The 90,636-nt window shown below is 53.3% G+C and carries 83 protein-coding genes; 66 read left to right on the forward strand and 17 right to left on the reverse strand.

Annotation, left to right across the window (positions count from 1 at the left end; genetic code table 11):
* Nucleotides 1–151: 151 nt before the first annotated feature.
* Entirely contained in the window at nucleotides 152–553 is a 402-nt protein-coding gene (locus tag HK11_RS07460) for a hypothetical protein (protein WP_086554731.1), read from the forward strand.
* A gap of 7 nt (nucleotides 554–560) precedes the next feature.
* Here the strand turns inward: HK11_RS07460 and rocF are convergent, their stop codons facing one another.
* On the reverse strand, nucleotides 561–1,463 hold the full coding sequence (rocF, locus tag HK11_RS07465; RefSeq protein WP_086554732.1) for an arginase: 903 nt from the start codon (nucleotides 1,461–1,463) through the stop codon (nucleotides 561–563).
* A gap of 273 nt (nucleotides 1,464–1,736) precedes the next feature.
* Between rocF and HK11_RS07470 the strand changes: the two genes are divergently transcribed.
* Nucleotides 1,737–2,615: a MurR/RpiR family transcriptional regulator gene (locus HK11_RS07470; protein ID WP_086554733.1), complete on the forward strand. Its 879-nt coding sequence runs from the start codon at nucleotides 1,737–1,739 to the stop codon at nucleotides 2,613–2,615.
* Between the two features lie 41 nt (nucleotides 2,616–2,656).
* Here the strand turns inward: HK11_RS07470 and HK11_RS07475 are convergent, their stop codons facing one another.
* On the reverse strand, nucleotides 2,657–4,807 hold the full coding sequence (locus HK11_RS07475; protein ID WP_086554734.1) for a M3 family metallopeptidase: 2,151 nt from the start codon (nucleotides 4,805–4,807) through the stop codon (nucleotides 2,657–2,659).
* 327 nt (nucleotides 4,808–5,134) lie between these two features.
* On the opposite strand from HK11_RS07475, the gene HK11_RS07480 reads away from it, so the two are divergent.
* From HK11_RS07480 to HK11_RS07490, 3 genes are all read left to right on the forward strand, one after another.
* A complete protein-coding gene (locus HK11_RS07480; protein WP_086554735.1) occupies nucleotides 5,135–7,024 on the forward strand; it encodes a TonB-dependent receptor plug domain-containing protein in 1,890 nt (629 codons plus the stop codon).
* On the forward strand, nucleotides 7,021–8,382 hold the full coding sequence (locus HK11_RS07485) for a TonB-dependent receptor (RefSeq protein WP_158092796.1): 1,362 nt from the start codon (nucleotides 7,021–7,023) through the stop codon (nucleotides 8,380–8,382). The genes HK11_RS07480 and HK11_RS07485 overlap by 4 nt, the downstream gene beginning before the upstream one ends.
* A gap of 217 nt (nucleotides 8,383–8,599) precedes the next feature.
* The gene (locus tag HK11_RS07490) at nucleotides 8,600–11,605 is read left to right on the forward strand and encodes a TonB-dependent receptor domain-containing protein (RefSeq protein ID WP_086554737.1); all 3,006 of its coding nucleotides are present in this window, start codon (nucleotides 8,600–8,602) and stop codon (nucleotides 11,603–11,605) included.
* Nucleotides 11,606–11,696: 91 nt separating this feature from the next.
* Here the strand turns inward: HK11_RS07490 and HK11_RS07495 are convergent, their stop codons facing one another.
* Nucleotides 11,697–12,518: an META domain-containing protein gene (locus tag HK11_RS07495; protein WP_086554738.1), complete on the reverse strand. Its 822-nt coding sequence runs from the start codon at nucleotides 12,516–12,518 to the stop codon at nucleotides 11,697–11,699.
* Between the two features lie 214 nt (nucleotides 12,519–12,732).
* A complete protein-coding gene (locus HK11_RS07500; RefSeq protein ID WP_086554739.1) occupies nucleotides 12,733–13,767 on the reverse strand; it encodes a low specificity L-threonine aldolase in 1,035 nt (344 codons plus the stop codon).
* A 144-nt stretch (nucleotides 13,768–13,911) separates the two neighbouring features.
* Here HK11_RS07500 and HK11_RS07505 point away from each other — a divergent pair, with 144 nt between their 5' ends.
* Nucleotides 13,912–14,499, forward strand: coding sequence for an isochorismatase family protein (locus HK11_RS07505; RefSeq protein ID WP_086554740.1), 588 nt, complete (start codon nucleotides 13,912–13,914; stop codon nucleotides 14,497–14,499).
* A 125-nt stretch (nucleotides 14,500–14,624) separates the two neighbouring features.
* Entirely contained in the window at nucleotides 14,625–15,608 is a 984-nt protein-coding gene (locus HK11_RS07510) for an aldo/keto reductase (RefSeq protein ID WP_086554741.1), read from the forward strand.
* A gap of 94 nt (nucleotides 15,609–15,702) precedes the next feature.
* Here the strand turns inward: HK11_RS07510 and HK11_RS07515 are convergent, their stop codons facing one another.
* Nucleotides 15,703–16,227: a hypothetical protein gene (locus tag HK11_RS07515; protein WP_086554742.1), complete on the reverse strand. Its 525-nt coding sequence runs from the start codon at nucleotides 16,225–16,227 to the stop codon at nucleotides 15,703–15,705.
* Nucleotides 16,228–16,467: 240 nt separating this feature from the next.
* On the opposite strand from HK11_RS07515, the gene HK11_RS07520 reads away from it, so the two are divergent.
* The gene (locus tag HK11_RS07520; RefSeq protein WP_086554743.1) at nucleotides 16,468–16,920 is read left to right on the forward strand and encodes a nitrate reductase associated protein; all 453 of its coding nucleotides are present in this window, start codon (nucleotides 16,468–16,470) and stop codon (nucleotides 16,918–16,920) included.
* Between the two features lie 91 nt (nucleotides 16,921–17,011).
* Nucleotides 17,012–19,321 carry an FdhF/YdeP family oxidoreductase gene (locus tag HK11_RS07525; protein ID WP_086554744.1) on the forward strand — a complete coding sequence of 770 codons (2,310 nt, stop codon included), beginning with the start codon at nucleotides 17,012–17,014 and terminating at the stop codon, nucleotides 19,319–19,321.
* Nucleotides 19,322–19,409: 88 nt separating this feature from the next.
* Here HK11_RS07525 and HK11_RS07530 read toward each other — a convergent pair whose 3' ends face one another.
* Both HK11_RS07530 and HK11_RS07535 read right to left on the reverse strand, forming a co-directional pair.
* The gene (locus HK11_RS07530; protein WP_143216359.1) at nucleotides 19,410–19,706 is read right to left on the reverse strand and encodes a hypothetical protein; all 297 of its coding nucleotides are present in this window, start codon (nucleotides 19,704–19,706) and stop codon (nucleotides 19,410–19,412) included.
* 142 nt (nucleotides 19,707–19,848) lie between these two features.
* Nucleotides 19,849–20,958, reverse strand: coding sequence for an NADH:flavin oxidoreductase/NADH oxidase (locus HK11_RS07535; RefSeq protein ID WP_086554746.1), 1,110 nt, complete (start codon nucleotides 20,956–20,958; stop codon nucleotides 19,849–19,851).
* Between the two features lie 109 nt (nucleotides 20,959–21,067).
* Between HK11_RS07535 and HK11_RS07540 the strand changes: the two genes are divergently transcribed.
* Nucleotides 21,068–21,967 carry a LysR family transcriptional regulator gene (locus HK11_RS07540; protein ID WP_086554747.1) on the forward strand — a complete coding sequence of 300 codons (900 nt, stop codon included), beginning with the start codon at nucleotides 21,068–21,070 and terminating at the stop codon, nucleotides 21,965–21,967.
* A 23-nt stretch (nucleotides 21,968–21,990) separates the two neighbouring features.
* Here the strand turns inward: HK11_RS07540 and HK11_RS07545 are convergent, their stop codons facing one another.
* Entirely contained in the window at nucleotides 21,991–22,707 is a 717-nt protein-coding gene (locus HK11_RS07545; protein WP_086554748.1) for a LexA family transcriptional regulator, read from the reverse strand.
* Between the two features lie 346 nt (nucleotides 22,708–23,053).
* On the opposite strand from HK11_RS07545, the gene HK11_RS07550 reads away from it, so the two are divergent.
* The 5 genes from HK11_RS07550 (at nucleotide 23,054) to HK11_RS12190 (ending at nucleotide 25,185) form a co-directional block, all read left to right on the forward strand.
* Entirely contained in the window at nucleotides 23,054–23,428 is a 375-nt protein-coding gene (locus tag HK11_RS07550) for a hypothetical protein (protein ID WP_086554749.1), read from the forward strand.
* Nucleotides 23,425–23,739, forward strand: a complete 315-nt coding sequence (locus tag HK11_RS07555; RefSeq protein ID WP_233133370.1) for a hypothetical protein — start codon at nucleotides 23,425–23,427, stop codon at nucleotides 23,737–23,739. Before HK11_RS07550 ends, HK11_RS07555 begins: the two co-directional genes overlap by 4 nt.
* A gap of 132 nt (nucleotides 23,740–23,871) precedes the next feature.
* Complete coding sequence (locus HK11_RS07560; RefSeq protein WP_086554750.1) at nucleotides 23,872–24,345, forward strand: hypothetical protein; 474 nt, start codon at nucleotides 23,872–23,874, stop codon at nucleotides 24,343–24,345.
* 39 nt (nucleotides 24,346–24,384) lie between these two features.
* Nucleotides 24,385–24,912, forward strand: a complete 528-nt coding sequence (locus HK11_RS07565; protein WP_233133372.1) for a hypothetical protein — start codon at nucleotides 24,385–24,387, stop codon at nucleotides 24,910–24,912.
* A gap of 66 nt (nucleotides 24,913–24,978) precedes the next feature.
* Nucleotides 24,979–25,185 carry a hypothetical protein gene (locus tag HK11_RS12190; RefSeq protein ID WP_143216360.1) on the forward strand — a complete coding sequence of 69 codons (207 nt, stop codon included), beginning with the start codon at nucleotides 24,979–24,981 and terminating at the stop codon, nucleotides 25,183–25,185.
* Here the strand turns inward: HK11_RS12190 and HK11_RS07570 are convergent.
* The gene (locus tag HK11_RS07570; RefSeq protein WP_086554751.1) at nucleotides 25,154–25,771 is read right to left on the reverse strand and encodes a hypothetical protein; all 618 of its coding nucleotides are present in this window, start codon (nucleotides 25,769–25,771) and stop codon (nucleotides 25,154–25,156) included. The two genes, HK11_RS12190 and HK11_RS07570, sit on opposite strands and share 32 nt — an antisense overlap.
* A 227-nt stretch (nucleotides 25,772–25,998) precedes the next feature.
* On the opposite strand from HK11_RS07570, the gene HK11_RS07575 reads away from it, so the two are divergent.
* From HK11_RS07575 to terL, 3 genes are read left to right on the forward strand one after another with little or no spacing between them, the layout of a single operon-like run.
* Nucleotides 25,999–26,412, forward strand: coding sequence for a hypothetical protein (locus HK11_RS07575; protein ID WP_143216361.1), 414 nt, complete (start codon nucleotides 25,999–26,001; stop codon nucleotides 26,410–26,412).
* 6 nt (nucleotides 26,413–26,418) lie between these two features.
* Nucleotides 26,419–26,715: a hypothetical protein gene (locus HK11_RS12580; RefSeq protein WP_233133374.1), complete on the forward strand. Its 297-nt coding sequence runs from the start codon at nucleotides 26,419–26,421 to the stop codon at nucleotides 26,713–26,715.
* The gene (gene terL, locus HK11_RS07585) at nucleotides 26,663–28,105 is read left to right on the forward strand and encodes a phage terminase large subunit (RefSeq protein ID WP_086554753.1); all 1,443 of its coding nucleotides are present in this window, start codon (nucleotides 26,663–26,665) and stop codon (nucleotides 28,103–28,105) included. Before HK11_RS12580 ends, terL begins: the two co-directional genes overlap by 53 nt.
* A 28-nt stretch (nucleotides 28,106–28,133) precedes the next feature.
* On the opposite strand, the gene HK11_RS07590 is transcribed toward terL, so the two are convergent.
* Nucleotides 28,134–29,201 (reverse strand): rhodanese-related sulfurtransferase, encoded by a 1,068-nt coding sequence (locus tag HK11_RS07590; RefSeq protein WP_198943241.1) that lies wholly within the window; start codon nucleotides 29,199–29,201, stop codon nucleotides 28,134–28,136.
* 280 nt (nucleotides 29,202–29,481) lie between these two features.
* Between HK11_RS07590 and HK11_RS07595 the strand changes: the two genes are divergently transcribed.
* The 37 genes from HK11_RS07595 to HK11_RS07770 all read left to right on the forward strand — a co-directional run bounded on the left by HK11_RS07595 (nucleotide 29,482) and on the right by HK11_RS07770 (nucleotide 62,588).
* Nucleotides 29,482–29,727: a hypothetical protein gene (locus tag HK11_RS07595; RefSeq protein ID WP_086554754.1), complete on the forward strand. Its 246-nt coding sequence runs from the start codon at nucleotides 29,482–29,484 to the stop codon at nucleotides 29,725–29,727.
* Between the two features lie 66 nt (nucleotides 29,728–29,793).
* Nucleotides 29,794–31,410 carry a DUF1073 domain-containing protein gene (locus HK11_RS07600; RefSeq protein WP_233133375.1) on the forward strand — a complete coding sequence of 539 codons (1,617 nt, stop codon included), beginning with the start codon at nucleotides 29,794–29,796 and terminating at the stop codon, nucleotides 31,408–31,410.
* A 30-nt stretch (nucleotides 31,411–31,440) separates the two neighbouring features.
* The gene (locus tag HK11_RS07605; RefSeq protein ID WP_086554755.1) at nucleotides 31,441–32,472 is read left to right on the forward strand and encodes a DUF2213 domain-containing protein; all 1,032 of its coding nucleotides are present in this window, start codon (nucleotides 31,441–31,443) and stop codon (nucleotides 32,470–32,472) included.
* A gap of 3 nt (nucleotides 32,473–32,475) precedes the next feature.
* Nucleotides 32,476–32,979, forward strand: a complete 504-nt coding sequence (locus tag HK11_RS07610; RefSeq protein ID WP_086554756.1) for a hypothetical protein — start codon at nucleotides 32,476–32,478, stop codon at nucleotides 32,977–32,979.
* Entirely contained in the window at nucleotides 32,976–34,013 is a 1,038-nt protein-coding gene (locus tag HK11_RS07615; RefSeq protein ID WP_086554801.1) for a major capsid family protein, read from the forward strand. Before HK11_RS07610 ends, HK11_RS07615 begins: the two co-directional genes overlap by 4 nt.
* Nucleotides 34,014–34,063: 50 nt before the next feature.
* Complete coding sequence (locus HK11_RS07620; protein ID WP_086554757.1) at nucleotides 34,064–34,384, forward strand: hypothetical protein; 321 nt, start codon at nucleotides 34,064–34,066, stop codon at nucleotides 34,382–34,384.
* A gap of 33 nt (nucleotides 34,385–34,417) precedes the next feature.
* Nucleotides 34,418–34,828 carry a DUF4054 domain-containing protein gene (locus HK11_RS07625; protein WP_233133377.1) on the forward strand — a complete coding sequence of 137 codons (411 nt, stop codon included), beginning with the start codon at nucleotides 34,418–34,420 and terminating at the stop codon, nucleotides 34,826–34,828.
* A 43-nt stretch (nucleotides 34,829–34,871) separates the two neighbouring features.
* On the forward strand, nucleotides 34,872–35,390 hold the full coding sequence (locus tag HK11_RS07630) for a hypothetical protein (protein WP_086554758.1): 519 nt from the start codon (nucleotides 34,872–34,874) through the stop codon (nucleotides 35,388–35,390).
* Nucleotides 35,390–35,794, forward strand: a complete 405-nt coding sequence (locus HK11_RS07635) for a hypothetical protein (RefSeq protein WP_233127565.1) — start codon at nucleotides 35,390–35,392, stop codon at nucleotides 35,792–35,794. Before HK11_RS07630 ends, HK11_RS07635 begins: the two co-directional genes overlap by 1 nt.
* A complete protein-coding gene (locus HK11_RS07640) occupies nucleotides 35,743–36,450 on the forward strand; it encodes a hypothetical protein (RefSeq protein ID WP_086554760.1) in 708 nt (235 codons plus the stop codon). Before HK11_RS07635 ends, HK11_RS07640 begins: the two co-directional genes overlap by 52 nt.
* Nucleotides 36,447–37,604, forward strand: coding sequence for a DUF3383 family protein (locus HK11_RS07645; RefSeq protein ID WP_086554761.1), 1,158 nt, complete (start codon nucleotides 36,447–36,449; stop codon nucleotides 37,602–37,604). The genes HK11_RS07640 and HK11_RS07645 overlap by 4 nt, the downstream gene beginning before the upstream one ends.
* A 2-nt stretch (nucleotides 37,605–37,606) precedes the next feature.
* The gene (locus tag HK11_RS07650; RefSeq protein WP_086554762.1) at nucleotides 37,607–38,044 is read left to right on the forward strand and encodes a phage tail fiber protein; all 438 of its coding nucleotides are present in this window, start codon (nucleotides 37,607–37,609) and stop codon (nucleotides 38,042–38,044) included.
* Nucleotides 38,045–38,098: 54 nt separating this feature from the next.
* Nucleotides 38,099–38,557, forward strand: a complete 459-nt coding sequence (locus HK11_RS07655; RefSeq protein ID WP_086554803.1) for a hypothetical protein — start codon at nucleotides 38,099–38,101, stop codon at nucleotides 38,555–38,557.
* Between the two features lie 47 nt (nucleotides 38,558–38,604).
* Nucleotides 38,605–38,742 (forward strand): hypothetical protein, encoded by a 138-nt coding sequence (locus tag HK11_RS12335; RefSeq protein ID WP_158092797.1) that lies wholly within the window; start codon nucleotides 38,605–38,607, stop codon nucleotides 38,740–38,742.
* A gap of 15 nt (nucleotides 38,743–38,757) precedes the next feature.
* A complete protein-coding gene (locus tag HK11_RS07660) occupies nucleotides 38,758–39,777 on the forward strand; it encodes a hypothetical protein (RefSeq protein ID WP_086554763.1) in 1,020 nt (339 codons plus the stop codon).
* 31 nt (nucleotides 39,778–39,808) lie between these two features.
* A complete protein-coding gene (locus HK11_RS07665) occupies nucleotides 39,809–40,579 on the forward strand; it encodes a phage baseplate protein (protein WP_233133378.1) in 771 nt (256 codons plus the stop codon).
* Complete coding sequence (locus tag HK11_RS07670; protein ID WP_086554764.1) at nucleotides 40,576–40,926, forward strand: hypothetical protein; 351 nt, start codon at nucleotides 40,576–40,578, stop codon at nucleotides 40,924–40,926. The genes HK11_RS07665 and HK11_RS07670 overlap by 4 nt, the downstream gene beginning before the upstream one ends.
* Nucleotides 40,923–41,882, forward strand: coding sequence for a hypothetical protein (locus tag HK11_RS07675; RefSeq protein WP_233133380.1), 960 nt, complete (start codon nucleotides 40,923–40,925; stop codon nucleotides 41,880–41,882). Before HK11_RS07670 ends, HK11_RS07675 begins: the two co-directional genes overlap by 4 nt.
* 48 nt (nucleotides 41,883–41,930) lie before the next feature.
* Nucleotides 41,931–42,590: a phage baseplate assembly protein gene (locus HK11_RS07680; protein WP_233133381.1), complete on the forward strand. Its 660-nt coding sequence runs from the start codon at nucleotides 41,931–41,933 to the stop codon at nucleotides 42,588–42,590.
* Between the two features lie 60 nt (nucleotides 42,591–42,650).
* Complete coding sequence (locus HK11_RS07685; RefSeq protein WP_086554766.1) at nucleotides 42,651–43,022, forward strand: hypothetical protein; 372 nt, start codon at nucleotides 42,651–42,653, stop codon at nucleotides 43,020–43,022.
* A gap of 34 nt (nucleotides 43,023–43,056) precedes the next feature.
* A complete protein-coding gene (locus tag HK11_RS07690; RefSeq protein WP_369822935.1) occupies nucleotides 43,057–44,250 on the forward strand; it encodes a baseplate J/gp47 family protein in 1,194 nt (397 codons plus the stop codon).
* Entirely contained in the window at nucleotides 44,250–44,834 is a 585-nt protein-coding gene (locus HK11_RS07695; protein WP_086554768.1) for a DUF2612 domain-containing protein, read from the forward strand. The genes HK11_RS07690 and HK11_RS07695 overlap by 1 nt, the downstream gene beginning before the upstream one ends.
* On the forward strand, nucleotides 44,831–45,775 hold the full coding sequence (locus tag HK11_RS07700; protein ID WP_086554769.1) for a hypothetical protein: 945 nt from the start codon (nucleotides 44,831–44,833) through the stop codon (nucleotides 45,773–45,775). The genes HK11_RS07695 and HK11_RS07700 overlap by 4 nt, the downstream gene beginning before the upstream one ends.
* The gene (locus tag HK11_RS07705; protein ID WP_086554770.1) at nucleotides 45,772–46,299 is read left to right on the forward strand and encodes a hypothetical protein; all 528 of its coding nucleotides are present in this window, start codon (nucleotides 45,772–45,774) and stop codon (nucleotides 46,297–46,299) included. The genes HK11_RS07700 and HK11_RS07705 overlap by 4 nt, the downstream gene beginning before the upstream one ends.
* Before the next feature lie 16 nt (nucleotides 46,300–46,315).
* Entirely contained in the window at nucleotides 46,316–46,870 is a 555-nt protein-coding gene (locus HK11_RS07710) for a hypothetical protein (protein ID WP_086554771.1), read from the forward strand.
* Nucleotides 46,857–49,133, forward strand: a complete 2,277-nt coding sequence (locus tag HK11_RS07715; protein ID WP_086554772.1) for a hypothetical protein — start codon at nucleotides 46,857–46,859, stop codon at nucleotides 49,131–49,133. Before HK11_RS07710 ends, HK11_RS07715 begins: the two co-directional genes overlap by 14 nt.
* A 510-nt stretch (nucleotides 49,134–49,643) precedes the next feature.
* Nucleotides 49,644–50,882, forward strand: a complete 1,239-nt coding sequence (locus HK11_RS07720) for a sodium:proton antiporter (protein ID WP_086554773.1) — start codon at nucleotides 49,644–49,646, stop codon at nucleotides 50,880–50,882.
* Between the two features lie 26 nt (nucleotides 50,883–50,908).
* Nucleotides 50,909–53,266, forward strand: coding sequence for a TonB-dependent receptor domain-containing protein (locus HK11_RS07725; RefSeq protein ID WP_086554805.1), 2,358 nt, complete (start codon nucleotides 50,909–50,911; stop codon nucleotides 53,264–53,266).
* 5 nt (nucleotides 53,267–53,271) lie between these two features.
* On the forward strand, nucleotides 53,272–54,408 hold the full coding sequence (locus tag HK11_RS07730) for a phosphotransferase enzyme family protein (RefSeq protein WP_233133386.1): 1,137 nt from the start codon (nucleotides 53,272–53,274) through the stop codon (nucleotides 54,406–54,408).
* Complete coding sequence (pnuC, locus tag HK11_RS07735) at nucleotides 54,405–54,959, forward strand: nicotinamide riboside transporter PnuC (protein ID WP_086554775.1); 555 nt, start codon at nucleotides 54,405–54,407, stop codon at nucleotides 54,957–54,959. Before HK11_RS07730 ends, pnuC begins: the two co-directional genes overlap by 4 nt.
* Nucleotides 54,960–55,571: 612 nt before the next feature.
* Nucleotides 55,572–57,872 carry a TonB-dependent siderophore receptor gene (locus HK11_RS07740; RefSeq protein WP_143216362.1) on the forward strand — a complete coding sequence of 767 codons (2,301 nt, stop codon included), beginning with the start codon at nucleotides 55,572–55,574 and terminating at the stop codon, nucleotides 57,870–57,872.
* A 4-nt stretch (nucleotides 57,873–57,876) separates the two neighbouring features.
* Complete coding sequence (locus tag HK11_RS07745; RefSeq protein WP_143216363.1) at nucleotides 57,877–58,146, forward strand: hypothetical protein; 270 nt, start codon at nucleotides 57,877–57,879, stop codon at nucleotides 58,144–58,146.
* Nucleotides 58,146–58,439 carry a hypothetical protein gene (locus tag HK11_RS07750; RefSeq protein ID WP_086554777.1) on the forward strand — a complete coding sequence of 98 codons (294 nt, stop codon included), beginning with the start codon at nucleotides 58,146–58,148 and terminating at the stop codon, nucleotides 58,437–58,439. The genes HK11_RS07745 and HK11_RS07750 overlap by 1 nt, the downstream gene beginning before the upstream one ends.
* Entirely contained in the window at nucleotides 58,436–59,983 is a 1,548-nt protein-coding gene (locus HK11_RS07755; RefSeq protein ID WP_086554778.1) for a PepSY domain-containing protein, read from the forward strand. The genes HK11_RS07750 and HK11_RS07755 overlap by 4 nt, the downstream gene beginning before the upstream one ends.
* 95 nt (nucleotides 59,984–60,078) lie before the next feature.
* Nucleotides 60,079–60,720 carry a LysE family transporter gene (locus HK11_RS07760; RefSeq protein ID WP_198943240.1) on the forward strand — a complete coding sequence of 214 codons (642 nt, stop codon included), beginning with the start codon at nucleotides 60,079–60,081 and terminating at the stop codon, nucleotides 60,718–60,720.
* Nucleotides 60,721–60,861: 141 nt separating this feature from the next.
* Nucleotides 60,862–61,470, forward strand: coding sequence for a TetR/AcrR family transcriptional regulator (locus tag HK11_RS07765; protein ID WP_086554779.1), 609 nt, complete (start codon nucleotides 60,862–60,864; stop codon nucleotides 61,468–61,470).
* A 62-nt stretch (nucleotides 61,471–61,532) separates the two neighbouring features.
* A complete protein-coding gene (locus HK11_RS07770; protein WP_086554808.1) occupies nucleotides 61,533–62,588 on the forward strand; it encodes an alkene reductase in 1,056 nt (351 codons plus the stop codon).
* 50 nt (nucleotides 62,589–62,638) lie between these two features.
* Here the strand turns inward: HK11_RS07770 and hmpA are convergent, their stop codons facing one another.
* Nucleotides 62,639–63,859: an NO-inducible flavohemoprotein gene (gene hmpA / locus HK11_RS07775; RefSeq protein ID WP_086554780.1), complete on the reverse strand. Its 1,221-nt coding sequence runs from the start codon at nucleotides 63,857–63,859 to the stop codon at nucleotides 62,639–62,641.
* Nucleotides 63,860–63,944: 85 nt separating this feature from the next.
* On the opposite strand from hmpA, the gene HK11_RS07780 reads away from it, so the two are divergent.
* The 7 genes from HK11_RS07780 to HK11_RS07810 all read left to right on the forward strand — a co-directional run bounded on the left by HK11_RS07780 (nucleotide 63,945) and on the right by HK11_RS07810 (nucleotide 77,629).
* Nucleotides 63,945–64,421, forward strand: coding sequence for an Rrf2 family transcriptional regulator (locus tag HK11_RS07780; protein WP_086554781.1), 477 nt, complete (start codon nucleotides 63,945–63,947; stop codon nucleotides 64,419–64,421).
* 249 nt (nucleotides 64,422–64,670) lie between these two features.
* Nucleotides 64,671–66,053, forward strand: a complete 1,383-nt coding sequence (locus HK11_RS07785) for an inorganic phosphate transporter (protein WP_086554782.1) — start codon at nucleotides 64,671–64,673, stop codon at nucleotides 66,051–66,053.
* 118 nt (nucleotides 66,054–66,171) lie between these two features.
* Nucleotides 66,172–66,951 (forward strand): SDR family NAD(P)-dependent oxidoreductase, encoded by a 780-nt coding sequence (locus tag HK11_RS07790; protein WP_086554783.1) that lies wholly within the window; start codon nucleotides 66,172–66,174, stop codon nucleotides 66,949–66,951.
* 282 nt (nucleotides 66,952–67,233) lie between these two features.
* The gene (locus HK11_RS07795) at nucleotides 67,234–67,641 is read left to right on the forward strand and encodes a CrcB family protein (RefSeq protein ID WP_086554809.1); all 408 of its coding nucleotides are present in this window, start codon (nucleotides 67,234–67,236) and stop codon (nucleotides 67,639–67,641) included.
* Between the two features lie 174 nt (nucleotides 67,642–67,815).
* Nucleotides 67,816–74,181 (forward strand): type I polyketide synthase, encoded by a 6,366-nt coding sequence (locus tag HK11_RS07800; protein WP_086554784.1) that lies wholly within the window; start codon nucleotides 67,816–67,818, stop codon nucleotides 74,179–74,181.
* Between the two features lie 71 nt (nucleotides 74,182–74,252).
* Nucleotides 74,253–75,707, forward strand: coding sequence for an AMP-binding protein (locus HK11_RS07805; protein WP_158092798.1), 1,455 nt, complete (start codon nucleotides 74,253–74,255; stop codon nucleotides 75,705–75,707).
* 116 nt (nucleotides 75,708–75,823) lie between these two features.
* The gene (locus HK11_RS07810) at nucleotides 75,824–77,629 is read left to right on the forward strand and encodes an AMP-binding protein (RefSeq protein WP_086554786.1); all 1,806 of its coding nucleotides are present in this window, start codon (nucleotides 75,824–75,826) and stop codon (nucleotides 77,627–77,629) included.
* Nucleotides 77,630–77,734: 105 nt separating this feature from the next.
* On the opposite strand, the gene HK11_RS07815 is transcribed toward HK11_RS07810, so the two are convergent.
* The 4 genes from HK11_RS07815 to HK11_RS07830 form a co-directional block, all read right to left on the reverse strand.
* A complete protein-coding gene (locus HK11_RS07815; RefSeq protein WP_086554787.1) occupies nucleotides 77,735–78,118 on the reverse strand; it encodes a VOC family protein in 384 nt (127 codons plus the stop codon).
* Between the two features lie 34 nt (nucleotides 78,119–78,152).
* Complete coding sequence (locus HK11_RS07820; protein WP_086554788.1) at nucleotides 78,153–78,533, reverse strand: VOC family protein; 381 nt, start codon at nucleotides 78,531–78,533, stop codon at nucleotides 78,153–78,155.
* 51 nt (nucleotides 78,534–78,584) lie between these two features.
* On the reverse strand, nucleotides 78,585–79,415 hold the full coding sequence (locus HK11_RS07825; RefSeq protein ID WP_086554789.1) for a ferritin-like domain-containing protein: 831 nt from the start codon (nucleotides 79,413–79,415) through the stop codon (nucleotides 78,585–78,587).
* 230 nt (nucleotides 79,416–79,645) lie between these two features.
* A complete protein-coding gene (locus HK11_RS07830; protein WP_086554790.1) occupies nucleotides 79,646–80,086 on the reverse strand; it encodes an acyl-CoA thioesterase in 441 nt (146 codons plus the stop codon).
* A gap of 245 nt (nucleotides 80,087–80,331) precedes the next feature.
* Between HK11_RS07830 and HK11_RS07835 the strand changes: the two genes are divergently transcribed.
* Nucleotides 80,332–81,855, forward strand: coding sequence for a UvrD-helicase domain-containing protein (locus HK11_RS07835; protein ID WP_158092799.1), 1,524 nt, complete (start codon nucleotides 80,332–80,334; stop codon nucleotides 81,853–81,855).
* A gap of 129 nt (nucleotides 81,856–81,984) precedes the next feature.
* Here HK11_RS07835 and HK11_RS07840 read toward each other — a convergent pair whose 3' ends face one another.
* Both HK11_RS07840 and HK11_RS07845 read right to left on the reverse strand, forming a co-directional pair.
* Nucleotides 81,985–83,124 carry an energy transducer TonB gene (locus HK11_RS07840; protein WP_086554792.1) on the reverse strand — a complete coding sequence of 380 codons (1,140 nt, stop codon included), beginning with the start codon at nucleotides 83,122–83,124 and terminating at the stop codon, nucleotides 81,985–81,987.
* Complete coding sequence (locus tag HK11_RS07845; protein ID WP_143216364.1) at nucleotides 83,121–83,447, reverse strand: hypothetical protein; 327 nt, start codon at nucleotides 83,445–83,447, stop codon at nucleotides 83,121–83,123. The genes HK11_RS07840 and HK11_RS07845 overlap by 4 nt, the downstream gene beginning before the upstream one ends.
* A gap of 611 nt (nucleotides 83,448–84,058) precedes the next feature.
* Between HK11_RS07845 and HK11_RS07850 the strand changes: the two genes are divergently transcribed.
* From HK11_RS07850 to HK11_RS07860, 3 genes are read left to right on the forward strand one after another with little or no spacing between them, the layout of a single operon-like run.
* Nucleotides 84,059–87,262 (forward strand): efflux RND transporter permease subunit, encoded by a 3,204-nt coding sequence (locus HK11_RS07850; RefSeq protein WP_086554794.1) that lies wholly within the window; start codon nucleotides 84,059–84,061, stop codon nucleotides 87,260–87,262.
* Nucleotides 87,262–88,470, forward strand: a complete 1,209-nt coding sequence (locus tag HK11_RS07855; RefSeq protein ID WP_086554795.1) for an efflux RND transporter periplasmic adaptor subunit — start codon at nucleotides 87,262–87,264, stop codon at nucleotides 88,468–88,470. The genes HK11_RS07850 and HK11_RS07855 overlap by 1 nt, the downstream gene beginning before the upstream one ends.
* Nucleotides 88,467–90,035 (forward strand): efflux transporter outer membrane subunit, encoded by a 1,569-nt coding sequence (locus HK11_RS07860; RefSeq protein WP_086554796.1) that lies wholly within the window; start codon nucleotides 88,467–88,469, stop codon nucleotides 90,033–90,035. Before HK11_RS07855 ends, HK11_RS07860 begins: the two co-directional genes overlap by 4 nt.
* The last annotated feature ends 601 nt before the right edge of the window (nucleotides 90,036–90,636 follow it).

The following is a 90,636-nucleotide window of genomic DNA, read 5'->3' on the forward strand; positions in this document are numbered from 1 at the left end:
CGTGAAAGGGCGGTGTCCTAGGCCTCTAGACGAACGGGACTGGAGGCGTGAGTGCTCATCTATAGGTGTTTTTTTTTGTGGTCAAGGTCTTATTTAAAAAAAGTGTTTTTTTGTCAGACCTGCAATGTTTTTGAATAAGAGAGAGAGACAGATGACAAAATTCATTAGCCCTTCATCTGCGGGAATTTTGTGTAAAGGCTTTGCTTTTTTATTGTTTGGTGGTGTTTTTGCTGCCGGTGATGTGCTGGCTCAGCCTGCCAGTGCGGCCTCTGCCCCTGTGGCGGCCAGGCCTTATCGCCAGTGTAACCTGACCGCCGGGCAACAGTCATTTTGTGGCGGGCTTTATTCCGGCACAGCCATCATCCGCTCTCAGGGAGCATACAGGAAATGTGACCTGAGCGTGGGGCAGGTGTCATTTTGTGGCGGGCCTTATACAGGCAGGGCCGTTATTCGTGAGCAGGGTATTTATCGTGAGTGTGACCTGAGCGTGGGGCAAAGGCTGTTTTGTCGTGCACCTTATACAGGTTACACGGTTACAGCCTCTGCGCCCTGAAGGTGCTTTAAAGAATATGCCGCCCAAACAGGCTGGCGGTCAGGTCGGTCAGCAGGTGCGCTGTTTTGCCTCTGACATCCAGAAAAGGGTTAAGCTCTGCCAGGTCGAGCGAGGTAACCAGCCCGCTGTCATGCAGAATTTCCATAATCAGATGGGCTTCGCGAAAAGTGATGCCACCGGGCACTACGGTGCCACCGCCTGGTGCGATTTCGGGGTCAAGAAAGTCAACATCCAGGCTGACATGTAACCGTCCGCCGGCATGTTCCACCCGTTCAAGAAAATGGGTCAGTGGCCTGATCACACCGCTCTCATCCAGGGTGCGCATGTCAAAAACAGTGACACCAATATCACGTGCGTGGCGTTTCTCTTCCGGGTCAACGGAGCGGATGCCCATCATGTACATATTATGGGGGTCAACCGGTGCAGCAAGGGGAGGGAGCCCCTCAAACCCTGTCTGTCCGGTAAAATAGGCAACAGGTGTACCGTGCAGATTACCGCTGGTGGTGGTGTGCAGTGTGTGCAGGTCTGTATGCGCATCAAGCCAGAGCACAAACTGAGGCTGATTAAGCTCAGCAGCATGTTGCGCTATGCCTGCCACAGTGCCGGCAGACATGGAGTGGTCACCGCCCATAAAAACAGGCACATCGCATGTGCGGGCCATCTGCAGGGCATGGCGGGTCAGGCTGCTGGTCCAGGCAACCATGTCGGGCAGATGATGCACAGCCGGGTTGGTGTGGTTAACGTTCTGGTACTGGTCGGGCTGGGCATCTCCCAGGTCAGTGACATCCCAGCCAAGCTGGCGCAGTGTGTCAGGCAGTCCGGCTGTGCGCAGGGCGGCAGGGCCCATAATACAGCCCTTACGGGAGGCACCGGTTTGCACGGGCACACCCAGAATATGGCATGTTTTCATAACTATTTTATCCCTTCGCACTATAGGGGTGAGGGGGGAGGCCGGGCTCCTTTGCGTGTCAGTGCACGCGCGTGGCTCTCTTGTTACTCTGGATTGTTTTACACGGGCAAGAGTTCGCGCTTCTGTATGTCTGAACTTTCAGGGGGGATGGGTATTTTTGTGTATAACCTTATGATTCTTAATTAAAAAACAAATAATTCTTTAAAAAAATTATGATTTGACTAAATATAAATAAACTTATTCATATTTTTTATTGTGAGAGCGGTAAGGCATATGACCTCAGAAACTGTGTCATCTTCTGACGATTATGAAAAAACCATTGAGAATTATGATAATTTTTATCATAAACTACGTCAGCGTTATGATGGGCTAAGCCCGCGCCTGCGTCAGTTTGCTGATTTTGTTGTCAGCCACCCGGAAGAATTTGCCATGGGTACGGCTAAAGTCCTGTCTGAAACAGCGGGCGTGCAGCCTTCGACAATTGTAAGATTTGCACATGCTCTGGGCTTTGAAAGTTTTTCTGAGTTACATTCTGTTTTTAAAAAGTATTTTTTCCAGCGCAGCCTGCAGCATGAAGCCTGGGCAGCAGCGCTCAGGCGCTCAGATGGTCAGCCCGCGCGTGCTGGTAACCTGCTTGACGGGTTTTGCCGGGCGGCAGGTTTGTCACTCGATGCCGTGTGCAGGGAAACCCGGCCTGAACGGCTCGAGGCGGCAGCTGATATCCTGGCATCGGCCAGAGTGATTTATATTCTGGGGCTTAAAGAAAGCATGCCTGTGGCACGCCTGGTTGCATATTATTTTTCCGTCAGAGGGATAGCACATTGTCTGATCGGCCTTGAAAGCGGAATGGAGTATGATGCTATACGCCGTGCAGGCCCGGAAGATGCGGCTGTCGTGCTCTCTTTCTCGCCATACTTTGAGCAGACGACGGAGCTGAGCCAGCGGCTTGAAAGCTATGGGGTGAGCATGGTTGCGTTTACTGACAGGGCTGCCAGCCCCGTTATCCCTAAAACCGGTTTATGGTTCGAGTGCCGTGAAGCAGACCACCGGGGGTTTCGTTTTCATGCTTCCGCATTTTTACTGGGTGCAGTGTTAGCCTGTGCCGTGTCAGAGCGGCGGCGCCCCACGCCCGTCAGGCAGGAGGCACCATGACGGCCTGCCCCCGGTACAGGGGGCAGGAGCGTGCTTGCAGCTTAATTTTTTACAGTCAGCCCGCGTGAAACCAGCATTGGCCCGATGTCAGGGTCTTTGCCGTAGAAGGCTTTAAACATGGGCTCATAATCCTGTGTATGACCGCGTGAGAGGATCATATCACGGAAGCGCTGCCCGTTTTCACGTGTCAGGCCACCATGTTTTACAAACCAGTCATAGCTGTCATCACACAGCATCTGCGTCCACAGATAGGCATAATACCCGGCTGAGTACCCGTTGCTCCAGATATGCAGGAAGTAGCTTGAACGATAACGCGGCGGGATATCCGTCGTGTTAAGGCCCATTTTGCTCAGAGCATTTTTCTCAAACACATCAACGTCCTGCCTGGGGGCGGAGGCATTCAGGCTGTGCCAGTCCAGGTCAAGTTCAGCAGCAGAGACGATTTCGCCCATTCTGTAACCGGCATCGAAAGAAGAGGATTCTTTCAGGCGTTTTACCAGGTCAGCAGGCATAGGCGCGCCGGTTTTATAATTAACGGCATAATGTGCCAGCACGGTTGGCTCCAGCGACCAGTGCTCATTGAACTGCGACGGGAACTCAACAAAGTCACGGGCTACCGCTGTGCCTGAAAGAATAGGGTAGGTCTGTGCCGCAAACAGCCCATGCAGTGCATGGCCAAATTCGTGGAACATGGTGACAACATCATCATAAGAGATGAGGGCTGGCTGACCTTTTTCAGGTTTTGCAAAATTGCCGACGTTATAAATAACTGGTTTTGTGCCCAGCAGTTTTGACTGGCCAACAAAATTCGACATCCATGCGCCACCGTTTTTGTTGTCACGCTGGAAGTAGTCGAAATACATCAGCCCCAGTGGTGAGTTGTCTTTGTCAAACACTTCAAAGACCATCACATCAGGGTTATAAACCGGAATGTCGGTGCGGCGTTTAAAGGTGATGCCATAGAGCTTGTTAGCGGCAAAGAACACACCATCAGTCAGCACGCGGTTCAGCTCAAAATAAGGCTTCAGCTGGCTCTCATCGAGGTGGAATTTCTCTTTACGCAGCCTGTCTGCATAATAAGACCAGTCCCATGGCTGGAGAGCAAAGCTGTCTTTGCCCTCTTTTTTGTTCTGCTGGTCAATAAAAGCCTGAAGGTCGGTGACTTCCTGTTTCTGTTTGGCAGCCAGTGCAGGCAGCATTTTGCCAATGAACTGATGGATCTGAGCTGGTGTGCTGGCCATCTGATCAGAAAGGATGTAGCTGGCATAGTCAGAATAACCAAACAGAGCCGCTTTCCGGGCGCGCAGCTGCGCAATGGTGGCAATAGTGTCGCGGGTGTCGTTTGCACCACCCTGCTCAGCGCGGGTCCATGAATGTTCAAACAATGCCTGACGTGTGGCGCGGTCATCCATAGAAGAGAAAATCGGCTGCTGTGTAGTGTTTTGCAGCGCGATAAGCCATTTACCATTCAGGTTGCGGCCGGCTGCTGCTGTTGCGGCCTGGTTCAGCGCGGCGTCATCAAGGCCAGCCAGAGCGGCTTTATCGGGCACAATAAGAGCTGCGGCTTTTGTGGCAGCCAGCAGTTTTTGCTGAAACTGTGTTTCGAGTTTTGAAAGCTGTGTGTTGAGTGCGCGCAGCTTTGCTTTTTCTTCATCAGTCAGTTTTGCACCTGAATGAATAAAAGCCTGGTAGTAAATGTTAATGACCTGTTTTTGTTCGGTATTCAGCCCCAGAGCATCCTGGCGGGCATGCAGAAACTGTACACGGGCAAACAAAGCGGGGTTCATATAAATGGCATCAGCGTGCGCTGAGAGCAGCGGTGCAATCGCTTCCTGCACTTTGTCCAGAGCCGGGTTGGTGTTCGCACTGTAAACACCATTGAAGGTTTCCTGCACACGGTCGAGCAGGCGGCCTGAGCGCTCGAGTGCAACAATGGTGTTGTCAAACGTTGCTGACTCAGGGTTCGTGGCAATTTTGTTAATTTCTGCGGCCTGCTCACTCATGCCCTGCATAAAAGCGGGCTGGTAGTCACTGTCTTTGATCTGGTCAAAGCGTGGAGCGTGATAAGGCAGAGTGCTTTCTGTCGCAAACGGATTGGTTGCGGGCAGTGCGTCAGCCAGCGCATGGGTGCTGCTGCCGGCAAGGCAGGTGGCTGTTGTCAGAGCATAAAGCCATGAGCGATTCTTAAGCATTATAACGTCCCGGCAGTATCTGTGCTTCAGCCAGAAGGCGAAAGCACATCAGGGTTGCAATGCATTCTGAGTTATGGGGCAGCGTGCGGGGTGTCAAGTAAAGTGCGGAGCCCCGAAAGGGGGAAGATTGGTAAAAAAAGCACAGTTGCTTGATTTTCTAAGGTTTTTTATGTGGCGGGGTGTGGCATATTTTTGTTGCCAATAAGCAACAATGAGCCCTTATATTTACAATAATGTCATTAAATTAATTTACCGTAATAAATAAAGTCAGCATGCTGATACCCGACCGGAATCGCTCTGTGCCGTGGATGCAGGATTCGTGCTGAAATGAATAAAACTAATGTAAAACGAATAAATTTATCCCGTTATTCTTTAATACTGTTGTCTGCTTTGCCTGCTCTGATGCCGTGGTGCTGGTCTGATATGGCCGAAGCTCAGAGCGAAGAGCGCCCGGCGTCAGAGGTCCGGAGTCCGAAGAAGGCGGTGCAGCATAAAAAAGTCTATGCCAGTAAGGGGCATACGCAGCCACAGGGAGCTGCTCAGTCTGCCGCGGCTGCGGTTTCGTCCGGGGCGGAGGTTCCGTTTTCTGTCGTCAGGAAAGTGCAGCAGGATACTGTTCTTTCCGGCAGGAAGGAGACCGTCACGGTCACAGGTTCGCGCCTGCAAAAGGGGCGCCTGACCGACAATATGGCGTCAATGACACTTGGCGAAGATCAGATCAGGCATCGGGGCTACACCAATATTGGTATGGCCCTGATGACTGAAAACCCGAATTACAGCACACCGGCTAACAGCCCTGTGGGGGCAGCAGGAGGTGCTTTCGGTGCCGGGCAGACTTATGGTGATTTGCTGGGGCTGGGAGCTCAGCGCACACTGACGCTGGTGAATGGCCGGCGTTTTGTATCATCCTCTACGGCTTCGCAGTTTAGTGCGGTACAGGGCTCCCCGGTTGACCTGGCAAACATCCCCACTTTGCTGATTAAAAAAGTTGATGTGGTCGTGGGTTCCGGCGGGCCGGTTTATGGGTCTGACGCTATTGCGGGTGTGCAGAACTTTATTCTGGATGATGATTATAAAGGCGTGAATCTGACCGGGCAGACCGGCTTTAGCCAGAAGGGTGATGGTATAGATTATCGTCTGGCGGGTAAGGCCGGTACTCATTTTGACCATGAGCGCGGCACAGTTGTGTTTGATGTTGAGTATAATCAGACCTTTGGCATGACAAATGCTGACAGGGCACGATGGGCCGGTACAAGCGATAAAAAACTGCAATATACGCGTAATCAGGCGGGTAACGGTTATGATCTGAGCCGCGGCAGCCGCGAGTATCTGCCGTTTACGCAAACCGGTGTGCCTGGCATGCTGGGTAATTATGGCGATTATCCTAACTATCAGGGAGTTGCGACGGGAAGCTCGATTACCAGCCCGGCCGGGCAGCCTCTTATTTTTAGTCAGGATGGCAGGTCGCTTGTGCCGCTCAGGCCCGGTACCCCGACGGGGGATGGATTTACGGCTGTCGGTAAAAAGGGGGAGATGAATGGTTTCCCGATAGGTAACTATGGAAATCTCTTAAATGACCAGCAGCGTCTGAACCTGACAACGCTCGGGCATTATGATTTTACCAGGCATCTGCGTTTTACTTATGAGGCCTGGTACGTCCACTCTTCAGTCGCGAATACGGCTTCGCAGCCTTATTACAACACTCAGATGTTCGATGATGTGTTTGACGGCCCCGGCCAGCCTAATGGCGCGATGGAGCTCAGCACGGATAATCCGTTTCTGACCTCTGAGGTGAGAGAGATCCTCAGACAAAACCTGGCAAATGCTGGCTTGCCGACGGATAAATTCTACCTCTCCCGTGCCAGCACAGATTATTATAAAGGCAAATATACAACGACGACTGACCTGTTCCGGTTTGTGGGTGGCCTGCAGGGTGACTTTAATGCAGGTCACAGGCACTTTGACTGGAAGGGGAGTTTTGAATATGGCCAGTATCGTTCGCGCACAAAGCAGACAGAACTTCTTTTACAGAACTATCTTAATGCCCTGAACGCGCAGGTTGATGGCGCGGGTAATATTGTCTGTGCACCAGATTATACTAATGCAGCTTATCCGGCCTTTAGTCAGACCTGTGGCCCCTTAATCCGTTTGGTTATGACCAGGCCTCCGGCGCAGCACGTGATTATATTCAGACCAGTGCGACGGCACGGTCTGTGAACCAGCAATGGGACCTGAATGCTGATGTGCGCAGCACAGTAATGAAGCTGCCAGCCGGTGACTGGACTTATGACTTTGGTTACGAACATCGCTTTGAGGAGACCAGCTTTAATCCTGGCGGATATTACCGCGGGCAGGAGATGGCAGACGGTACATACCAGTCATATGGGGCTAGAGTGGCAATGCAGAATGTGCAGGGCTCTTACCATACCAACGAGGTCTTTGCTGAAACACTCATCCCGCTTGTGTCGCCTCTTATGCATGTAAGGGGGGTTTATTCTCTTACGGCAACCGGTTCGGCCCGTTATGTCAATAACAGCATGACTGGTGGTTTCTGTGCCTATTCAGGCGGCGGCAGCTATGCGCCTGTGCGTGACATTGTGTTCCATGGAAACTATACGACTTCGTTTCGTGCCCCTTCAGTCTCTGAGTTGTTTCAGCCAATGGGAACAATTTATAGCAAAGGGACAGACCCGTGCGATGTCACCGCCATTAATTCGGGGCCTAACCCTGTGCAACGGCGTCTGAACTGCACGAAAGCCGGTGTGCCTAAGGATTTTCAGTCAAATTTTAATAAATTTTCTGTCAGAGGGCAGTCTGGCGGAAACAAAAATCTTAAAAGTGAAGAAGCTTCACAGTTTACTGTTGGTACATCTGTTCAGCCGCGCTGGGTCAGAGGGTTAAGTATTGGAGTTGATGTGTATGATGTGCGTGTAAAAAAGCAGATTGAATCACTCAGCCTGGAACAGATACTGGCAGCATGCTATGATTCTGCTTCTTATCCTGATAATAAATATTGCAATAGTTTTAGCAGAAACTCTGATTTTCAGATTAAAAATGGTTTTACTGCGGGTAACTACAATATTGGCACGCAGCATACACGTGCTATGCAGGTGCATGCCACGTATTACCTGCCTTTATCAAAACTTGGTCTGTCAGAAAATGCCGGTGCAGTGCAGACGACTGTGAATTATGCGCACAATATACGTCATACAGGTCAGATTTTAACCACACGCTATCAGTATCTGGGTGATTCATCTGATTTGCGGGATAATTTTACAGCCAGCTTTAACTATATGCGCGGGCCACTCTTCGCTCAGTGGCAGATGCAGTATTATGGTAAAGCCAAATATAAGCTCCAGGTGCCTGGAGGGCTCTACCCGCATAATACTATGAAACAGTATTTCACGTTTAATTTCACAACGGGATATACCTTCGCCAGGCATTACAATGTTAATTTTGTCATGAATAACGTGTTTAACGCCCGCCCTCAATATCCTTACCAGGGGGACACCAGTCGCTACTGGAATGCGATTCTGGGGCGCAACTTTCAGGTGCAGGCCGGGGTTGAGTTCTGATCTGATATCGAAATGACTTATCGTAAGAATGTGCATTTCAGCCAGTTTCTGGCTGTGATCGGGGTGTAACTGTGGCGTAAATGCAGCAGTGTTGCGAAGAAAAAAAGACATGTGCTGATTCTGCATCGACAACTGAGGCGATAATTTCATAATCGAAACCGTCTAACGAAGTTCATGAAGTTGTCATAATTTCCTGTTGCAGAGGTCTTTCTTCCATATGATTCAGATACCCCACCGAAAGTCACAGGTGCGGCGGTCGTTCAGACTGTTGTATGTCTTGCCGGTTTTCTCAGCCGGCTTTTCCCTCTCAGCCTCGTTCGCTTATGCACAAACAACTGGTGGAGCCGATACAACTGCGGCCGTTCATCATGTGAAGAAAAAAGCAACGCGTGCACGTAACGCCAGCACTGCTAAGGCATCATCTGCTCATCAGACCGCAGCGACCTCTGCCGGTCAGTCTAAGCAGGTTGCTACCAGCAAATCAGCAGTACGCGTCAGCAATGCGAAAACGCTTGATCAGGCAACTGTTGCCGGTAGTACCGAAGCTGTAACTGTGACAGGTTCGTTCCTTAAGCAGGCGCGTCAGTTCAGCGCAAACCCTGTGCAGACCATTACTGCTAAAGAAATTCAGCAGACCGGTGTGACAAACGTTGGTGACTTCCTTCAGCGTATGCCATCAGTTGGTTCAGGCGGCACTGGCAACGCAGATACCAATGGTGGTGCAGGTATGTCCTGTACTGACATCCGTAACCTTGGTGGTAACCGTGTGCTGGTTCTGGTTGATGGCAAGCGTGTCACACAGAGCTCAACAGGCGTTGGTCAGTGCGTTGACATGAACTCCATCCCGGTGATGGCGATCAGCTCAATCGAAATTCTTAAAGATGGTGGTTCAGAGCTTTATGGTGCTGACGCAGTCTCCGGCGTTATCAACATTAAAATGAAGCATGACGTCAATACCGGTGGTGTGACCATGCGTGGCAGCCTCACGCAATATGGTGATAACCGTCAGTTTATGGCATCAGCTTATAAAGGCTGGAACTTCGACCATAACCGCGGCAACGTGACTATTTTTGGTCAGTTCAGCCATCAGGACGGTGTGAAGCAGTGGAACCGCAAATGGGCACGTAACCCACAGGTTTCTAACACTTCCAGCGGTTCGCAGAGTTATGGTTCGGTTATCTCTACCAGCGGTACGTTTTTTAATGATGCAGGAAGCCCGGTTTTTAACGGTAATTCTGCCGGTGGTCTGACACCTTACAGCAGCTCCAGCCGTTATAACTATGCGCAGGACCAGTCACTCCTCAACGAGCTTGATAACTCAAGCCTGATGGGTGATGCACATTATGACTTTAACAAGCACTTCACGCTTTATTCTAACGTGATGTACAGTCATAAAACATCCTCAACGACAATGGCGCCTATGCCTGCTACAGGCAGCAACCCGCCTTCTACTCTGCCAAGCTCTATTATTATTCCGAGCAATTACCCTGGTAACACCAGCGGTGAAGAGCTGCAGATGTACCGTCGTATGGATGAATTTGGCAAACGTAAAGCCGATACGTCAGTTGACGCACTGACCGCTATGGTTGGCGCAAAAGGCGATATTATCGCTGGCTGGAAATACGATGCCTCCTTCACCTATGGTTCAACCATGGGCACAATGACGACATCAGGTGTGGGTAACTACGCAAAACTGCTTCAGGTCTGGGGTCTGTCTCCTGCAACACCAGGTGATTCCGGCAGTTCGCTGGTTTATAACCCGAATGCCTGTGCCGGTGCCGCCGGCTGCTCGTTCTCGAGCGCGCTGGGCCCTCTCTCTCAGGAGGCTACAGCTTACGCCAACTATAAAGAGCACGATCACTATCACTATCAGCTGCGTGACACCAACGTACGTATTCACAACGACAACGTTGTGAAAATGCCGTATGCTCACGGTGGCAGCCTGGGTATTGCTCTTGGTATGGAACACCGTAGTGAGCAGCTGAGCTATAACCCTGACCCGCTTATTCAGCAGGGTGGTACGCTGAGCAACACAATGGCTGCAACAGGTGGTGGCTTTAATGCCTCTGAAGCTTACCTTGAAGGTAACCTGACCCTGCTGCACAATGCGATGTTTGCTAAAAACCTGTCTATTGATGGTCAGGGTCGTTATTCAGGCTATAATACTTTTGGTAATACCTATAACTGGAAAGTTGGTATTAACTGGGCGCCAACCCGTGATATCGCCTTCCGTGGTACACTGGGTACGTCTTTCCGTCAGCCAAACGTGTTTGAGCTCTATGGCGGTCAGTATATGAGCTATAACGGCGCGAATGATCCATGTGATTCATCGCAGATCACAACTTATGGTGCATTACAGCCAACCGTTATGGCAAACTGCATGAAGCATGGCATTAACCCTAAAAACTTTACAGAAGCAGGGGCAGGTCAGGTTGCAACCCTTATGGGCGGTAACACCAAGCTGCAGCCTGAAGTTGGCCGTACCTATACTTTTGGTGCAACCATGACACCACGCTGGGTTCCTGGCCTGATGACCAGCGTATCCTTCTGGCATTATCGTGTATCAAACATGATTACCTCACTGCCAACACAGTATATTCTTGATAGCTGCTACACGGGTACAGGCACATCAAACTGTGCAGCGATTAACCGTCTGAGCAACGGACAGATCAACTCTGTTTCAGCTTACAATATCAATGGCGGTGCTATGACCACCAGTGGTATTGACTGGGATCTGACATACCGCATCCGTCTGACCTGGGAAGACTCGCTGATTATTTCGAATAACTTCCAGAAACTGGTGAGCTACAAGCAGCAGCTGGTTCCGGGTGGCCCGAAATATGACTATAAAGGCACGATCACCTATCAGGCCGGGGGCACATCTAACCCGACCGTACGTGACTATGCTTCTTTTACATGGCGTCATAACGACTTCAGCGTAACCTATATGCTGCAGTATATGAGCGGCATGCACTGGAACGACGGTTCAAACCGTATTTACAAATCACAGGGTTATGGTCGTGTTAAAACACCAAACATGGTTCTTCAGGACCTGACCTTTAACTATAACTACAAGAAATGGGCATTCCAGTTCGAAGTTCAGAACCTTGCGAACAAACAGCCTCCGTTCCTTGTTAACTCTTCTGATAACAGTAACGACTCAACATATGGTGGTTACTATGCAGGTCGTACCTTCCTGCTGCAGGCTGGCACAACCTTCTGATAAGATCTTCCTGATCTGAAACAGGCAGGGCCGCTGTTGAGACATCAACAGCGGCCCTTTTTGTATGAAAATAACCGGTTTTAATTCAGGTTTATAAAATCTGGCGCAGCTGAATAGTGCGGTCATCATCTGTTTTAAGGGTGAGGGTGCTGCCACTGGCCTGCCAGCTTGTCGCAGCCCGCAGCAGCCCGTTAAATATGTCAGCCCGCTGCATAATTGCGCCAGAGCAGGCCATGAGTGTATTCATGCCGCTTTGCTGGTGAATGATCCTGCCTTCTGGTCTGACAGTCATCCCCCCTGAGTAACGGTTGCACCCGTCAGAGCCAGAGACATCACCTGTGGCGTTGATGTTGAGGGTCGGGGTTTGCTGCACATCCGGGGCCATATCAGTTGTTGCATCTGTAAGGCTTGGCCGGTCGTTGCCTGCCGTAACAGGAGTGCCGTTTAATGCCGTAACAACCCAGCTTGTGCCGTTAATAATCGCTGCTCTGGCAGGGTCGCCACCGCAGCCATGATAAGTGCCCTGCGGTGTTTTTACGGTCACTGTCTCGCTGTAGGTCTGACCTGTTGTACTGTTTGTGCAGGTCTGAGGGGTCACATCAACTTTCATTTTTTTAGTGAGATAGGTTCTGTGCGCTGCATCGCTCTCATCCTCCGTCAGTGTTTTAATCTGTGTCGGTGCACCCTGCCGGTTAAAGGTGAGTGTGTTGCCAGAGAGCGTCAGGTGCCAGTCGGGCGAGGAGCCTGCTGCCTGATAAACGTCATCTGAATTTTGTACGGACTGCGGCACTGCGGGAGAAGATTTATGAAATAAAGAGCATCCCCCTGTCAGGAGAGGCAGGCTCAGACTTAGTCCTCCCATAAGCATATGCCTGTAAGAGGTCGTGAAAACAGTTTTTGTTTTTCTGATCATGGTATTCGCTGTTTTGTTTCAGAATATGTTTTTTCAGAATAGTAGAGCGGAGAAGATAATGCCAGTTTGCATTACTTTTCCGGTTATTTAACCTCTCTGATGAGGCTGAAATTTATAAAGGGCAGGCGATAATACAGGCCTGCCCATAGTGATACTGTTTCAAATAGTTCCGCGCTAACACCAGCCCGGGCATGATAATGGCGTAACCTGTCAGTTACAGGTCGTCTTTGCTGCATAAAGCAATGTCAGAAGCCAGTTCATCAACACGGGCAGGGTCGGCATCCCACGCGAACATAAAGCGCGCGCCGCCACCAATGAAGGTATAAAAACGCCAGCCTCTGGCGCGGAGTTTTTCAAATAATATGTCTGACCCACGTATGAAGACACCATTGGCCTGCACCGGAAAAAGCAGATCAATACCGGGAAGAGCCTTTATCGCATCAGCCAGCTTTTGTGCGCAGGCATTGCCATGTGCCCCGTTGCGCAGCCAGGCGCCACTTTCGAGCATATGCACCCAGGGTGCTGACAGAAAACGCATTTTAGAGGCAAGCTGTCCGGCCTGTTTACAGCGATAGTCAAAGCCGTCTGCCAGGGCGGGGTCAAAGAAGACAACAGCCTCACCCACCATCATACCGTTTTTTGTGCCGCCAAAGCACAGCACATCCACACCGGCTTTCCAGGTTATGTCGGCCGGGCTGCACCCGAGAGAGGCACAGGCATTGGCAAAGCGTGAGCCGTCCATATGCAGGCGCAGGCCAAGCGCACGGCAGGTTTGTGAAATGGCGCGTATTTCGTCGGGTGTATAAATCTCGCCGGTTTCTGTGGGTTGCGTGATAGTGACAGCCCGTGGGCGGGGGTAGTGAATGTCAGAACGGCAGGTGGCCAGAGAGCGGATATCCTCAGGGGTGAGCTTTGCGCTGTCAGTGCGTGCGACCAGCAGCTTTGCCCCGCCGGAGAAGAATTCAGGTGCGCCACATTCGTCAGTTTCGACATGCGCGCATGAGGCACAGATCACGCTGTTGTAGGACTGGCATAAAGAAGCCAGAGCCAGCGAGTTTGCTGCCGTGCCGTTAAAAACGAAAAAGACCTCGCATTGTGTATCAAACAGCGTGCGAAAGGCCTGTGCGGCGCGTGCTGTCCATTCATCCTCACCATAAGCGACGAGAGAACCACTATTGGCCTGTTGCATAGCCTCCCATGCTTCAGGGCAGGCCCCGGCATAGTTATCACTGGCAAATTGCTGGGCCATAACGTGTGCTCCTTAATGTGATGGCGGTCATGGCCCTGTTTAGCACAGCAAACAGGTAGCAGGCAGAGGCAAAACAGTGCTTTACTCGTTTTGCCCGGGCAGAGCAGCCTGTCTGCCCCATATAGAAGACGGAGCACAGTGTACATGCCGGTTACTCCCGCAGATGCCCTGATTATTGTTGATGTTCAGAACGATTTTCTGCGTGGCGGGGCGCTGGTCGTGCCAGGGGCTGAGCGTATTCTGCCCGTTATTAACCAGCTTACTGACATGCCTTTTCAGACTATTGTCACCACACAGGACTGGCACCCCGCAGACCACTGCTCTTTTCACAGCAGCGGGGGGCCATGGCCGCGCCACTGTGTGCAGGGCACATACGGGGCTGAGCTGTCTTCAGTGCTGCATACGCGCAGGGTGTCAGCCTTTTTCAGAAAAGGAACAATGCGGGACACGGACAGTTATTCAGCCTTCTCTGATGCCGGAGGCTATCACCCCACAGGGCTGAACGGCTTTTTGCATGAGCGTGGGGTAAAGCGGGTTTTTGTGTGCGGGCTGGCTTATGATGTCTGCGTGGCTGATACCGCCTGTGACGCCGCATTACTTGAGTTTGAGACCAGGGTTATTACCGATGCCTGCGCCAGCATTCAGCCTGAAACCGCCCGCCAGGCGACCAGCCGCCTGCACCAGCGTATGATAGGTCTGGTAACTGCGCGTGATCTGAATATGAGAGCGTAAAAGCTGGCAGGTCAGTGCAACCGAGCCATACACTGTGTTCAGGGCGGGGCATACCCCGCATAGACGGGCGGGCTTATCCTGGTTAGAGTCTGCGTCAACCTGAACTTCACAAGGAGGCTCTCCAGATGATCTCACAGGACAAAATCTCCATTCCGGGGCTTGGTAAATCTGTCTCACGCGTTGCGCTTGGCACGTGGGCGATCGGCGGCTGGATGTGGGGCGGACCCGATGATGATAACGCGATACGCACCATTCACAGCGCGCTTGATGAGGGCATTGACCTGATCGACACCGCGCCGGTTTATGGCTTTGGGCACTCTGAAGAAGTGATTGGCCGTGCGCTTGAGGGCCGGCGTGACAAGGTGGTTATTGCCACCAAAGTGGGCCTGAACTGGAAAGATGAAAAACCTTTTCGTGACAGCAGCCCGGCGCGCATCCGCCAGGAGGTGGAAGACTCCCTGCGCCGCCTGAAAACTGATTATCTCGACATTTATCAGGTGCACTGGCCTGATGATAAAACCCCCGTTGCTGAGACGGCCAGCGTGCTGGCTGAACTGGTGAAGGAGGGGAAGGTGCGCACACTGGGCGTATCGAACTATTCGGTCGCACAAATTGAAACTTTCAGGCAGCATGCGCCACTTTCTGTTTTGCAGCCGCCCTATAACCTGTTTGAGCGTGATATTGAAAAAGATATTCTGCCTTACATGGTCGGGCACAAGCTGGTGGGCCTGGGTTACGGCCCGCTGTGTCGTGGGCTGCTGGCCGGTAAAATGACGGCTGAGACGACTTTCCCTGCGACTGACCTGCGTAGTGGTGACCCTAAATTCCAGGCACCGCGCTTTAAGCAGTATCTTGCAGCGGTTGAGCAGCTGCGCGCCCTGGCAGATAAACATGGTAAGTCTGTTATGGTGCTGGCTATTCGCTGGGTGCTTGACCAGGGGCCGCTCATTGCCCTGTGGGGGGCAAGAAAGCCTGCTCAGATCGAAGGGGTGGCCGATGTGTTTGGCTGGCACCTGAGTGAGGCAGACCGTGCGGAGATTGATCGTATTCTTAAAACAACAATCACTGACCCGGTCGGGCCTGAATTTATGGCGCCACCTAACCGCTGATTACAGCATATGTCACAGTCTCTGCCCGCAGGGGCTGTGACATAGTGTGCTGGCAATGTCATCAGTATAAAATGTGATGACCTGAAATTTTACTTTATAAATGGATTTCGACTTTACTTAGAGAGGATCCAAAAAAATCATTTTTCTCGATAATAATACTTTTCTTTTCTTCTGGTATATAAAATAGATTCGTATTTAAATGAATAACAATTTTTTTTATGCGGCCTGAGAGGGAGAGTAATTTACTGAAGTAGGGGCTGGAAGGAAGAGTCAGATCTATAGAAATTTCAGAGTGTTCTATCCCGCCTGATACTTTGAACAGACTGCCGGTACTATTACATGTTAATTTTGATTTTATTTTATTGGTTAAATTAATTGCGCCATCTTTAAACGCATATACCGGATCTAAAAAACATGACTTCCCGCTTAATTCTATTGATTCATTAAGTGATTCATCAAGATTTCTATCAAATATATTTATTAATTCTATTTCTTTTATTTCAATTAAAATACAATTTTCATATCTAAAATAATTAAATTCCATATTAGATTCTTTTGAATATGATTTTGTTATAAAATTACTTCCATTATAAATGTATTTAAATAATTCACTTGTCATTTTTCTATCCTTTCTTGATTAATTTATCCATATTTATTTATGTTATTTTTAATATAATCAAGTAAAATATAATATGTAATTATAATGAATGTTTTTTTGAAGCGTAATGCAGCAGAGATACTGTGCCATGCGGGTTATATCTGTCATGCCTCTGTTACACTAAAAAAACTCTTATCCACAATCAGTTGAGGTGCTAGGGTGACCTCCCGGCCCTGCAGGGCAGTGGTGGATTAAGGTACCATGATTTTTGACTTTGAAAGTGACTTTGCAGGTTCTTTACGCTGCATTCCGATGATTGCCCGCCAGAAACTCGATATTGTAGCGATTAAAATGAGCCTTCGTCAGTGGAGCAGGCTTTCGCGTGAGGAGCGCGGTCAGCTGACCGAACAGCCCTGCACAACCCCGCAGCAGGTTGAGGCTTATCGTACGCTGGTGCTGCACCTTATTGCCACCAGAACTGATGAACCCGCTAAACTGCTTGCGGCACAAAACCTTGCAGACTGGCAGCAGACCGTTCACGTGCCTGATGCCGTGCTGGCACAGGCCCACGCTGATAACGTGCCGCCGCCTGCGCTGAGTGTGTGGCAGAGCCTTACGCCGCTGCAGCGCTTTGCCCTGATTAAACTTGCACGATCACAGCATGAAAATGAGAATTTCGTACCCGCCATGAAAGAGTTCGGCATTCTCGCATAATTATCTGACTGCATCACTGACCGGTGGCATGTGTTACCGGCCTTTTTTGTCGTTTTCCAGCCACGCTGGTTCCTTCTGAGGAATTGTTATCATGAGCCAAGAGAAAGAAGCCCTCTTTAAACCCTATCACCATCCGGCGGGTGGCTGGGGGGCGGCCGGGGCGACGGCCAAAGTGCTTATGGAGCAGAGTGTGCTGGTTAAAGGCTCTCGCGGCTTGCTGGCTATGAACCAGCCTGGCGGGTTTAAATGCCCCAGCTGTGCTTTCCCTGACCCTGACGAGCGCAAAACACTCGAATTTTGTGAAAACGGTGCCAAGGCACTGGCGCACGAGGCGACAAAGGCCCGCATCACGGCCGATTTTTTTGAAGAATTTACCGTCACGCAGCTGATGGAAAAAAGCGATTACTGGCTCGAAATGCAGGGGCGGCTTACTGAGCCCATGCGCTATGACGCTGCAACTGACAAATATGTGCCCGTCTCGTGGGATGATGCCTTTGCCATGATCGGCCGGCACCTCCGCTCGCTCGACAGCCCCGACCAGGCCGAGTTTTATACATCAGGCCGCACAGCTAACGAGACTGCGTTTCTCTACTCTATTTTTGTGCGCGAGTTCGGCACCAACAATTTCCCCGACTGCTCTAATATGTGCCATGAGCCAACAAGCCGTGGCCTGGCTCCGGCTCTGGGTGTGGGCAAGGGCACCATTGTCATGGCAGACTTTGAGCACGCCGAGGCTATTTTTGTCGTAGGGCAGAACACCGGTACTAACTCACCGCGTATGATGACCAATCTGGTTGAAGCTCGTAAGCGTGGCATCCCCATTGTGCTCATTAACCCGATGCCAGAGCGTGCGCTGATCCGCTTTACTGAGCCGCAGGATATGGTGAAGATGGCAACCATGGGCTCAACCGCGATCTCGAACGAGTTTGTGCATGTGCGCATTGGCGGTGACCTTGCCATTTTCAAAGGCATTATGAAGGTTCTGTTTGAAGCTGATGCCCGCGGTGAAGACGCACTTGATAAAGAGTTTCTGGCAGAGCACACGCTGGGTCTTGAAGAGCTGCGTGCCGATGCGCTGAGTTATGACTGGGCTGATATTACCCGCATTTCTGGCGTGTCAGAGGAGCAGATCCGCAAACTTGCTGCTATTTACCAGAAATCTAACGCTACGATCATCTGTTATGGCATGGGCATTACCCAGCATCAGAAAGGTTCAAACCTTGTGCAGCAGGTCGCAAACCTGCTGATGCTGCGTGGCAATTTTGGCAAACCTGGTGCAGGCATTGCCCCTATACGTGGCCATTCCAACGTGCAGGGTGACCGCACTGTGGGTATTGATGAAAAACCCACTCAGGCCTATCTCGACAAAGTGCGCGATGTGTTTGGCTTTGAACCCCCGCGTGAGCACGGCCACCATGCCGTTGAATCGCTTGAGGCGATGGAGGCCGGCACCGCTAAGGTCTTTATTGGCATGGGTGGTAATTTCATTCGTGCGATGCCTGACACTGAGCGGTCATATGCGGCTATGTCGCGCCTTAACCTGACCGTTGGCATTACCACCAAGCTGAACCGCGGCCACCTGGTACATGGTAAAGATGCGCTTATTCTGCCCGTTGTTTCTCGCTCTGAGCGGATTATCACCAGTGCGGGTGAGCAGTTCGTCACGATTGAAGATGCGATGTCAAATGTCACAGCTTCACGCGGGGTGTTTGACCCGGTCAGCCCGCAGGCTCTGCCAGAGACTGAAATTGTGTGCCGCATGGCTATGGCAACACTGCCTGAGTCCCGCCTGGACTGGGCGGCCTATCAGGAGGATTACTCCCTCATCCGCGATAAAATTGCGGCGGTTTACCCCGAGATTTATGCTGACTTTTCTGAGCGGATCAAACACCCTAAAGGTCTGCACCTTGACGTGGCACCCCGCCGCCGTGTGTGGAAAACAGAGACCGGTAAAGCCAATATCTTTGTGCTGCCCGGCCTTGAGGTGAATGATGTGGTGGCCGAACCTGGCATGCTGCGCCTGGCGACGATCCGCTCTCACGATCAGTATAATACCACGATCTATAGCAACAGCGACCGTTATCGTGGCGTGTATAACACCCGCATGGTGGTGTTTATGAACCGTGATGACATGAAAGAGCGTGGCCTGGCCAACGGGTCGGTCATTGTGCTTGAAACCTGCACGGAGGACGGATATCGCCGCCATGTTGATGGTCTGAGCGTGGTTGACTACCCCATGCCACGCGGGGCCATTGCCGGGTATTACCCTGAGCTGAACCCGCTTTTGCCACTTGAGTATTTTGATAAGGTGAGCGGTACCCCTGCCGCCAAGTCTATTCCCGTTCGGGTGGTGGCCAGTGCGGCTGAGGCCGAAGCCACTCCGATCAGGATCGCAGGTTAAATAAACAGCCTGCTATGGTGTGCTGCCTCCCGTTGCGTAAGGGGGCGGTTGCCAGGCGGTCTCATGGCGTTGTCTGACAGTGCGGGGCTTAACAGCTCTGCACCGTGCAGGCATATGCTTCATGCAGCGTCATGATGTCATCACGCTCAATTTCTTCCGCCAGGGCGGTCAGTGTGTCACAGCACTCAAGGGCGGCCAGCGGGGCAGAGGCAAGATAAAGACTGTCAATCTGCGGGCGCAGGCGCGCTGCAAGTGTTTTAATATGGCGGGCAATATCGGTCAGGGTGGCGCAGTCTGTGCGTTCCTGCTGGCAATACCAGGCGTGTGTGCCCGGCAGCGGCGCCATGCGGGGCGCATCGTCGCAGACATGGCGAGAGAGAGACATAAGGCAACCTCCGGCACTGTAGAGAGGGGAGGGCTTTGTTCTGCCACTGACCAGCACAGACATGCGCAAAAAAAAGACCTGCACAGAGCCGGATTATAGTACATCCGGATATGCAGGTTTTTTTATTTCAGATCAGACAATATTAAAACTGACCCAGGCTGTAACGCTCAAGCCAGCGCGCATAGGACGGAGGTAAAACCCATGCGGCGCGGTCGGCCCGCAGGGCTTTTGCTGCGGCATATGTCCAGTGCGGGTTGGCAAGATGCGCCCGCCCGACAGAGACAAGGTCAAGCCTCTCTTCAGCGACAGCCTGCTCAGCTACGGCAGGCACCTCAAAGCCCCATGCGGTGGTGACAGGTATGCCGGCTTCTTTACGCACACGCTCGGCATAAGGCGCCATAAAGCCAGGCCCCCAGGGGATGTGCACATCAGGGATAGTAAAGCCCATGCTGACACTGAGCAGATCAAGGCCTTCTTTTTTCAGGCGTTTGATCAGATACAGCGAGTTGGCAAATGTTTCCTCATCGCGGCCGTCAAATTCAATTACGCCAAAGCGGGCCGTCAGCGGCAGGTGCTCAGGCCAGACTTTTTTGACCTCAGCCAGAGTTTCAATCAGAAAACGGCAGCGGTTTTCAAGGCTGCCACCATAAGCATCGGTGCGCTGGTTGGTGTATTCTGAAAAAAAGCTCTGTGCCAGGTAGCCATGGGCAAAATGCAGCTCGATCCATTCAAACCCGGCTTCAAGGGCGCGGCGTGCGGCATCAGCAAACTGCTGCTTAACCGTTGCAATATCGTCAGTGGTCATTGCTTTGGGTGTGCGTGGCAGGTGCGCACCAAACGCAATGGCTGAAGGGGCAATGGTCTGCCAGCTGCGCGGGTCGCTTTCGGGAATATGGTCATCGCCTTCCCAGGGGATGTTCGCGCTGGCTTTGCGGCCTGCATGTGCGATCTGAATTCCAGGCACCGCCCCGCCGTCTTTAATGGCTTTTACAACGGGAACAAAGGCTTCTTTCTGTTCATCATTCCACAGGCCGAGGCAGCCCGGGGTGATACGCCCTTCAGGGGCAACAGCCGTGGCTTCAACGACCACAACGCCGGCTCCCCCCCGTGACAGTGCGCCATAATGAACATGGTGGCCGTCATTAGGCATGCCATCGGTGGCGATATACTGGCACATTGGCGGCACAGCCACGCGGTTGCGCAGGGTAATGTCTTTAAGCGTAAAAGGCTTTAGCAGGGCGGGAGAGGCCATAAGAAAAACTCCTCAATGTCATGTAACGTGGTAACGCCCTTAAGTTAGGTATTGCGCAGGCAACAATAAATGGCCTAATCGTTCGAACATAACGAACTGAAACGCAATCATGTCATCACCGCATTTTGCTGCACTCGAGGCTTTTGTGCAGGCTGCTGAAACCGGCAGTTTTAAAGAAGCAGGGCGCAGACTGGGTATTTCCTCCTCAGCTATCGGGCGCACTATCGCCCGCCTTGAAGCCGGGCTTGAGGTCAGGCTGTTTTATCGCTCAACACGGGCCATTGCCCTGACGGCTGAGGGCGAGAAGTTTCTGGTGCGCTGCCATCGTATTTTTGCTGAGTATGAAGCCGCACGTGAGGAGATGGGGGAGGTTACAACCGCACCGGTGGGGCGGCTGCGTGTGGGTTTTCCCAGTATGGGCACAGAGATGATGCATCATATTATCGCGTTTCAGAGCGAGTATCCTGAGATTGAGCTTGATCTCGACTTCAGTGACCGCCTGGTCAATGTGGTGGAGGAGGGGTTTGATGTCGTGATGCGTATTGGCACAGTGGAAGATTCACGCCTCAGAATGCGCCGTCTCAAGGGGTTCAGGCATCAGCTGGTGGCTACTCCGGCTTATATTGCCCGTTATGGCCACCCGCAGCAGGTCAGCGACCTGACAGCGCATCGCTGCCTGCGTTATCGCTACCCCACAACAGGCCGCCTTTCGCCCTGGACCTTTTTGCATAACGGGCAGAGCCTGCGCCCTGAGCTGCCACAGTCGGCAGTGGCCAATAATGTCAGCACGCTGCTGAGTATGGTGATGGGCGACCAGGGTATTGCCCTGCTGCCCGACCTGATTGTGAGTGAAAACCTCAAAGCAGGTAAGCTCACCGCTGTTTTTGATGCCTGCGTTTATGACGAACGTGCGGTTAGTCTGCTATGGCCATCCAGCCGGCAGTATCTGCCCAAAGTGCGTGTTTTTGTGCAGTTTATGGCCAGCCGTCTGGAGCGTGAGCTGGCATAAAAAGGCCAGCCGCATTTTTCAGTTCACAGTTTGCGGGCAAACCACACAACCCGCCCCAGAATCTGCACCTGGTCGGCGGGCACATCATACGGGCTGAAACGCGGGTTTTCTGATTTAATACGCACCATCGGCTCTGATGTGCCATGGGCACGCTCAACCCATTTGCACACCACACCATCTCCGTCAAAAAGCACGAAAATACCTGGCTCGATAATAGATGTTTTGCGTGTATCGATCAGCACCATATCGCCATTATGCAGCACAGGGTCCATCGACTGGCCCTCAACCTCAATAACTCTGAGGTCAGCAGGGGCAGCATTCAGTGCACCACGAACAAATTCTTCTTCAAAAAATTTAGGGCGGCCAAGCAGCGTGTCTTCCACATAGCGGCCCCCGCCGGCTCCTGCCCGGACAGAAAGAAAAGGCACGGCTACATATCCTGGCGGGTTGAGGTCACTGGTAACAGCCGGCAGGTCAGGCTGGAGCACATACTCCGTCTCGCACCTGCTGCTTTCAGCTCGTTTCCCCCCGCTGCCGGGAAAGAGCAGGTCGCGCGCTGTGCAGCCAAGAATGGCGGCAACGCGTTCAAGCTTTTCTCCCCCGGGGTTGCGGGACTTACCTTTGAGAATATCACGAACATAAGTGTCTCCCACACCTGCATTTCTGGCCAGAGCTTTCTGTGTCAGGCCAAGCAGGCGCATGCGGCGTTCAAGTTCACTGGCAACGGACGAGCGTATCATGATGCTGACTATTTCATGTGGGTAAATGAAAAAGGGGAGAAAGGGAGATATCACATATTTCGGGCTTGACCAAATGTGATAGGTCACACTACTTATAAAACAAGCCTTCTGCCTGATTCGAGGAGAACGGCTTTTACGTTCATGACAGGGAAAACTGACAATGCACGCCATTCCTTCCTCTTCTGATTTATCAGGTATGCTTTCTGCAAAGCATAGGGAAAATTCATTAAAAAAAGATTTTCCTTTCAGAGGAGTATGTCGAAAAAGAAGGAAGCTTCCCTCTCATCATCCCCGGCAGTATGTGACAAAGCAGGATGTTAGTTTTTCTGCGTCCGGAGGTTGTGATGTGTCACCCAATAATGTGACAATTCCCCCCATGGTTGTATCCTCCGACTCTGTACCGCCTGATGCCGCCAGCCGCATAGCTGCACGCTCATGCACGAGTGCTGCCCATGTGTGGCACATGGTGTCGCTGCGCCGTGCCGGTTTCTCTCTGCGTCAGATTGGCAGGCGCTCAGGGCGCTGTATGGAGGGCGTGCGCCAGGCCCTGATGCGCTACGAGCAGGCCCTGAGCGAACTGCGTGACCCTGCCTCTGAGGAGGAGGGCGAGGAGCTTATGATGTGCGGCATGTTCCGTGACCCTGAGCCGCTGCCTCCCGGCCACCCTGTGGCAATGCGCGGCCTGTGGCGCGGCCTTGAACACTGGAGGGATTTTGTATGAGCCGGCGCCGGTGGTCAAAATTCTGGTGGCAGGATTATGAGCAGGATGCCGCTTTGCGCCTGTGTTCGCTTGCTGCCCAGGGGTTATGGATGCGCCTGCTTTGCCTGATGCACGAGGCGGAGCCTTATGGCCATCTGTGCCTTAACGGGCAGCCTTTGCAGCCGCGGCAGCTTGCGGTGATGACGGGTGTAGCAGCCCGCCAGGTGGTGCGTTTAATGGCAGAACTTGGCCAGGCTGGTGTGTACAGCACCAGTGCTGAGGGCTGTGCGAGTGCAGCCGCTTTCGCCCGGCCGAACCCGTCGCCTGGATAGAGGGTGCCCTGCGCCGCCGGCTTGAAAGCACGGTGTATCAGGGTGCGGCACGCAGCGTTACAGGCCGTCAGCCTCATGCCGTGCGTATGGATGCCTGGCGCAATGTGCCTGATATGGAAGGAATATAGCACGATGGAAATGGTGTCTGGCGCCTTTGCGCGGTCAGCTCATAGCGTGCTGTCAGAGCAGGCTGTGGTTGCTGGTTATCAGCCCCCCTGTGCCGCATTGCGTGCGGCTTTTGCTGTGTGCCTGGCTGGTACACCCGTGCTGCGGCGTGATCTCTCCCCTGCGCTGATGGCTGAGCTTGAGCATTATGCAGCCTGGCTTAAAAAACTGGGGGGGCTGGTGACAAACCCGCCAGGGGGTGACAGTGCTGCGGCCCGGTGTGCCGCAATTTTTGAGGTGTGTGGCGAGCTTGCCGCCGGTGTGTGGAACCGCTCAGCCCGCATGGCATGGGTGCGTCAGCCCCCGCGTAATGACTATTATGCCGGGGCACGCTGGCCCAGCCCCAGCGAGCTTTATACGCTGCTTGTACCGTTTGACACCGCCCTGCGCCGCGATGAGGAAGGCTGCCGGAAGCTGATGAAGTCTTTAAAAAATCACTGAAATTTAAATTATTTTTCTCATGAATAAGGAAAGAGGATCATGCCTGTTCAGACTGGATTTGTGGCACGCACGGATGAGTTGAATGGCCCGACGGCGGAACGTCTGCAGCACTCTGATTTTATAACTACGTCTGCACCGGCGCGGGTGCTGCGCACTGTGCAGGCCTTGCTTCATGCCGGAGATATTACACAGTCAGCCGCTGATGCCGGAGAGAGATGGTATCAGAATTATGTATTCGGATACTGCAATTATACCGAATGGCCTGAAAATTTTCAGCGTGTTTCACTCACCCGTCATGACCAGGTGTCATGGCAGCTTTTGCGGGCTCAGGCTATGACACGGGTAACACTGGTGCGCGAGGCTCTGGGACTGTGCGCACACCAGCGCCTGCGTATGATGCTGGTTGACGAGCTGTCGTTTCGTGCAATGGGCAGCGCGCTGTTTCCTGCTTTGTCGGCCAGTTCTGCACAGCGCAAGGTAGCGGCACAATGTGCTTTGCTGCTTGAGCAGCTCGAAGCGTTTGAGGAAGTACAGCGTAAAGCTACGAAAGAGAGAAAGAGTAATTAAAAATAAAATTGAATTTAAATGAAGAATATGTATGGTATTTATAGAGTAGATAATGCAGGAGTTTTTATGTCAGAAAAAAAAGAAAAAAGTGACGAAAAAACAAATACTTCAAATGTAAATGTTTCTTCGTCGGTTTCGTCCTCAACACTTCAGGGGAAGCCAGTGAATTGTATAGGAACGGAAAATTTTAAGGAGGATGCCAAGCAGACAACACTGCAAAACAAAAAAGTCAATTGCATAATCACCGAAGGTAAGGAAGAAGGCCATAAATAGCAGGCAATAAAAAATATAAAATAACACTGATAGCCAAAGCGCAAAGTGGTGCAGACGCAAGCAGTGTCACTGCCAGGTTCTGACACCACTTTGCTTTTTTTGCTCCTTTTCTGCTTTTTGAAATACTTTCAAAATTAACCTTTAAAAGGTAATATTGTACTTCAGCTAATGAAGATGTGAACATAGCAGAATCTTTAAAATTATCTTCTGTGGGGGAGGTTGCGCCCAGTGTTTGCGCCCATAGTCCGGCCGCGGCGCAGATTGCTGATGCAATCCACATTACAGCAGATATTATTAAAAATATTTTTATATAGGGTAAAAAAGTGGGAGAGAAATTTTTATTTGATTCCTGGGTGATGTAAAAAAATGCGCCAATTGCAGAAAGAGAAAAAGTTGATGATTGCGTTAAAATAGAAGTGCTTTTTGTGTAAGTGTTTCTTGCACCTTCAACTATTTGTTTGTTGGTATCTTTTGTTATTTCGAGATAAGTTTTGAGTGTTTTATTTATTTCGTCTGTTTCATCAGATTTGCATGAATTGAAATCTATCCTGGGCCATTTATCCTCTGTTTTTTTATTTGAGCTCATTATGTTTCTCCTTTGCAGTATTTATAGAATCGAAATAATAAGAAAAAAACCTGTATATTAAATGGTTTTTATAAATTGTTTTTCTTTTAATAAAAAAATTGTCTGCGCGCGTGGTCAGGCTTATCTCTCAGGCATCATCACAAAAAAACTGCCTGACGCAGCAGGCTCTGCCCCGGTCAGGTGGCCGGGCCTGCGCCGCTTTTTTCTTCTTTTTCAGGAGAGAACAGATGATATCACATTCTGCTTCCTGTGCAGGTCAGCTGGCTGTGGGGCATGTTGTGCTCTCGGCGGCAACCTGCTGGGTTATTATGCAAAAACGCGGCCAGTCTGTGTTGCTGTGCCCGGTGCCTGCAGCTCCGCTGACCCGCCACGGTGCTGACCTTATGCTGCCACCATCTGTTGTGCCGGTGCCAGGCTGTGGTGAGGGCGCGCTGATACGATGCCGCCCTGTATGGCGTAAGCATAGCCGGGGGCTGGTTAAAGTCGCATCGTTGCCGCAGGCTTTTATCAGTCATATGCAGGCTACTCTCAGAACTGAGATACTGTGTCAGCATTCTGAAGATGAGTCAGGCAGGTCGCAGCCGCGGCCTTATATGCTTTCATCTTATAAAAAACACAAAAATTATATGACATTTTCATGAGGGATTATGCCCCGTAAGCCTGTAGTCAGAGCTCTGCCGCAGGGGGAGGCCCCGGCCGCGCCCGCACGGCGGCGCAGGGTGCGCTCGACCGAGACTCCGCTTGATATTTTTCTGCGCATTATGCGTGGTGATGACACTGTGACCGACCGCCAGTTTGAAGCTGCAAAAGTAGCGGCACCTTATGTGCATCCTAAACTGACCGGCATGTCGGTCAGCGCGGTGATGTGTAAAGGGGCAGAAGAATATTCAGATGAAGAGCTCACGCATCTTATACAGTCATGTGCGGCAGGCAGTTCGCAATGAGCTGACCAGCAGGGCAGAAGCCCGCGCAGGGCTTGAGGCATTTACACGTCGCACAATGGCTGGTTACCGGTGCGGGGCGCATCATCGTCTGTTATGTGCCAGACTTGATGCCGTTGCACGGGGTGAGATCACCCGGCTGATGGTGTTTATGCCCCCCCGGCATGGCAAATCTGAGCTGATAAGCAGGCGTTTTCCGGCGTGGTATCTGGGGCAGTACCCTGACAGGCAGGTGATCTGTGCGGCGTATAGCGCCACTCTCGCCCAGGACTTCGGGCGCACGGTGCGTAATCTTGTGGCTTCACCAGGGTTTACGGCATTGTTTCCCGCTGTCAGCCTGGCGGCAGACAGTGCAGCACGTGACACCTGGCATACTGCGGTGGGGGGCAGTTATACTGCAACCGGCACCGGAGGCGGGCTGACCGGGCGCGGTGCTCATCTTGCTCTGATTGATGACCCGGTAAAAGACCGTCAGGAGGCTGAAAGCCCCTTACGTCGTCAGGCTGTGTGGGAGTGGTATCGTTCAGTGTTGCGTACGCGGCTTATGCCGGGTGGTGCTATTGTGCTGGCCATGACCCGCTGGTCACCTGATGATCTGGCCGGGCGTTTGCTGGCTGATATGAAAAATGGCACGGGTGAGGCGTGGGAGGTGCTCTCGCTGCCCGCTATGGCGGAGGAGCAGGAAACCCCTGATGCGCTCGGGCGTCTGCCAGGTGCTGTGCTGTGGCCCGAGGCCTTTGCGCCTCAGGCGCTGCATGATCTGCGCCTGGCTGTGGGGGAGCGTGAGTGGAGCGCTCTTTACCAGCAGCGGCCAGTGCCGGCTGAGGGGCATTTGTTCAGCACAGCTCTGATGACGGTGCATGATGCTCTGCCAGCACAGGGGCAGAGCGTGCGGCGGTGGGATTTAGCTGCGACAACCCGCAACAGGTCTGACTGGACAGCGGGAGTGAAAATGACCCGCCTGCCAGATGGTCGCTATGCTGTGGCTGATGTTGTGCGCCTGCGCGGAGACCCCGCTCAGGTTGAGGCGGCTTTGCTGGCCACGGCCTCGCAGGATGGAGCGGCCACTGAGATTATTCTGCCCCAGGACCCCGGGCAGGCGGGTGTGGCACAGGTGCGCTATCTGGCCGGGCGCCTGGCGGGGTATCGGGTGCGGGCTGTGCGTGAAACGGGCGATAAAGCCACACGGGCGGCCCCTTTTGCCGCACAGGTCAATGCGGGCAATGTTCTTGTTCAGCGCGCCTCCTGGACTGCACATTTTTTAGAGGAGCTGTCGCTTTTTCCTGCCGGCGGGCATGATGACCAGGTGGATGCAGCTGCCGGGGCTTTTGCTGCCCTGGCTGGCACACTCGCACTGCCTCAGTTCAGCCCTGCTTTCCTCTCTCATATCTGAAGGGGAGCAGGGCAGGGCGGCCTGGTGCTTACTGTGCGTGTTCGCCCCCGGCCTGTGCGGCCCTCTCACGCAGGGCGCGCTGGCGTTCTCTTTCCTCTTTACGGGCACGGTGCTTTTTGGCACGTACCTCAGCCATTTCGGCACCCAGATGCGCCTCGCCGCGCTGCTCTGCCAGGTGGGTCTGGCGTTCGCGCTCAGCATAGCGGGCACGCTGTTTGTCGGTTCTGTCTTTATGGCAGTGCGGGCAGCAGATGCCGGCCTCATAAAGCGGAGAGGCAAGGTCATCTTCATCCAGCGGGGCACGGCAGGCATGGCACAGAGTCAGGTTGCCTGGTTCAAGTCCGTGGCGCACGGTTACGCGCTGGTCAAACACAAAACATTCACCCTCCCACAGGCTTTCTTCCTGCGGCATGGTTTCAAGATATTTTAAAATGCCACCTTTGAGGTGATAGACCTCATCCAGGCCTTCAGCTTTGGCAAAGGCGGTTGATTTTTCGCAGCGAATTCCCCCGGTGCAGAACATGGCAATGCGTGGTTTGCGGCCTTCGGCCTCAAGGGCTTCGCGTTTGTCACGCAGCCACTGAGGAAACTCGCGAAAGGTTTTAATGTCCGGGTCAATCGCCCCTTTAAACGTGCCAACAGCCACCTCGTAGTCGTTGCGGGTGTCTATCAGCACGGTGTCGGGGTCACTGAGCAGCGCGTTCCATTCTTTCGGGTCGAGATAAGTACCGACTTCAGAGCGCGGGTCGAGGTCTGGCACACCCATCGTCACGATTTCAGCCTTAAGGCGCACTTTCATGCGCAGGAAGGGCATGGCGGGGGCACGTGAGAATTTGACTTCAATTTCGGCACAGCCTGGCAACGTGCGGATATGCGCTAAAACGGCTTCAATACCTTCGTCTGTGCCGGCAATAGTGCCGTTAATGCCTTCGCGTGCAAGCAGCAGAATACCTTTTACACCCTGCGCATCGCATACGGCGCGCAGGGGCGCACGCAGGGCCTCGGCATTTTCAAAAGGGGTAAAGCGGTAAAGAGCCGCGACACGAAAAGGGAGGGATTCGGTGTGAGTGTCGGGGGCAGAAGGTGTGTTCGTCATCATGACAGCATCCGGTATCAGGGATTGCAGTCCGGTTAGAGGCAGCACAGGCCGGTTTATCACCGCAATCACGCGTTTGTTATATCGTGGCCTGCCAGGCAGGTCAGGCCAGATTTACTCCCTGTTTTGCCGGTGCTGCAAGTGGCATGGGGAGAAGTTTTGGCCTGAAAGGCTATTTTTTCTTTATAAATGCGTTCAGTGATATTTTTTTTCATAATGCCTGATAAAAGATTTATAGAGTAGGTTATGCCAGTCATTTGAGTCGCTAAGGAATCAGCACGTGCAGGAACAGGACGAAGTTATTGCAGGGTACATCATTCAGCTTGAAGATGAGCAGGGTGAGTATTCATTCTGGACACTCCATAGTGAGTGGGACGCTGAGCTTGATGAAGCCAGACTTTATGAAAATGAAGAAGACGCCACTGAGCAGGCAGAAAGTCTGCAGCAGAAAGAAAGTGGTGTTGTAACAGTCGAGCCTGTTTTTGAAGGCGACGAAGAAGACTGGGACGACGTAGACGAAGCCTGAGGGCTTTTTATAGCAGGTCGCAGCGTTAAGCCTTATCGGGGCTGATGCGCTGACAAAGGGTCATTCATGCCGGTTTCCCGCGGGGGCTGGTGTGAGTGGCCCTTTTTTTATTGGCCTGCGCCATGCCTCCATTATGCCAGCAAGGAAGAAAAAGGCTCATGTCGCGAGTGTTATCATCAGGGCCTGCCGGCTTTTCTCTTTCCCGTCTTATGGGGGGGGCGCACAAAGGCTGCCTTGGCGGCCGGGCAGTCAGACAGGCGCGAGCCATATCTGGGCAGCGTGCCTCAGGCTGAACGCTTCAGGTCACAGCAGGGCAGGGGGCAGGGTGCTCCTTTCCCGCAGGATATGGCTCAGGCCCTGCGTGCTGCCGGGGGGCAGGCAGGTGCTGAACGCAGCGCCCTGTTTCGTCCCTATCAGCCGCCCGCAGGGGTGCGTGGCGGGGCAATACAGGCACATGACAGTGCTTTTTCCTCCTCCGCCATGCAGCCTGACTGGCTAACCCGCGCGCAGGCTGACGGTACGGCTTTTCCGGGGTATCCGGTACTGGCAGAGCTGGCACAGCGGGCAGAATACCGCCACATGGTGGAAGTGATCGCCACTGAGTCCACGCGGGAGTGGATTGCCTTTCATGCCCGTGGTGGCACTGACAAACATGCCCGCATTGCAGAGCTTGAAGCAGAATTTACCCGCCTCGAGGTCCGTCAGGCCCTGCGCAGCATGGCCGAGTATGACGGTTATTATGGCATGGGGCTGCTTTATGCTGATACGGGGCAGAGCATAAATGAAACACCGCTGCTGCTCAGACCTGAGACCTTTCGTAAAGGCATGCTGCGTGCCCTCAGGGCGGTAGAGCCTGTGTGGACGATGGCAGACAGCTACTCCACCACAAACCCGCTGAGTGCTGATTTTTATGCCCCCACACACTGGTGGGTGCAGGGGCAGCGTGTGCATAGCACGCGCCTGCTGCGGTTTGTTTCGCGCCAGGTGCCCGACCTGCTTAAACCGGCTTATAATTTTGGCGGTGTTTCATTAAGTCAGATGGCCCGCCCTTATGTTGAAAACTGGGTGCGTACCCGTCAGTCTGTCTCCGACCTGCTCAATGCGTTTTCGGTGGTTGCCCTCTCAACTGACATGACCGCCTACACCCAGGACCCGGAAGGGCTGCTGGGACGTGTGGAGGCCTTTAACCGTTTTCGCTCTAACCGTGGCACGTTTGTGCTCGATAAAGAGCGCGAAAAGCTTGACCTTCTGGCAGCCCCGCTTGCAGGGCTTGACCGCCTGCAGGCACAGGCACAGGAGCAGATGTGCAGCGTCGCTCAGGAGCCTCTGGTCAAATTTGCAGGCATTACACCAGCAGGCCTGAATGCTTCGGCGGAGGGAGAGATCAGGGTTTTTTATGACCGGATCAGCGCGTATCAGGAAAATACGTTCCGCCCTGCGCTGACCACCATCATGCATATGGCAATGCTCAGCCTGTGGGGTGAGACTGACCCCGATATCTCGTTCAGCTTTCGCAGCCTGTGGCAGATGGATGCCCGGACACAGGCCGACGTTGAAAAGACCCGCACCGAGATTGATGAGCGTAACATCCGGGCGGGTGTTGTGACCCCGGCAGAGGCCCGCCGCCGCACAGCGCATGACCCGTCAGGGCAGTATGCGGGTATTTCTGTCCCCCAGGGGTGATATGACATTACCCTTAAAGGAAAAAATCCTTTGACATATAAAGATATTTTTGACGAAGCCGGGGTGGCTGACCTGCCCCTGGCATGCGATGGCTCAGTGCGCCGTATTGATGATGACGGGCACCTGCACATTGCAAGCTGTATTTTGTCAGCAGCCGGTGTCAGCCCCTATTACGGGCGCGAAATTCCCGGTGCTGAGGCACTGGGGCTTGAGGCTGATAAAATTTATCAGGTGTTTCGCCCGCCGCAGGTTCTGGCGGCTGCGGCTGCCAGCATGGCGGGTAAGCCTGTGCTTATGCGCCATCAGCCTGTTTCTGCCCGCGATCACCCCGGCATGCTGACAGTGGGGGCCGTGGGCAGTTCAGTTGTGTTTTCGCCGCCCGGCCTGACCGGCAGCCTGACTATATGGGACAGCGCAGCCATCTCGGCCATTCTCAGCGGGCGGCAAAGGGCCGTTTCGGCCGGTTATCGCTATCGCGCCATTCAGCAGGCCGGCACCTTTGAGGGGCGGCCTTACACGCTGGTTATGGCCGATATCGTATTTAATCACCTGGCACTGGTGGCACGGCCACGCGTGGCTTCGGCGGTCATTGGTGACGCTTTGCCCACAGCGCCGGTGTCTTCCCTTTCTCCCGTGCAGGAGCCTTTGTCCTCTCTCATGACCAGTTCACATTCTGCGGTCAGTGCACCGCATGTATCAGACCATTCTCAGCCTGCCAGCGGCGCTATGGATGCCGCTGTAGAGCAGGCCGTGCGCCAGGCTGAAGCCGGTGCAGTGCGCCGCCTTGAGGCCCTGCATACTGCCCGCGAGGCTGTGCGCCCTTTTGTGGGTGATGTCGCGATGGACAGCGCAGGTGCTGTTTATGGCTTTGCCCTGCGTGAAAACGGGGTGGAAACTGACACGCTGCCAGAGGAGGCTTTTCAGCCTTTGTTTGAGCAGTTTGCGCGCCTTAGCGTGCAGGCACAGGCCTGCCGGGCTGGCCCGGTAATGGGCATGGACAGTGCAAAAATCGTGTCATTCCGTGAAGAGTTTGGTTTGTCCCGCATTATGGTGAAAGCATAACATATGTCTTTTCAAACACAGGTTTATGTCGAGCCGGCTCTGGCTGTGACAGGCGATTTTGCCTCTCTTAACCCTGCGGCGGTTTTCCCGGCGGGGGAGGGCGCACTGGTTGCGGCCCCGGCGGGCTGCACTGTGGGGGCTTTTGCCTGGGTGCAGGCCGATCAGCGTTCTGTCACCAATGCACCACCATCAGGCTCTGCTGCTGCCCCTGATGGTTTTGTGCATCGTGATCTTACAGGTCAGATCAGTAATTTTGCTGACGAGGCCAGCCTGGTTATTCCCGGCGGGCTGCCCGTAACCCTGTTTACGGCAGGTGACTTCTGGGCTGTGACCTCAACCGCAGCCACACCGGGGCAGGCTGTTTTTGCCAGCACAACCACCGGGGCCGTGTCTGTTGCGCAGGCGGGCAGCACGGTAGATGGCGCTGTACAGACCCGCTTTTTCGCAGCATCGACCTGCAATGCAGGCGAGCTTGTTAAAATCTCAACATGGATTTCTGCTGTATGAGCGCTCTCACTCCCGAACTGGCTGAACTGAACCGCCTTGGCTTTATTATGCCAGAGGCCCGCGGTATGATCTCTGACAGCCTGCTGGCCACTGACCGCATGGCACTTGATGCGCAGCCTGCTCTCTCAACCACAGCTAATGCGGGCATCCCTGCTTTTATGAGCGCCTGGGTTGACCCGGCTCTGGTTAAAGTGGCGTTTGCGCCTGTACGCGGTGCCGAGATGCTGGGTGAGGTGCGCAAGGGTGACTGGGTCACCCGCACAGCAATCTTCCCCATGCTTGAAACAACCGGTCAGGTATCAGGCTATGGTGACCATAATGGTAATGGCCTGGTAGGGCTTAACCCCTCTTACCCTGAGCGTCAGTCTTATCATTATCAGGTCTTCCTCTCCTGGGGGGAGATGGAGCTTGCACTCGCAGGGCAGGCCCGCCTGCAATGGGTGGCCAGCCTGCGTGAGGCCGGGGCACTGAAACTGAATAAATTTCAGAACAGAACATATTTTTTTGGTGTTGAGGGGCTGAAAAACTACGGCTACCTCAATGACCCGCGCCTGCCAGCGGCCATTACCCCGGCTGTTAAGGCTGCCGGTGGCACAGAGTGGGAAAAAGCCACCGCGGAAGAACGGCAGGATGATGTGATTGCTCTGATTAACCGCCTGCGTGAGCAGACGGCAGGCCTGGTCACGACAGATACCCCCATGGTGCTGGCGCTCTCCCCCTCACGCATGGGGCTGCTTACCCGCCGCAACAGCTTTGGTAATTCTGCGGCAACCCTGTTGCAGGAAACCTATACCGGGCTGCGCTTTGTGCAGGCGGTGGAATATGGTGATGCAGCAGGCAGCACGGTGCAGACCCTTCAGATTATGGCTGAGCATGTTGATGGCCAGAAAACAGCTGAGGCCGCCTTTACTGAAAAACTGCGCACGCATGCCGTTGTTACCGAAGCCTCAGCCTGGCGGCAGAAGCTCTCTCAGGGCACATGGGGGGCTGTCATTTATATGCCGGCAGGCATAGCCACTATGACAGGTATATAATATTTCCCTGATATCATAACGGTTTTTTCAGAGTGTAAGGAAAATGATTAATGGCAACAGCCACTACTGTCACCGTGGGCTGCAAGCTGCCCGGCGGCCTTGTTCTGCGCCTGCGTGATGTCACACATACACTGGCAGGGGCCAATACCTCCTCTGTCATTGGCGGGTATGGGCTGACCCGGCTGCCGGCTGATTTCTGGCAGGCCTGGTCAGAGGCTTATGCGCATTATCCTTTACTGCGCCAGGGGCTTATTTTTGCGCAGAGCACAGCTGAAAAAGGGGCTGCGCAGGCTCGTGAGCAGGCAGAGCTGCGCTCAGGGCTTGAAGCCGTTAACCCCCACACACCGGCACCGGGTATCAGCCCGGTCTGACCGCTGCTCAACCTGTCTGATGGAGTGTGACCAATGTCCGCCATGTCTGTTTTCTCTCCTGCGCAATGGCAGCAGCGTTATCCTGGCCTGTATGCCCGTGTCGGGGCTGAAGGGGTGCAGACCTGCCTGGCTTTTGCTGTGCAGTTACTGGCCCCCGGTGCGGTGCGTGACCCGGCACGGTATGCGTATTTGCTGGGGCTGGTGGTTGCGCATCTGGCACAGCTTGGCTCTGGCAGTGATGCGCCGCCCTGTGCCGATGCCCCAGGGGGCGGTCAGCCAGCTCTTGTGGGGCGTGTCACCTCAGCGCGTATGGGCAGCGTGCAGGTTGAGGCTGATGCAGGCCCTGTTGCCGGCTCTCAGGGCTGGTGGCTGCAAACACCTTATGGTGCGGCTTTCTGGGCGGCAACGGCTTTTACCCGCACGGCCCGCTATGTGCCGGGCTGAAACACAGCCGCAGCAGATATTCTGTCGGGAGGAGTAACACTGAATGGTGCTGGTTTTTGAAAATAAACGGCAGATAAATAATATATTGCAGGGCCTTGCCCGTGGTGCAGCTTCTGCCAGGCCGTCTGTCAGTGCGGGGTTTCTGCCCGGTGCCCGTTATAGCACCGCGACATCTGTCGCGACTGTTGCTGCCGTGCAGGAGTTCGGGGCGGTGATACATCATGCATCACACAGGCAGGGTCGTGGCTCTGCACAGCTGTTGCCGCCACGCCCGTTTATGGGCCCGGCTGTACAGCAGAATGCCCGGCACTGGGCGGAGCAGATGCGCACGGGGCTGCGGAGCAGTGTGCGTTCAGCCCGTGATGTAGCCCGTGCTGTTTACGCCCCGCAGCAGGTTTTAGAACAAACCGGGCAGGCTATGGCAGAGAGCATACGGCAAAGGATTGCCGCAGGCACAGTGCAGCCTGATGCCCCTGCGACCATTGCGCAGAAGCACAGCGCCACACCTCTGGTGAACACCGGCACGCTGCTCAGTGCTGTTGCGGTGCAGGTGCAGTTGTGATGATGCCTTCACTTTTTGCCATGGCAGCCGCAGCCACACATGCTGTGCTGCCCTGCATTGTGGCCACCCTGCGTATGTCAGATGGCTATGATACGCAGCCCGATGGCACAACCCGCCCGCGCTATAACGACGTGCTGGTGAGTGTGCGTATTCAGCCCGCCAGCGCGGCTGACCTCGCCCTGCGTGAGGGGCTTGGGCAAAATACGCTGACCCGCACAGTCTATATGCCAGGCGAGATCAAAGGTGTTGACCGTGCTCATCAGTTTGGTGGCGACCTTTTGCTGTTTGAGGGGGCGACATGGCTGGTCACCGGCCAGCCTGAATTATGGTCTGAAACACAGGGAGGGGTAAAGTGGTCGAGACTTCTGGTAACACGGCAGGAGCCGCCGTCTCAGAACCCGTAACATCACGCCTGTTTGTTGCATTACGTGCCTTTTGCCTTGAACTTTTGCCGCGTGGAACAGTCGTTTTACAAACACGGCAGAATAATACGCCGGTGCCTGATACCTCCTTTGTGCTGCTGAGTATCCTCAGCCGCCATGGGCTGGCAACAGGTGCTCAGCATAATACGCCAGTGGCTGTAAGACTGAGTATGCCTGAGGAATTTGTTGTTCAGGTCAGTCTTTTTGGTGATACAGCGGCTGATAATGCCCGAATCCTGGCCACGGCTTTTCGTTCAGAATGGGCCTGCATGTTTTTTGACAGCCTGGCGCAGCAGACAAACATGGCTGAAAGTCAGGCCGGCACACCCCTCTCTGCCGGAGGGTGGCTGCAACAGACACCTCCTGCTGTCAGTTCAGGGGGCACATTGCCCGACCTGCCAGTGCCTCTGGCTGTGCCTGATGCCGCACAGCGCCCGACACGGCTGGTACCGCTTTTCGCTGAAGAGATACGTCAGCTCGCTTTTGTTAATGGCGAGCAGCAATACGAACAGCACTGGGTGTTAACCCTGCATTGCCAGGCAACGTCTTCTCTTACTCTTCCACAAACCACGGCTTCTTCAGCCAGCATCACGCTGGCGAATACTGAGGCCCTCTCGCTGCGTGAGATTTCTGTATGACCCTTCCGGTAAGTTCCCTCGTTTCTGTTACACCCGGGGTTATCAGCCCCGGTGGCACAGTTAATCTGCTTAATGGCATGCTGCTTTCGGCTAATACAGCGCTCGATACGGGGGTAAATGTGTTTACCTCAGCCAGCGCAGTGGCACAGACCTGTGGCGCCTCAGGCGCAGAAGCGCAGATAGCGGGTGTATATTTCTCAGCCTATACCAATGCGCAGGACCTGCCCTCAAAGCTGTATATTTTTAAGCTGCCCCCAACCCCGGCAGAAAGTGATTATGGCACTTATCTCGATCAGGCTGCGGCTGCAGCACCTGACTGGGCTCCGTTTATGTTTGCAACGGAGCCTTCAGCAACAGCAAAAAATAAAATTCTGACATGGATGGCCGCAAACCCTAACCGCTACTGGGGTATCATTCCTGACTCTGATGAGACTATTCTGACAACCGGGGCGGCATCCTCTTTCGGGGCGACTGTTAAAGCACAGAAGACCCCGGGCCTGACCTGCCTGTGTAACACCGATGGCAGTGGTATTCTGGCCGCAGCTTTATGCCTTGGGTGGGCTGCAAGCCTTAACCCCCGGCGCACGGGCGGGCGCACCACACTGATGTTTCGTAATAACGGGGCTGTAACAGCGGCGGATATTACCCCTGCTCAGGCTGTTAACCTGCTTGCAAATGGTTACAGCTTTTATGGCAGCTACAAAACATCTGACAGCACCTTTAATTTTATCAATAACGGTGCCGTCAGTGGTGAGTTCGCCTGGGCTGACAGCTACATTAATCAGATATGGATGAATGCAGCTTTCCAGTCTGGCCTGGTTACACTCCTCACCTCGGTTGGCCAGATTCCCTATACCACAAAAGGAGATTCTCTGATCTCGACCGCAGTGCAGAGCACGATAGATACCGCCGTATCATTCGGGGCTGTTCAGCCTAATGTCACGCTGTCAGCCAGTCAGGTGCAGACAGTTAATGCACAGGCAGGCCGCACGATTGATGATGTGCTCTCAACCCGTGGCTGGTACCTGCTGCCTGGTGCGTCAGCGGCATCTGCCAGTGTGCGGGCCAGCCGCGGGGCTGTGGCCGGGCGTTTCTTCTACACAGATGGTGAGTCTGTGCAGTCCATCTCTCTGGCATCTGTCGAGGTTCAGTGAACATGTCTGATTATGATATTACAGCCGCTAACTCGGTTTTTACTATTACGGTGCCAGGGCTGTACAATGCCCCTGTAACCCTTGAAAATTATGCGGCTGACCGTGCATTTGAAACCGATGCCCGTGAGCTGGCAGAAACCGCGATGAGTATAGATGGCTACCTCAATGCCGGGTGGATCCCCAACCCGGTGATGCAGACCATCTCGCTCGCTGCGAATAGTGAGAGCGCTCTGGTATTTGAAGGGATTGCCATGGCGCAGGACTCCCGCCGGGGGCTTTATCGCCTTGGGGCTGAAATTCAGCTGCCTTCTATCGGGCGCAAATATACCATGGTGCGGGGCCTGCTGCGCTCACTTGTCAGTGTGCCGGGGGCGCGACGTGTGCTTGAGGCCCGGCATTTTGAAATTATGTGGGAGCGCGTGCTGCCAGCCGCCATTTAATAATTCTGCTTACTGATAAAACAGACTGTGCACAGAAAAGGTTTTGTTCAGCGCATGAAAACTCTGGATTATACGCATGCCCGCGAGGGCGCAGATAATGGCAAACAGTTTCATTTAACCCGGATGGATGCGTTTAGTGCTGACCAGTGGGCACGCCATTGCCTTCAGGCTGCAATAAGAGGTGGTGCCCGGGTAGGGGCCGATATGGCGCAAAGCGGTATGGCCGGGCTGGCCTCACTGGGGATAGAGATTTTTGGCTTTATGGATGAAGCTGACCTGGACAGGGCCCTTGAGCGGCTGATGCGCTGTGTCAGCCTGCGGCCAGACCCGTCAAACCCTTCTTTAAGCCGGCCTGTGCTTGCCTCAGATTTTGAAGAGCCGGAAACACTCGGCATAGTGCGCTCTGAGGTGTTTAAACTGCATGTGGGTTTTTTACTGGCCGCTGCACACCAGCTTTTCCCCGTTGTGGCGGCCCTTTTGTCAGAACCGGCACAGAGCCCGTCAGCTGCGTAAATCTTTCGGCTGCTCTGGCCGCTGTTATCGGCAGTGGTCTTGCAACATTGCATGAGCTGCAAACGGTTTATGACAGTGAAGACCTTTATCTTCTCCTTGAAATTACCTCTGTCAGAAACTGGAACAGCGCACAGGCCGCGGCAGAAGCACAGCGCCGCGTCGCCGGTGACACCCGCGCATTTTAGAGAAGGAAGACCATTGTGGCTGACACTGTGCTTGATGAGCTGGTTATTCGCCTGGGGCTTGATACATCTGCGCTTCAGGGCGGTGCCCGCACGGCCCTGAACACGCTTGATACGCTTGAGGCCCGCAGCCGCTCTGTTTCTGCCCATATGGCGGCTTCGCTCTCGCAGACACAGCGTGAGGTACTGGGCCTTATGGGGGTTATAACCGGTGGACGCGGTCTTTCTGCAGTGCTCGGGCTGCCGGCGAATTCATCTTCCTCTGCTGGCGGACGGGCAGGTCGCGGGGCCGCTGACAGGGGGCGTGTGTCACAGCCCTCTCTGGCTGCGTTTTACCGTGCCACACCCCCCGGGGCTGAAAGTGGTGTGTGGTCAGCTGGTTTGCCCCGCACACAGGCTTTTATGCCTCGTACACAGGTTTCTGCCCCGCAGGCTGAGAGAGAACGCCCGCGCGCGGCGGCAGTGCACACAGCGGCAGAGCGGCCGGTCAGGGTATTTGCCCCGGCTGGCAGGTCAGAGGCTGCACGCGTGCGTGGGCCGGATGTGGCGCAGCCCTCTCTCGTGCAGAATATTACTCATAATGTGCGCACCGGGCAGCAGCATGTGCTGATGGTGCGCCAGCTACCCCTGCCTCGGCCTGTGTCTCTGCCTGTGCAGAGTGCCCCGGCACGCGCAGAGCGTTCAGCCCCGGCAGTGCATGAGACGGAGGGAAATCATACGCTGACCGTGCTTTCAGGGGGGGCAGTTCACCCTGAGTATGCAGGCAGAGCAGAACAGAGAGGCCGCCCTGTCAGTATGATGACAGAGGGGCCGGCTCTTTCATCAGCTTATGGTCGTTCAGCTCCGCTGATGCAGGCGGCAACAGTGCCACCTGTCGCTCTGGCCACGCCGGCAGTGACCCGCAATACAACACATATCGGGCCGGTGACGATTTCGGCTCCATCGGGCAACGCTGATGAGATCGCTCAGGCACTACAGCGCCTTGGCGAAGGCAGCAGTCAGACCCTTGCCGGGCTTTCAACACTGGGTTCTGTCTGATCTTTCTTTCTGGTACAGGGGTTGTTGATTTATGGTTATGTTCCCCGTTGCGTTACCTCAGGTCTGGTCTGTGCCCGAAACTGCGGGTGTGCCGGCTTTGCGCGGGCGGTCTGCCTGGCAGGGTGTCAGGGCCGCGGCTTCTGTCACGGCAGGGCAGGTGCTCAATGACCTGCTGGTCAGTCAGAGTGCTGGTCAGTGGGGTATTTTTTCAGCCACAGGTGACAGGGTGCTCTCTGCTGCCCGTGTGATGTCTGTTGCAACAGACAGCCGCAGCCGGGTGGCCACTGCTCCGCTCGAAGGGGGCGGGTTTATGTCTTACAGCAAGGTGGAGGAGCCCTGCATACACCGGGTGCAGATGGTGTGTGACGGCACCGAAACCGGGCTTGGGGCTATGTTGTCTGATATGGTGCTGCCAAAAGCGTTGCTTGATGCTGGTGGTGCCGGCGAGGTGTATGTACGTAAAGTGTTTTTTGAAACACTTGAAAGTCTGAAAAAAGATTTATCGCTTTATACGGTTATTACTCCTGAGCGAAAATACAACCCGGTTAATGTCACGGGCTGTCGCTGGCTGCGTGACAGTCGCCACGGTATTACTATGCCGGTGGTCGAAATTACGTTGCAGGAGATACGCCAGGCAGCGGCTCCGTCGTTCACCTCATCGCGCATGCCAGAAGGGCAGTCCGTGCAGTATGGAGGCATGGTACCTGTCAGCACGATGTCCTCTTTCCCGCGTCAGAACTTTTTCTCCCGTCTGACAGGCGGGCTTTCTGACACGCTCTCTGTGACGGATTTTATTTTATGAGCAGCGAACAGAATACGTCAGAACGCCTGGCAGAAAGCCTTACAAAAGCATCGGTTATTCCTCTTGAGGCTGTGCCGGCACAGATGCTGAAAGTTTCTTTGTCAGGCAGCATGATGCAGATAACCCTGCGCCAGCGCAGCACGGGGCTTTATGCCGATATATGGCTGGGGCAGACCGCTGTGCTCTCGGGCGTATTATGTCAGAACCTGACCTGGCTTGTGCGTGACCAGGCTGCCGGCCTGCCGGGTGATTTCACTTTTGTCGATACAAAGGGTTTGCAAAACCCCGACAGCACAGGCCTGGGCAGCCGTTTTATGCTGATGTATTATGAACGGTGGCCGTCATGACCGCTCTGTCTATGCTCAGCGCCGGGCAGAAAACAACCTTTGTGTCACGCGGGCTGGTGGTGACCTTTCGCATGGGTGGCAACGGGTTCGGGGCTGCGGGGCAGGATGTGGTCACACTTACCGGGCTGCGTGTCACGGCAGATATTGTGCAGGCCCGCTTTCCCGCCGCAGAAATCGCCACACTGCGCCTTGAGGGTGTGAATGCTGACCTGATGAACCGTCTGAGCCTGATGGTCCCTGATATTTTTTATCAGAGCATCAGCGAAGTTCTGATCGAGGTGCAGGAGGGGCAGAGCGTGCCGGTGCTGGTTTTTCGTGGCGGGGTAACCCTTGCTTACGCTGACTATCGCCAGGCGCCTGAGTGCGCTTTTATGGTGCAGGCTCTCTCAACGGCTTTGCCCAATGCTATGCCTGCCACACCAACGGCGTTTAAGGGGGCTGTGCAGGCGGCCACTTTATTGCAGACAATTGCACAAAAAGCCGGGCTGACATTTGTTAATCATGGTGTTGAAGCCACATTTTATAATCCGTACCTTGATGGCAGCCCGGGCCAGCAGATCGCCCGCTGCCTTGAGGCTGTGCCTGTGCGTGCCGGGCTGGGGCGGGGGCAGCTTTCTGTCTGGCCTTCTGAGGTTACAGGAGCCGGTACATCTGCGGCCTCTGCCGGGCAGCAGAGTGATGCAGCCGTAGCGGTTTCGGCCGCAACCGGGCTGGTGGGTTATCCCTCCTGGTCAGCAGGGGGGCTGTCAGCCCGTATGCTGTTTAGCGCACAAATTGGTTTTAACACGCTTATTGCGCTGCAAAGCCGGTATCAGCCAGCAGGCCAGGGCAATGTGTCAGAGGCAGAGAATGGCCCCGTTGGTTTGTGGCGCGTGATTAAAGCTCATCATTTTTTGCAAAGCGAAGTGCCCGGTGGTGGCTGGTTTACCGACATTATCGCGCAGGCGGTGCGTTAACGCAGTCATACCCTGTCTTTGCCTCCTTTTTCAGGATGGATGCTTTTTATGAGTTCTTCTCTCTCCTCCTCACTTTATCCGGTTTTTCATCGTGCTGATGCTGCGGCATCTGACTTTAATGCGCTTAATGCTGTTGTGGCACGTCTGCTCTCGACACGGCGCACCGTTATGCTGGTGCAGGTTTGTGCCGTGTCAGGCACAGGGCTGGAGCCGGTTGGTTTTGTTGATGTGCAGCCTATGGTGCACCAGCAAAATGCAGCAGGGCAGGTGACCCCTCATGGTGTGGTGTTTCAGGTGCCCTATTTTCGCCTGCAGGGCGGCATACGCGCGGTGATCACTGACCCGGTGGTGGGGGATATCGGCCTGGCACTGGTGGCAGACCGTGACAGTTTTAATGTCAAAACCGCACGGGCGGCGGCGGCACCGGGCTCTTTCAGGCAGCATAATATAGCCGATGCACTTTACCTGGGGGGTTTTCTCAATGCTGCCCCCCGGGAATATATCTGGATGAACGAAAGCGGTGTCAGCATCAAAACAGAAGGCACGTTTTCGGTAAATGCACAGAATGTCGAGATTACCGGCGGGGTGTCTGTCAAAGGTGACCTCAGTGTCTCGGGCGATGCGACCGGCCGGGGCATTTCTTTATCGCAGCATACGCATCCAGGTGTGCAGCCCGGAGCAGGGCAGACCGGCACACCGGTTGGTTAACCGTGTGCAGTATTATCTGCTGTTTTTATAAAATATCAGAGCATGACAGGAACTCATGACATGGATGAGGAAAGCACAACCGGTGCACTGTTGCTTGATGCAGCCACCTGGGACCTTGTAATTGATGCACAGGGCAACATTGCCCAGGCAGCGGCCCCTTATGCCATCGTGCAGAATGTGGCGTGTGCTGTCAGGGTTTTTCTGGGGGAGTGCTGGTACAACACGGCACTGGGCCTGCCCTATCTTGAGCATGTTCTGGGGCGCAGTCAGTCTGTTGCTCTTTTTCGTTCAGATGTCGAGCAGGTGGCCCGCACGGTGCAGGGTGTCTCGCGCGCGGTGTGCGTGCTGACTGACATAAGCCCGCAGCGCCGCCTCTCTGGCATTATTCAGCTCGCTCTTGAAGATGGAACCCGGACCAGTGTCAGCTTCTAGCACCACACAACAGACCAGTTATGGCACGACTTCGGTGCCAGCCCCCCGCCTGAGCAGCTCTGGCTTTGTTATGCCTCAGGAGGCAGAAGTGCTCGCCGGAGTTTTAGCTGATATTAATGCAGCTTTTGGTAACCAGCTCAGCCTGAGCCTTTCAACCCCGCAGGGGCAGCTGGCTGTGTCTATGACCGCCATTCTGGGCGATGCATATGACCAGTTCCTGGCTGTGGCCAATGGCGTTGACCCCGCGCGTGCCACAGGCCGTATGCAGGATGCTATCGGGCGGCTGTATTTTATGACCCGTCAGCCCGCAACAGCCACTGTTGTGGCGTGTGTATGTACGGGCACATCGGGCACGGTCATACCGCAGGGCAGCCTTGTCCAGGATACCTCTGGCAACAGCTATGCCGCGAGTGCGGCTATTACACTTGATGAAACAGGCACTGCCACCGGTAATTTTGTCTGCACTGTAGCGGGCGAAACGGCCTGCCCGGCGCAGAGTATTCGCCTCAGCCAGGCGCTAAACGGCTGGGCAACGGTTACTAACCCTGTGGCAGGGGTTACGGGGCGCAACACAGAGGGGCGTATTGCTTTTGAGCGCCGCCGCCAGGTGTCTGTCTCGCTTAATTCAGTGGGGGTTAATAATGCTATTCAGGCCAGTGTGCAGGCTGTGCCTGGCGTGCTTGACGCATATGTAACAGACAACAGCACCGGCAGTGCTGTAACGATAAAAGGGGTCACTCTGGCGGCGCATAGTGTTTATGTGTGTGTCAGTGGCGGCAGTGACGATGCTGTGGCCCGCGCTATTCTGAGCAAAAAGCCACCAGGCTGTGCCTATACCGGTACAACGCAGGTGCAGGTAAACGATACAGATACAGCTTATAGCAAAGCGCCTGTTTATAACGTTAGTTTTCAGCGCGCAAAGCCGGTCGCTGTGTATGTAAATGTGAAACTTTCCTCTTCCCTTCAGGTGCCCGCTGATGTGCAGACCCAGGTGCGCAAGGCTGTTCTGGCTTCATTTCTGGGGCTTGATGGCGGCGCACGCGCAGGGATAGGCAGCGTCATTTATGCCAGTCGTTTTTACAGTCCTGTTGCGGCTCTGGGCAGCTGGGCACAGATTATCGATATTACAGCCGGCCCGACTGCTGACCCGACAGCTATCAGCATGGCACTCAGCATTGATCAGATCCCGGTGCTGGAAGCAAAAAATATCAGTGTGGAGCTGGCCTGATGCAACATTATGAACAGACCATTTTGTCGCAGTATGCGTGTTCTCCCTCACTGACCACGCTGATTGACGCCTGGAACCAGATGACAGACCCGCAGGCACTGGTGAACAGATGGTTTGATAATATCTGGAACATCGAAACCGCCCAGGGTTATGGCCTTGATGTCTGGGGGCGTATTGTGGGTGTCAGCCGGGTGCTGCGGGTGGCAACCGGCACGTTTTTAGGCTTTCTTGAAGCAAATGACCTGACGGAAGAACCTTTTAACACCGCCCCCTGGTATCAGGACTATGCTGCCACTGATAACCACCGTCTTTCTGACAGCGGATATCGCCAGCTTATTTATGCCAAAGCACTTGCGAATATCACCGATTGTTCGGTTTTCTCGCTCAATAAAATCCTCATGATGCTGTTTGCCGGCCAGGGTGATGCCTGGGTGGAGGAAAGCGGCATTATGGCCATGCGGTATGTTTTTAATTTTACCCCCACACCTCTGCAGATTTCTGTCATTCAGAATGCAGGTGTTCTGCCCCGCCCGGCTGGTGTGACGGTTTCTTATGCGATCAGAGAAGCAGGAGACGGAGCATGAAAAGTTTAGACGACAGGGCGCTCTTCAGTGAGCTGATTGCTGCTGGCGCGCAGGATGGTAACGTGGCTGATATTCCCGCCAGCCAGGCTGTGGCGGGGGATGGCACAGCGTCAGTTGCGCTGGGGTTTCCGCCTGAAACATTTGTTGCCCGCTCTGCCGGTGGTGTGCCGCCGCGCGGGCAGGATATGAACGGGTTTTTAAAATATATCTCTCAGGCCATACAGTTTTTACAGGCAACATCAGTCAGTGCATTTGATAGTGGTTTTGCTGCTAAAATTGGTGGTTACCCCATGGGGGCGGTGGTGGCGGGTATTACACCAGGTGGTGTGTGGCGGTCGGTGGCAGATAATAATGTCAGCATACCAGGAACGATGGGCGCCGCCTGGGTGAATTTCTTTGGTGACTATGTTCAGAAAGCAGGAGACACCATAAGTGGTGCGCTGACAGTGACAGGCACCCTGCGCTCGGACAGTAATGTGATCGTGGCAAATAGCCAGAACAAAAGTGTGGTCAATATACGGGTAACCAATGAAGGCTATCTGTCTTTTGACCTGAACTCAGCTAACGAGACAAACCTTGCCTCTCTGCGGGTCTATCCCAGTGGTGAAATAACCAGCAGAAAAGGCATACTTGCCCTGACCTCTCAACTGCCTGACGAGGGGTCAACCGGCTCAGGCCGGTGGTATCAGATCGGGAATACCCTGGTGCAGAACTTCAGGGTGCCGGCTGTATATCGTGCAACGGGTGGCACGTATGTGGCCTTTCCCAAAGCGTTTTCAGACACGGATGATATTACTATACAGCTTACGACAGCGGCGGATAATAATATGGATGTCTGGGCGTTTAACCCCACGACCGCAGGGTTTTATATTAACATCCCTTCTAATTCGGCTTCATCAGGGCTGCCTGTGAGTGTCACAGCAACGGGGGCGGCCCGGTGACAGCACCTCTTCTCTCTCCGGGCTGGCAGCCTTCGCCTGCACGTATGATCAAGCTTGCCGCTGTGCCGGATTTGCGCCTGCGCGGGCTGGTGGCCTGTCAGGCGCAGTTATCATGGGCGCCAAAATCAGGTGCTGATAACCTTGATTTCTCGCTTGATGCATCGGGCTGGCTTAAAGGCACAGAGGACTATCTGGCCTGTGTTTCAGCCTGCGTGCCCACAGCCACCGGGCTGGAAACTGACCTCAGAGTGTTATGGGCAACGGTGATGAGCGGTCTGGCCTGCTTTTTTCTGGGGGGCGGCATACCCGGAACAGTGCAGACTGTTCAGCTCACGCTGGTCACACAGCAGGGGCGCAGGCTGACGCTGCCTGTGTCTGTTGCCATACGCACTGACAGTGCGGCGGCACCGCCTGTCTGTGTGCCTCATCTTGCTGATGGCACACCACTGCCACCCAATACGCTTTCGCTTCAGAACGATGTCGCGCTGACAACCAATGATGGAAAGCCCTACCTTATAGCCTGAAGGACACATAGTGCTCATGTCCGGGTCATCCTGCACGGTCGCCATCAAAAGTGGTGTGCCGCTTTCGTCGTTATCGGTTTATCCTCAGCCTGCCCCGACCGATCTCGTTTTTGGTATTTTTAACGGGCAGGGGCAGTTTGTTCCGCAAAGTCAGATATGGTCGGGGGCTGTTGCCACAACCGGTGGCAGGTTAAGCGGGGCTCTTCTCTCTGACCTCGTGCCCGCGCAGCCTGATGAGCTGGTTAATAAAGCCTATGTTGACCGGGTTACAAAGCAGGTGAATGCTGATGTTTCAGACCTGGTGTCACAGGCGCAGGCGGCGGCAGATAAAGCAACTGAAGCCGCCGATGCCGCTGTTGAAAAACAAAAAGGCGCAGCAGGCGGGCTTGCTGCCTTATCAGGTGCGGGCAACCTGCTTTTGGGGGGTGTTGAGTGTTTTGGTGTCGCCCATGGCAACCTGCTGCTGCTGACTGACCTGCCAGGTGAAGACCCGGGAGTGCAAAACGCATTGTGGAACAATGGTGGCTATCTCTGTATTTCCCGGGGGCATAACGCAGATGAGACAATTTAAATGGCCTGAAAGCCTTTATATCTGCCTGGCTGCTGCGGCTCTGGGCGGGGCAGCCAGTGCAGCACAGGCTCAGCCAGTTGCAACGGGGGCTTACACACCCACGCTGCCACCCGGAGGGCTTGACAGCCGCACCACACTGCCTGGCCTGTGGCAGAATGCGACTATTGCGCAGGTTGCGGGTATGGCAGCTGGCAGCGTGCAGAAAACTGAGAAAAACCAGGCTGATGGCGTTGCCGGGCTTGATGCCTCAGGTGCTGTCACGGTGCCTGTTACGGGCAATATTTCGCAGGCTTTTGTAAAGACAGCGCTGGAGGGTGCGTTAAGTCGTACTTTGTCAGCTTATCTGACAGAAAACCCGGGTGCGAAAGATTTTGGTATCGCTCTTGATGGCACAACAGATGATGTGCCTGCGCTTAAAGCCGCGGCAGCGGCTGTCTCAGCAGGGAGTATCATACGTGTGCCGGCGGGTAAGCTGCATATGGGCCGGGCGTTCACTGACGATCATTCTGTATTATGGCAGCTGAACGGCACAATGATGGATGATGGCGCGCCGGTGACGCAGATTGGTACTGACGTGATTGAGAGCACCCTGGAAGGTGGTAAATATTTTGCCCGCGGGCAGAGCCATGCTGATATGTCGCCTGTTATTCGCAAAGATATGGATATTACGCATACAGGCGGTACCCGGGGCTTTGTTATGAGCCTTGATAAAGATAACTGCACCCTTAAAAGTACAGGTGCTGACCTTGATGATTACATCTGGTGTCACTCTGTCGTGCTGACAAGTTCAGCCGCCGGGCTGGGGGAGCACGTGGCATCGGCTGCCTTTGCCCATCGCCCGTCAGATGCGTTGTCAGATAAGAAAGGCCGCCGTGCGCAGATATGGGCCGGATATGATGAAACCCGTGACGATACGGGTCAGTCGTCAGATGTTGCAGGCAGCCTTGTCGGCCGCGAGATAGATGTGTTTGCTAATGGTGACGATCCAAATGGCTGGCGTATTGGTTTGCAGCTTCAGGTTGCGGGGTCAGACCCCGCGGGCACACCGGGTAAAATTGGCAAAGGTATTGCCCTGGGCAATAATGACGGCACCAGCACATATGGTATTATGTTTGATGCAGCCGGGCGCTTTGACACAGCCGGGATTGACCTTTCGGCAAGCACACCGGTTAATGATGCCCCTGTGCTCAATATCGGGGCGAACCGTAATCTGTCATTTGCGGCCGACCATAAGCCGCACCTGCGTTTTGATTCTGCCTCTTACAGTCTGCAATATTTTTATGACACCAGCCGCCTGTTATCTGTTGGTCTGCGTGGTGATATCACAACAGCCATCAGTAATGGGGCAGATGGTATTGCATTCAGCCTTACAGGCGATGCGCTGATTGGCCTTAGTCTGGTTAATCTTAACGTGCCGGAGGCCCTGCGTTTTGGCAGTGGGCAGCAACTCTCGTGGGAGCCCACTGCAACTGTCAGCACCCGCTATCAGGATGGGAAGCTGACAGATAAGATGAGTGAAACTGTCAGTCGTACACTTGATGATTCGGGTAACGAGAGCATAACCGGCAGTAACCTGAACAGTGGTATGATCACAACCCTGACAAACGCAGATGCCAGTGCTGTTACCCTTAACGGGCAGGCACTGATTGGTATAAACCTGACAGGGCTGAACACGACAGAGGCCCTGCGTTTTGGCAGTGGGCAGCAACTCTCGTGGGAGCCCACGGCAACTGTCAGCACCCGCTATCAGGATGGAAAACTGACAGATAAGATGAGTGAAACTGTCAGTCGTACACTTGATGATTCCGGTAACGAGAGCATAACCGGCAGTAACCTGAACAGCGGTATGACCACAACCCTGACAAACGCAGATGCCAGTGCCGTTACCCTTAACGGGCAGGCGCTGATTGGTGTAAACCTGACAGGGCTGAACACGACAGAGGCCCTGCGTTTTGGCAGCGGGCAGCAACTCTCGTGGGAGCCGACATCGGTTATTCAGACAGGGTATAACGTGTCATCAGGTCTGACAGACAGTAAAGCAGGGGCATCGCTGCGTATGCTTGACACACAGGGTAATGAAACTTTGCATGGTACTGTCACGCCTGAGGGAGGGCTGCATCTGCCTGCTCTGAGCCGCGAGCAGATCAGAAGCTGGAAAGAGCCTGCCATTGGCCTTGTTGTGCTGGATGCAGATGATGATGCCCCGGTTGTGTATACCTCAGGCGGGTGGAAACTGATGGTGCTGCAGGCTCTGCCGGAATAATCAGACCGACAAAATATTTGAGCAGCACTCACACAGGCGGGTGCTGTTCTTTTTTTGTTTTTATACGGAACAGATGAGCTGATTATTCGTAGCAGCATATACCGTTTTTTAAGCGGTGTTTTTTGCTGTCGTTTTACTTGTATCTCATTACGTCCCGATAGCGCTGAGATGATTAATCAGAGTAAAATATAATTTTCATGGATATTTTGAATTATAAAAAATATAAACAACTATATTTATTGTATAAAGTTCATTTGTTATGCATAAAAAGTATTTTATATATTTAAATAAGATAATGATAAAATGCATGTCATTTCTTTAAAAAACAAAGCGCGACATGAAAGAGACAGTATTATATTCTTTTTTCTCTGAAGGCAGGGTTCTTCTTGCTCCCCTGTATTAACCGGGGCATGCTCTCAAAAAAACAATTTCAATCCAGCTGGTTGTGTCGTGCCTGATCTGTATCGGGTTTTTTATGTCACACCCTCTGGACCATCAGAGAGGCACAGCATGACATCCCTCGGCCTGTTTGCGCTGGTTATTACCATTTCTGCCATTTTTGGCATTGTTAATTCCAAAACATTACGCCTGCCTTTTACTATTGGCATACTTTCTATTTCCATAATTTTTTCTGCTGCTCTCGTCCTGGCAGATAAGTTCGTGCCCTGGCCGGTGCTGCAATGGGTGAAAGAAACTCTTGAACGTATTGATATGGGGCGCGTGCTGCTTGACGGCGCCCTGTCGTTCCTGCTGTTTGCCGGTGCGCAGTCCGTTGACCTGCGGGCAATGTCTGAGCGTAAATTTTCGGTGCTGGCGCTTGCTCTGTTTGGCACAGTGTTTGCAGTTATACTGTTCGCTCTGGGTATTGGCATTGCGTTTGCTCTGGCCGGTCTGGTCGTTGCGCCTGTCTGGTGTGTGGTGCTGGGGGCTATTCTTGCACCGACTGACCCGGTCTCTGTTGTGGGTATGCTGCGCAGGCTCGGACTACCCCCGCAGCTTCAGGCTCTGTTTGCCGGTGAAAGCCTCTTTAATGACGGTGTTGCTGTTGCTGTTTTTACCGTCGCTCTCGACATGGCAGTGCAGTCACACATGCCTACAATGTTTGACCTTGGACATATTTTTCTGCTCGAGGTCGGCGGCGGTATTCTGACAGGTCTGGCCGGTGGCTGGGTTGCCCAGAAAGCGATTGGTATCGTTGATGACGCCCACCTCGAACTGCTCATTACGCTGGCGCTGTGCACCGGGGTTTACAGCCTGTGTGGTGCATGGGGTATGTCAGGCCCGATTGCTGCCGTAACAGCCGGACTGTTCATTGCCGCCCCGCGCACGCAGAGTAAGATTACAGAAACCGGGCGTAAAACGCTGCATATCTTCTGGGAGCTGGCAGACGAAATCCTTAATGCTCTGCTGTTTGTGCTGATGGGTTTTGCCATTCTTGAGGTCACATTTTCGACATCGCTGCTTGTGGCGTCTCTTATTGCACTGCCGCTTTCGCTGCTGGTTCGTGCTGCCAGTGTGTTTCTCGCCACCCTGCCGGTTTACCTGCGCGGGCAGGGGCGGGCGAGTGTGCTCACTGTGCTGACATGGGGCGGTTTGCGTGGTGGTATTTCGGTGTCTCTGGCCCTTGGTCTGCCCCCCGGGCCAGAGCATGATATTCTTCTCGGAGTCTGCTATAGTGTGGTTGTGTTTACCATTCTTGTGCAGGGGCTTACGATGGAAGCAGTGGTTAAAAGATTTTCGTTTTCATGAAGCAGGGCCGGTATTCCTGGCCTGTTATGGGGGTACTGACGGCGTCAGTGCTGGTGCCTGTGTTTTCTGCCCTGGCTGGTGAGGCCCGGGCGGAGAATAATCTGCCCGCACGTAAAACAGCCCCGTCTGCGGTCAGGGCGGCAGCGGGGTCTGAGGTTGTCGAGGTCCTTTCCTCTGACGCGGGAGAAGGCGGTGGAGGCCTCATCCGCCCGCAAAGTGCGCCACAGGCTGCCAGTGTTGTCAGTCAGAGTTATATTGCGCATCAGGCACCTTCGGCCTCAGCTTTTGACCTGGTGGCTCTGCTGCCGGGGGCTAATGTGGCCTCCTCTGACCCGCTGGGCTTTTCCCCTCAGACGAATATTTCCGTGCGTGGCCTGAACGGAGATGCCATCGGCTATGTGCTCGAGGGCATGCCGCTTAACGATATTGCCTATTACACCGGCTACCCCAGCCAGTTTGCTGACAGCGAGAATTATAAAACCATTACTCTGGCACAGGGGGCAGCCGGGCTTGAAAGCCCTGTGCTTAACGCGGCAGGTGGGCTTATGACGCTGCGCTTTCGCGACCCGGCGCAGAAGGCGGGTGGCCAGGCTGATTTTTCATATGGCTCCTATAATACCAGCCGCGAATTTATTCGTGCCGATACGGGTGAGATCGGAAAAAGCGGGGTGAGAGGCTTTGTCTCTTACTCGCATGGGGAGACAGATAACTGGCGTGGCCCCGGGCGTGATGAGCGCCAGCATGTTGACTTTAAACTGCTTAAAACCTGGGGGGCTGCTAACCGTGCTGCACTGCTTGGCTCATGGAACCAGGCGACAGACAGTTACTACCCTCAGCCCACACTCTCACAATGGCACCAGGATGGCATTCATGGTGGCAATAATCTGGCCCGGCATTATGACGCCTCGAACGAGGCCGCAGGCACAGATTACTGGCGTTTATACCGCCAGCCCGAGCGCACGCTTTACCTGGGGGCACCAGTCAGTGTGCAGCTTGCACCGGGGCTGACATTACACACCACACCCTATGCACAGGGGGCTTATGGCAATGCTCCGGGTGGCTCGACCCTGCCTGTTACGGGCGCATGGCAGGGCAACCAGCAGGTGCCCGGCAGCCTGAACCTGCCTGATGCAACGGATGGGGTCGCGACTGTGCGTGGTGACTACACACAGCGCAGCTATCGTTCTGGTTTTACGGCCTCTCTTGAGTGGCATACCCGCCATAATACGCTGGTCGCCGGTTACTGGTATGACTATTCTGACGATGCACAGAGCCAGACCTACGTGCCTGTTGCGGCTGATGGCTCAGCCCCTGATATATGGGGCGGCAGCCGGCGTGCCTCTGTTAAACTGGCTGATGGCAGCCTGCTTTATGGTGCGCATAACCATACCATCACACAGGTCAATGCCCTGTTTGTGGGTGATACGCTTTCTTTCCTGCATGACCGGCTGCAGTTCTCTGCCGGTTTTAAAGAGGTGATGTTTGCCCGCACCGGCACGAACAGCCTGCCCGGCGGGCCTTATCGCGTGGGTATGAACACCGCCGTGCCCTTGCCCCGGCTGGCAATAAAATATCAGATCACCCCGCAGCATCAGGTATTTTTCAACACCACGATTAATTTTCGCACCCCGGCTGAAAGTGCCCTTTACACGGCTTATGACCCCGGCTCGGGCGATGTGCTGACCCGTGGCACAAACAACGTGAAGAATGAATATTCTATCGCTGAGGAGCTGGGTTACCGATATACCGGCACCTGGGTGACAGGCAGCCTGACTTTATTCAATTACAATTTTACCAACCGGCAGGTTGAAACTGTTGTGCCGGTTAATGGGTCTTTTATTTCCTCAACCATCAATGCCGGCGGGCAGACCTCGCGCGGGGTTGATATCGAGGCAGGGCTGCGCCCCTGGCATCATTTCAGCCCTTATGTCTCGGCTGAATATCTGCACGCCACTATTGATAACGACATCGCCTCAAACGGAGATCTGCTCCCCACACGTGGCAAAACAGCGGTGCGCAGCCCAAAAGTGCAGGCTGCTGTGGGCCTGACATATGATGACGGGCATGTGTTTGGTGTGTTCAGTGCAAAATATATGGGGCGGCAATACGCAACTTTTATGAACGATGAGCGTATGCCCTCTTATGTCACGGCCAGTATGGCGCTGGGGTATCGTTTTTCTAAGATCTTTTTTCTTAATGCCCCTGAACTGCGCATGAATTTTATAAATATCACTAATCAGCATTATCTCTCAGGCCTTGCCAGCCCCACCCTTAACGCCCGCACGACAACAGGCCGGCGGGGCAGCAGCATTGCGGGAGAGGACCCCACTTATTACATCGGTGGCGGGTTTGCGGCCCTGTTTACCGCTTCAGGCCGGTTCTGAACGTGGTGAGTGCGGCAGAGCCAGGGCAGTTTGGCGTGCTTGGTGTGCAGACCGGGCGTGACTGGCCCTGCCTGACTGCGGAGGAAATCCGGGCTGTACTGGCACATTACCCCGGTGTGGTACCAGGCGGCACGTGTGCCTGGCACAGCATGCGTCCGTTTTCAGCTGCAGCACTGGTGACAGGGGCAGGGGAGGCCTGCCTGATTAAACGTCACCACAGCAGTCTTCGTAATGTCGCGGCCCTGTCAGAGGAGCACGCTTTTATGCAGCATCTGGCACGTGAGGGCGTGCCGGTGTGTCTGCCCTGCGTCACGGCAGAGGGCACCACTGCGCTGGCCCATAATGACTGGACGTATGAGGTTTTCCCCCGTGCCCCGGGTGAAGATATGTATCGTGATGTCATGTCATGGCAGCCTTATCTCTGCCCTGAGCATGCTTATGCGGCAGGTCAGGCACTGGCCAGACTGCACCATGCAGCCGCGTCTTATACCGCACCCGACCGGGCAGCCGGACGAGTGCTTATTTCCTCCATGGCCGTTATCGGCCAGGCTGACCTTATGGCGGCATTACAGGCATGGGTGCCTGCACAGCCCGGCCTTGCACAGGCATTACGCTCACGCTCCTGGCAGGAAGATGTGCAGCGTGTCCTCTCTCCCTGGCATGACAGGCTTGTGCCTTTGCTGCCAGAAATCGTGCCCTGCGGCGGGCATGGTGACTGGCATGGTTCTAACCTGTTATGGACCCCGCAGGGCGATATAGCCTGCGTGCTTGATTTTGGTATGGCCGGGCGCACCTGTGCGATGTTCGATCTGGCCACAGCTCTTGAGCGCAGCATGGTTGACTGGCTTGCACCTGCGCAGGAGCGGCATGTTGCCTGGCAGGATATGGCTGCTTTTTTGCGTGGTTATGCCACCATCAGCCCGCCTGATGACACAGCGCGGGCGCTGCTCAGGGTTTTTCTGCCTCTGGTGCATGTGGAATTTGCCCTCTCCGAAGTCGCTTATTTTGAAACCCTGCTGCATGATCCGTCTTCTGCTTCTGTGGCATATGATGATTATCTGCTGGGTCATGCTCAGTGGTTTAACAGTGCAGAGGGGCAGGCTATGCTCGATGTTTGCTCCCGCCGGGGCACCGGGGCATGAGCCCGACTGAGCTGGTGGCAGTTTTTGTCAGTGCGCTGAGTGTGTGGCTCACCGGTTGCCGCGTGGTGTGGTGCTGGCCAGTGACACTGGTTGCCTGCCTGCTTTATGGCATCGTGTTTCACGAGGCGCGTTTATATGCCGATATGGCGTTGCAGGCGGTGTTTGCTGCTCTTGCCTGTTATGGCTGGTGGCGGTGGCAAAGCGCAGAGCATCATGATGGCTCGGTGCAGGTCAGGCCGCTTGAGGCACGCAGTCTCTGGTTTGGTGTGGTGCTGAGCACAGCATGCGGAGCGGGCGCCGGCTATGCGCTATCGCGCCTGACGGATGATGCTGCCCCGTTTTCTGACGCGATGCTGAGTGCCTACAGTATTCTGGGGCAGGTGTGGATGGCCCGCCAGCATATAGCCTGCTGGTGGGTATGGATTGTGGTTGATCTGTTTTACACCGGATTGTTTGCTGTGCGGGGTCTTTACCCTACTGCTGTGCTTTATGCTGTTTTTGTCGGGCTGGCTGTTACCGGCCTGCGGCTGTGGCGCAAAGAGGCGATATAACACCACAAAGGCAGAATAAAGCTCGTGCGGTATTATCCTTTCTGCCGCTGACCTGAAAAAGAAGTCATTTACTGACGGGTGAATACCATAAAAGCCAGTGGGTTTTTCTGGTACAGACGGGCTTTTACTGGTGCGAATGCAGCAGAGGCCGTGCAGGCAGGGGCAGATGTGGATGATTCGACAGAATCCACACCGCCTTAAAGGCCCTGTAGTCAAGTGCTTTTAAGGATTGACATAAAGAAAAAGATATTTGCGGCAGAAAACAGCCATTTTTTATAAGTAACGCCCCTGTGAGTTCTGTCATTTTATCCACAGAAAGCGGGGAAAGACCTCTGGATAACTTTGTGCATAACCTGTTTTCAGGCGCGGCTGGCGGCCTGTTTTGTCATAATTCGTGCTTTGTTCCCCTCTCCTGGTGCAGGGCTGCTCTGAGCACATTTATTTTATGTAAGGCGTAAAGGTTATTCTGCTTCAGCCCTGGTCAGAGCCTGAAAGCCATGTGTCTGATTTTTTCGGGCCTGAGGTCTTTTTATAAATTGCAATTGACAATCATTATCATTCTCAGTTAGAGCCGGCATCCCAATCTATCTGAATAAATATGGCGAGCACAGAATGTCGTTTTCACATGCGGTCGCTGGTCTGCTCCCTGTCGTAGCACTTTTTGGCGGGGATATGGCAGATGCTCTGGCGGACACACCCGAAACAGCGTCTTCACGCTCACACTATGCCCGGTCACATGCCGGGGGCAGCAGTGGTGCAACACCTCCGAAACAGCCTGTCGTCATTGGCAAAAAAGAAGAGCTGGTAGTGACGGCCACAGGCCTGTCACGCGCTTCATCTGCTACCAAAACCCGCACCCCTATTATTGAATCGCCTCAGACAATTTCTATCGTGAACCGTGAGGAAATTGAACTGCGTGCTTCTCCCACTATTGCTGATGCCCTCTCTTACACAGCAGGGGTGCAGGCCGAGCCCTCTGGTATCGACAGCCGTGTTGATGAGGTTTCGGTGCGTGGCTTTGGAGCCGGGGGTTTTTCTTCCAATAATAACTTTGTTGACGGGTTGCGTCTGCCCTCAGGCGGGCAGTGGACCCGCACCTCTTTTGATCCCTTTGCCCTGCAGCAGATCGAGGTGCTTAAAGGCCCGTCAGGTGCACTCTACGGGCAGACTGCGCCAGGCGGGGTGGTAAACCTGGTGACCAAACGCCCCACCGCTAAAAGCGAGGGTGAGTTCTTTTTGCAGGGTACAGGTTTTACTGACCTTTCAAACTGGCAGGGCCAGGCCTCGGGCGACCTGTCTGGCCGTCTTAATAAAAGTGGTTCACTGCTCGGGCGGGCGGTGGCTATGGCCAAATATGGTGATACGCAGGTTAACGGGGTGCAGCTGGGGCGGTATTATTTCTCACCCAGTATGACCTGGCGGTATGCACCAAAGTCGAGCTGGACAGTTCTCGCGCAATATCAGCGCGACCAGGGGGGCTCGACCTATCAGTTTCTGCCTGCAACCGGCACGCTTTATGCGTCAAAGGGGCGGCATATTAAAAATAATGCTAACCTGGGTGAGCCACACTGGAACACATTTGACCGTAACCAGGCACTTGTTGGCTCGTTTCTTGAGCATCATTTCAATCGTTTTTTCACCCTGCGTAACAACACGCGTTATACTTATATTGATACGCTCTACCGGGCGACGGTGCTGTCGGGTGATACCCTGTCAAAATGCCCGGCAACAATAGCAGGCTGTATACCGGGTGAGACCATTGCCCGCCGTGCGGTAGAGGGGCGGGGCCGTTCGCAGGGTGTTACAACCGACCTTCAGCTCGAAGGGCACATGACCACCGGTCCGGTGCGTCATTTACTGCTGGCCGGCACTGATTATTTTTATACAAACTGGAACCACTCGCGTGACCTCGTGCAGTCCTCGCTGGTGTTGCCTGTGCTCAATATTTTTGACCCGTCTTCGCGTGGTTCATCAGGGTTTGCCGGGGCGCTGTCCCCGCAGGTTTATACGTCAACAGTCAGCCAGCAGAACGGTATTTACTTTCAGGACCAGCTTAAAGCAGGTCGCCTGCGTGTGACCGTTGGCGGCCGCCAGGACTGGGCACGTGATAACACCCTGAATGTGCTGAAGCAGACCCGCTATATAACAAATTCATCTGCTTTTACCTGGCGTGCCGGGGGTGTGTATCTGTTTGATAATGGTCTGGTGCCGTATTTCAGTTATGCGCAGTCTTTCCAGCCGCAGGTGTCTGACCCTTCCACCTCTCTGACCGGCGAGCCGTTTAAACCCACGACCGGCGACCAGTATGAGGCCGGGCTGCGCTACCAGTATGGCAAAAGTATTTATATTACTTTTGGCGGTTATCAGATCACGCAGAAAAATACGACCACTCCCAACGCTGCCGGGGCCATGTGTGGCACCAGCACATGTCTTGTGCAAACAGGCAAGGCCCGGGTGCGCGGCCTTGAGCTTGAAGGGCGGGCAAACCTGCCGTGGGATATGGCGGTTATTTTCACCGGCACCCGCAGTGATGCACGGATAAGGAAGTCGAACACAGCAAGCGAGATTGGTAATTATATGCCTCAGGGGCCAAAATGGATGGCCTCGTTATTTGTTGACCAGCGCGTGCGCCACGGCCTGCTTAAAGGAACAGGCCTGGGCGGAGGGGTGCGCTACACCGGCCACAGCTATGGTGATACAGCGAATAAGCTTTCTATCCCGGGTTATACGCTGTTTGATATGTTCCTGCGTTATGATTTTGGTGAAGCACACCCGCGCTATCAGGGGCTGACCTTTTCGCTCAATATGCGCAACATTGCGAACAAACGCTTTGTCGCGACCTGCACCGCCGTTGCGGCATGTTATTACGGGCAGGGCCGCAGCCTGACAGCCCGTCTTGAATATCGCTGGTGAGAGCATGCTTTTTTTAATCATGGCAAGCCTGCTGGCCTTTGCCGGCAGTGTGCTCGTTTATCTGGCCTCGTCACAGCAGCGTTTGCTGTGCCGCCCGTTGCCAGGCCGTGCGGCACGATGGGCTGGTGCCGCCCTTGAGGGGGCGGCACTGCTGCTGCTGCTACAGTGCCGCAGCCCGGCAACAGCAGTTTTTATGCTGGTTACATTTCTTATGGCAGCGTGGTCTTTTACACCGCTGTTTATTGCTCTGATTTTCAGCCGCAGGACACCATAATGACGACGACACTCAGCAGCCGTGGCTGGCTGCCTAAAGTTTCTGCTGCAAGCCTGGCCGGTGCGGTGCTGACCATGGGGCTTACAGGTGTTGTGGGTTGTCTGTCTGGCAGTGACAGCATGCCCCGCAGCATGTCGGCACAGTTTTTAATGTGGCTGGCAGTGCTGGTCTGGGTTGCTCTGCTTGGCAGTTGTTTTTTGTTTCGTTCAGGGCGGCAGGCCTGGCTGGTGCTGACCGGCGCTAATATCCTTGTGTGGGGCGTGTATGTTCTGGCACGGGCGGCAGTGTTATGAAGATACGTCAGGACATTGTCAGCACGTACCGCGATGTACATAGCTGGGTTGGTATTATCAGTGCTTTGTTTTTGTTCGTGGCTTTTTATGCCGGGGCGATAAGCATGTTTGAGGAAAGCCTGCAAAACTGGCTTTCTCCGCCCGTTACTTTGCCTGCTCCCCCCTCTCTTGAGCAAACGCCCGACCTGCTGAACAGGGTATTTGAAGCTCACCCTGAAGCCCGCGAGAATTATACCATCGTGCTGAATGACGAGGCCGCTGCCCGGCGGGGGCGTGTGCGCTGGTCACCCCCGGGGCGGCCTCATGCCCGGGTGCCGGTTACGGTTGCGGCACTTGATGAACAGGGTGAACTGGTGAGCGGGGAGCTGCCACTTTCTGAGGCTGCACATTTTGTTGACGAGCTGCACCAGCAGGTGGGTCTGCCTTTGCCGCATGAACCCGCCAGGCTGGTGATGGGGCTGGTGGCTTTGTTGTACTCTGTTGCGCTGATTTCGGGTGTTATTGCCTTTCTGCCCGGGTTGACCCGTATGCTGTTTGCGGTGCGCGCCGATGGCGGAGCACGTAAAAAATGGCTTGATTTTCACAATCTTCTGGGTGTGTTTTCGCTGCCGTTTCATATTGTCATGGCGCTGACGTCAGTGGCGTTTGCGTTTCATGATCAGATTTTTACTATGGAACATTTTCTGCTTTCAAAAAGAGGGGCCGCCATTGTGCACCCGCAGGGGCGGGGGCACGGTCAGCCTCATATGCAGCAGGTTCTGCTGCCGCCCGCCGCTGTGCGTGATGCGGTGCAAAAGCAGGCTCCTGGTTTTGTGCCTGAAACACTGACCTACACTCTGATGCATGGCCAGGTCGCGTTGCGTGTGGCAGGTCATGATGACCGCTATAGCCTGCGTGGCCCGACAGCAGGGTTTGCAACCCTTAACCCCATAACCGGGCATATCGTCTCAGCCGATTATCTGCCGGGCCATCAGTCCACAGGTTTTGCTGTGCTTACCACGTTCTTTGCGCTTCATTTCGGCAGCTTTGGTGGCACGCTGGTGCGCTGGGGGTATGTTGTGCTTGGTCTGGGCGGGGCTTTTTTATTTTATACCGGCAACCGGTTGTGGATAGCCTCGCGCCGCCGCCGCGAACGCAGCGCTGGCCTGATGCAGGAAACACGCGGCACATGGTTTTTGCAGGCACTGACAACAGGCTGCCCCCTGGGGTGCATTGCGGGTATTTCGGCTGTGTTCTGTGCGGCTCCCTTTTTGTCGTATGGGGGAGGCTATGTCACGGTTTCTGCAATATATTATAGTATATTTGCAGTTTTTATGATTTCAGGTTTTATTATGCCACCCTCATTTGCGCTGAGACTTCAGCTGAGTGTTGCAGGGTTTATAACGCTGTATATCCCGTTTGCCGCAGCACTCGCCACCCGGCCGGTGCTGATGTCACCCACGGGAGGGGGCCTGAGCCTGTGTGCTGTGCTGGTGGGCGCTGCGTTAGTTTATGCCGGCCTGCGACGGGGGAGGGAAAAGCCGACAGCGCCTGTGTGTCGCTAGCCGCCGGTCGTCAGCCTTCACATCGCCGGTAAAGCACAATATCCTTTACTGGTTTTGTGTTTTGAAGCCCTCTTTCATGCAGGAATAAAGCCCCTATGAATCTGATCAGTGAACTTTCAGTTGTTGCTACGGTATCAGCCTTCTGGCTGGTGGCGATGATTGTGCCCGGGCTTGATTTTCTGCTTGTGACACGGCTGGCTGTGATGCGCGGTAAAGCTGCGGCTCTCAGGGCAACTTTTGGCGTGGCTGTGGGGGTGGGCATATGGGGGCTTGCAGGGTTTTTTGGTGTCAGAACACTGTTTATTGCTGCGCCCTGGCTTTACATGCTGCTTAAAATTGTTGGTGGACTTTATCTTTTCCTCACCGGTTTCAGACTTTTCATGAGCAGCTGGCAAAAGAAAACAGCGCAGAGCGGGCACACAGAGCTGGTTTCTGGCACAACACGTGCGTTCAGGGTCGGGTTACTGACAAACCTTGCAAACCCGAAAGCCCCGGTTTTTGTGTCGGGTCTTTTTGCTGCGGCATTGCCACAGCATGCTTCAGTTCAGCTGGGGCTGACGTGTGTGGCTGCCATGTTTGTTATTGCTATGGCATGGTTTGCGCTGGTTGCAACACTTCTCAGCCTTAAAAGTGTTTCTCGTATTTTCATGAGTTTTCAGAAATGGATCGACCGTTGCGCTGGTCTGGCTTTTATGGCGCTGGGGCTGCGCTTTGTTACTGAGCGCTCGCCTGGCTGACATGTGCAGGGGCGGGGTGAGATAACGCCTCCACATTCCGCGCTGACAGAGTATGATGGCGTTTCATATCAGGAGACCTCTTGCTTTCTTTCTGGAAAGAAAGTTATAAGCGGGGGGTGAATCGTCATGTCGGAAACAGGAATGAAAATCGGACGCCCGAAAGAAATCTCAGACGAACACATCCTTGCTGTGGCCCGCCGCTGCTTTCTCGAGCGCGGAGGCGGTATCGCAGCAGCGGACATCGCACGCGAGATCGGTGTCAGCCATACAACGCTCTTTAACCGTTTTGGTTCAAAGCAGGGGCTTATGCTGGCAGCGCTGGGGGCGCCGAAAGATATTCACTGGATCGGCACACTCGAGGCCGGGCCGGATAACCGGCCTGTTAAGGAGCAGCTTGTTGAAATTTCCTGTACAATAGCCGTGTTTTTTGAAAATCTTAATGCGGGTTTTTCAGTTCTTCAGGCCAGTGGCATTGATACTGATGCGCTGTGCACGGGTGATAACCCCGAGACCTCAGCACCCGCACGGGCTTTTCGTGCGCTGACTGAGTGGATCGGCCGTGCACAGCAGCAGGAAAAACTGGCTTACTGTGATGCACAGGTACTGGCCTCAACATTGCTCGGTGTGCTGCATAACCGTGCTTTTTCAAACCGCGTGTGCGGAGAAGGCGGCTCTGACAGGGCAACAGACAAAAGTCATGTTGCTGACGTGATCACCCTGTTATGGGACGGAATAAAGCCGTCATCATAGCGGGCCTTTCTCTCGGGCATGCTCGCACATCATGTGTCATGCCCTTTAAGGAGCTGATGAGTATGACGGATATCTGGCAGCCTGTTACCCTTGGCAAAATGACTCTGCCAAACCGCTTTGTTATGGCACCTATGACCCGCAGCCGCGCGCAGTATGATGGCACGCCTGGCCCCCTGGCCGCGGAGTATTATGCACAGCGTGCCAGTGTCGGGCTGATTGTGGCCGAGGGCACACAACCTTCGGCTGACGGGCAGGGTTATATGATGACCCCCGGCATCTACACTCAGGCACATATTGACGGCTGGCAGAAAGTGACCTCAGCCGTTCATGCCGCAAACGGGCATATCTATATTCAGCTTATGCATGCCGGGCGTATGTCACACCCTGATAACACCCCTCATCATCGTCAGGCCGTGGCGCCCTCTGCCATTGCACCGGGCACAGGTATGTTTACGGCAAAAGGCATGCAGGATATTCCGCCCCCGCGTGCGCTGAGCACGGCGGAGGTCCGTCAGACAGTGCAGGACTTCCGTCATGCTGCAAAATGCGCAGCTGAAGCCGGTGCAGATGGTGTCGAAATTCATGGTGCTAATGCGTATCTTATTCAGCAGTTTTTCGCACCTGGCGCAAACACCCGCACGGACGAGTATGGCGGTTCGATCGAAAACCGCGCACGTTTTGCCCTTGAAGTTGCACAGGCTATTGCTGAAGAAATTGGTGCTGAGCGCACAGCCATTCGTTTCTCACCTGGCACAACCCTGTGGGGCATTGACGAGGGGGCAGACTACCCAGAACTTTATCGCTACCTGATGACAGAGCTGAATAAGCTCGGCCTGTCTTATGTGCACATTATGCATCAGGGAAATGACGCACTGCTGGCCGATATACGCCGCATCTGGTCGGGTAAACTGATTATTAACCGCCCGGGCCGCCCCCGTGAGGAGATCGGGCATGACGTGGCCAGTGGTCTGGCTGACCTTGAGGCCTATGGTCAGATGATTCTGGCTAACCCTGATTTTCTGGCCCGGCTGAAGGCTGATGCCCCGCTGAATGATGCTGACCGTATGACCTTCTTTGGTGGTGATGAAAAGGGATATACCGACTATCCCATATTGTGAGTCTGTTTACACTCTGCCCCGCACTGTGATGGTGCGGGGCAGGGCAGAAATTATGCGGCGTGCAGGGCATCCTCCGGGGTGGAGGCTGAGCCAAACACTTCGTGCTTGATGCGGCTTTCCGGCACGCCTTCGGCTTTCAGCCCGGCAATGACTGATTGCATAAAGGCGTCAGGCCCGCACAGATAATACAGGGCATCAGCCGGTGTATGGGCTTTCAGCCATGCGGCAGAAATATGCCCCTCATGTGTCTGCACATTCTGCCCGGCTGCGGCGGTGTCGTTTTTGCGGGTATAGAAAATGTCAGCCTGCACTGTTCCGTCTTTTGCCAGCTCACGCACGCGCGGCCCAAAGGCTTCGCTCTGCGGGGTGTGGGTGCCGTGCACATAATGCAGCGGTGCTTTCCGTCCGGCCTTATGTGCGGCCTCGGCCATCGCAATAAAGGGGGTCAGCCCCACGCCGGCACTCAGCAGCACAACCGGGTGGTTTGCAGTTTCTTCTGGCAGGGTGAAGGTGCCAGCAGGTGCTGACACGAGCAGTTCGGTGCCTTCTTTTGCGTGGTCATGCAGCCAGCCTGAGACCAGCCCGCCCGCTGCACGTTTAACACTGATGCGGTAGCCCCTGGAGTCGGGAGCTGATGAAATGCTGTAATTACGCCGCTGTGAGCCTTCGCCCGGCACGGTGATGTTGAAGGTAAGATACTGCCCGGGTTTATGCAGCACAACGGGTTTGCCGTCTGTGGGCTCAAGCCGGAAGGAGGTGACATCGCCACTTTCTGCCACGCGCTGACGAATGGTGAATGCACGCCAGCCGCGCCAGCCACCGGGGGCCTCTTCTTTTTCTTTATAAAGCTGGCTTTCGCGGTTCATCAGCACGTCGGCGAGAAACTGATAGGCATTGCCCCAGGCCTGCATGATTTCAGGTGTGGCGGCGTCACCCAGTACATGGGCAATAGCCCCCAGCAGGGCCTGACCGACATGCGGGTAGTGCTCGGGCAGAATGTTCAGCCCTACATGTTTTTCAGCAATGCGTTCGATCATGCCGGTCAGTGTGCCCAGGTCATTAATATGGCGGGCATAGGCCAGCACGGCCATGGCCAGGGCAGTGGGCTGCTCGCCGCTTTTCTGGTGTGAGCGGTTAAACAGTTCGGCAATGGCCGGGTCAGCCAGCAGGCGTGAATACATTTCGCGGGTGATATCGAGACCGTGTGCTTCCAGCGCGGGAATGCAGGCAGTAACGATAGCGCGGGTCTGGTCGTCGAGTGATGCGGTCACGGACTCTCTCCTTTAAAGATGTAAACTTTATACATCTTTAAATAGCATCTGGTAAACAAGATGTCAATTTGTTAATGTTTAGTTTATGCGCCTTACTCTTCATACCGACTACGCTTTGCGTACTCTTCTCTATCTCGGGGTTCACACTGATCGCCGTGTGTCCATTCACGAGATCGCCCGAGTCTATAAGATTTCGGAAAACCACCTCGTGAAGGTGATCCATCATCTTGGCAAAGGCGGGTTTCTCAGCACGTTTCGTGGTCGTCACGGCGGGCTTGAGCTGGCCAGACCTGCCGATAAGATTCGGATCGGTGATGTTGTGCGCTACACGGAGGAGGAGATGGTTTTGCTGGCCTGCATGGCCCCGCCTGAGGCAGAGCAGGAAGAAATTGTTACAGAGTGTATTTTATCAGGCGGGTGTGTTTTACGTTCAGGGCTGGCAAAAGCGATGGATGCATTTATGGCCGTGCTCGATGACTACACCCTGGATGATATGCTGACCCCCTATGAGCGCCTGGTGCTGAGCAATAAGGCAGGGCTGGCTTCAGGGGCGGAGGATTAGTGTTTTTTGTACTAAAAAATCATGACATTACAGTTAATAATTAACTTAATAGCCAGTAAATGAATTTTATATAATGGCAGAGCTATGGCATGCAAATCTTTGTAGTACCGCTGCTTAGCGTTCAGTTTGTGTCATAAATCTGAACATAAAATGCTCTGAGTGAGAAAATTTACAAAATAACGGATTAAAAGCTGGCGCGTCTTCCTGTATGCGACAGGTAGCGAAACAAAAGGTCAGCTTCTTTATCTCATGCTGCATTTTATGCCTGACACTCCTCTGTCCCTTGTTATACTTATTATATGCAGCGTTCTTGTCTGCGTATTTGAGTTTGTAAACGGGTTCCATGACACAGCAAATGCTGTGGCAACCGTGATCTACACCCGCTCCCTGAAGCCTGTTCAGGCTGTTGTGCTCTCGGGAGTGATGAATTTTGCCGGTGTTCTGGCTGGTGGTCTGAGCGTGGCTTACGCTCTGGTTGAGCTTTTGCCGCCTGATGTGCTGACCCCGCCAAATGGTGCGCCGGCAGTGCCTATGCTGTTTTCTCTCTTCGGGGCAGCCCTGTCCTGGAACCTGCTGACATGGCGTGCCGGCATTCCTAACTCCAGCTCTCACTGCATCATCGGCTCTATCATTGGGGTCGCCGTGGGTGATGCCCTTGTTCACGGCCGTCATTATCGTGAGGGTATCGACTGGCCTCAGGTTTTAAAGGTGCTTGAGGCTCTGGCAGTCTCGCCGATTCTTGGTCTGGTCGGGGCGGGGCTCTTTTACTGCGTGCTGAAGATGTTTGTGAAAGACAAAGCCCTTTTTGAGCCGCCTCAGGGGCACCAGCCCCCGCGTGGCTGGGTGCGCTGGCTGCTGATCGGCTCGTGCACCGGGGTCAGTTTTTCGCACGGCAGTAATGACGGTCAGAAAAGTATTGGTCTGATTATGCTGACAGTTGCCGGGCTCTGGCCGGCGTTATACGCGCTCAACCCGCAGCATCAGCACACGCTGCCGGTAACTGTGAGCGAAGCACACGAGATCCGTTCTGTGCTGGATATGTATGACCATGATGTGCTGCGCTCTGATGCGATGATTGCAGCACAGCACCTGCAGACAGAGAACTCCCTGCTCGATAAACCAATTCTTAACGGCCCGCTGCCGCCGCTCGTGACTGTGCGTTCTGATGTGTTTCAGATTGTGGCAGCACTTAAAAAAATCTCCCTTGATAAAGCCGTGCCGTCTCAGGTGCGCCATCAGGCTGCTCATTTGCGTATGAAACTGCGCCCGGTTGTTGAGTTCGCCCCCTGGTGGGTCAGGCTGCTGAGCGCTCTTTGTCTCAGCCTTGGTACCATGGTGGGCTATAAGCGTATTGTCAGCACCCTGGGGGAGAAAATAGGCCGCACGCATCTGACCCCTGCCCAGGGGGCCTCTTCAGAGCTGGTCGGGGCGGGCCTTATTCTTACAGCGGGCTATACCGGTCTGCCTGTCAGCACCACGCATATTGTGACGGCTGGTATCGCAGGCAGTATGCTGGGGGCTGGCTCTGGCCTGCAATGGGGCACCATGCGCCGTATTATGCTGGCCTGGGTTGCGACCCTGCCGGTCACTATCGTTCTGTCAGCGGGGTTATTTTACCTGCTCAGCCATTAAGGCACGGTTGTTTGTGTTGCCTGCGGGCAGCATGAATGACAGACTCATACTGTCATTTACTGGCGTTTAAGGGTGCTTCGTTTCCGGGCATCTCCATGATTTGTGTGAGGATCTTTTTATGACATCTTCCCGGGCTACTGTTCTGGTAACAGGTGCAACAGCAGGTTTTGGTCATGCTATTGCACTGCGACTGGTTAAAGACGGCTACCGTGTAATTGCCACAGGCCGCCGTAAAGACCGTCTTGATGCTCTGGCGCAGGAGGCCGGGCCGGCACTTTTGCCTTTTGTGCTTGATGTGACAGATGCTGAAGCGGTTGAGAAACTGCCTGCCTCTTTGCCTGCCGGCTGGCAGGAGGTCGATGTGCTGGTGAATAATGCGGGTCTGGCCCTGGGGCTTGAAAAAGCCTGGAAGGCAACTGCCCTCGACTGGGAGCGGATGATCGCCACGAATGTCACGGGGCTGACCGCTATGACCCGTGTGCTTCTGCCCGGCATGGTTGCGCGCAACAGGGGGCACATTATTGCTCTTGGCAGCACAGCAGGCATTTATCCTTACCCTGGTGCTAATGTTTATGGGGCCAGTAAAGCATTTGTGTCGCAGTTTATGCGCAATCTGCGCAGTGACCTGCTGGGTGTGCGTGTCAGAGTGACCAATATCGCCCCCGGGCTGTGTGGCGGCAGTGAGTTCAGCGAAGTGCGCCTTGGTGATAAATCAAAGGCTGCAGCTGTGTATGACGGCACAGAGCCGCTTTTGCCTGAGGATATTGCCGAGACGATCTCCTGGGTTCTGGGTTTGCCGGCGCATGTGAATATTAACCAGATTGAGATGATGCCCGTTTGTCAGGCTTCGGCGGGTCTTGCCGTCGACCGGAGCATGGGCCGGGCGTCAGATGTATAACTTTTTGAAACTATTTTTCTTTTTTAGTTAATTTTTTGTATACTAATGACGAATTTTATAATAGTTAACTATCTTGCAACGATGTGGGAGGCATTTTACATTCCCCTCATAATCTGAGGGGCTCCTGCTCATTAAAAGAGCAGGGTGGTGGCATGAGGCTGCCGGGTGGCTGAGTGCGCTGCCCTCCCTTTCGTTTCAGTACAAAGCAGTAATGTTCTGTCAGGACTATTCACCTGGACGGAGAGTGGTGTGTCATTATCTTTTTATACCTGTCTTCTTGTCATGTTTGGTGGAGCACTCGGGTCGCTTCTGCGTCATGTTGTCAGCGTTCTGACAGCACCTTACAGCCGCATAATGCCCTGGGGCACTATTTTTGCTGTTAATACCGTTGGTTCGTTTGTTATTGCCTTTTTTGCGACACTGACTATGGCAGACGGGCGCTACCCTATGTCTGATAATATGCGCCTGCTGGTGATGACGGGTATATGTGGCGGTTATACGACCTTTTCCACATTCAGCTGGCAAACATTTGAGTTTTTGCGCACGGGGGCGGTCGGCCGTGCCTTACTGACAGTCATATTGTCAGTTGTTATGTGCATTGGTGCGGCTTCTGCCGGTTATATTACGGCTGTCTGTTTTAATTTTCAGACCATGCAGGCAGTTGAAGTTGAGAAACATAAAGATATATAATTTCTTAATAAAGTATTGATTAAGTAGTTTATTTTTCAGTTTTTTTGTTCTTGAAATAAAAGAAATGGCACATATTAGTATGTGCCATTTTAATTTTTATTAAAAAAATGTTATTTAAATAATACCATCCTCCCGTCAGAGGAGGAATCTCTGTAAAACAGGAGGTTAGGTTTCGTGAATACTGATCAGGACATTGCTGTCATCGGGATAGGATGTCGGCTGCCCGCATCTGTAGAGACGCCGGAGCAGTTCTGGACATTTCTTTGCCAGCAGGGTGATGCATCTTCCGGTGTTCCGGCTGACCGCTGGAGTGTAAAGCGGTTTTATGCGCCTGATTATGACACGCCAGGTAAAACCTATATGCAGCGCGGGTCGTTCCTTGATCAGAAACTCGCGGATATGGAACCGCTGTTTTTTGGTATTTCCCCGCGTGAAGCCGTTATTATTGACACACAGCAGCGCGTTTTACTTGAAGTCGCGTGGGAGGCGTTAGAAAACGCCGGCATTCTGCCAGGTTCGCTCGCCGGGTCGCAGACCGGTGTTTATATGGGGTCATTCTCGCTCGACAGGCTTGTGGTCAGCGGCTCATCTGACAGCCGCCCGCTTATCCGCGATCATTACGCCGCAACAGCGGCCTCTGCCACCATGCTTGCCGCACGTCTTTCTTACAATTTTGATCTTCATGGGCCGTCAATGTCGATCGACACGGCGTGTTCCTCGTCTCTTGTGGCGGTTCATCAGGCCTGCGTCAGTCTGCGTCATGGCGAAACCTCTCTGGCTCTGGCTGGCGGGGTGAACATTATGGGCGCGCCTTCAGCGTCGATCACGATGTCAAAAGGCCATTTTATCTCGAAGGATGGCCGCTGCAAAAGTTTCTCTGATGATGCTGACGGATATGGCCGCGGAGAGGGGTGTGGCATAGTTGTGCTTAAACGCCTGGCAGATGCTGTGCGTGATGGCGATATTATCCATGGTGTAATCGCCGCTTCGGGTGTGAACCAGGACGGGCATACTTTCTCACTCACAATGCCCGATGAAGAAGCGCAGGCAGACCTGATTGAGCGCGTGGCTGAACGTGCAGACATCGACCTTGCCGCGGTAGGCTATGCTGAGGCCCACGGTACAGGCACCCCGGTCGGTGACCCGATTGAGGCCCGTGCTCTGGGGCGCGCTGTAGGGCAGGCCCGTAAAGCGACAGGCAGGCCGCTGCTTGTGGGGTCTATGAAGGCGAATTTTGGGCATCTTGAAGGGGCCGCAGGCGTTGCGGGGCTGATTAAAGCCGTGCTGTGCCTGAAAAATGCACAGGTGCCCCCGCAGGCGAATCTGACAGTTCTGAATAAAAATATTCCGTTTGATGAGCTGAATCTGCGTGTTCCTGTTAAGGATATGGTCGCGCTTGATACGGCAAAAGATATCTATTCTGTTGTTAATTCCTTTGGTTATGGCGGCACAAATGCTGTTGCTGTTTTGCGGGCCTGCCCTGAAAAAACAAAAACCGTTACGGCACAGCATGACGAGGCAGAGCGCCCTGAGGGGCATTACCTGCTGCCTGTTACGGCATTTACCGAAAGCTCACTGAAAAAAATTGCAGCCAGTTATGCGACTCTGCTGTCTGACAGCTCTGTCGATCTGGCGGATATGTGCTTCTCTGCGGCAACAACGCGAACACCCCTTGAGTATTATGCAACGGTGCTCGCTAAAACCCGTGATGAAGCTGCTGCTGCTCTGAACGCGCTCGCCGCCGGCGCTGAGAGTGCTGCTGTTGTCAGGGGCAGAAAACAGGCCGAAAACCCCATGGGTGGCCCGGTTTTTGTGTTCTCTGGTATGGGTTCACAGGTTGAGGGCATGATGGCTCTGCTGTCGCATGACCTGCCGGCACCGGCCCGTGCAATGGCTGAGAAGTGCGATGCCCTGTTTGCTAAGTTGCTTGGCTTCTCTCTGACAGAGTTCCTCTCCTTACCTGAGAATGCTGCCGAAGTGCATAAAACGCAGCTCGCCCAGCCTGCTATTTTCCTTGTGCAGATGACATTGTTCGAAGCTCTGCGTTTTTATGGTGTGACCCCGGCTGCGGTTACAGGTCATAGCGTGGGTGAGGTTGCGGCAGCCTGTGCGGCAGGCGTGCTGACCCTCGAAGATGCGGTGACGATTGCTTATTATCGCAGCCAGCATCAGAGCACACTGGCTGGCACGGGTGCGATGCTGGCCGTGGGGCTGAATCAGGAGGAGGCAGAGGAGCGCTTTGTTTCTCGTTTTGGTCAGGGTGTCTGCACAGCTGTAGTAAACAGCAGCCGCCTGACCGTGCTGTCAGGGCCGCAAGAAACTCTCAGTATTATTGCTGATATCTGTAAGAAGAATAAAATCTTCAGTAAATTCCTGCCGGTTGAGCTGCCATATCATAATCCTGCAATGGAGAAGATTGAGGCCGGGTTTAAGAAAGATATTGCCGCTATCCCCTTCAGCCGACCGGTATATCCGCTCTATTCTACGGTTACGGCCAGCCGGTGTGATGATGCTTTTTGTCATGATGCAGCCTACTGGTATGACAATACCCGTCTGCCTGTGCGTTTTAGTGACACGGTCGAAGCTCTGGCTGAAGATGGAGCCCGTGTTTTTATCGAAATTGCCGCGCAGCCGGTTCTGATCAGTTCGCTGCGTGATGTGGCCAGAACTGTTACCGGCAATGCGACCATTCTGAGCTGCGTTGATACAAAAAAATATGACGAGCCCTTTATCGCCCGCACCCTGGCGCATCTGTTCATGGCGGGGGTCTCTCCCGACTGGGCGCGTGTAAGCGGTGGTGAGCGTATTGTGCTGCCACATTACGCCTGGACGCGTGAAAGCTTCTGGGTGGAGACACGTCTCTCCCGTCAGGACAGGCTGGACGAGACTGTCTACCCGGTTTTAGGCATGCAGGCCCCTGCGTCTCTGCCGACCTGGCTTGCCAGTGTAAACACAAACTATATGCCCTGGCTGCCTGACCATCAGATTGATGATCTGTGCCTCTTCCCGGCAGCAGGATATATCGAAGGTGCTGTTGCACTTCATGCTGTGCGCGAGAAGACTGACGAGGTTATTCTCGAAGATATTGCGATTGATAAAGCCCTGCTGCTCGATGACAGGCTGGCAGATGTGCAGATGAGCTGGGTTTTTAACCCGGCAGATCACAGTCTGACCGTGGCTTCGCGTGATATAAATGATGATGACAGTGTCTGGGTGCCGCACGCGACGATGAAAATTCTGAGCAGCGCGCCCTGGCCTGTTGCTGCCCCTGAGGTGACATTGCCTTATGCAGAGGGCAGCGTGCTGCATGCGGTCATGCCTCAGAAATTTTATGAAGAAATTAAAGAGTATGGTTTTGCTTATGGTCCGTCTTTTCAGACAATCATAAGTCTTGATATCGGGGATAAAATCTCACGCTCTGCGCTGAAGCTGGCTGACGAGCATGCGGGGGCAGCTGATGAATATTTTCTGCACCCCACTTTGTGGGACGGCGCATTTCAGACGCTGATTGCCGCAGGCTATGGCACGGCAAAAGGTACGCTGTTTGTGCCAACAGGCATTCGTCAGGTCAGGCTGTATCACAAGGGCCTGTCAGCGGTGCGTGTGCATTGTGTACTGACAAAGAAAACGGCCTCTGACATTCAGGGTAATATTCTGATTGTCACAGAAAGCGGTGAGCTGGTTGCCGAGATTAAAGATTTCACAGCCAGAGCGATCAGAACAGCAGCCCGCAGCAATGATGACCTGCGGCGTAAAATTTATCGTAATGCGTGGGTAAAAACAGAGGATAAAAACATCCTTCTTGAAGAGAAGAAGGTGATTATCTGTGGTGCCCCCTCAGAACTTGCAAAGCGTGTGGCCGCAGAGCTTGCGCTTTATGCGGTTGAGGCTGAGCAGGTCAGTGAGCCAGCACCGTGCAGTATTGACCCTGAGCTTTATAACAGCATCATTTATGTTGCTGACAAAAATGAAGAAGATCTTGGTATTGCCGAGCTGTGGAAGGTTAAAACCTTCTTTGATGCAGTTATTGAAAAAACAGAGCGTGAGCGCAGCTGTGTTGTGCATGTTCTCACCTCAGGGGCTGTAGCGCCTTACCCGCTTGAAAAAGGGAAAACACTGGCCCCTGACCAGGCTGCTGTCAGAGGTTTTGTGCGTGGGATACAGGCTGAAAAAAGTAATCTGTCGATTAAGCTGGTAGATATTGGCACCACCCCGGATGAGGATGTTATGCGCGCGCTGTGTGCAGAAATTCTCAATGGTGAAGACCCTGAGGAGATGGAGGACGACGTTCTTCTCACCCCGCAGGCGCGTTTTGCAGGCCGCCTGCAGCGCAGTGAGGAGCCTCCTGCGCCGCAGCTTCTCCCCTTTTCGGCTGATGAGAGGGATGAAAATGGTGCTCTCGTTGCCGTGCGCCTGGAAACAGTTAAGGGGGCTGCCTTTGATGCACTGTACTATGAGCGGTTTGTCTGCCCGAAACTGAAAAAAGACGAGGTTCTGTTTCGTATTCTGGCAACAGCTCTTAATTTTAAAGATATTCTTAAAGCAACAGGCCTTTTGCCTGACAGCATTATGGATGGCACCTTCCATGGTCATGAAATGGGCTCTGAAGCGACGACTGAAGTTGTTGCTGTGGGTGAGGGTGTTACCGGTTATGAAACTGGTAAACGCTACGTTATTTCATGGCCCGGCGGTTTTGCGACCCATCTGGTAGCCCTTGCCAGTGAGATGATCAGCTACCCGCTCGATGCGCTCGATGTTGATTATCTGCAGGCATCAACCCTGCCGATTGCCTCAGCCACAGCCTATTGCTCGCTGGTTAAACTGGCCCGCCTGCAAAAAGGTGAGAGTGTGCTTATTCATGCCGGTACAGGTGGCGTGGGTATGACAGCCATTTATATTGCGCAGCATATTGGTGCCCGTATTTTTGCAACGGCTGGCAGTGAAGCCAAACGCGCTTACCTTAAAGAGCTTGGGTGTGAGCAGGTCTGGAGTTCAAGAACGCTGGAGTTTGCGGAGGGCATTCGTGACGTGACGCAGGGGCGTGGCGTTGATGTTGTACTCAATTCTCTGCCAGGTGATGCGCTGTCGCATAGTGTGGCTGTTGTTGCCCCTTATGGCCGCTTTGTTGAAATTGGCAAAAAAGACATTATCGAAAATAATGGTCTTCCGCTTATGCCATTTAATCAGAACATGGCGTTCTTCTCCTTCGACCTTGACCGGATGATGCTGGAGCAGAAGGAGGATGTGCGTGAGCTGATGAAAGAAATGGCGCAGCTGCACAGGCAGGGCGTTATTAAACTGCCGGCTGTTACGGGCTATCCGGCGGCTAAGGTGGCTGATGCGTTCCGTTTCCTTGCATCATCCGCTCACATTGGTAAAGTTGTTGTTGATTACACAAAGCTTGAGGATGTTACAGCTTATCCTCTGCCACGCAGGCAGCCGGTTGTCAGGTCTGATGTGACCTATCTGGTCACGGGCGGCGCTGGTGGCTTTGGTTTTGCGACTGTTAAGTGGCTGCTCGACCAGGGGGCTAAACATTTTGTGCTTGTCGGCCGCCGCCCTGAAACGGATGAGGATGTGACAGAGAAGCTGGCTTTCCTCAGAGAGTGTGATGCCAGTGTGCTGTATTTCTCAGCTGATTGTGCCAGTGAAAAAGACCTTGATATGGTTTTTGCTCAGGCACAGAAAAAACTACCTCCCATTAAAGGGGTTTTCCATTGTGCGGCTGTGCTTGATGATGCGCTTGTCGTTAACATGACGCAGGAAAAAATTGCAAAGGTTATGACCACAAAAGCGAAAGCTGCGGTTTTTCTTGATAAAAAAACGCAGAATATGACGCTTGATTATTTTGTAATGTATGCATCAGCCACGACCATGCTGGGTAATATCGGGCAGAGTAATTATATGGCGGCCAACACTGTGCTGAATGCATTGTCGTGGAACCGTTTTAACCGTGGCCTGCCTTCTCTGACTGTTGACTGGGGTGGCATTGCTGATGTGGGTATGCTGAGCCGCAATGATGTTGCGGCCAGAACCCTCGAAATGGTGGGGCTGCGCAGCATTACAGCGCGCCAGGCGCTTGATGCCCTGCCGGTGATGCTGTCGTTTGACCTGCCCGACCTGGGTTATATGGATATTGACTGGGAAAAATGGAGTAAGTCTGCGCGCACCAGCACACGTTTGCTGCGTTTTTCACAGGTTGTTCTGAACAGTCTTGGTAATGCCGTTACCAGTGAGCGGCTCGCAAGGCTTGTCAGGCTGCCTGATAAAGAACGTCTGCCCTATGTCATTGAGCAGATGAAAGCACTTATTTCAGAGACAACGCATGTCAAACCTGAAGATATTGCTTCGACTGCGCGCCTGTCTGAGCTGGGTATTGATTCTCTTGCCGCAGTTGAGTTGCAGACCTCAGTGAAAAATGAGCTTGGTGTTGAAATTTCTGTTCTGCACCTGGCAAAAGATAACACTATTGAGAATATGTCGAAATTTATTCTCGATCGTATCAATGTAAAAAATATAACGTCTTCTGAGAGTGAATAAATTTAAGTAAAAAAGACTTAAAATATTATTATTTTCCTTTTTATTTTTTACAAAAGGTAATTTCAATGCTTATGGATATTATACACGACAAACTTAAAAATACCTCTGGTGAGATTATCTTCAGAGATATCTCGCGTGAGTGGAGTTATGGCGAATTTCATCAGAATATCGTCCATGTTGCTCATGCGCTGGGAAAAATTAAAGAGGCAGGCTGTGCACTGGTTGGTGTGAAATGTGCCAGCCAGTACAATCATCTCGTTATTATTTTTGCACTTGATATGCTTGGTGTGGCGTCGGTTTCCCTGCCAGAGGGGTTTGGTTCGATGTTCAGAAGTTATGTTGAGCTGACAAAACCTGATCTGATTTTAACAGATGATTCTTATGAAGGTGATATTCCCTCTGTTAAGTTCTCTGGCCTGAGTTTTCCGTCAACACTGCATATGGAGACAATTGCCAGCGACGAACGCTCTCCTGACGAAATCTGTCGTGTGTCAGTTGCTGCGGGAACTGATGTCACCGCGCGCAAAATTTATATCGATACCACGAACTTTCATCAGAATATTCATCGTCTGATACAGAGCGTTAACGAAATGAGAAGTGCAGATAAATACGATGTTTTTTGCTTTCTCGGTATTGATCTGCTCAGTGGTTTTCAGATCCGTCTTGCCGCTATCTTATCCGGCGGCTGCCTGAACTTCTTTAACCGTTCAAATATACATTATCTTTTCAGGCGGGAACGGCCTTCGGTTTTTATTCTCTCTCCGCTGCATCTCGAAATTCTGGTCTCAGCGCTGCCGCCACTCAGCAGGCCTGATGACACGGTGGAAATTATCGTTATTGGTGGCGCGCTGCCACCGGAACTTGAGAAGAAAACCAGAGCAGGCCTGAGTACCAGAATTCATGTTATTTACGGGACGGAAGAAACCGGGGCTGTTGCTGTCAGGAGTGTGCGCGACGGACTGGCGCCTGAAAGTGCTGGTTTTATTGTACCGTGGATGACCGTTGAGGCTGTCGATCAGGATAATAAAAAAATTAAAGAGGGGAATGTCGCCGGTCTTTTACGGATACAGGGCGATACACTGAATAAAGGCTATCTTGAAGAATATTTCAGTGATCGTTTTGTTGATGGCTGGTTTTATCCCGGTGACATAGGGCGTATTTATAATCAAAAAGAACTGTTTATTGTGAGCCGTGCTGATAACCTTATTTCTTTTGGGGGGGATAAGTTTTCAGTTGCACGCCTTGATGAGGTTTGTAAGGCTTACCCGGGTATTCAGGACGGATGTATTTTTGCTGTGCCCGATGCCAGTGGTGTGCATATGCCCTATGTGGCTATTATATGCCATGAGCAGATTGATATTTCTGAACTCTCCAGAAAAATGCATGATATTTATGAAAATATGCCAACGCTTACGGTTATCTGGGTTGATCAGATTCCCCTTGATGACGCCGGTAATCCTGACAGAGTACTGCTGACCGAAATGGTGCTGAACGAGAGGAAGCAACGGTCAGCGCGTATGCATTAAACGTTGAATATGCAGAATATAAAGTGATGTTATACATTTTGAAATCTATGGTTACTTGTATGATGTCATGAAAGTATTAAAGTGTACTTTTATGAAGTAGCTGCAAGGCAGTGATTATGGTTAAAAAATTTATTTGTTCAGAAAATAATGGAAAATATTATATTGACTGGGGCGAAAATACACTCGTTGATGCATTAGCTTATCATCGTCACAGAACACCCGATCATGAAGTGTATAAATTTCTGGGGGATGGTGAAAATGAGACTGACAGCACGACATTTTCACAATTACAGGACTTTTCATTCCGGCTTGGTGCCTGGCTGAAAAGAGTGCTCAGAAGTGGTTCGCGGGTTATTTTACTGTATGACAGCAGCCTCGATTATATTCGTGGCATTATGGGGTGTATGACAGCGGGTATGGTGCCGGTGTCGGGGGTTTATCCCAGGTCCTATAATGTGCTTGAGCGTTTTGCACATGTGCAGAAAGATTCTCAGGCTGTGGCCGTTATCGGGCCTAAAGTTATTCTGAGTGAATTTCAGAAGCATTTTACAGGTAAGATGCTTGGTGCAGGTTTTTTATGGATCCCTACAGACGTTATACCTGCCACTTATACACTGGTAACACCTGACCGGAAAAAAGATGATATTGCCCTGATACAATATACTTCAGGGTCAACCAGTAACCCTAAAGGTGTGGTGCTTACGCATCGTAATCTGTCCCATAATATTGCGTTACAGGTTACGGCATTCAGCTTTACGCGGGCCGACCTTTGCGGGGTAAACTGGCTGCCTCTGACGCATGATATGGGGCTTATTGGTGGTGCCCTGATTATTCTGGCGGTCGGAGCTCAGTGTGTTTTACTCCCGCCGGAGAAAGTGCTCGAAAAACCTGTAAGGTGGCTCAGTGCCATCAGTAAGTATCAGGCCAGCATTTCAGGCGGGCCGAACTTTATTTATGACGCCTGTATAAGCCGTATCTCAGCAGAGGAGGCCGCTGGTCTGTCTTTATCCCGCTGGCAGCTGGCCTCTAATGGTGCTGAATATATCTCGCGCAGCACGATGGATAAATTTGCACAGCATTTTGCTGCTGCCGGTTTTAAAAAGACTGCATTTTCGTCCTGCTATGGTCTGGCTGAAGCCACGCTGATGGCGACTGCGGGTGAGCGCGGGCAGGGTATTACATTCGGGTCTTTTTCGCGCAGCAATCTGTCGCTCGGTGTGGTTGCTCCCCCTCAAAATACGCTCGATGAACGGCTTATTGCGTCATGTGGCCGGGTGGCTGAGGCTGGCAGCGTGGCTATTACCCGCCCCGAAAGCGGTGAGATACTTCCGCCAGGCCAGGTGGGAGAAATCTGCCTGCATAGCCAGAGTGTCTCCCCTGGTTATGTTTCACAGTTTCCGGCCGGTGTCATAAATACCGGCAAAGGTGACAGGGGGCATTACCTGCAAACCGGAGACAGAGGATTTTTGTTCGAAGACCAGCTTTATGTTGTCGGGCGGTTTGATAACCGTATTGAGATCAGTCAGCAGGTTTTTGATGTGGAGGATATTATTTCAGCCCTTGGGCTGGCAGACCCTGACGTAACGCTTTCCAATACTATTGTATTTGATCAGATTGTGCATGGCGGTGACCAGGAGCTGTTTGTTATTGTCGAAAATACAGCTGATGATAATGACGCATTGCGCGCCAGAGCTGATGCCCTGGCACAAATCATTTTCAGAACCTGGCGTATCAATTTATGCACGGTTGCATTTGTCAGGAAAGGAAACCTGATGAAAACATCAAGCGGTAAAATCAGAATGCGTCTCTCGCAGGAGATGTTTCTCGAAAAGAAATTTACGATCCTTTTCGAAAAGAAATTCGATAAAGCCTCGTTCAGGACAGTTTCTATCTTAAAAGAAGAAACAGCTTCTCATCATTAGTTATAAAAATATCTGGCTGAGACGGCCCGGACTGATAACCGGGCCAGGTTTTCAATATGAACGAAAGATGCTGTCATGTTCAGGCCCGGCAGCATCTTTTTTACTTCAGGGCATTTTATAAAAAGCGCACAGCTTATTGCCGTCAGGGTCACGCAGATAAGCGAGATACATGTCACCCATGGGGGAGTGACGCACACCCGGCGGGTCTTCAGCTGTCACCCCTCCGTGCTCAGTGCCGGCTTTGTGCCAGGCATCGACCTGTTCAGGGCTGGTCATGGCCAGGCCCAGGGTTTCACCATTGGCGCAGGTGGCAGGCTGGCCGTTAATCGGGGTGATCAGAATAATGCGCTGACCATTATGGATATACATCAGCCGGTCTGGCTTTTTTGACGTATCCATCACTTCAGCACCCTGAACGGCCATAATCGCATCATAGAAAATTTTTGTGCGGGCCAGGTCGTTACTGCCCAGAGCAATGTGACTGAACATATTCTTTTCCTTGTTGGCTATACGAGCCTGCTGCTCAGGGCACGTTATAAATGGCGCAGAGTTTGTTGCCATCCGGGTCGCGCAGGTAAGCGAGATACATGTCACCCATGGGGGTGTGTCGTATGCCAGGCGGGTTCTCAGCCGTAACACCACCATTTATCACCCCGGCCCTGTGCCAGGCGTCAACCTGGTCAGCACTGGTCATGCGCAGGCCAATTGTGCCGCCGTTAGCATAAGTGGCAGGCTGCCCGTTAATGGGAGTGGTAATGATCAGCATCTGGCCATCAAGAGCGTAGACAAGAATACCCGGTTTAGGAGCAGGCAAAGCCTGCGCGCCCTGTGCGGCCATGATCGCATCATAAAAAACTTTAGACCGGGGAATATCATTACTTCCCAGGGTAACATGACTAAACATGAGACCATCCTTTGATCAGCGATTGAAAGACCCGAATGCAGGGCATGCGGGTCAATTTCTTTGCAGTCCGGCCATACGGGCAAATTTTGCCTGACGGCTGAAAAACAGTTTTTCGGTAATCCAGAACGCAACGCTCTGAATTTTGCTGTGCGGTGTCAGGCCAATGGTTTTAAACACCATGTTGGTGACACGCTTAAGGTGCTGCGGTTTATATGACTTCATGCTGCGTGCCATATAATTGGCAATGCAGCGTTTATGATCATAGGGCATATTTTCAGGCTCGTTCGTGGTGTGATAGGCCGATGCCAGCTCATCATCCTCACTTTCGGTAATCCGCCCCAGGGCAATGCGTGCGCGCTGCCATGTGCTGATGTTCTCCCGCCTGAGATAGCGGTGCATATGGTCATAAAACAGCTTGAAATGTCTGAACTCGTCTGCGGCAATCTGGCGGCACAGGGCTTTCAGGGCGGGTTCATCAGTGGCATCAGCCAGGGCTGAGTAAAAAGATGAGGTGCCGGTTTCCACCATGCAGCGGGCAATCAGCTCCCCGGTGCGTGAGCCACGGATAGAGGTATCGACCTCAAGGTTGATATGATAAAAGTCGCGGTAACGCTGAAAGGCAGCCTGATAGTCCCATTCCGGGTCAGCCAGCATAGCCCAGCGGCCCAGCGCATCACCATGCTGAATTTCTTCAACAGCCCATTCATCAGCCGCCTGTTTAAAGTCCGGGTCATCAGAGAAGACGTTGTTGAGATAAATGGCATAATCGACACTGTTACGCTCTACAACCGAGGCAGCTTTTACCGCCTTGAGCAACTCAGGGTCAACTTTTGCGGGGTCAAACTGATCCCAGGGTAGCTGATCAATCTGCCAGTGTTTCATCTCTGTTGTGCCTCTTTGCGCTGACTATATCTGTCGGGGCTGCATGTGGTTTGTGCCGGCATACGCCCTTACCGGTCAGAATAGCCTGCCGGTTCCTGTCGTTAGCTCATAGCCTGTTTTTGATATGAAGTGCCAGAGCAGGATAATGCGTATTTTGAAGTCAGCTATGCACGCACCACAGATGCTCCGGCCGGTCATCTGTGGTTTTGTTGCTGTATCTTGTTTTTTTATCAGTCTTTTTTGCGTATGCCGACAGGGCCGGCAGATGGGTCAATTTTGTCCATATCAGGCAGCGGGCGCGGGCGGCGGTTTTCATCCAGGGCAACAAAGGTAAAGTCGCCTTCTGTGACCTTGCTTGTTTTGTGGGTGTGGCGTGCGCGGCGCCATGTCTGCACATGAATGGTCAGTGAGGTATGCCCCTCACGGGTGATCTCAGTATAAATGCTCACTTCATCCCCGACCGCTACAGGTTCGAGAAAGGTCAGTTTGTCAATGGCAACCGTTGTGGCACGACCATTGGAGCGAAAGGCTGCCACTGTGCCGGCGGCAAGATCCATCTGAGAGACAATCCACCCGCCAAAAATATCACCGGCAGGGTTAGTATTGCTGGGCATGGCAACCACGCGGATGGTGGGGATGCCGGCAGGAAGGGCGGGGGATGTTTCAGGCATAAGGAAGAATGCTCCTGAGTGTGTGACGGCCATAACAGGGCAGCAGGGACAATGCTCTGACCAGACAGCCGCCTGAAATGACGCAGGGCAGGTGCACGACCTGCGGGATATACTGCCTTTTTGTAAAGGTCAGAGACGTTTTTTGTAAAGCTGGTTTGTTTTTGAAAACAGGAATGTTATCTGAAGGGCGTTTTGCTGCGCGTAGCCTGTGGCGGCCTTTGGTTTATACGACAAGCGGAAGAGTAATGATAACATGCACGCCTGAGCAGACTGCGGTCATAGCCCGCAGCCCGACCGAAAGTTTTAAGGTTGTGGCCGGTGCCGGGTGCGGCAAAACCAGTACGCTGGTCATGTTCAGCACGCAGTGGGCCCGCTACCGGGGGCTTTATCTGGCATTTAATGCCTCGATTGCGCGCGAGGCCAGGGGGCGTTTTGGCCGGCATGTTGAGGCCCGCACAGCCCATGCTTATGCATTTGCCGCGCTGAATATCGGCTCGCTTGAGCGCTCACGGCTCACAGGCCGTTACACGACCCGCCATGTGCGCCAGCTTGAAAAAGAGCTTGGTATTAAAGCTCCGCCTGGCAGTGCCGGCATTGCCCTGCAGACCCTGTCAGCCTTTCTGGTCTCGGCAGGTACAAAGCTGACACAGGCCCACTGCCCTGAGCAGGATATGGCCCGTAACCGTGATATCCGCACATTTGTGGCTGAGGCTTTTCGCTACATTATGCGTTATGAACGTCATGATTTTCCCATCACGCATGATGTGTATCTCAAACGTTTCGAGATGGAGGGGCAGATAACCGGCTATGATTACATCATGGTGGATGAGGCCCAGGATCTGAACCCGGTTTTATTTTCTATTCTCGAAAAATCAGGTCTGCCGGTGGTAGCGGCGGGTGACCCGCACCAGTCTATTTTTGCGTTTCGTGGCGCGGTAGATGCCATGTCGGCCCTGCATGTGCCAGCTTTGCCCCTCAGCCGCAGCTGGCGCTTTGGTGAGCCCGTGGCGCAGCTCGCGTCGCGCGTGCTGTCCTGCCACTCTGTGCCGCCGCGTTACCCGCTGCATGGTAACCCGGCCGTTAAAAGCGCCATTCATCTTTATCAGGGTAAAATCCGCCCCTCGCACGAGACACTGGTGATGGCTCGCACCAACATCAGGTTGTTTGAGAGCCTGGCCCTGATTGACCGCCCGTTTCATGTTCTGGGAGGCATACAGGATATGGTGCAGGATATTCGGGCAGCTTTATCACTGTATCGTCAGAGTATCGGTGCACCACCATCGCAGGCCGGGCAGGGGCGTTTGCCATTTTCATCATGGGCTGAACTGCTCGCCGCGCGTGAGGGTGACACGGCCGACCCCATGGCCCGCAAGCTGGTCACGATTATTGAAAAGCATGGCAGCGACCTTGATACAAAAATCGGGGTTATTCAGTCTCTGCACCGTGATGACCCTGAAGAGGTCAGCCTGATCTGCTCAACGGCGCATAAGGCAAAAGGGCGCGAGTTTGAGACAGTGATGATGCTGGATGACTTCCTCTCTCCGGCAGAGTGGGCACAGCGGCGTGAGAAGCTGCTTGCCCGCCGGTTTAAGCTGGAGGAGGAGACAACCGGCTCAGCCCGTGCCCGCGCCCGCAAAGCGCGCGATCTGACCCGCCGGATGGAAGAGTGTGACCAGGAGATTAACCTGCTTTACGTGGCCTGCACCCGTGCGCGTCAGACCCTTTATCTGCCGGAGGCGCTTTATACCTTCTGGCGGGCAAACAGCTGAGAGTGAGCAGAGTTTGCCGCGTCTGCACAGGCCGGGTCGGGCAATGTCATACTAAAATATATGAAAATATGCGTATTAATCACATATTTTAGTAACATTCTCAGTCAGGAAAGATCCTCCTCCCGGCTGTTAGCGCCGGATGAGGAAGTAGTTCATCGTCATATCAATATCAAAATGGTTGCCCTTCATGTCAGGCGGTACCGGAGGGAGCTGCGCCCCGCGGAACATTCCTGTCGTGGCAGCATCAAGATAGTATGAACCCGACGAGCTGGTCTGGTACACCGCGCGCACCCGGCCTGTTCTGTCCAGGATAACATGCACGGAGGAGGGGCCTTCTTCACCATTGCTGGCGGCCTCAGGCGGGTAGTATTTGTGGCGTTCGATCCAGGAGCTGATCTGCTCAGCATAATCATCGCTGACCCCTTTGATCGAGGCGCGTGAGGCATATTGTCCGCTGAGCTGCCCATGGTCCACCATTGGCCCGATAGAAAGGTCGATAGGCCCGCGTGACCCGCCCGGCCGCCCCGTGGTTCTGCGCCTTGGTGCAGGGGCTTCATCAAACGAGAGGTCTTTCGGGTTCGCAAATGGTGATTTCTGCTGGTGATGTGTGGGGCGTCTGTGTGATGGCGAGGCAGATGGTGTTTTGCCTGTTGCTTTAGGTGTTTTGCCGGCCGGTGTAAAAGCAGGCCTTACCGGCTGCTTTTCTTCCGGAGTGGGCTGAGGCAGGCCGTCATCAGAAGGGGGCAGGGGCGGGGTTGAAGGTGTTTCAGGTTGTGTGACAGCCGGAGCAGGAGGGGCGGCATCAGGCTCTGGTTCAGCTGTGCCGGCAGTGCTGGCGGTTTTTCCGTTATTGCCGCTGCCCATGTCAGGCGAGGGTTCACCGGTCATGCCCGAGCTGCCCTGAGGTTTGCTGAACACCATTTCAACGGAGGGCTGATCAATGCCCTCTTTGCTGCCGGAGTGGTTATGGTGTGCGCTTTTCCATAGCAGGGCCGTGAACAGAACAACATGAGCGATGAGTGAGGCCGTCAGTACAGGGCCCAGGGTGGTGTCGGCATAGCGCTCTTTGCGCATAAGCCCGGTAATAACCCCAGGCACCTGTACATTGGCAGGGCGTGGCAAAGCCGTGCCTGTTGTGTGCAGGCCTTCACGTGTTGCAAAATCGGTAAATGCCGCATCGGCGAGGGTTGAAGACGCAGCTCTGCCTGTGTTCAGGCGCGGCTCGCGCTGCTCCTGGTCTGATGACGGACCTCTGAGTGTAGAGTTCATGAAGCGCCTGGTCTCTCCTCAGCGGGGGTAACGTCTTTCATACGATAAGTCTCCCCCTGACGCCAGCGCCAGCCATCTGCTGGTGTATGATAACAGATAATCATAAAAACTATTGTACTGAATATAGCAGTCACGGTGCAGGCCGGCCAGAACATCCGCATCTGCTCAGCCTGCGCCCTGATAAAGAACATAGCCTGAAGAGTGGCAGAAACAATGGTCAGCCATGAGAGGGTTAAAACCCGGACCTGCCATGCAACGGGGGTGACGGCAGCAGGACCATATGGCTCTGGCCTGAAGCAGCAGGCTTTTTGTGTTGTTGCCATTGCCTGTTCTCTTTGTGCCAGAGAAAACAAAAAACACCTGCCGTGTTCAGCAGGGGGGTGAGCGTTTACTATACCTGTGCGGCCAATGGCTGTGCAATGTAAACCCGTTGCGCAGATCATGAAAATTATACCAGGCTCATCGTGCGCGATGAGAAAGCAATACCTGCAGGGGGTACGATTCGGCTTTTTTAAACGTGCCGCTCTGCCTTGCCGGCTGTCAGGAAGGGCTGGTGTATGAAAATATTAAAATACAGACATTTTTCATATACCTTATAGTGGATTGTGGCAGAATATGGCCCGACTTAAAATGATTTTATGAATATTTTCTAAAAGTAACGTTTTTATAATATTACATAATATGAATGAATTTAATTAATATCTTAATGTAATTTTTAAGAATAATATGGCACTTTCTTTATAATTTTGTGGCGAAAAAGTGTCTTTTTTGCCGCAACAATAAGTATACCCTTCACATATTTGCCTCATATTACTAATCTGTATTTTTTTTAATTTGCCCGTAATTTTTTTCGGCATATGTGATAGCACTTCACAATTACGTTTTTGCTCTTGAATTTGCGCTGCACCGAGTAATTTCGCATGAAAGGAACCGCATGAATGCCATTGTTGTAACGGCGCTTAAGCGACCTTATACTTTTGTTGTTCTGTCTATACTTATTCTGGCCTTTGGTATTTTATCTCTGCTTAAGGCCCCGACAGACGTTTTCCCCAATATCCGTATTCCCGTTGTGTCGGTTGTATGGACCTATGGCGGGATGCTGCCAGAGGAATTTGCCGGCCGTATTACCTATAACTACGAGCTGAATGTCACCTCAACTGTTGAGGGCATTGAGCACATGGAGAGTAATACGTACTACGGCCGTAGCATTGTTAATATCTACTTCCAGCCCGGAACAGATATTGGGGAAGCAGAAGCTGAGGTGACCGCCATCTCGCAGACTGTGATCAAGCAGCTGCCAGAAAATATTCCTGCCCCGATGGTGATGAAGCTTGAGGCCTCTTCAGTGCCTGTTCTTGCGCTTCAGGTTACCTCACAGAAGCAGACCCCTTCTGATCTGTTTAAAATTGCCATGACACGTATCCGTCCTATTCTTGTGACGGTGCCTGGTGCGGTTCTGCCTCAGGCTTACGGTGGTATGGACAGCTTCATCATGGTTGCGCTGAACCAGAAACAGCTTCAGGCGCATCATCTGTCAGCCATGGATGTGCAGAACGCTCTGCGTTCGCAGAACATCGTGCTGCCGGCCGGTGACCAGAAAATTCACAGAACTGACTGGATGGTGCAGACCAACGCGACACCGCGCTCAATGAAAGAGCTGGGTGATATTCCGGTTAAGCGTGTTGGTAATGCTGTTATCTACGTTCATGACGTGGCTAACGTGTATCGTGGTGGCCACCCGCAGACCAACCTGGTGCTTGTCCAGGGGCGTCAGGGTGTTGAAATTGTTGTCATGAAAAGTGGTGATGCTTCAACACTTGATGTTGTGGCACAGACCAAAGCCCTTCTTCCCCGTATTGAGAAAATTGTTCCGCCCGACGTGCACATTTCTGTGCTGAGTGATGCTTCAGTCTTCGTGAAAGAAGCGATTACAGACGTTGTGCGTGAGATGGTGACAGCTGCGATCCTCACAGGTCTTGTCGTGTTGCTGTTTCTTGGGTCATGGCGTTCAACAGTTATTATTGCAACGTCGATCCCGCTGGCTATTCTCAGTGCGATTATCTGCCTGCTTCTGTCAGGTCAGACTATCAACGTGATGACACTGGGTGGTCTTGCTCTGGCCGTTGGTATTCTCGTCGATGATGCGACCGTGATGATTGAAAACATCGACACGCATCTTGAAGAAGGAAAAGACCTCGAGCCTGCCATTATTGATGCTGCAAACCAGATCGTTATTCCAACCCTGGTTTCAACTCTGTGTATCTGTATTGTGTGGACCCCGCTCTTCCGTCTGAGTGGTGTTGCCGGCTGGCTGTTCATGCCAATGGCTGAAGCCATTGTGTATGCGATGCTTGCCTCGTTTATTCTGTCACGAACCCTCGTGCCGACAATGGCCAAATATCTGCTGGCCGGTCAGGTACATCCCGGTGCACATGGTGATGAGCATCAGGCACTGCCTAAAGGGTTCTTTGGTAAGTTTCAGAACAAATTTGAGCATGCGTTCCATGTGTTCCGTCTGGCTTACGGGCGTTTCCTTGAGCGTATTCTCGTGCGTCGTAAACTGTTTGTGTTGTGCTTCCTGGGGGCTTCGGTTCTGTCTCTGGGGCTGTTTCTTATTGCCGGTCAGGACTTCTTCCCTGAAGTAAAGTCTGGCACGATTCAGATGCACATGCGTGCCCCTCTTGGCACACGTATCGAAACAACAGGGCGTATCGTCTCTCTGGTTGATAACCGTATCGATGCTCTGCTGCCTGGCAAAGTGTCTGGCATTATCAATAACTGTGGTCTGCCCGAAGGGCCGCATAACCAGGCCTTTATTCCGACACCAACTATCGGAACCCAGGACTGTGACCTGACGATTTCTCTTAAAGACGGCGAATCTCCGGTATGGGATTATCGTGCCCTGCTGCGTGACAAACTTTCTGCTAACTTTCCGGGCAGTGTTTTCACCTTCCAGCCTGCTGACCTGACCGAGAAAATCCTGAACTTCGGTTCACCAGCTCCGATTGATATTCAGGTATCAGGACCAGAGCTGAGAGCAAACTATGACTATGCCCGTATTCTGGTCAATAAACTCCGCGGTGTGCCCGGGGCTGCTGATGTTGTTATTCAGCAAACCATGAAAACACCAACGCTGTTTGTTAAGGGTAACCGTACTTTCAGTCAGGCTACCGGCATGACTGAAGCTGATATTGCTAACAACCAGCTGATGACCCTTTCAGGCAGTCAGACGGTTGATCCGCAATACTGGCTCGATCCTAAAACCGGCATTACCTTCCCGCTCAACGTCTATGTCTCTCAGGACCAGCTGACTCATTATAATGACCTGCTGACTATTCCGGTTGATAAAGGCGATGGTGACCCGGGCGGTAAAGATATGCAGCTTCTGGGTGCTATCAGTGATGTGTCAGCAATTGGCACGCCAGGGCAGGTGTCTCACTTTAACTCCATGCCTGACATTGACATTTATGTCTCTGCTGAGGGCACAGATCTGGGTTCAGTTCTGGCCGGTGTTAATAAGGTTATTGCTCAGACGAAAGGTGATGTGCCCCGCAGTGCCGTGGTTGACATTCATGGTCAGGCCACAACCATGCACGGGGCATATAACGAGCTGATCTTCGGTCTGATTGTGTCGGTTGTGCTGATCTACATGCTGATCGTGGTGAACTTCCAGTCATGGGTTGATCCGTTCATTATCATCTCTGCACTGCCAGGTGCTCTTGCCGGTATCGCCTGGAGCCTCTTCCTGACACAGACGCGCCTTTCAGTGCCTGCACTGACCGGGGCTATTATGTGCATGGGAACGGCAACAGCGAACTCCATTCTGGTGGTTGCCTTTGCAAAGGAACGGTTTGCTATTCATGGCAGAGCGATCACAGCTGCGGCTGAAGCCGGCTTTGGTCGTATCCGTCCGGTTATCATGACAGCGTCTGCTATGATTATCGGTATGGTGCCTATGGCAACCAGTAACTCGCAGAATGCACCACTGGGTAAAGCTGTTATCGGCGGGCTGATTGTTGCAACGATCTCCACCCTGCTGTTCGTACCCTGCGTTTACGCCATTTTTCACAAAAACTCTGATACGCCACACGGTCATGAGACTGGTGAGGCTTCCGAAAACGGGAAGGAGGCTGTCTGATGCCCGCTTTCACAAAAACACAGCTTTTCGCTGGCTCCGTGTTCTGTGCATTTCTTGTCTATGGTGGCTACCTGGTGGCGCATCGTATGCACAACCAGCACGAACTTGATGTGGCTGCAACGACAGCAAACATTCCTGATGTTGCTGTGGTTAAGCCCAAACCGGCCCCTGATACGGTCTCTCTGACCCTGCCTGGTAATATTAATGCCTGGTATCAGGCACCGATGATTGCCCAGGTCTCCGGTTATGTAAAAATGTGGTATAAGGACTATGGTTCGACGGTAAAGGCTGGCGATATTCTGGCCGAAATCAACGCACCAAGTCTTGATGCCCAGTACGCGCAGGCCAAAGCTGACCTGCAGGTGCAGATGGCCAAATATAACCTGGCTGAAGTGACAGCAACCCGCTGGCGGAACATGGGTAAGTCTCAGGCTGTTTCAGGGCAGTCAGTCACGGTGCAGAATGCTAACGAGCGGGCGGCACAGTCTGCTCTGGCAGCGGCACAGTCAAACGTTGACCACTTTGCTGCACTTGAGAAGTTTAAAACCATTGTTGCACCATTTGATGGTGTCGTAACGGCGCGTAACGTCAACGTGGGTGACTATGTTGGCGCGGGCAGCGGCATTGGTGATAATGGCGGTGCAAGCGAACTCTTTACGGTGGCTGATACGCACGAGATGCGTCTGTTCGTATCTGTGCCTGAGGTGTTCTCTTACATGCTCAAGCCTGGCCTGACCGCACAAGTGACAGTGCCGCAGTATCCTAATCAGGTGTTTACGGCAAAGTTCCTGACTATTGCTAAAGGTTATGACCCCAACACCCGTACTGCCGTAACGGAGTTCACGATTGATAATAATGACCAGAAGCTCTGGCCCGGGTCATTTGCTACTGTTGCGCTGACAGCACCGTCAGAGCCCGGGGTTTATACGATCCCGACAGGGGCACTGGTGTTCCAGGAAAACGGAATGCAGGTTGCTATTGTTGATGCGCAGGATATTGCACACTTCAGAAACATTAAAGTCGGACGTATGTCTGACTCCTACACTGAGGTTGACGGAGGGCTGCAGCCAGGTGATCAGGTGATTGATAACCCGCCGGCTGACCTGCTCGAAGGCCAGAAGGTACATCTGAGTGTGCCTGAAAAAGGCTACCTGACAACAGGTGGCAATGCTAAGGCCGAAGCCAGTGCGGGAGATGATGACGAATGAGCTTATCTTCTTTACGTCGTAACAAAAAACGTGCTGCCCTGAGAGGGGTGGCACTATCCTCAGCACTGATGCTGGGGGCCTGTAACCTGGCCCCCACGTATAAAGACCCTAAATTTGTTGTTCCTGCCGCATGGCGCGGGCAGGGGCTGTTTCATGTCGCGCAGCCACAGGACAGCGCGCTGCGTTCTGACTGGTGGGCGTTGTTTAACGACCCCACGCTTAACACGCTGGAGACACAGGCCCAGACCAGTAACGGCGACCTGCAGGCTGCGGCTGAACGGTTTGCCCAGGCCCGTACCATCGTGATGGAAGCGCGCTCTGACCTGCTGCCGCATTTTGGTCTTTCCTTTGGTGGCAGTGATAATAAAAGCTCTGCTGACAGGCTGTTTCGTTATAAGGGGCCGATCACAGCGACTGATGAGTTCTATGGGGGTATTGCGAGCTGGGAGCCTGATCTCTGGTCTTCTATTCGTAACCGTGTCCGCTCACAGAAATACTATGCACAGCAGCTTGCTGCACAATATGCTTCTGCCCGGTTAAGCCTTCAGGCTGACCTCGCAACAGATTATTTTGCACTGCGCGGCCTTGATGCACAGAACGCGATCTACACACAGTCGATTGCATTTTATAAGCAGGCGCTGAAGATGACCGAGGTGCGTCTGCAAAATCAGAATGCCACTGGTATTGATGTCGCCCGTGCTCAAAATCAGCTTTACATGACAGAAGCGCATCAGCTTGATGTGCAGGCACAGCGCGATGTGATGGAGCATGCCATTGCTGTGCTGGTGAATGTTTCACCCTCAGCATTCCATATCGTGCCGGTTGACCAGCTGAGCGATGCAGAGCCGGTTATTCCCACAGGTCTGCCTTCAGAAATTCTGCAGCGTCGTCCTGACGTGGCAGCCTCTGAGCGTGAAATGGCTCAGGCCAATGCCATGATCGGTATTGCCCGTGCAGCGTTCTACCCGCATGTGTCGTTTAACGCGCAGGGTGGTTTTGACGCGAACGGTTTTGACCTTGCTAAACTTGCCAACAGTTTCTGGACCTATGGTGCCTCGGTCACCATGCCGATCTTTGAGGGCGGGCTGCGCCGTGCGCAGCTGCAGCGCACCTGGTCGAGCTACCGTGAAACGCGTGATAACTACCGTATGACCGTTCTGAACGCCTTTAAGGATGTTGAAAACGGTATGTCAGTAACAGCACGTCTGCGCAGCGAAAATGACCGCCTGAAAAAGGCTGTGCAGGCTGCGATGCAGACACAGAAACTGACAATGGTGCTGTATAAAGGTGGCGCTGATAACTACCTTGAGGCTCTTATTGCGCAGGTCAGCACGCTTGATGCCCGTATCAATCAGGCGCAGGTACAAAGCCAGGCTTTACAGTCTACTGTCAGGCTGGTGCGTGCACTGGGTGGTGGCTGGCAGGATAAGATGCTGCCAACACCAGATCAGACTATGACGTTTGATGTGTTGCAGTATGATAATCTGCATCATCCTGCAGCAGCAGGCGGCATCACGACAGTGAAGCCTGAGAACTTTGAAAATCTTACGGGTCAGACGAAATAAAGATAAGAAAAATCTTTCGTATATGACTTAACCGGCGGCCATTATCTGTTTGTTCAGGTAGTGGCCGTTTTTTTTATTTCATGACAAAAAATTTTAGCTGATCTGAGCTCTTGGGCACTGATCGGCACAGGCTGGCAGTGACCTCAGGCAGCAGCCCGCAGCAATAGCGTAAAGCTGCTTTAATTATACCGTCTCATTGCTTCTGTTTTTCTTATAGTGATGATATAATTTTCCTTATACCTTTAGTATAAATAAATATTATATTAAGTATAAGGTGATTTTCAAAAAACTATTAAAATACAAAACAAAAAATTAATGTTTTGGAATCGAAATATATTATTCACAACGCGCCGCTTTACGCTAAGGTTAGTATCGAGATCGAAACGACATGATGCGGCCTGACATAGCATTTTTTTAAAGTGCTCATGTGTGGCATTACAAAATGCAGGAAGAGTATGAAAAAGAACGTGATAAACACCGAACTTTTCTCTTCGTTTAATCAATCACCTCTGCGCCTGCCATCATAACTTTTTGCATTTTCTGGTATTATTTTCCCAAGGGGTCTGGATATGCGTATCCAGGAGCAGATCAGGACAATAAG

It is taken from the genome of Acetobacter sp. DmW_043, from assembly GCF_002153485.1.
GTDB lineage: Bacteria > Pseudomonadota > Alphaproteobacteria > Acetobacterales > Acetobacteraceae > Acetobacter > Acetobacter thailandicus.

What these genes read in the sequence shown, in the direction of transcription:
- HK11_RS07805 (WP_158092798.1), top strand. Translation starts at nt 74,253, where the DNA reads ATGGATATTATACACGACAAACTTAAAAATACCTCTGGTGAGATTATC.
- HK11_RS07570 (WP_086554751.1), bottom strand. Translation starts at nt 25,771, where the DNA reads ATGAGCTCAAATAAAAAAACAGAGGATAAATGGCCCAGGATAGATTTC.
- HK11_RS07695 (WP_086554768.1), top strand. Translation starts at nt 44,250, where the DNA reads ATGCAACATTATGAACAGACCATTTTGTCGCAGTATGCGTGTTCTCCC.
- HK11_RS07845 (WP_143216364.1), bottom strand. Translation starts at nt 83,447, where the DNA reads ATGGCAACAACACAAAAAGCCTGCTGCTTCAGGCCAGAGCCATATGGT.
- HK11_RS07645 (WP_086554761.1), top strand. Translation starts at nt 36,447, where the DNA reads ATGACCCTTCCGGTAAGTTCCCTCGTTTCTGTTACACCCGGGGTTATC.
- HK11_RS07715 (WP_086554772.1), top strand. Translation starts at nt 46,857, where the DNA reads ATGAGACAATTTAAATGGCCTGAAAGCCTTTATATCTGCCTGGCTGCT.
- HK11_RS07655 (WP_086554803.1), top strand. Translation starts at nt 38,099, where the DNA reads ATGAAAACTCTGGATTATACGCATGCCCGCGAGGGCGCAGATAATGGC.
- HK11_RS07710 (WP_086554771.1), top strand. Translation starts at nt 46,316, where the DNA reads ATGTCCGGGTCATCCTGCACGGTCGCCATCAAAAGTGGTGTGCCGCTT.
- HK11_RS07635 (WP_233127565.1), top strand. Translation starts at nt 35,390, where the DNA reads ATGATGCCTTCACTTTTTGCCATGGCAGCCGCAGCCACACATGCTGTG.
- HK11_RS07860 (WP_086554796.1), top strand. Translation starts at nt 88,467, where the DNA reads ATGAGCTTATCTTCTTTACGTCGTAACAAAAAACGTGCTGCCCTGAGA.
- HK11_RS07725 (WP_086554805.1), top strand. Translation starts at nt 50,909, where the DNA reads ATGGGGGTACTGACGGCGTCAGTGCTGGTGCCTGTGTTTTCTGCCCTG.
- HK11_RS07490 (WP_086554737.1), top strand. Translation starts at nt 8,600, where the DNA reads ATGATTCAGATACCCCACCGAAAGTCACAGGTGCGGCGGTCGTTCAGA.
- HK11_RS07855 (WP_086554795.1), top strand. Translation starts at nt 87,262, where the DNA reads ATGCCCGCTTTCACAAAAACACAGCTTTTCGCTGGCTCCGTGTTCTGT.
- HK11_RS07685 (WP_086554766.1), top strand. Translation starts at nt 42,651, where the DNA reads ATGGATGAGGAAAGCACAACCGGTGCACTGTTGCTTGATGCAGCCACC.
- HK11_RS07650 (WP_086554762.1), top strand. Translation starts at nt 37,607, where the DNA reads ATGTCTGATTATGATATTACAGCCGCTAACTCGGTTTTTACTATTACG.
- HK11_RS07825 (WP_086554789.1), bottom strand. Translation starts at nt 79,415, where the DNA reads ATGAAACACTGGCAGATTGATCAGCTACCCTGGGATCAGTTTGACCCC.
- HK11_RS07815 (WP_086554787.1), bottom strand. Translation starts at nt 78,118, where the DNA reads ATGTTCAGTCACATTGCTCTGGGCAGTAACGACCTGGCCCGCACAAAA.
- HK11_RS07700 (WP_086554769.1), top strand. Translation starts at nt 44,831, where the DNA reads ATGAAAAGTTTAGACGACAGGGCGCTCTTCAGTGAGCTGATTGCTGCT.
- HK11_RS07810 (WP_086554786.1), top strand. Translation starts at nt 75,824, where the DNA reads ATGGTTAAAAAATTTATTTGTTCAGAAAATAATGGAAAATATTATATT.
- HK11_RS07610 (WP_086554756.1), top strand. Translation starts at nt 32,476, where the DNA reads ATGTCTTTTCAAACACAGGTTTATGTCGAGCCGGCTCTGGCTGTGACA.
- HK11_RS07630 (WP_086554758.1), top strand. Translation starts at nt 34,872, where the DNA reads ATGGTGCTGGTTTTTGAAAATAAACGGCAGATAAATAATATATTGCAG.
- HK11_RS07500 (WP_086554739.1), bottom strand. Translation starts at nt 13,767, where the DNA reads ATGGCCCAGCAATTTGCCAGTGATAACTATGCCGGGGCCTGCCCTGAA.
- HK11_RS07785 (WP_086554782.1), top strand. Translation starts at nt 64,671, where the DNA reads ATGCTGCATTTTATGCCTGACACTCCTCTGTCCCTTGTTATACTTATT.
- HK11_RS07535 (WP_086554746.1), bottom strand. Translation starts at nt 20,958, where the DNA reads ATGGCCTCTCCCGCCCTGCTAAAGCCTTTTACGCTTAAAGACATTACC.
- HK11_RS07530 (WP_143216359.1), bottom strand. Translation starts at nt 19,706, where the DNA reads ATGTCTCTCTCTCGCCATGTCTGCGACGATGCGCCCCGCATGGCGCCG.
- HK11_RS07765 (WP_086554779.1), top strand. Translation starts at nt 60,862, where the DNA reads ATGAAAATCGGACGCCCGAAAGAAATCTCAGACGAACACATCCTTGCT.
- HK11_RS07590 (WP_198943241.1), bottom strand. Translation starts at nt 29,201, where the DNA reads ATGACGAACACACCTTCTGCCCCCGACACTCACACCGAATCCCTCCCT.
- HK11_RS07460 (WP_086554731.1), top strand. Translation starts at nt 152, where the DNA reads ATGACAAAATTCATTAGCCCTTCATCTGCGGGAATTTTGTGTAAAGGC.
- HK11_RS07525 (WP_086554744.1), top strand. Translation starts at nt 17,012, where the DNA reads ATGAGCCAAGAGAAAGAAGCCCTCTTTAAACCCTATCACCATCCGGCG.
- HK11_RS07675 (WP_233133380.1), top strand. Translation starts at nt 40,923, where the DNA reads ATGACCGCTCTGTCTATGCTCAGCGCCGGGCAGAAAACAACCTTTGTG.
- HK11_RS07665 (WP_233133378.1), top strand. Translation starts at nt 39,809, where the DNA reads ATGGTTATGTTCCCCGTTGCGTTACCTCAGGTCTGGTCTGTGCCCGAA.
- HK11_RS07755 (WP_086554778.1), top strand. Translation starts at nt 58,436, where the DNA reads ATGAAGATACGTCAGGACATTGTCAGCACGTACCGCGATGTACATAGC.
- rocF (WP_086554732.1), bottom strand. Translation starts at nt 1,463, where the DNA reads ATGAAAACATGCCATATTCTGGGTGTGCCCGTGCAAACCGGTGCCTCC.
- HK11_RS07625 (WP_233133377.1), top strand. Translation starts at nt 34,418, where the DNA reads ATGTCCGCCATGTCTGTTTTCTCTCCTGCGCAATGGCAGCAGCGTTAT.
- HK11_RS07720 (WP_086554773.1), top strand. Translation starts at nt 49,644, where the DNA reads ATGACATCCCTCGGCCTGTTTGCGCTGGTTATTACCATTTCTGCCATT.
- HK11_RS07820 (WP_086554788.1), bottom strand. Translation starts at nt 78,533, where the DNA reads ATGTTTAGTCATGTTACCCTGGGAAGTAATGATATTCCCCGGTCTAAA.
- HK11_RS07750 (WP_086554777.1), top strand. Translation starts at nt 58,146, where the DNA reads ATGACGACGACACTCAGCAGCCGTGGCTGGCTGCCTAAAGTTTCTGCT.
- HK11_RS07565 (WP_233133372.1), top strand. Translation starts at nt 24,385, where the DNA reads ATGCCTGTTCAGACTGGATTTGTGGCACGCACGGATGAGTTGAATGGC.
- HK11_RS07770 (WP_086554808.1), top strand. Translation starts at nt 61,533, where the DNA reads ATGACGGATATCTGGCAGCCTGTTACCCTTGGCAAAATGACTCTGCCA.
- HK11_RS07790 (WP_086554783.1), top strand. Translation starts at nt 66,172, where the DNA reads ATGACATCTTCCCGGGCTACTGTTCTGGTAACAGGTGCAACAGCAGGT.
- HK11_RS07835 (WP_158092799.1), top strand. Translation starts at nt 80,332, where the DNA reads ATGATAACATGCACGCCTGAGCAGACTGCGGTCATAGCCCGCAGCCCG.
- terL (WP_086554753.1), top strand. Translation starts at nt 26,663, where the DNA reads ATGAAGAGCTCACGCATCTTATACAGTCATGTGCGGCAGGCAGTTCGC.
- HK11_RS07740 (WP_143216362.1), top strand. Translation starts at nt 55,572, where the DNA reads ATGTCGTTTTCACATGCGGTCGCTGGTCTGCTCCCTGTCGTAGCACTT.
- HK11_RS07670 (WP_086554764.1), top strand. Translation starts at nt 40,576, where the DNA reads ATGAGCAGCGAACAGAATACGTCAGAACGCCTGGCAGAAAGCCTTACA.
- HK11_RS07560 (WP_086554750.1), top strand. Translation starts at nt 23,872, where the DNA reads ATGGAAATGGTGTCTGGCGCCTTTGCGCGGTCAGCTCATAGCGTGCTG.
- pnuC (WP_086554775.1), top strand. Translation starts at nt 54,405, where the DNA reads ATGAGCCCGACTGAGCTGGTGGCAGTTTTTGTCAGTGCGCTGAGTGTG.
- HK11_RS07515 (WP_086554742.1), bottom strand. Translation starts at nt 16,227, where the DNA reads ATGACAAGTGAATTATTTAAATACATTTATAATGGAAGTAATTTTATA.
- HK11_RS07840 (WP_086554792.1), bottom strand. Translation starts at nt 83,124, where the DNA reads ATGAACTCTACACTCAGAGGTCCGTCATCAGACCAGGAGCAGCGCGAG.
- HK11_RS07475 (WP_086554734.1), bottom strand. Translation starts at nt 4,807, where the DNA reads ATGCTTAAGAATCGCTCATGGCTTTATGCTCTGACAACAGCCACCTGC.
- HK11_RS07780 (WP_086554781.1), top strand. Translation starts at nt 63,945, where the DNA reads ATGCGCCTTACTCTTCATACCGACTACGCTTTGCGTACTCTTCTCTAT.
- HK11_RS07505 (WP_086554740.1), top strand. Translation starts at nt 13,912, where the DNA reads ATGCCGGTTACTCCCGCAGATGCCCTGATTATTGTTGATGTTCAGAAC.
- HK11_RS07555 (WP_233133370.1), top strand. Translation starts at nt 23,425, where the DNA reads ATGAGCCGGCGCCGGTGGTCAAAATTCTGGTGGCAGGATTATGAGCAG.
- HK11_RS07540 (WP_086554747.1), top strand. Translation starts at nt 21,068, where the DNA reads ATGTCATCACCGCATTTTGCTGCACTCGAGGCTTTTGTGCAGGCTGCT.
- HK11_RS12580 (WP_233133374.1), top strand. Translation starts at nt 26,419, where the DNA reads ATGCCCCGTAAGCCTGTAGTCAGAGCTCTGCCGCAGGGGGAGGCCCCG.
- HK11_RS07520 (WP_086554743.1), top strand. Translation starts at nt 16,468, where the DNA reads ATGATTTTTGACTTTGAAAGTGACTTTGCAGGTTCTTTACGCTGCATT.
- HK11_RS07620 (WP_086554757.1), top strand. Translation starts at nt 34,064, where the DNA reads ATGGCAACAGCCACTACTGTCACCGTGGGCTGCAAGCTGCCCGGCGGC.
- HK11_RS07470 (WP_086554733.1), top strand. Translation starts at nt 1,737, where the DNA reads ATGACCTCAGAAACTGTGTCATCTTCTGACGATTATGAAAAAACCATT.
- HK11_RS07745 (WP_143216363.1), top strand. Translation starts at nt 57,877, where the DNA reads ATGCTTTTTTTAATCATGGCAAGCCTGCTGGCCTTTGCCGGCAGTGTG.
- HK11_RS07680 (WP_233133381.1), top strand. Translation starts at nt 41,931, where the DNA reads ATGAGTTCTTCTCTCTCCTCCTCACTTTATCCGGTTTTTCATCGTGCT.
- HK11_RS07575 (WP_143216361.1), top strand. Translation starts at nt 25,999, where the DNA reads ATGATATCACATTCTGCTTCCTGTGCAGGTCAGCTGGCTGTGGGGCAT.
- HK11_RS07480 (WP_086554735.1), top strand. Translation starts at nt 5,135, where the DNA reads ATGAATAAAACTAATGTAAAACGAATAAATTTATCCCGTTATTCTTTA.
- HK11_RS07850 (WP_086554794.1), top strand. Translation starts at nt 84,059, where the DNA reads ATGAATGCCATTGTTGTAACGGCGCTTAAGCGACCTTATACTTTTGTT.
- HK11_RS07510 (WP_086554741.1), top strand. Translation starts at nt 14,625, where the DNA reads ATGATCTCACAGGACAAAATCTCCATTCCGGGGCTTGGTAAATCTGTC.
- HK11_RS07545 (WP_086554748.1), bottom strand. Translation starts at nt 22,707, where the DNA reads ATGATACGCTCGTCCGTTGCCAGTGAACTTGAACGCCGCATGCGCCTG.
- HK11_RS07830 (WP_086554790.1), bottom strand. Translation starts at nt 80,086, where the DNA reads ATGCCTGAAACATCCCCCGCCCTTCCTGCCGGCATCCCCACCATCCGC.
- HK11_RS12190 (WP_143216360.1), top strand. Translation starts at nt 24,979, where the DNA reads ATGTCAGAAAAAAAAGAAAAAAGTGACGAAAAAACAAATACTTCAAAT.
- HK11_RS07760 (WP_198943240.1), top strand. Translation starts at nt 60,079, where the DNA reads ATGAATCTGATCAGTGAACTTTCAGTTGTTGCTACGGTATCAGCCTTC.
- HK11_RS07795 (WP_086554809.1), top strand. Translation starts at nt 67,234, where the DNA reads ATGTTTGGTGGAGCACTCGGGTCGCTTCTGCGTCATGTTGTCAGCGTT.
- HK11_RS07615 (WP_086554801.1), top strand. Translation starts at nt 32,976, where the DNA reads ATGAGCGCTCTCACTCCCGAACTGGCTGAACTGAACCGCCTTGGCTTT.
- HK11_RS07495 (WP_086554738.1), bottom strand. Translation starts at nt 12,518, where the DNA reads ATGATCAGAAAAACAAAAACTGTTTTCACGACCTCTTACAGGCATATG.
- HK11_RS07600 (WP_233133375.1), top strand. Translation starts at nt 29,794, where the DNA reads ATGCCGGTTTCCCGCGGGGGCTGGTGTGAGTGGCCCTTTTTTTATTGG.